Source organism: Arthrobacter flavus (genome assembly GCF_039526005.1).
Taxonomy (GTDB): Bacteria; Actinomycetota; Actinomycetes; order Actinomycetales; family Micrococcaceae; genus Arthrobacter_D; species Arthrobacter_D flavus.
The window spans coordinates 1-115,074 of the sequence record NZ_BAAAIJ010000020.1 but is presented as its reverse complement, the minus strand read 5'-3'; the positions used below and the strand labels follow the sequence as shown (position 1 = coordinate 115,074).

Here is a 115,074-nt window from a genome sequence, read left to right as displayed (position 1 = left end):
TATTGTGGAGTGGGTCACGTCGTGAGCATCGCGGTGAGTTTTCGCGACGAGCCGATCGGTGATCGATGCACTTCTCTGCTGTGCCTCGTCTCTGCTGTACCTCGTCGCAAGGCGGACGCCGTCGTCACACTTGGCGCGGAACTGACGGTGGAGGCCGAGGGGCTGGTCGGGACAGCTCCGGTTGAGGCTCTGTTCCCCGACTGAGGCAAGACCCGGCGGCCGTGATTGAATGACCGGGTGATGAACGAAAATCTCCGCCGCGACGAAGCAGCCCTCCGGTCCAGTCTCCTGACCATCGACAGGTACGAGGTTCACCTCGACCTGAGGGAGGCCGCTGATCCTGAGGTCGCCGGGTTCCTCTCCCGCTCGACCGTCACCTTCAGCTGCGGCTCACCGGGCAGCGAGACCTTCATGGACTTCATCGCCGGTGAGGTGCACCGGGTTACCCTCAACGGCACGGACCTGGACCCTGCCGTCGTCGTCGACGGCGCCCGGATCACCCTTCCGGATCTGGCTGCCGACAATGTAGTGACCATTACCGGGACCGCTCTCTACAGCCGCAGCGGCGAAGGCATGCACCGCTTCACCGACCCCGCCGATGGGCAAACGTACCTTTATACGCAGTACGAACCTGCCGATGCCCGCCGGGTCTTCGCCAACTTTGAGCAACCCGATTTGAAAGCCGCCTTCACCTTCTCGGTGAACGCACCCGCAAGCTGGGTCGTGGCCTCCAACGGAGCCGAGGTGACCCGTCAGGATGGCGGGGAGGACAGCCGGGTGTGGCACTTCGCGCCCACTGAACGGATTTCGACCTACATCACCACCATCCTGGCCGGCCCATACTTCGCTGCCACCGACCACTGGTCCGGCACCATGTCCGACGGGTCCACGCTCGAGGTCCCGTTGGGGCTCTACTGCAGGGCGTCCCTGGCCGAGGCATTCGACACGGACACCATCTTTGATGTCACCAAGCGGGGACTCGAGTACTTCCATTCACGGTTCGAATATCCTTACCCCTTCGGCAAGTACGAACAGGCGTTCGTCCCCGAATACAACCTCGGGGCCATGGAAAACCCCGGGTTGGTCACTTTCACTGAGGCCTACATCTTCCGTTCCAAGGCGACCCATGACCAATATGAGGCCCGTGCCAACACCATCCTCCACGAGATGGCCCATATGTGGTTCGGTGACCTGGTGACCATGTTCTGGTGGGACGATCTGTGGTTGAAGGAATCCTTTGCCGACTACATGGGCGCCCTTGCCGTCGCCGAAGCCACCGGTTCCGCCACCTCATGGGTTAGTTTCGCCAACCGCCGCAAGGCCTGGGCTTACCTCCAGGACCAGCTGCCGTCCACCCACCCCATTACCGCTGACATTGTGGATCTGGAAGCGGCCAAACAGAACTTCGACGGGATCACCTACGCGAAGGGGGCCTCGGTGCTGAAACAGCTGGTGGCCTACGCCGGCAGCGAAGCATTCTTCGAGGCGGCCCGCACCTACTTCAGGACCCACGCGTTCGGTAACACCCGGTTGGCGGACCTCCTTTCAGCACTGTCGGACGCCACCGGCCAGGACATGAGCGCCTGGGCACAGCAGTGGCTCCAGACGTCCGGTGTGCCGTTGCTCGGTGCCGAGGTAGCGGTCGACGACGACGGCACCTACCGTTCCGTGGTGATCCACCAGGACGCCATCGACCCGGTCACTGGCGCGGCAGCACTCCGTCCGCACCAGCTGCGGCTCGGACTCTACAGCTTCGACGCCGGAGCACTGGTGCGGACCGGCGCCGTCGATGTGCGTATCGACGGCGCCGTGACCGATATCCCTGAGCTGGTGGGTACCCGCCAACCCGATCTGCTGCTCATCAACGATGATGATTTGACCTACGCAAAGATCCGCTTCGATGAGCGGTCGCTGGCGACCCTGCTGGGTAGCGTCGGCCGGCTTGAGGAGCCGCTGGCGCGGGCTGTCTGCCAGGCGGCGCTGTGGTCGAATACCCGTGACGCGGCGCTCTCAGCGGCCGCTTACCTGGGCGCGGTGCAGCTCGCTGCGCCCGGCGAGTCAGGGGTTGGTGCGCTGCAGGTCATGGTCCGGAACGCGCACTACGCCGTGGAACACTACTCCCCGGCTGACGAGCGTGATGGGCTGCGGGAACGGCTGTTTTCGTTGGTGCTGGAGGGTCTGCACGCGGCCGAACCTGCCTCCGACCTGCAGCTGGTCTGGGCCCGGGCAGCAGCCGCTTTGGGTCTGCACAGCGACACCCACTCGGAGTGGTTCAGGGAACTGCTCGACGGATCTAAGACCGTGACTGGGCTGGCCGTGGACCCCGAACTGCGCTGGCTCCTCTGGCAGGCGCTGGCCGCGCAGGGGCAGGCCTCGGGTGCTGAGTTGGAAGCGGAGCTTGCCCGGGACCGCACCGCGGCCGGTAAGGCAGGATTCACCAGGGCTTCCACCTCGGTACCTGACGCTGCCATCAAGGAGAAGGCCTGGCAAGAAGCAATCTTCGGGACCCGGCTGTCCAACGAACTGTTGTCAGCAACCATCGCCGGGTTCGGCGAGGGCCCCGCCGAACTCCGGGCCCCGTACGTTGATCGTTATTTCGCCGAGATTGCCCGCGTGTGGGACGCCATGGGAATCGAGATGGCTAGCCGCATTGTCCGCGGTCTGTTCCCCGGTTCACAGGACCTCACGCCGGGTGAAGCAGCCCAAGAGCATCGGGTGGTGCTGGCAGCCGATAGCTGGCTGACAACTCACCAGTCGGCGCCTGCGGCGCTGCGCCGGATTGTCCTGGAGGAACGCGACCACCTGGTGCGATCGTTACACGCCCAGGGGAAGTCCGTCCTGACGAGTCCGTCTGCTAGGTAACCCGGTACAGCCAGTCCCGGGTGCCAAATTTTTCCTCCACCAGGCGCTCCGCACGGGCCACCTCATCATCGGTGAACGTTGAGTCCTGAGCGCCGTACTTCGCCCGGAACGTGTCGATCATGACCCGGATGATGTCTTCCCGGGACCTGCCGGTCTGACGGCGGAGGGGATCCACCCGCTTCTTTGCGCTCCGGGTGCCCTTGTCGGACAGCTTTTCCTTGCCAATGCGTAACACCTCAAGCATCTTGTCGGCGTCGATGTCGTAGGACATGGTGACGTGGTGCAGCATGCCGCCGTTGCTCAGCCGCTTTTGCGCGGCGCCGCCAATTTTTCCGATCTCGGTGGCAATGTCATTGAGCGGCTGGTACCAGGCTTCGATCCCGAGGGTGCGAAGCGCGTCCATCACCCAGGCGTCAAGGAACGGGTACGACTCGGCGAAGCTCAACGAGTCCACCAAAGTCTGCGGAAGGTACAGGGAGTAGGTGATGGCGTTACCGTGTTCCATGAACATCGCTCCCCCGCCGCTGATCCGGCGGACCACGCTCACGCCATGCCGCTGCACCCCCTCAGGGCTCACCTCGTTGCGCATCGACTGGAAGCTGCCAATCACCACCGACGGCGACTCCCATTCCCAGAACCTCAGGGTGGGATTGCGGCGCCCATCGCCGACATCCCGGGTCAGGACCTCGTCCATCGCGACGTGCATCTCGGTGGAGAGCGGTGTGGGCCCAATAATGTCCCACTGGTGGTCGGCCCACCCGGTTGCCAGGCCCAGGGCGCGGCGGACCGCGGTCGCCACCGCCTCCGGAGAGAAGCCGAACAGTTCCGCCGCAGGGTCCAGCCCCTGCACGACGGCGGCTGTCAATTCCCCGTGCGAGGCGTGCGCCGGTAGGCCCTCCAGGGACCGGTTGATGTCGTCGAGCGCTTCGTCAGGCTCGAGGAAGAAGTCACCGTTGATGGACACTCCGGTCAGGACTCCGTTGGAGACTTCGAGATCGGCGGCGACCAGCTTCCCACCGGGCACCTTGACCTCGCCGTGGAGAGGTCCTGCGGGGGTCTGAGCGGTCATCGGGGGTGCTCCTTGGAGACTGGTCGACGGGGTTGAACAAGAAATGGGCCCGGACCACCGAAGCGGTCCGGACCCATCAGGCAGACTAGTCTGCTTTCGGCATTACTTCTTGCCGAAGCCCTTGAAGCGGGCGTTGAAGCGCTCGACGCGGCCGGCGGAGTCCATGATCCGCTGCTTGCCGGTGTAGAAAGGGTGCGACTCAGAGGAGATTTCGACCTCGACCAGTGGGTAGGTGTTGCCGTCCTCCCATTCAATGGTCTTCTTGGAGGTCACGGTGGACCGGGTCAGGAATGACTTCTCGGACGCGAGGTCGCGGAAGACAACCGTTGAATACTTGGGGTGGATATCAGACTTCACAGTGTTACCTTCGTTAGTTGCCTGGATTTGGCCAGGCACAAGGGGGTTGGAAAAGTTGGCTGGCCCTAAGACCAGCTACCTACTCTACCGCACCCGGGTCAGTCCCAGCCATCTTGCCGCCGGTCGGTGTGGCACGGCAGCTAGCGCCGGCATTCCCAGAAAGCTACAGCGCTTGCCGCCGCGACATTGAGGGAATCGACGCCGGCTCGCATTGGGATACTCACGCTGTGGTCAGCCTGTTCGAGGGTCGCCTGGGTGATGCCCTCCCCCTCGGTGCCAAGCACCAGGGCGAGCCGTTCATGACGGGCGGCGCTGAGTTCGTCCAGGGCGATGGTCCTGTCCCCGAGAGCGAGGCCAGCAACCACGAATCCTGCTTTCTGCAGGTCGCCGAGCTGCGCAGGCCACCCGGTTAATCTCACCCATGGCACCTGGAAGACGGCGCCCATGCTGACCCTGATCGCACGCCGGTAAAGCGGGTCGGCGCAGCGCGGACTGATCAGGACGGCGTCCACACCGAGTGCCGCGGCGGAGCGAAAAATCGCGCCGAGGTTGGTGTGGTCGACGATGTCCTCAAGGACTGCGATCCGGTGCGCACCCTTCAGTACCTCATCCAGGTCAAGCGGACGGGGCCGGTCCATCGCTGCCAGCGCGCCACGGTGCAGATGGAACCCGGTGATCTGCTCGAGGATCTGCTCAGTACCGATGAAAGCGGGGACCGTGGGGAAGCGCTCCAGAAGGTCCTGCAGATCGGGCAACCACTTGTCGGTGAGAAAGAAGGACCGTGGTGTGTGGCCAGCATCGACGGCACGCCTGAGCACCTTGGTGCTCTCGGCAATGTAGAGGCCTTCGGCGGGTTCCCGCCGTCGGCGGAGCTGGGTATCGGTCAGGGAGGTGTAGTCCGACACCAGCGGGTCGGTGGGGTCAGTCAGACGGTGGATGCTCATCCGGTGACCAGCCGGGCGACCATGATGTAGAGGGCAATCAGGCCGAGAGTTACGATGATGGACCGCAGCACTGCCGGGCGAAGCCTGCGCCCGATCACTGCACCACAGAAGCCGCCGATGAGGGAGCTCACGGCGATGATCAGCACCACCCACCAGTTGATGCGGTCGAACGCGAAGAGCATGTACGAGATGCCTGCCACCACGTTGACCGCGAGCACCAGCAGGTTCTTCACTGCGTTCGCGTTCTGGATGGTGCCGTGCAGGAAAATGCCGAGGATGCCGACCAGCAGGATGCCCTGAGCTGCGACGAAGTACCCGCCGTAGACGCCCGCCAGGTACACGAGGACGGTCAGCCCCACGGGGTGGGCCCGGGTGGACTCCGTGCGTTCAGCCCGGAGGAGGACCCTGCGTTGCAGTGCGGGCTGGAAGATCACAAACGCCAGAGCAATGACGATCAGGATCGGCGCCGCGAACTCGAAGACCTGTTCCGGCAGGTTCAGGAGGAGAGCCGCACCGCTGATGCCCCCGAGAACCGAGGCGGGAAGCAGGCGAAGGATGGTTGAACGCAAACCGGCAAGCTCGCGACGGTACCCCCAGGTTCCCGACACACCGCCCGCGATCAGGCCCATCGCGTTGCTGATGGTCGCAGTGACCGGCGCGAATCCCAGCGCGAGCAGGACCGGGAAGGTGACGAGCGTGCCGGAACCCACCACCGAATTGATGGCACCGGCCCAGAGACCGGCAACAAAGATGAGGGCACCCTGCAGCAGTTCCATCAGCAGGCTTACCGGAGCTAGGCGCGGGCGCGGGCGACAGCCGTGTAGCGGCCGTCCTGGTGGCGGACGTCGAGGGGCACATCGAAAGCCGCGCTGAGGTGCTCTTCGGTGAAGACGGTCTCGATCGGACCGGAAGCCACCACCGCGCCGTCGCGCATCAGCATGGCGTGGGTGAATCCCGGTGGCACCTCTTCGAGGTGGTGGGTCACCAGCACCATGACCGGCGATTCATCGTCCTGGGCCAGGGCTGCGAGCCGGGTGATCAGGTCCTCGCGACCGGCGAGGTCCAGCCCGGCACCAGGCTCGTCGAGGAGCAGCAGTTCCGGGTCGGTCATCAGGGCTCGGGCGATCTGGACGCGCTTCCGTTCGCCCTCGCTGAGGGAGGCGAACGGCCGGTTCATGAACGTGGACATGCCCCATGCATCGAGCAGGGCAAAGGCGCGGCGGGCGTCCTGCTTTTCGTACTGCTCCCGCCACCGTCCGGTGATTCCGTAGGAAGCGGTGACCACCACGTTGAGCACGGTTTCGTGCTCGGGGATCTGGGCGGCGAGGGCCGCGGAGGCGAGCCCAATGCGGGGACGCAACTCGAAGACATCCACCGCTCCCAACACTTCGTCCAGGATCCCTGCGACACCCCGGGTGGGGTGGATGCGGGCGCCAGCGATCTGAAGCAGGGAGGTTTTGCCAGCGCCGTTCGGGCCCATGATCACCCAGCGTTCGCCGTCCTTGACCTGCCAGTCCACACTGTCCAACAGCGTCTTGCCGCCCCGGACAAGGCTTACCCCAGCTAACTCAAGAACATCACTCATAGCACTAGACATTAGGCCAACTAGCGCAGCAAACGCGAAACGGTGCCGGCCCGACGCCCGGGAGGCGTCGATGGGCAGGGCGAGCGGCCGACGTCGTCCAGGGAAGTGATTTCGGGGCGCGCACAACGCCCGGCGATAATGGCCAGGTGGCGCTGACCGCGTTGCGGTAGAAGACGAATGGTGAAAGTGGAGGATTATGCCCAGGGAATTCGGTGTCGTCAGTTACGGTGTGCAGCTTCCGGATGAGTTTCTGATCGCCGTCCAGGGCGCCGTCCAGAACACCGGTGCCCACATCATCGAACTCGAGAACTCGGGGAGCCCACGCTTCCAGGCGTCCACCGTTTTCGTCTCGTTCGACGGCGATGCCGCCGCCCTGCGGGACGCTGTGCGGCCCCACCTGACGGGCGACCTGGGCTGCGCCGTCGTCCCTCCCCCGCTGGTTGGCGAGGGGCGGAAGCTCCTCATCATGGACGTGGATTCCACCCTGATCCGCCAGGAAGTCATTGAGCTGCTCGCTGCGCACGCTGGCCGGGAGGCGGAGGTCGCCGCCGTTACCGAGGCGGCGATGCGCGGCGAAATCGATTTCACCCAGAGCCTCCAGTCGAGGGTGGCGGTGCTCAAGGGGCTTCCGGTCAGCGTCCTCGCCGAGGTGGGCTCGGTTATCGAACTCAGCGACGGCGCCGAGGAACTGGTCCGCCACTATCTGGCGGCAGGGCACGCGGTTGCCGCGGTCTCGGGCGGTTTCACCCAGCTGCTCGATCCGCTGGCCGTCCAGCTGAGCCTGACCTTTGCGGAGGCCAACGTACTGGGCGTCAGCGACGACGGGCATCTCACCGGTGAGGTTGTCGGCGCGGTCGTGGACCGTGCCGCCAAGGAGCGGGCCCTGCGGCGGTGGGCTGCTGAAGCCGGGGTGCCGGTGGAGCGGACCATCGCCGTCGGCGACGGGGCGAATGACCTCGACATGCTTGGCGCGGCCGGGCTCGGAGTGGCTTTTAACGCCAAACCAGCGGTCCGGTCAGCGGCCGACGCGGCAATCGACGTCCCGTACCTGGACGTCGTGAAGCACTTCAGCCGGCACTAGCCCCGGGGATCCACACCCCTGAGCCCAGCCCACCCCAAGGTGGGGGTGGGCCGGGTCGATCCCCGGGCCGGGCTGGGCGCGCTACTTGGTGAAGTACTCGTAGCCGCCGACGTACTCGGTGTGTCCGCTGGGGACATCGGCGGTGGCCATCTTCGCGATCTCGGCGGCGAACTCGGCGACCGAGTAGAGCCGCCCGGCCTGCTCGCGGCGCGCTTCGATCGCCCCGGGGGTAGCCCGGTCGAGCAGGGTTGCTGTGACGGTGCCCTCGATCATGTCACCGGAAACCACGACCAGGGTGATGCCCTTGGCCTCCAGCTCCGGCAGCAGCTCGCGGAGGGCATCCTCACCGGCCCGCTTACTGCGAGCGACGGCCTCGTAGGCTGCCATCGTGGGAACCGTGTTGATGAAGTGCGCCTGGTGGCTGGTGATGAACACCACTCGGGAACCCGACGGCATCACATCCATAGCCGCGCGCAGCATGTTGACCTGCGCGTCACGGTTCAGTTTCAGGGCGTAGTCTTCCTCGACTCCCGACTCCATCCCGCCGGACGCATTCAGGACCAGCAAACCGAGGCCCCCGAAGTTGTCGACCGCTGCCTGGATCAGCGCCGCTGACCCCTCAGCGGTGGTCAGATCGGCCCCAACGGCTACCGCCTTCCCGCCAGCGGCCTCGATCCCCGCCACCACCTTCGCGGCGCGCGGTGCCTTCTGCCGGTAATTGACGACGACGGCGGCGCCCTGGTCAGCGAGCAGTTTCGCGACATCAGCCCCGATTCCGCGTGACGATCCGGTGACGATTGCCGTTGTGCCATCCAACGCGGCCATGGGTACTCCTCTTAGTCAGTGAAACTCTTGGTCGGTGAAACAGTAGTCAGAAAACAGGTGGTCGAAGCTGTACGGCTAGTGGCCCATGCCCAGTCCACCGTCGACGGGGATGACCGCGCCGGAGATGTAGGCGGCGTCGTCGCTGGCAATCCACCGCACCACGTTGGCCACCTCCGTCGGCTCAGCGAATCGTCGGGCGGGGATGGTGGCGAGGTAGTTTTTGCGGGTGTCCTCGGGCAGTTCAGCGGTCATATCGGTGTTGATGAAACCCGGAGCCACTACGTTCGCGGTGATACCCCGCGAACCAAGTTCGCGGGTGAGCGACCTGGCGATACCGATCAGGCCCGCTTTGGACGCCGAATAGTTGATCTGCCCGGGCGCTCCGTACAACCCTGTTACCGAGGAGATCAGCACCACGCGGCCTTTCCGGAGGCGGATCATCCCCTTCGACGCCCTCTTGATGACCCGGAACGCGCCGGTGAGGTTGGTGTCGATCACGTCCGTGAAGTCAGACTCAGTCATTCGCAGCAACAGGGTGTCACGGGTCATCCCGGCGTTGGCGACCAGCACCTCGACGGGCCCGTGGGCCCCCTCGACGGCGGTGAACGCGGCATCGACCTGGGCTTCACTGGTGACGTCGGCTTTCACCCCGAGAAGTCCCTCCGGAACCTCCCCGCTGCGGTAGGTGATGGCCACCCGGTCACCGTTCTCAACAAAGGCTCGCGCGATGGCCAGCCCGATGCCGCGGTTGCCTCCGGTTACCAAAACACTGCGTCCCTGCTCGGCGTCTGCCACGAATTCCTCCAGAATCATTACTCCAACTATCCCTGCCGATCCTAGCGGGGACCTGCTGAACTGCAAGAATTCCGCGAAGGCAACCGGGCCCGGGAACCTTTGGAGACTGCCAGGCTTTTAACAACTTGGGGCACTGAGTGAGACAATAGAGAGGTCCCTTGGAGTGTGATGAGCAAGCAAATACGGCATGGCGCTGACGTCCACAGTATTACCGATGCGCGCAGCGCCCACAGTGATGAAATACGCGGGCGAATGATCAAGTACTCCATTTCGATGGGTATCCGTCTCGTCTGCATTGTCCTCGTGTTCTTCGTTGAGGGTTGGATGCAGTGGGTGGTGATTGCCGGTGCGGTGGTGCTGCCGTATTTCGCGGTGATCTTCGCCAACGGTGGATCCGACACCAGTGACCTGCCCCACAGCCAGTCGCTGATCGACCATGTGCCCCTTCCCGCCCTTGAGACCGCTGCCCCGGTGTCGCCGGAACCCACCGACGACGTGCTGCAGGGCGAAATCATTGACGACGACGTCGATCCGGCCACCACCAACGACGAGCTGTACAGGGGACGTCCCACCGTATGAACCTTCTTGACCAGTTACAGCAGCTCAGCGCTGCCCCAGAAGCCACGCAGGAGCCGGGTGGCCGGCCCGCCGAGACAGTGTGTTCGCGCAAGGCCTGTCGGCTGCCCGCAACCTGGCAGCTGTTATGGAATAACCCGAAAATCCACACGCCTGAGCGCCGGAAAATTTGGGTAGCGTGCGGGGAGCACCGCGACTGGTTGGAGAACTACCTGCAGACCCGGGATCTGTGGAAGGAAACCCTGCCCCTGGCGGGCTCGGCCGAGGACAAAGCCTAGATGTACCGTTTTCTCGTCTCCCCCCGCTGGCTGGGGTGGTTTGCCCTCGTCGTGCTGCTCGCCGTCGCGTGCAGCGCCCTCGGCATGTGGCAGCTCGACCGTCGTGACCAGCTGGCCGACACGATCCAACGGATCGAATCCAATTATGATCAGCCTGCCGTCCCGTATGCAGGCGGCACCGCCGATTTCCGGTCGTTCGACCCAGCCGAGGAATGGCTGCCCATTGAGCTGACCGGAACCTATGACTCGGCCAACCAGCTGGTGGTCCGCAACCGTCCCTTCAGTGGACGACCCGGCTACGAGGTGCTGGTGCCGCTCCAACTAGCGGACGGGTCAGCGGTCATTATCAACCGCGGCTGGCTACCGATCGGTAATGATGCGGCGGGCCGTCCCGATGCTTTCCCCCAGCCGCCCGACGATGAGGTCACCGTCACCGCGAGGATCAAGCCTGGCGAGCCGCAGCTGGACCGCGGGGCCCCGGAGGGCCAGATCGCGTCCATCAACCTGGCGCGGTACGACGAGATCCTCGACTACGAGCTCCAGACGGGAGCCTACGGGTTGATGTCGGCGGAAAGCCCGGCACCAGCGACATCGCCGCGGATCTTCCCGCGTCCGTCCCTGGACGCCGGACCACACCTGTCGTATTCCATGCAGTGGTTCGCCTTCGGCGCCCTGTTGTTTGTCGGGTTCGGGTATGCCGCCCGGCAGCAACAGCGGACGGCCGAAGAGGAGGCAGCAGAAGCCAACGGCACCGTTGCGGCGCTGCCGCCACGACGACAGCGCCGCCCCACCGCCGAGGAAGAAGAAGACGCCTACCTCGACGCGCGAGGCTACTAGGCCATCGTCACCAGGTCGAGATAGTCATCGCTCCAGAGGTCCTCAACGCCGTCGGGTAGCAGGACCACCCGTTCGGGGTTGAGCGCCTCAACAGCTCCCTCATCGTGGCTGACCAGCACCACGGCGCCACTGTAGTTGCGCAGCGCCCCCAGAATCTCCGCCCGGCTGGCCGGGTCGAGGTTGTTGGTCGGTTCGTCGAGCAGCAACACGTTGGCCGACGACGCGACGATGGTGGCCAGGGCCAGACGAGTCTTCTCACCACCGGAGAGCACACCGGCAGGCTTGTCGACGTCGTCGCCCGTGAAGAGGAAGGACCCGAGAACACCGCGGACTTCGGCGTCTTTCATGTCTGGCGCAGAGGAGCGCATGTTCTCGAGGACGGTCCGCTCAGTGTCGAGGGTTTCGTGTTCCTGGGCGTAGTAGCCCACCTTCAGTCCGTGACCGGGGATCACTTCGCCAGTGTCGGGTGTGTCAACGCCAGCGAGCATCCGCAGCAGGGTGGTCTTGCCGGCGCCGTTCAGTCCGAGGATCACCACTTTTGATCCGCGGTCGATGGCGAGGTCGACGTCAGTGAAGATCTCCAGCGAACCGTAGGACTTGCTGAGCCCCTCGGCCGTCATGGGGGTCTTGCCGCACGGGGACGGGTCAGGGAACCGCAACGCAGCAACGCGGTCCTGCGCGCGCACCGCTTCCAGCCCGCCGAGCAGGCGTTCCGCACGTTTCGCCATGTTCTGCGCGGCGACGGCCTTGGTGGCCTTGGCGCGCATTTTGTTGGCCTGGTCCATCAGGACCTGGGCCTTCTTCTCGGTGTTGGCGCGCTCGCGCTTCCTGGCTCGCTCATCGGTCTCGCGCTGCTGCAGGTAACGCTTCCAGCCGATGTTGTAGATATCGATGGTGGCGCGGTTGGCATCGAGGTGGAATACCTTGTTTACGGTCGCTTCGAGCAGGTCCACGTCGTGGCTGATCACAATCAGGCCACCCTGGTGGTTCTTGAGGAACTCGCGCAGCCAGGTGATGGAATCGGCGTCAAGGTGGTTGGTCGGCTCATCAAGGAGCATGGTCTCCGCGCCCGAGTACAGGATGCGCGCGAGTTCGACACGCCTTCGCTGACCACCGGAAAGGGTGCTCAGCGGCTGGTTCAGGATCCTGTCCGGCAGGGCAAGGTTCGAGGAAATGGCGGCTGCTTCCGCCTCGGCGGCGTACCCGCCGTGCGCAAGGAACTCTGCCTCGATCCGATCGTAGCGGGCCATCGCCTTGTCGCGCACCGAGGTGTTGTCACTCGCCATGTCTTCCTGGGCGGCCCGCAACTTGGTCACGACGACGTCGAGGTTCCGGGCCGAAAGGATCCGGTCCCGGGCCAGCTGCTCCATATTCGGCGTTCGCGGGTCCTGGGGCAGGTACCCGATCTCACCTTTTCGGGTGACGGAGCCGCCAGCCGGCAGGCCCTCCCCTGCCAGGACCCGGGTCAGAGTGGTCTTGCCTGCTCCATTTCGGCCCACCAGCCCAATCTTGTCCCCGCGGTCAACACGGAATGACACCGCATCCATAAGCAGGCGCGCTCCCGCGCGAAGCTCTAAGTTCGAGACGGTAATCAATTACGTGGCCTTTCAATGGAACGGGTCCGCATCATTGGAGTTTGTGGGATGCCTAATTTTGTAGGAAACCTACAAGCGAAATTGAAACAAGTGGCACTAATCTCAGTAAGTGACGGCACGCTGTTGTCGATAACTAACAGGAAGAGTCACCATGCATCTGGAGAATCAGGTTCCCGCGGCCGCCGCTGTGGGTACTCCCACTCACGCCAGGCGCCGCTGGAGTGCCACAGATCTTTCGCTGATCGCGGTCTTCGCGGCCTTCGTGGCCGCACTTGCAATCCTACCTGCTATCCCCGCCGGCCCGCTCGGGGTGCCCTTGACCCTGCAGACACTTGCCGTGATGGTGACCGGAATTGTCCTTGGGCCAAGCCGTGGCTTCGCTGCAGTGGCGCTGTATGTGGTGGTAGGTCTGGCTGGGCTCCCGATTTTCGCTGGCTTCACGGGGGGCGTGGGTGTCCTCGCTGGTCCGTCCGCCGGCTATCTTCTGGCCTTCCCTGTTGCCGCACTCGTCGCCGGGTTCCTGGCCCGCCTCGTCCTGGTCCGGGTGCGCCGGTTCAGGTATGCTGCCCTGTTCGCCGCCTGCATGGTGACCAGCCTGCTGGTCATCCACACCCTGGGGATTGCTGGCCTGATGATTAACGGCAAGCTGGACTTCGCGGCAGCGGTGCTCGCCGATGTGATCTACCTGCCGGGCGACGTGGTGAAGAACCTCGTGGCGGCGGCGATCGGGCTCAGTGTGCACCGGGCGTTCCCCCGGTTGATTGGCGCTGGTCGGACTGGTTCCGTGACGGCCACGTGAGCCGTCGGGACAACTAGCCGATGATCGTTTTCGAGGGTGCTGCGGTAAGCGTCGATGGCGCGGATCATGGGCGAGTGATTCTCGCGCCGCTGACGCTGGAGCTGCCCGAGCGTCGGATCGCGGTCATCGGTGCCAATGGGTCCGGGAAGTCGACCCTGCTCAAGCTCATCAACGGGCTGGTCACTCCCAGCACCGGGCGCGTCCTGGTGGAAGGGCTCGACACCGTCAAGGCGGGCCGGGCGGTCAGGCAGCGTGTGGGGTTCGTGTTCACCGACCCCCTGTCGCAACTGGTGATGCCCACGGGGCTTGAGGATGTTGAGCTGTCCCTGAGGGCTCGACTCCGCAACCCTGCCGAACGGCGCACCGCGGCGCTGGCCGTGCTGGACCGGTTCGGGCTGGCACCGCTGGCAGAGCAAAGCATCTATGACCTCTCCGGTGGGGAGCGGCAACTGGTGGCCCTGGCCACCGTGCTCGCCGTCGACCCGGCGATTCTGGTGGCCGACGAACCCACCACCCTCCTTGACCTGCGCAACGAGCGGCGTGTGCGGCGCCTGTTCGCTACCCTGGACCAGCAACTGGTTTTCACCACCCATGATCTCGGCTTCGCCGCGGACAGCGACCGGGTGCTTGTCATTGAGGCTGGACACCTAGTATTCGATGGCGCCCCTGGCGCAGCGATCGACCACTACCGCAGGATGCATGTCGAGGCGGACCCGCTGCCGGAACACCACCCATGAGGGGCCACGGTAGCCTGTTCGGCACCTACGTCGCCGGTGAGTCGCTGCTGCATCGGACTCCGCTCTGGGTGAAGGGCCTCGCCGTGCTGTTGCTGTCCACGAGCGTGCTGGTGGTCAACACCCTGGCGCTGACCGTCGTCGCGGGTGGACTGGTGGTGGTGGGTTACCTGATGGGTGCACGCCTGGCCCCGATCCACCTGTGGCGACCGCTGGTGCCGGTCTGGCCCATGCTCGTGATTCTCGGCGGATATCAGCTGATCGCCAACGGCCCGGAACCGGCACTGCAGGTGGTGGGCAACATTGCCACCTGTCTGCTGGCGGCCCGCCTGTTGACCCTGACCACCGAAGGCCAGCGGTTGCTCGACGGTCTGGTGGCGCTGGCGGTCCCGTTTCGTCGGGTGGGCGCCGACCCCGAGCGGTTCGGACTGACCCTGGCCCTCATGACCCGGAGCCTCCCGTATCTCGTCGGCTCGGTAGCGGACGTCCGGGACGCAGCGAAGGCCCGCGGTCTGGAACGGAACCCGCGGGCCCTGGTGATCCCGGTGGTGATCGGCGCCGTCGCCTACGCCCACCAGACCGGAGAGGCGCTGGCGGCCCGCGGTCTCGGGGAGCCGGGCGCATAGCATCCGGCAACGACGAGGACTGAGCCACGATACAAAAAGGACACTGCACCAGTGTGGTGCAGTGTCCTTTTCAGTACAGTCCGGAACCTAGATGTTGAACCCGAGGGCCCGCATCTGGTCGCGGCCGTCGTCGGTGATCTTCTCGGGACCCCATGGCGGCATCCACACCCAGTTCAGGCGCCAGTCGTCCACGACGCCGTCCAGCGACAGCCCCACCTGCTCCTCGATGACGTCCGTCAGCGGGCACGCTGCAGTGGTGAGGGTCATGTCGATCAGCAGGGCGCCGTCGTCGGCGTACTTCAGCCCGTACAGGAGGCCAAGGTCAACGATATTGACGCCCAGCTCGGGGTCAATCACGTCCTTGAGGGCTTCCTCGACATCGTCAATCGCGGTCTGTCCCGCGTTCACTTCACTCATTGTTCTCTACCTTCTCGAAGCGTTACCGAGTTTACTTACTGCTGAGCCTAGGCACCGGCTGTGGTGACAGCAGCAGCCCCGAAGCGGTCGTAGCCTTCGGCCTCCAGGCGATCGGCCAGTTCCGGGCCGCCCTGCTCAGCAATCCTGCCGTCAACGAACACGTGCACAAAGTCCGGCTTGATGTAGCGCAGGATCCGGGTGTAGTGGGTGATCAACAGGGTACCCATTTCGCCCTTGGAATGCTCGCGGTTGACGCCTTCGGAGACCACCTTGAGCGCGTCGACGTCGAGGCCGGAGTCGGTCTCGTCGAGGATGGCGAAGCGGGGCTTGAAGAGCTCGAGCTGAAGGATTTCGACGCGCTTCTTCTCGCCGCCGGAGAAGCCCTCGTTGACGTTGCGCTGGGCGAAGTCGGCATCGATGCGCAGCTGCGACATCGCTTCCTTGACGTCCTTGGTCCAGTGGCGCAGGCTCGGGGCCTTGCCGTCCAGTGCGGTCTTCGCGGTGCGCAGGAAGTTGGTCATCGTCACGCCGGGCACCTCGACGGGGTACTGCATGGCCAGGAACAGGCCAGCGCGGGCCCGCTCATCGACGCTCATGTCGAGGACATCCTCACCGTCGAGGGTGATGGATCCGCTGTCCACGAGGTACCGGGGGTGACCGGCGATCGTGGAGGCGAGGGTCGACTTGCCGGAGCCGTTCGGGCCCATGATGGCGTGTGACTCACCGGTGTTGATGGTCAGGCTGACGCCTTTGAGGATCTGCTTCCGGGCCCCCTGCTCCGTCTCGATGCTGACGTGGAGGTCCTTGATTTCAAGGGTGGACATCTGTGGTTCTCCTTCGCGCCCTGCGTGGCAGGGAGTGCAATGTGGGTTCGTGTTCGATCACCACCGGGTGATCGAAAGTGTGTGGGTGGCTAACCGAGGTCGGGGACAGCGGCACCGTTGGTCACGGTGGTGATGTCCACGTAGACCTCGTCGCCGTGAATTTCCAGGGCAAACACCGGGACGGGTTCGTAGGCTGGCAACTGCAGCGGGGCGCCGCTGCGCAGGTCGAACTGTGACCCGTGGCCCCAGCACTCGATGACACAACCCTCGACGTCGCCCTCGGAGAGGGAAATGTCAGCGTGGGAGCAGGTGTCTCCCAGGGCGTGGATAGCGCCCTCGGAGTCCTTCACCACTGCCACCGGGTAGTCATCGATCAGGATGCGCAGGGCCTGCCGGACCGCAATGTCGTTGACATTGCAGACCAGCTCCCCTTTCGGTGCGTCGGCCATTAGATGTTTCCTGCCGCAAGTTCCCGCTCAACGGCGTCGGTCAGTCGTTCCTCGAGCGCGGGCACCTTGATCTGCTGGATGACCTCGTTGAGGAAGCCACGGACCACCAGGCGGCGGGCGGTCTTCTCGTCGATGCCACGCGCCATCAGGTAGAACAGGTGCTCGTCGTCGAACCGGCCGGTGGCGCTGGCGTGGCCAGCACCCTCGATCAGTCCGGTTTCGATCTCCAGGTTGGGGACCGAATCGGAGCGTGTGCCGTCGGTCAGGAGCAGGTTACGGTTTGTCTCGTACGTGTCCGTTCCCTCGGCCGCCTTGCGGATCAGCACGTCGCCGACCCACACGGTGTGGGCGTCCTGGCCCTGCAGCGCACCCTTGTACGTGACCCGGGACTTGCAGTTGGGGACGGCGTGGTCCACCAGGAGCCGCTGCTCCAGGTGCTGGCCGGCGTCCGCGAAGTACAGTCCGTACATCTCCACCTCGGACCCGGGCCCGGTGAACAGCGACGACGGTGTCATCCGCACGAGGTCTCCGCCCAGGCTGACCACCACGTGCTTGAACTTGGCGTTCCGACCGATCTTGGCCTGCTGGGTGGAGGTGTGGACGGCGTCGTCGTCCCATTCCTGCACGCTGACCACAGTGAGCTCGGCGCCGTCGCCGACGACGATCTCGACGTTCTGCGCGAGGGTCGTCTTGCCGTGGTGATCAAGCACTACGACGGCCTTGGAGAACCGCTCAGCAGTGATGATCAGGTGCTGCGCGGCCGGAGCCTCGTCGACACCGTTAATGCTGATCTGGATGTCGCTGTCCGCGATGGTCTCCACCGGGATGGTCACGACTGTTGCCTCGGTGAACGCTTCCCAAGCCGCGGCCGAGACCCGGTCATCGGGGATGGACGCGGAACCAACACGTGAGTCGTCACGGCCCACCGTCTCGACCAGGACGTTCGTCGCACCGGTCACCTCGACGGTGGGACCCGTGCCGGTCAGGGGCTGGCTGTGCAGGCCGCGCAGACGCTTCAGCGGTGTGAACCGCCAGTCCTCTTCCCGGCCATTCAGCGGCGCGAAGTCGGCGAGCTTGTAGGACTTCAGGCGTTCCCCGCGGGAGGCTTCCGGGATGACCGGAGCGTCGCCGTGGCTGTGCTTCTTGGCGCCGTGCTGGACAGTTCCCTCGTTGAACGGAGAGAGGTTCTCCCCCTCCTCGGTGAAACCGTCGATCGCGATTTTTTCTGCGGACGCTGGTGCGTCCAATTGGGTAGCTTCAGCCATTTGTTAGCCCACGGCCCCTTCCATCTGGAGTTCGATCAGGCGGTTCAATTCGAGTGCGTATTCCATGGGGAGTTCACGGGCGATCGGCTCGATGAATCCACGCACGATCATTGCCATGGCCTCGTCCTCGGGCATGCCGCGGGACATCAGGTAGAACAGCTGTTCCTCACTGACCCGCGAGACGGTTGCCTCGTGGCCCATGGTGACGTCGTCCTCGCGGATGTCCACGTACGGGTACGTGTCGGACCGAGAGATCGTGTCCACCAGCAGCGCGTCACACCGCACGGTGTTCGCTGAGTGCGTGGCACCCTCGCGAACCTGGACCAGGCCGCGGTAGGCGGCTCGCCCACCGCCCCGGGCTACCGACTTGGAGATGATCGATGACTTGGTATTCGGCGCGATGTGCACCATCTTCGACCCGGTGTCCTGGTGCTGGCCCTCGCCAGCGAACGCGATCGAGAGGGTCTCACCCTTGGCATGCTCGCCGACCAGGTATACGGCCGGGTACTTCATGGTGACCTTCGAGCCGATGTTGCCGTCGACCCACTCCATGGTGGCGCCCTCGTGGGCGATGGCCCGCTTGGTGACCAGGTTGTACACGTTGTTGGACCAGTTCTGGATGGTGGTGTAACGGACGCGGGCGTCCTTCTTCACCACGATCTCGACGACAGCCGAGTGCAGGGAGTCCGAGGTGTAGATCGGGGCGGTGCAGCCCTCGATGTAGTGCACGTAGGAGCCCTCATCGGCGATGATGAGGGTCCGCTCGAACTGGCCCATGTTCTCCGTGTTGATGCGGAAGTAGGCCTGCAGCGGGATCTCCACGTGAACGCCTGGCGGCACGTAGACGAACGAGCCGCCGGACCAGACAGCCGTATTGAGTGAGGCGAATTTGTTGTCGCCCACCGGAATGATCGAGCCGAAGTATTCCTCGAAGAATTCGGGGTGTTCCTTCAGCGCGGTGTCGGTGTCCATGAAGATGACGCCCTGGCGCTCAAGTTCCTCGTTGATCTGGTGATAGACCACCTCGGACTCGTACTGGGCTGCCACACCGGAAACCAGGCGGTTACGCTCGGCCTCAGGAATGCCGAGCTTTTCGTAGGTGTTCTTGATGTCTTCGGGGAGTTCTTCCCAGCTGCCAGCCTGCTTTTCGGTGGAGCGTACGAAGTACTTGATGTTGTCGAAGTCGATGCCCGACAGATCGGCGCCCCAGGCGGGCATGGGCTTCCGGTCGAAGTACTTGAGGCCTTTCAGACGCAGGTCAAGCATCCATTCGGGCTCGTCCTTCTTGGCCGAGATATCCCGGACCACCTCTTCGCTGAGGCCGCGTTTGGCGTTGGCCCCGGCGTCGTTCTTGTCCGACCAGCCGAAAGCATAGTTACCGATGCCTTCGAGCTCCGGATTGCGTTCCAGGATGTCACTGATTACTGCTTCCGGAACGGCTGGCTCAGCCATTGTCTTCTGGTCTACTTGATCCGTCATCACGGCCTTTCATGCTGATGGTTGGATACGGTTGGTTCTAGCCCGGGGATGTCGGTCCCGGCGTGGGTCGGTTTTACCCGGCCCACAGGTATATGGGTGGTGCAGACGTGACCGCCACGCGCCAGCGTTGACAGCCGGCGGACGTCGACGCCGAGCAGCCGGGAAAACACTTCGGTCTCCTGGTCACAGAACGAGGGGAAATCGGCGGCGAGCTCCTGCACCGGGCAGTGACCCTGGCAGAGCTGGACTGCCAGCATGGCAGCGTTCGGGGCATTCCGGCCAACAACCGTGGTGGACCCGACAAAGCCGTCGGTGGTGAGTGCTCCGGCCAGTGCACGGGCGCGGTCTTCGAGGTCGGGGCCAGCAGCTTCCACCAGGGGCCGGTACCGGGTTTCCATCTCGGCGAACCGGGTCCGGGCGAACTCCTCGACGGCGTCGGGACCGGCGAGCAGTTGGAGCTGGGTCAGGGCCGCCTTGGCAATGGACAGGTAGTCGGTGCCCAGTTCGGTCTGCCCGCGCTGGCTCAGCACATACCGGCGGGCTGGCCGACCCGCCCCTGAAGCGGGGTTGCCGACCAGTTTCACTTCGATGAGCTGTTTGCGGGACAAGGCGTCCAGATGACGTCGGACAGCGGCCGGGGTGAATCCCAGGCGTTCACCGAGTTCAGCTGCGCTCACCGGTCCGTGTTCAAGGACGGCGGCGAGCACCTTGCTGCGGGTACGGTCTTCGACGTCGTTGGGCCGGGAACCGTTGGGACGAGGGCTCTCTGGCCGCGAGTCATTGGGGCGCGCACCAGTCGGGAAGGTGCTGGCTGGGGATGTATTGCTCATGTCGCCTCCTCCGAAATCCGCGGCACAGGTTTATGCCCACAGAATAGACAACACAATCATGTCCTAATCTGTTCCCCACGGCCAGTAAGGCGAGGCTATCCGAAGCGTGGTTCCCTACGGGAAGACACAGCTACTACATGCCGTAGAATAATTGAGTGCCAAACCCGTCTCCCGCGCTGGAAGTTGAAGCGCTTGTCAAGGATTTTGGACCCGTTTCCGCGCTCGACGGCAAGATGGTCAGGGTGCTCGACGGCGTCCACCTTCGAGCCTACCCCGGGCAGGTGACGGCGCTCCTCGGCGCGAATGGTGCCGGGAAGACCACCACCCTCGAATGTGCCCAGGGTTTGCAGCGCCCCAACAGTGGGACGGTCAGGCTGCTCGGTGAGAACCCGTTCAACGCCGGAGCGGCGCTGCGCAGCCGGGTCGGCGTGATGCTGCAGGAAGGCGGGCTCCCGCCGTCGGCCCGCCCGCTGGCCCTGCTCAACCATGTCGCGGCAATGTACGGCGCACCGCGCCCGGTGGCCGAGCTCGCTGACCGCCTGGGCATCAACTCCTACGCCACGACGGGCATCCGACGGCTCTCCGGCGGCCAGAAACAGCGACTCGCCCTCGCCTGCGCGCTGATCGGCAACCCCGAGGTGCTTTTCCTGGACGAGCCCAGTGCCGGACTGGATCCGCAGTCGCGCACCATCGTGTTCGAGTTGATCCGTGAACTCCGTGCCGAGGGGCTGGCCATCATCCTCACCACCCACCTGCTCGACGACGCCCAGAAGCTCGCCGATTATGTCTACATCCTCGACACGGGCCGCACCGTCACCCACGGGACCGTGGCTTACCTGACCGCTGACGACGCCGGTGACACCTACCGGGATCTCCGCTTCCAGGCGGCCCCGGGTCTCGGCCTACCGGGCGACACGTTTCCCGCGCTCACCTTCCGGGAGACGGATCCCGGCCGCTACTCGGTAGCTGGGTGCTTCACCCCGGCCGACCTGGCGGGACTAGCACGGTGGTGGGAGGATGCGGGGGTGCTACCCCTGTCCATCACCATGCAACCCCGGTCCCTCGAGGACGTGTTCCTCGACATCTCCGGACGGGAGATCCGATGAGCGCTGCCGCTCCCCTGGCCAAACGTGTCCTCCTGCAGGGCCGCTACGAGGCACTATCCATGCTCCGCAATGGGGAGCAACTAGTCCTGGCCATTGCATTACCCCTGCTCGGTCTGGTGGTCCTGGTCCTGACACCGTTCCTTGACGGGTTGGCGGACAGCCGCATCAATGCAGCTACCCCGGGCATCATCGCGCTCTGTGCCATGTCCACTGCCTTCACCGGACAGGGCATCGCTACCGGTTTCGATCGCCGCTACGGGGTGCTGCGGTTCCTGTCGACTACGCCGCTGGGCAAACCCGGGCTGATCCTCGGGAAGGTGCTCGGCGTTGTCGCCGTCCTGGCAGTCCAGCTGGTGGTCATCGGTACCGTCGCGGTCCTGCTGGGATGGCGCCCGGACGCGGCAGGAATACTGCCTGGGCTGGTGCAACTGATCGTCGGCGCTGCGGCCTTCACCGCCCTTGGCCTCCTGGTTGCTGGAACCCTCCGGCCGGAGGCGACGCTTGCCGTCACCAACCTGGTCTGGATCCTGCTGGCCGTGGCCGGCGGTATTGTGCTCCCCGGGACGCTACTGCCCGATGCCCTGCGGCCGTTCGTCGACATCCTGCCATCCTCGGCGCTGGGTGAGGGACTACGGTCGGCGCTGATCGACGGGACCTTCAACTTTTCTGCCTTCCTCATCCTCGTGGCGTGGGCCGTCCTGTCCAGCCTCGCGGCCATCCGCTGGTTCAAATGGAGTTAGCACACATGACACACCCTGCACCCACCGGTTGGAGCCGCCTCACGGCGAAACTCCCCCGCACCAACTCGCGGTCCGTCCGTGGCCTGGCCCTTGCCTCGCTGATCTCCCAGATCATGATCGTGGTGACCGGAGGTGCCGTGCGGCTCACCGCCTCGGGACTGGGCTGCCCTGAGTGGCCCAGGTGCACTGCCACGTCGATCGTCAATACACCAGAGATGGGCATCCACGGGGTGATCGAGTTCGGCAACCGGCTGCTGACCTTCGTGCTGACAGCCATTGCCATCGCCATGGTGGTGTCCCTCTGGAATCTGCGCAAGGAACGTAAAGACCTGTTCCGGCTCGCCATCGCGCTGGCGGCCGGCATCCCCGCGCAGGCCATCCTCGGCGGCATCACGGTACTGACCCAGCTCAATCCCTGGGTGGTCGGCTGGCACTTCATCGTCTCAATGGTTTTGATCGTCCTCGCCACGGTGCTGGTCAACCGGGCCCGAATCACCAGCGTGCAGGCGGCAACGTCGGCCGCGCCGCTCGGATCGCGGCTGCTGCGTCAGATCCTGACCGCTGCGGCTGTGCTGACCGCCATCACGGTCTTCCTCGGGGTCATCGTCACCGGATCCGGCCCCCACGCCGGTGATGCTGGCGCAGCCCGGAACAATCTCGACCCTGACCTGATGACCCGAATCCACGCGGCGCCGGTCTACCTGCTGGTCCTGACGGTCGCCGTTGCCCTGGTGCTGGTGTACCGCCAGTCAGCAGCGCGACGGCTCAGGACGTCGGTGGTCATCCTCGCAGCGGTGGTTCTCGCCCAGGGAGCCGTCGGTTACCTACAGCATTTCCTGCACCTGCCCGTGGTGCTGGTAGCCATCCATATGCTCGGAGCATCGGTACTGACGGCGGCCATGGCCAACAGCCTTTACCTGGCGGTCAGCCGTCAGGAGCGGTCCACCCTGGAATCCGACAACTGCGGTGTGGTTTCTGAGCCTGCGGGCCTCAGAGGCGACCAGTAACCTCAAGCGCATCGATCAGGCGTGCCAGTTCGCGCTGCTCACTACCTGGCACGGGTAATACCGGCAGGCGCGGGTCGCCCGCGTCGATGCCGCACGCCTTCGCCAGTGAATGGAGCCCGCTCAGCTTCCGCAGCCGCAGGACGGCCTGCACCACCGGCAGCAGGAGCCTCCGCGACTCATCTATCCGGGCACTATCCGCACTGACTACTGCCGCCCGAAACTCGGTGTAGGCGCGGGGAAGCAGCGCCGCGGGGCCGGTATGCCAGGCATCTGCCGCGATATCGCCCGAAGCGATCAGCAGGTCCCCGCTCAGCCCGTGGCTGACCGGCTGGGTCGTCAGTGACCGCAGCCGGTTGTAGCGCTGCCGGAAGGTCACTACGTCGGGAGCAGTGTCCTTGAACGCCTGCACATTGGGCAGGTCAAGGAGTTCGGCGACCAGTTCCAGGTCGTAGTGGAACTGGGTGGTGCCGGGGTTGTTGTAGAGGCAAATCGGCAAGGATGTGACATCGCAGACGGCAGCGGTCTGGGTCGCCACCTCGTCGTTGTTCAACGGCACATACGACACAGGCGAAAGCACCACACCTGAGGCGCCGGCGCGCTCGGCGTCCCGGGCGGCGTCGAGCACTTCCCTTGTCCCCACCGAGCTGATCCCTACGACGACGGGAACACCGGACTCCTGGGCGGCGTCGACGGCGGTCGAGGCGACCTGCGATCGTTCAGCGGCACTGAGGTAGGCGAAACTGCCTGAGGAGCCCAGAACCGCTATTGCATCCACCCCTGAGGACGCGAGTGAGGAGACCAGCGACGTCAGTTCGGGGAAGTTGATGTCACCGTTCTCGTGAAAGGGAGTGACTGGATACGCGATTAGACCGTTGAACACCATGTGCTCATGCTAGCGGTATGCCCCCGGCGGGTCCTCCCGGTCTAGAAGACCGGGCCGCCGATGAACGGGTCGATGGCCAGTGCCAGGAACACCACGGTGAGGTAGCTGATCGAGCCGTGGAACACCTTCATGGACCCCTTGTCGGTGACCGTGCCGCGCACCGCAGCGGTGTGGAGCTTGTGGGTTTCCGACAGGAACCAGATACCGGCGGCGATGGCCGCCACCGTGAAGACCCAGCCAGCCCCGCCCACGGGAATGAGCAGCAGCGAGCAGGCGACCGTTGCGTAGGCGTAGAGGACCACCTGGACGGACACGACGCGGGCACCGGCAATCGCGCCCAGCATCGGCACCTTGGCCGCGTTGTAGTCGTCGCTGTACTTCATGGAGAGCGGCCAGTAGTGCGGCGGCGTCCACAGGAAAATGATGAGGAAAAGGACCACTGCGGGCCACTCGATGGTGTTCGTGACAGCGGCCCAGGCAATCAGTACCGGCATGCAGCCAGCGGCTCCGCCCCAGACAATGTTCTGCGGTGTGCGGCGCTTCAAGATCAGCGAGTAGATGACTACATAGAAGAAGATGGCTACCACGCCGAGACCAGCGGTCAGGGGGTTGGCGCCGACCCAGAGCAGGGTAATCGCGGCAACGCCGAGCACCCAGGAAAAGATCAGGGCTTCACGGGGGGAAACCTCACCGGTGACCAGCGGCCGCTTTTCGGTACGGTGCATCACCTTGTCGATGTCGCGGTCGATGTAGCAGTTGAACGAACCGGCGCTGCCGGCCGCCAGCGCGCCACCGACCATGGTCGAAATCATCAGCCAGACACTGGGCAGTCCGCCCTGGGCGAAGATCATGGTCGGCAGTGTGGTGACCAGCAGCAGCTCGATCACGCGAGGCTTGGTCAGAGCGAGATAGGCCTTGGCCTTGCGTTTGAAACCCGTACTGGTGCCCGTTGTACTGGCAAGGCCCGGATCCTGCTCGGTCTTCACGAGGTAACACTGCCGTTTCTGCTGGGGGGAAAGTCCTCTCTCATCATACCGTCCCCTCCCGCCCAGATTTTACAGAGCGTAGAAGTGCCGCGCCGGATCCGCTCTGGCGACTCGTCACGTCACGATGCAAACCACAAATTTGAAAAACGCCCCAAGGCGATAGGGTTGACCGTAATGCCCAGTCCGTTTTCGCCGGTAGTTCGGTGGCCGCGGGGCGTGGGTAGCCAGAATGCAGATTTTACAACGGTGAACGGCCAGTTGTTCCGGTGCGCGAAGACGGCGATCGCCAGTCCCACAGGGCGCCGCGGCGCTGGCCGTGGAGCACAGAGAGGGGCTGAGGTTTCGTGCCGCAGCTTGATACGCAAGAACTGACCTGGACCGAATTGGATACGCGCGCGGTGGATACCGTCCGCGTGTTGGCAGCCGACGCTGTGGAGAAGGTGGGAAACGGCCACCCCGGCACGGCGATGAGCCTGGCACCCGCAGCGTACCTGCTGTTCCAAAAACTGATCCGGCATGACCCCTCCCAGCCTGAATGGACCGGCCGTGACCGGTTTGTCCTGTCGCCGGGCCACACCTCACTGACCCTTTACATTCAGCTCTTCCTCTCCGGATATGGCTTGGAACTCGAAGACCTCCAGTCCCTGCGGACCTGGGGCTCAAAAACCCCCGGCCACCCGGAGTACCGGCACACGGCCGGCGTCGAAATTACCACCGGCCCGCTGGGTCAGGGCCTTGCCTCGGCAGTCGGGTTCGCCTTCGCCCAGCGCCGGATGCGCGGCATGATGGATCCCGACACCGCCGTCGGCGAGAGCCCGTTCGACCACACCATCTGGGTGATCGCGTCCGACGGCGACCTCCAGGAGGGTGTCACCGCTGAAGCCTCATCGCTGGCCGGACACCAGGAGCTCGGCAATCTGGTGGTGCTCTACGACGAGAACCACATCTCCATCGAAGACGATACCGACATCGCCTTTACCGAGGATGTACTGGGACGCTACGAGGCCTACGGCTGGCATGTCCAGCGCGTTGACTGGACCAAAACCGGTGACTACGTCGAAGACGTCGAGGAACTGTACAACGCCCTGACAGCCGCTCGGGATGAAACCTCCAAGCCCTCGATCGTGTCACTGCGGACCATCATTGGCTGGCCAGCGCCCACCAAGCAGAACACCGGGAAAATCCACGGTTCGGCCCTCGGGGCCGACGAGGTTGCAGCCCTGAAGGAGACCCTCGGCCTCGATCCGGCCCAGCATTTCGACGTTGCCCCCGAGGTTCTGGACCACGCCCGGCAGGTCAGCGATCGAGGCCGGGCCCTGCGTGCCGAGTGGGACAAATCATTCGGCGCCTGGCAGCAGGCCAACCCCGAGAACGCCAAGCTTCTGGACCGGATTGCCTCGCGGACCCTCCCCGCCAACTGGGATGAAGCGTTGCCGGCCTTCGAGGCGGGCAAGGACATGTCCACGCGGGCAGCATCGGGCAAGGTGCTCTCGGCCATTGGCCCAGTGCTCCCCGAACTGTGGGGTGGCTCGGCTGACCTCGCTGAATCGAACAATACGACAATCGAGGGATCGCCGTCGTTCATCCCCGAGGGCAAGCAGACTGATACCTGGCAGGGCAACCCGTACGGACGGGTGCTGCACTTCGGGATCCGCGAGCACGCGGCAGCAGCGATCGTCAACGGCATCGTCATGCACAGCAGCACCCGCGCGTTCTCCGGCACGTTCCTGATCTTCAGCGACTACCAGCGTCCGGCCGTCCGGTTGGGCGCCCTCATGGGGGTGCCGTCCATCTATGTCTGGACCCACGACTCCATCGGTCTAGGCGAAGACGGTCCCACCCACCAGCCGGTGGAGCAGCTAGCTGCCCTGCGAGCGATTCCAGGGCTCGACGTCGTCCGCCCGGGTGACGCCAACGAAGTGGCCGTCGCCTGGCGGACCATTCTCGAGAACACCGAGAACCCTGCGGGCATCGTCCTGACCCGGCAGAACATCCCCACCTATGCACGCGGCACCGGTGCCGCTGACGGTGACACCTTCGGCTCAGCCGAAGGCGCAGCCAAGGGTGCCTACATCCTCGCCGAAGCGACCGGCGGTACCCCCGACGTCATCCTGATCGGCACCGGCTCGGAAGTTCAGCTGGCGGTGCAGGCACGCGAGACGCTGCAGGCCGAGGGCATCGCTGCCCGCGTCGTGTCGATGCCGAGCCTCGAATGGTTCAACCGCCAGGGCGAGGCCTACCGTGAGTCGGTGCTTCCCGGCACGGTCAAGGCGCGGGTTTCCGTCGAAGCCGGGGTGGCCCTCGGCTGGCGCGAACTCGTTGGCGACGCCGGCAGGTCAGTGTCCCTGGAACACTTCGGTGCATCCGCCGACTACAAGAGGCTGTTCAACGAATTCGGCATCACCGCCGACGCCGTCGTCCAGGCAGCCCGCGACTCCATCGCAGTGGCAGGCGACCACCGGGCACCGAACGGCACGCCGGCATGGTCCGGCCCCGCATCATCCGAAACCGGCGACCAGCAGTAACAGCCGACAATTCAAGGAGATCCACTATGACTTCAACACCCACAGCAGACCTTTCCACGGCCGGCGTGTCCATCTGGCTCGATGACCTTTCACGGGAGCGCATCAACTCGGGCGCTTTCAAGCACCTGATCGAAGAACGCAACGTGGTGGGCGTGACCACCAACCCCAGCATCTTCGCCGCGGCACTGCAGCAGGGCGAGTCCTACGCGACCCAGATTGAGGCGTTGGCTGCCGCCAACATCCCCGTCAACGATGCTGTCTTCGACATCACCACCCACGACGTTGCCCAGGCCTGTGACATCTTCGGAGCCGCAGCCAAGAGCACCGGTGGCGTCGACGGCCGGGTGTCCATCGAGGTTGACCCCCGGTTGTCCCGGGATACCGAGGGCACCATCGCCGAGGCCAAGCGCCTCCACGCGAAAGTGCAGCGGTCAAATGTCCTGATCAAGATCCCCGCCACCGTCGAGGGGCTCGAAGCCATTGCCTGCACCCTCGCCGCGGGGATCAGCGTCAACGTCACGCTGATCTTCTCCCTGGAGCGCTACCGGGCGGTGATCAACGCTTTCATGCTCGGCATCGAGCAGGCGAAGGAGAACGGGTTTGATCTCTCAACCATCCACTCAGTCGCATCCTTCTTCGTATCCCGCGTGGATAGCGAGATCGACAAGCGTCTGGACGGTATTGGGACCGACGACGCCGCGGCGCTGAAGGGCAAGGCGGGGTTGGCGAACGCACGGCTCGCCTACCAGGTGTACGAGGAGTTGTTCGACACGGAGCGGTGGGAGGTTCTTGCGGCCGCCGGAGCCAGGCGCCAGCGTCCCCTATGGGCTTCCACCGGGGTCAAGGACCCAGCATTGCCGGACACCCTGTATGTCACCGAGCTGGTGGCACCCGGCGTCGTCAACACCATGCCCGAAAAGACGCTTGAGGCGACCGCGGACCATGGGGTGATCACCGGGGATACGATCACCGGCACGTACGACGACGCCAACTCGGTGTTGAACAGCCTCGAAAACATGGGCGTCTCCTATGTCGAGGTAGTTGAGCAGCTTGAGGTAGAAGGTCTTGAGAAGTTTGTGACGAGCTGGAACGAGCTACTTGAGACAGTTCAGACCGCACTGGATACGGCAAGGGGTTAATGACCATGAGTTCCATGACGCTTGCAGCGGCCGGCGCCGCACTCGAAGCAATCGACCGTGTGACCGGTACCCTCGTTGAGGATCAGGTGGCATCACGCTTGATGGCGAAAGACCCCACCCTGTGGGGTCACGACGCCGAGGGGGAAGCAGCGGTCCGGCTGGGCTGGGTTGACCTCGTCGAGGCTTCTCGCGGCCTCGTCCCGGGCATCATGGAGCTCAGGGCCACCCTGCACGCCGAGGGTGTCAGCCGGATTGTCCTGTGTGGGATGGGCGGATCGTCGCTGGCCCCCGAGGTCATCACCCGGACCGCCGGTGTGGAGCTGACAGTGCTTGACTCAACCGACCCGGATCAGGTGCGTCGGACGGTGGAGGACCGGTTGGCCGAGACCGCCGTTGTGGTGTCGTCCAAGTCGGGGTCGACCGTCGAAACTGACTCACAGCGCCGGATTTTTGAGGCGGCGTTCACCGCAGCGGGAATTGATCCCCTCAGCCGGGTGGTTATCGTGACCGACCCGGGGTCCCCGCTGGACAATTCGGCCCGCGAGGCTGGCTACCGCGCGGTCTTCAACGCCGACCCGAACGTCGGTGGCAGGTATTCGGCGCTCACCGCTTTCGGTCTGGTGCCATCGGGTCTGGCCGGCGTCGACCTCGACGCTCTCCTCGATGATGTCGAGGAAACCGCCGAGTTCCTCGGCGACGACGACCCGACCAACATTGGCTTGCGGCTCGGAGCGGTGTTGGGCGCGACCAGCCCGCTGCGGGACAAGATCGTCTTCGCTGATGAGGCGTCAGGTATTCCAGGTCTGGCGGACTGGGCTGAGCAGCTGATCGCTGAATCCACCGGCAAACTGGGCACCGGGGTGCTTCCAGTGGTCGCCGAGGAGGGCGCTCCGGAGATTGTGACCGCCGCCGCCGACGTCCTCGCCGTCCGTCTGACCGCACCGGACGCCGACGTGGAGCCGATCGGAAACCAGGTGACCGTGAGCGGGAGTCTCGGCAGCCAGCTTCTCGTGTGGGAATTCGCTACCGCCGTTGCAGGGCGCCTGTTGGGCATCAATCCCTTCGACCAGCCCGATGTCGAGGCGGCCAAGGTTGCTGCCCGAGGGTTGCTCGACGCCCAGCCTGAAACAGCGCCGGCCAACTTCGTGGACGGCGCAGTCGAAGTACGCGCCGAGGGCGCTCTGCTGGGTGAAGCACGCACCCTCGGTGATGCGCTGCAGCGCCTTCTGGGCACCCTGGCGCCGGACGGTTACCTGTCGGTCCAGGCCTACTTGGACCGGTCCGACCAGGCCTCGTTGGAGGGCATCAGGTCACCGCTGGCCTCGCTCACCTCCCGACCCGTCACCTTCGGCTGGGGCCCGCGTTTCCTGCATTCCACCGGTCAGTTCCACAAGGGGGGCCCGGCCCAGGGCGTTTTCCTGTCCATCACCGGCGCAACAGCCGAGGATCTGGCCATCCCGGACCGTCCGTTCACGTTCGGGGAACTGATCACCGCGCAGGCAGCTGGCGACGCCCAGGTACTCGCCGGCCAGGGTCGCCCCGTCCTTCGTCTCCACCTCGCTGACCGCGCCGCGGGCCTTGAACAGCTCACCCAGGTAATCACCCACCTTGCGGGCGGGGCCGCGGGCCAGCGGGCAACCACTGAAAGCGGTACCGCATAGTGCACGATTCTGCAGAGGCCCGGCCGGCCAACCCCCTGAGGGACCCCCGCGACCGTCGGCTGAACCGCATCGCCGGGCCGTCCGCCCTGGTGCTCTTCGGCGTCACCGGCGACCTTGCCCGCAAAAAGCTCATGCCGGCGATCTACGATCTCGCGAACCGTGGCCTGCTGCCCCCCAGTTTCGCCCTCATCGGGTTCGGCCGGCGGGAGTGGGACGATCAGCGGTTCATCGAGGAGGTGCGGGAAGCGGTCACCCAGTATTCGCGGACCCCGTTCGATGAGACGGTCTGGGAGCAGCTTTCGGCAGGCATCAGGTTTGTGCAGGGCAATTTCGACGACGACGACGCCTTCGGCCGCCTTGAGGTGACTCTGGCCGAGCTGGACTCCAGCCGAGGCACCCGCGGCAACCACGCGTTCTACCTGTCCATCCCGCCGAAGGACTTCGAGCTGGTCTGCCAGAAGCTCTCTGAACACGGCCTGGCGCAGCCCGGCGAGGCACAGTGGCGGCGGGTGGTGATCGAGAAACCGTTTGGCCACAACCTGCAGTCGGCCCGTGAGCTGAACAGGGTCGTGGAGCAGGTCTTCCCACCGGACGCCGTGTTCAGGATTGACCATTATCTGGGCAAGGAGACGGTCCAGAACATCCTGGCCCTCCGGTTCGCCAACCAGCTGTTCGAACCGTTGTGGAACGCCAATTACGTTGACCACGTGCAAATCACCATGGCTGAGGATATCGGCATCGGGAGCCGGGCAGGCTACTACGACGGCGTCGGGGCGGCTCGCGACGTCATCCAGAACCACCTGCTACAGCTGCTGGCGCTCACCGCAATGGAGGAACCGATCTCGTTCAACGCCAATGATTTGCGGGCGGAGAAAGAAAAGGTCCTCGCAGCCGTCAAGCTGCCGGATGACCTGTCCGGGTCGTCGGCTCGTGGGCAGTACGACGCCGGCTGGCAGGGTGGGGAACAGGTCAAGGGTTTCCTTGACGAGGAGGGCATCCCGAAGCACTCCACCTCCGAAAGTTTTGCGGCCATCCGACTGGACATTCACACCCGCCGGTGGAGCGGTGTGCCGTTCTACCTCCGCGCTGGCAAGCGCCTGGGACGCCGGGTGACCGAGATCGCCGTCGTCTTCAAGCGGGCACCGAACCTGCTGTTCAGGGACCACGGTGAGGATGACTTCGGCCAGAACGCCGTGGTGATCAGAGTGCAACCGGATGAGGGCGCCACGATCAGGTTCGGCTCCAAGGTGCCGGGCACCCAAATGGAGGTCAGGGACGTCACCATGGACTTTGGTTACGGCCATTCCTTCACCGAGTCCAGTCCTGAAGCTTATGAGCGTCTGATCCTCGACGTCCTGCTGGGTGAGCCACCACTGTTCCCGCGGCATGAGGAAGTTGAGCTGTCCTGGAAGATCCTCGACCCGTTCGAGGAGTACTGGACGGCCCTGGGCGACCAGCCGGAAAAGTATGTCCCGGGAAGTTGGGGCCCAGCGTCAGCTGACGAGCTCCTCGCGCGCGATGGAAGGACGTGGCGCAGGCCATGATCGTTGAACTGCCGGACACCACCACATCGAAGGTGTCCAAGGAGATCATGACCCTGCGGGACAAGGGCGGGGTCGTTGCCCTGGGCCGGGTCCTCACCCTGGTGGTGGTGACCAGCTCCGGCAACGAGGAGGATGCGATCATCGCCGCGAACCTGGCCAGCCGGGAACACCCCTGCCGGATTATCGTGCTCGCGCTCGGATCCGCAGCCGAAGCTACCCGACTCGACGCCCAGATACGGGTGGGCGGGGACGCTGGCGCCTCCGACGTGATCGTTCTCAAGGGGTACGGGCAACTCGCCGAGGAAAACGAATCCCTCGTCTCAGCGCTGCTCCTGCCTGACGCCCCCATCGTGGCCTGGTGGCCGCACGGTGCTCCGGCAGACGCGGCCCGCACATCGATCGGCAGCATCGCCCATCGCCGGATTACGGATTCGGCCAACGAGCCAGATCCGGTGGGCGCACTGTCAACCATCCGCGAAACCTACACCGCGGGTGACACTGATCTGGCCTGGACCCGGCTCACCAACTGGCGAATCCAGCTCGCGGCAGTCCTGGACCAGTTGGAGCCCTCCCCCATCACCGCCGTCACGGTGGAAGGGGCAGAGGACTCACCCAGCACGGTGCTCCTCGCCGCATGGCTCACCCTGGCCCTCGACTCTCCCGTCACCATCGCTGCCGGTCCCGCCGGGACCGGACTGCGCCGGGTGCGGCTCTCCCGGCCCGCCGGGGACGTCGAACTGAACCGGCCCCACGCCGCAATCGCTGAACTGTACCAACCAGGCCAGCCCGTGCAGCGGATTTCGTTGCCACGGCGCAGCCTGCAAGACTGTCTCGCAGAAGAGCTCCGCCGACTCGACCCGGATGAGGTATTCGGCGAGGTCATCACGGAGGGGCTCGCACGGACCAACCTAAGGAGTGTGCGTCCTAGTGAACGCTGACCCCAAAGTAAGTATCCACCCCGATTCAACCCTGCTGGCGGCCACCGTTGCCGCTCGTCTGATCACCAGGCTGGTTGACGTCCAGAACGAACGCGGATCCGCGACGGTCGTGCTGACCGGCGGCTCCCTCGGTACTGCGGCCCTCGCCGCGGTCGCTGCGTCACCGGCCTGTTCGGCGGTGGACTGGAGCAGGGTGGATTTCTGGTGGGGCGACGAACGGTTCCTCAGTGCCTCGGACCCGGACCGGAACGCGGTACAGGCTCGGCAGGCGCTGCTCGGCGAGCTGGGCCTCGCCGAATCCCAGATTCATGAATTCGGCTCCAGCGATGGCTTCCCTGATCAGGATGCGGCTGCAGCAGACTATGCCACGCGGCTGCAGGACGCTGCCGACGCCGAACGGGCCCTCGCCGACGACACCAGTGACAGTGTCAGTCCCAGTGACAGTGACGGCCAGGACACCCGACTCCCCCGGTTCGATGTCCTGCTGCTGGGCGTCGGACCCGACGCCCACATTGCATCACTCTTCCCGGAGATGCCCGGCATCAGGACCAAGGAGCAGACCGTCGTGGGTGTGGCCGGCGCACCGAAACCGCCACCTCTGAGGATGTCGCTCACCCTTGAGGCGGTCAACTCAGCGCAGGAAATCTGGATCGCCGCGGGCGGCCAGGATAAGGCGGGTGCTGTCGGTTTGGCCCTTGCTGGAGCTGGGCCCGCACAGGTTCCTGCAGCCGGAGCGCGCGGACGCCGCAAAACGCTCTGGTTGATCGATCAGGAAGCCGCAGCGCAGCTTCCCGGTCGGCTCATTGCAAGCGACGACTCCGACGACGAGGATAGTGACAATTAGGTTGCCAGACCGCCCGTCAGTCCACCCCGGCGTGACCGGAGGTTGCACAGCGCCTGCTCAAGCACGCTAGCTGCCTCCTCTTCAGAGCGCCGCTCCTTGGCATACTGGAGGTGGCTTTTGAACGGTTCAATTCCGTCAACCAGCGGTTCCACCCCCGGCAGCCTCCCCGCCGCGCGGCCACAACGACCGCATTCCCACACCTCGGGAATCTCATCGTCGTGCAGCTTGGCGAAGGTGGGTCTAGTCTCGTGGTTCTCAATACACCAATAACTCACCACGGTGCGGTCCACCACAGCGGGGCGTCTCCCGGACTCGGCCTGCCAGCCGGCCATCCCCCCGTATGATTCAGTTCCGATCCGTGTGCCCTTAAATGCGTTTCCCGCGTTAACCATGGATTGCTCCTGGACTAGGCTCCGACAACGGGCCAAGTCTACGCCCAAAGATCAACTCTGGGTATGGCGGCTAACGCGGGAATTCACGGTGCTGGTGGGCTGACCGGTAAACCGGTCAGCCAGGCGAGGAGACCTACTCAGCGAAGCGCTGGATCAGGCCGAGCGCCACGATGACAACGCCCCAGGTCAGTCCCAGGGCAACGGTGAACCGGTTGAGGTTGCGTTCCGCCACGCCCGATGATCCCATGCTGGTGGTCATACCTCCGCCGAACATGTCTGACATGCCACCTCCACGACCCTTGTGCAGCAGGATCAGCAGGACGAGCAGGGCGCTTGAGATGGCAAGGAGAACCAACAAAATGATTCGGAGAATGTCCACAGTGGCCTTTCAGGGGTAACTGACGTGCGTGATCGACCTGCGCCGGGCGCAGTCTCGGGTCGAAGCGGTCTTAGTCAGTGACCAGGAGATGTTCGAACCTGACAATACTAGCAAACTCGGCGGCGTCCAGACTGGCACCACCGACCAGCAAGCCGTCAACGTCCTTGCCCTTGAGGATGGCCCCAGCGTTGGCGGCCTTCACCGATCCGCCGTAGAGCATCCGCACCTTGCCCGCCGTCTCGGCGTCGTAAAGCGAGCCCAGCTCGGCTCGTAGTGCGGCGCACATCTCCTGCGCGTCATCGGGTCCGGCCACTTCACCGGTGCCGATGGCCCAGACCGGTTCATAGGCGACCACCAGCTGGCCAACCTGCTCCGCCGTGAGTCCATCGATTCCGGCGCGCAGCTGGCTCACAGTGTGCTCCACGTGGTTCCCGGCCTGCCGGACTTCAAGCCCTTCCCCCGCGCACAGGATGGGTGTGAGGTTATGCCGGAAAGCGGCTTTGACCTTGCTGTTGAGCAGTTCGTCGGTCTCCTGGTGGATGGCGCGGCGCTCGGAATGGCCGACGAGGACATACGTGCAGCCGAGCTTCTCCAGGAATTGCCCGGAAATGTCACCGGTGTAGGCCCCGGAATCGTGCGGGGACAGATCCTGGCCGCCGTACACCACCTGCAGATCGTCGCCCCGGACAAGGGTCTGCACGCCGCGCAGGTCGGTGAAGGGCGGGAAGACTGCCACTTCGGCGCGCTGGTAGTCGTGCCCGGCGTCATCGAGGGTCCAGGCAAGCTTCTGCAAAAGAGTGATCCCCTGGACGTGGTCCAGGTTCATCTTCCAGTTGCCGGCGATCAGGGGACGGCGGTCGTACTTGCCGTTGGTCGAGGAAGTCATGTGCTGCTCCTACTGCCCGAGGGCGGTCAGTCCGGGGAGTTCCTTGCCTTCGAGGTACTCGAGGCTGGCACCTCCGCCGGTAGAAATATGGCCAAACTGGTCGTCGGTGAAACCGAGTGAACGGACCGCTGCGGCGGAGTCGCCACCGCCGACCACCGTCAGTGCACCTCGGGTGGTTGCCTCGGTGAGGGCCTGCGCGACAGCTTTGGTGCCGCCCGCGAACGCATCGAACTCAAACACACCCATGGGGCCGTTCCAGAAAACGGTCCCTGCGGTGGCGATCGAGTCGGCGAATGCTACGCCCGATGCGGGGCCGATGTCGAGACCGATCCCGTCGGCACCGAAGGAGCTTCCTTCAATCGCATCGGCGGCAACAGTCTCATGCTCTGCGTCGGCGGCGAACTTCGCAGCCACCACGATATCGGTGGGGAGGACGAACTCGGTGCCCGCCTTCTCGGCCCGTTCGAGGTAGCTCCTGACGACGTCGAGCTGGTCGTCCTCGAGAAGGCTGGCTCCCACCTTGTGGCCCTGCGCAGCGAGGAAGGTGAACACCATGCCACCGCCGACGAGGATGCGGTCCGCGGTGCCCAGGAGATTCTCAATCACCGCGAGCTTGTCGGACACCTTGGAACCGCCCAGCACCACGACGAACGGGGCTACCGGTTCCCCGGTGAGACGCTGCAGCACGTCCACCTCGGTCTTCACCAGATCGCCCTGGTAGGACGGGAGGAGCGCCGCAATGTCATAGACGCTGGCGTGCTTCCGGTGTACGGCGCCGAACGCGTCGTTCACGTAGGCACCGCTGTCGCCGGTGAGCGCTGCCAGTTCGGCGGCGAACGCCTGCCGTTCGGCGTCGTCCTTGCTGGTCTCCCGGGCGTCGAACCGCACGTTCTCCAGCACCAGGACGCTGCCGGGGGCCAGCCCTGCGGCCTGTGCCCTGGCGTCCTCCCCCGTGGTGTCCGCGGCGAGCGTGACCGGGAAGTCCGCCAGGTCGGCCAGCCGATCGACCGCTGGCTTCAGCGAATACCGCTCATCGGGTGCACCCTTCGGGCGTCCCAGATGGGCCATCACGATCACCGCGGCCCCCTCCTGGGTGAGTTTCTGCAGCACCGGCAGGGACGCTTTGAGCCGGCCATCATCGGTTACCCGCGGGGCGGACCCCGAGGTGTCGAGAGGGACGTTCAGGTCCGACCGGACCAGGACGGTGCGTCCACGGACGCCAAGCTGCAGGAGATCATCAAGGGAGGAGGCCACTTCGGTCCTTCGGTGCTAGGAGAGCTTGGAGGCGACGATGCCGGTCAGGTCAACGAGGCGGCTGGAGTAGCCCCACTCGTTGTCGTACCAGCCCACGACCTTCACCTGGTTGCCGATGACCTTGGTCAGGCCCGAGTCGAAGATGGAGGACGACGGATCGCCCACGATGTCCGACGACACGATCGGCGCGTCCGTGTAGGTGAGGTAGCCCTTCATCTTGCCCTCCGAGGCGGCTGCCTTGAACGCGGCGTTGACTTCCTCGACCGTGACCTCGCGGGACACCGTGACCGTCAGGTCGGTGGCAGAGCCGGTGGGGACCGGAACGCGGATGGCGTAGCCGTCCAGCTTGCCCTTCAGTTCCGGCAGCACCAGGCCGATGGCCTTGGCAGCACCGGTGGAGGTGGGCACCATGTTCAGGGCTGCGGCGCGGGCGCGGCGCAGGTCCTTGTGGGGACCGTCCTGCAGGTTCTGGTCTGCGGTGTAGGCGTGGATGGTGGTCATCAGGCCACGCTCGACGCCGAAGCTGTCGTTGAGTACCTTGGCCAGCGGCCCGAGGCAGTTGGTGGTGCAGGAAGCGTTGGAGATGATGTTGTGGTTCTCGGGATCGTACTGGTCGTCGTTGACGCCCAGGACAACAGTAAAGTCCTCATCGGTGGCTGGAGCCGAAATGATGACCTTCTTGGCGCCGGCGTCGATGTGCTTCTGCGCGTCCGATGCCTTGGTGAAGAACCCGGTGGACTCGATGACGATGTCCACGCCGAGGTCTTTCCAGGGCAGGCTGGCGGGGTCGCGCTCAGCGAGAACCTTGATGGACTTGCCGTCCACCACGATGTTGCCGTCCTTGACCTCGACCGTCGCTGCCAGACGACCCGTGACGGAGTCATACTTCAACAGGTGGGCCAGGGCCTCGGGGCTGGTCAGGTCGTTGACGGCAACGATTTCCAGGTCAGCACCCTGCTCTAGTGCGGCGCGGAAGAAATTGCGCCCGATTCGACCAAAGCCGTTGATTCCTACACGAGTAGTCATTCGTTCTATCTCCTTGAACTGTGTTGCGGGTGGGGTCCGGGACGCCGCCGCGGGGGCGGCGTCCCGGGTACGCCCCAGAGGGCGCTGTGCCTGGTGTGACTAGCCGACGACGATCAGCGAGGTGGCCGAGGTGCGGGCTGCGGCGAAGCGCTTGGCGACGTCGGCCCAGTTCACAATGTTCCAGAAAGCCTTGACGTAGTCAGCCTTGACGTTGACGTAGTCCAGGTAGAAGGCGTGCTCCCACATGTCCAGCATCAGCAGCGGGGTGGTGCCTACCGCCACGTTGCCCTGCTGATCGTAGAGCTGCTCGATAACCAGGTTGCCACCGATGGGCTCGTAGGCGAGGAACGCCCACCCGGAGCCCTGCAGGGCGAGGGCGGCGGCGCTGAACTGGGCGCGGAACTTGTCAAACGAGCCGAAGGCGTCGTCGATGGCTGCGGCAAGCTCACCCTCGGGAGAGTCGCCGCCGTCTGGGGACAGATTGTTCCAGAAGACTGAGTGGTTGATGTGGCCGCCAGTGTGGAAAGCGAGGTCCTTGGAGAGCTTCGAGATGTTGCCGAAGTCACCCTTTTCGCGGGCCTCGGCCAGCTGGGCCATGGCGTCGTTGGCGCCCTTGACATAGGCAGCGTGGTGCTTGCTGTGGTGGAGCTCCATGATGCGTGCGGAGATGTGCGGCTCCAGGGCAGCATAGTCGTAGTTCAGTTCGGGCAGTACGTACTCGCTCACGAATTCCTCCAGGTCGGTCCGACACAGCTGGTGATTTGGCACCGCAGCCGGTCAGACACCGTAGTTTGTTCAATAGTGCAGGGAACCCCGCCGTAGCCGGTGGTATTCCCGTGCCTCTTCCATCCTATGCAGAGATTCACTCGTCCAACATGTCGGCTGTCACATTAGCCTCGGTTCCCGGTATTCCAATCTCTATGGCACGCTTGTCGGCCATGGCGAGCAGCCGGCGGATACGCCCGGCGATCGCGTCCTTGGTCATCGGTGGGTTGGCCAGGGAGCCCAGTTCGTCGAGGCTGGCCTGCTTGTGGGCCACCCGCAGCTCACCGGCGTACTTGAGGTGATCTGGCACCCCCTCGCCGAGGATCTCCAGGGCGCGTTCAACCCGTGCGCCTGCTGCGACCGCCGCCTGCGCTGACCGCCGCAGGTTGGCGTCGTCGAAGTTCGCCAGGCGGTTGGCGGTGGCTCGGACTTCCTTGCGCATCCGGCGCTCCTCCCAGACCATGAGGGCGTCGTGGGCGCCCATCCGGGTCAGCAGGGCGGCGATGGTGTCCCCGTCGCGGATCACCACACGGTCCACTCCCCTGACCTCGCGTGCCTTGGCAGCGATGCCCAGGCGGCGTGCGGCACCCACCAGGGCCAGCGCGGACTCGGGGCCAGGGCAGGTGACCTCCAGGGAGGAGGAGCGGCCCGGTTCGGTGAGCGACCCGTGCGCCAGGAACGCGCCCCGCCAGACCGCTTCGGCGTCGGCGGTTGACCCGTTGACGACGGCCGAGGGCAGACCACGCACCGGGCGGCCACGGTTGTCGAGCAGACCGGTTTGCCGGGCGAGGGATTCGCCGTCGCGCACCACCCGGACCACATACCGGTTGCCGCGACGCAGGCCACCCCCGGAGACAACGATGATCTCACTGTTGTGCCCATACACCTCGGCGATCGTGGTGCGCAGCCGCCGGGCCGTGGATGCGAGGTCAACCTCGGCCTCGATGACAATCCGGCCAGAGATGATGTGCAGGCCACCGGCGAAACGCAGCAGGGCAGACACCTCGGCTTTGCGAACCGATGACTTCTTGACAGAGAGGTGCGACAGCTCCTCTTTTACGTCCGCAGTCAGCGCCACAGATACAACCTCAGATCGATTAGTTTTCGCCAAACATGTCATGAAACGCCGTCGCGAGACGCAAGGGATCATGAACAGGTTTGCCCGTTGAAGAACCTACCTTACCCAACACGGCACGGCCTCCCATCTCGGCGACGGCGGCCACGAACTCGTCGCGGTTGCCGATGACCGTAGGGTCCGCGATGACAACGTCGACCGTGAACTCGGGGGCGTAGCGCCTGATGACCTCCAGGTGGTCCACCGCTGACATGCCGACTGTTTCCTTGGTCTCGTTGCTGAGATTCATGGTCAGGCACCGCTTGGCCGTGGTGCTGCACAGGGCTTCCCGAAGCTCGGGCAGGAGCAGGTGTGGGAGGACTGAGGTGTACCAGGAGCCGGGCCCGAGAATGACCCAGTCGGCCAGTTCCACTGCGGTGAGCGCGTCAACGCAGGCTGGTGCTCCGGCGGGGAGCAGCCGGACATTGTTGACGTTCCCGGCACTGCCCGCCACCGCCAGCTGGGACTGGCCGCTGACGGTGCGCATCCGCAGGACACCGTCCACCTCCGAGAGCACATCGCCTTCGATGGTCAGCGGCACGCTCGCCATCGGCAAGACACGTCCCCGGGCTCCGAGGAGCGCACCAGCCCACTGCAGGCCGGCGACGGGGTCCCCGAGAAGTTCCCACAGGGTGACGATCAGCAGGTTGCCCAGAGCATGGTTGTCGAGTGACCCATCGGCGCCCTGCTTGGACGTGAACCGGTGCTGCATCACGTCCCGCCAGGTTCGCCCCCAGTCAGTGTCATCGCAGAGGGCGGCCAGCGCCATCCGGAGATCACCGGGCGGAAGAACCCCCAGTTCCTCGCGCAGCTTGCCGGAGGAGCCGCCGTCGTCGGCCACTGTGACCACCGCGGTGAGTTCCGAGGTGAGCAGGCGGAGTGCCGAGAGCGACGACGACAGCCCATGGCCGCCGCCGAGGGCGACCACCGAGGGGGCGTTCTCCTGCGGACCCGACCCACGTCGGTTGGCTGCCGCTGCCGGCAGCATGGGAAGGGACCCGGTGAGCAGGGCCACTATTCCCTACCAAGATCGCGGTGGTGGGCGGTGACCTGCAGCCGTGGCTGCTGCGCCAGCCGTTTGGCGATCTCTTCGGTCACGGCCACCGACCGGTGCTTTCCGCCGGTGCAGCCGATGGCGATCGTGGCGTAGTGCTTGTTCTCGCGCCGGTAGCCTTCGAGGACTGGTTCGAGGGCGTGGACATACCGGTCCACGAAGTCCGCTGCGCCGGTGGCGCCCAGCACATAATCGCTGACGGGCTGGTCGAGACCGGTCTGGGGCCTGAGCGCGGGCACCCAGTGCGGATTCGGAATGAACCTCACATCGGCCACATAGTTGGCGTCAACGGGCAGACCGTATTTGAAACCAAAGCTCATCACATTGATGCGCAGGACGATCGGGCCGGACTCGGAAAACAGCTCGGTGATCGTGGTGGCGAGGGCGTGCACGTTCAGTTCCGACGTGTCAACGACCAGGTCGGACGCTTCCCGGAGCTGCTTGAGCACCTCACGTTCGGCGGCGATCCCATCGAGGATCCGTCCCTCGTCCTGAAGAGGGTGGGGGCGGCGGCCCTGTTCGAAACGGCGGACCAGCGTGTCATCGGCGGCGTCCAGAAAGAGGACCCGGTAGTTGACGCCTGAGGTGCGCAGCGCCTCCAGTGAGCTGCGGATGTCATGGAACAGTTCCTGGCTGCGCACGTCGACGACGACGGCGAGCTTGGGAATGGACTGCGGCATCCGCGCGACAAGTTCGGTCAGGGTGCTCAACATCTGTGGCGGAAGATTCTCCACCACGTACCAGCCGTGATCCTCCAACGCGTTGGCGGCAGTGCTCCTGCCAGCGCCGGACATTCCGGTCACCACCAGCAGCTCCGATTCTTCGGGCTTGATCGGAGTAAGGCTGTCGTCGCCCTGAGTCATTGCGTGTTTCCATCCTGGCTGTTGATCATGGCTCAAACAGGTGTTCCCCACCCTCTACCCTAACTAAGAATCGAGGATTTCGCCGGTGGCCATATTCACCGCTGGTGCGACCGCCGCCGCCGCGCCGTCGGTGGTGGCCATCGCGAGAGTGCGCTGCAGTGTCTCGGCAAGGGATGGCCCCACTCCGGGCACCGCTTGCAGCTCCTCAAGGGAGGCCGAGCGGATTTTTTTGACCGACCCAAAGTGCGCCAGCAGCGCCTTCTTCTTCGACGGGCCGAGGCCGGGCACCGAGTCAAGTGCTGAAGCGGTCATGGACTTGCCACGTTTCTGCCGGTGGAAGGCAATAGCGAATCGGTGCGCCTCGTCGCGGATGCGTTGCAGCAGGAACAGGCCCTCCGAGGCGCGGGGCAGGATCACCGGGAAGTCGCTGTCAGGCAGCCAGACTTCCTCAAGACGCTTAGCCAACCCGATCACGAAAACGTCGTCGATGCCCAGGTCCTTCAACGCCCGGGCGGCTGCATGGACCTGCGGCTGGCCGCCGTCGACTACCACCAGGTTCGGTGGGTAGGCGAACTTCTGTCGGGTCGTGGCAGTGGTGGTGTCGGCGAGTGGCACGGTGGCCGTGCCGTCGTTGGTGTTGCCGCCGTTGCCACCGCCGTCGGCGCCGTCCGGGTTCATGCCCTGCGGCACCGGGCCGGTTTTCTCGGCGAGGTAGTTGCGGAAGCGGCGCTGGATCACGTCATACATCGAGGCAGTGTCGTCGCGGGCGGCGTCGCCGGTGATGGAGAACCTGCGGTAATCGGCTTTGCGGGGCAGCCCGTCCTCGACGACGACCATCGACGCGACCACGTTGGTGCCCTGCACGTGGGAAATGTCGAAACATTCGATCCGCATCAGCGGTTGCGGCAGGTCGAGGGCCTCCTGGAGTTCCTGAAGGGCCGCGGAGCGCGTGGTGAGGTCACCTGCCCGTCGGCTCTTGTGGAGTCGGAGGGCGTCGGCAGCGTTCTGCTCCACGGTACCGAGCAGGGTGGCCTTGTCACCGCGGCGGGGAACCCTCAGGTCTACCCGGGCACCGCGGAGGCCGGTGAGCCAGACCGACATCTCTTCGGCGTTGCTGGGCAGCTCGGGGACCAGCACCTCGCGGGGGATCTGGTTGTTGCTGCTGCTGCCGTCGCCGTAGACCTGCTGCAGCAGGTGCTCCACCAGGTCGGCGGTGCCCATGTCCTCGACCTTCTCCACCATCCAGCCGCGCTGACCGCGGATCCTGCCGCCGCGCACATGGAAAACCTGGACGGCGGCCTCAAGCTCGTCCTCCTTCAGAGCGAAGATGTCGGCGTCGGTGTCCTCGGATAGGACCACCGTGTTGCGCTCGAACACCCGCTTCAGGGCGGCAATGTCGTCCCGGGTCCTTGCTGCGGATTCGTAATCGAGCTCGGCGACGGCGGCGGCCATCCGCTTCTCCAGGTCCACGATGAACCGGGTGGCCTGACCGCCCATGAAGTCGCAGAACTGTGCCGCAAGGTCGCGGTGCTCCTCGGGACTGATTCGCCCGACACAGGGGGCCGAGCACTTGTCGATATACCCGAGCAGACAGGGGCGGCCGGTGCGCTCGGCACGCTTGAACACGCCGCTGCTGCAGGTTCGGACCGGAAAGACGCGCAGGAGGGTGTCAACGGTTTCCCGGATTGCCTTCGCCGGGTAGAACGGTCCGAAATATCGGGTGTCCTTCCTGCGGTCGCCCCGCATGACCTGGACCCGGGGATACTTCTCCCCCATCGTGACGGCCAGGTAGGGGTAGGACTTGTCGTCACGGAACATGACGTTGAACCGGGGGTTGAACTCTTTGATCCAGGTGTACTCCAGCTGGAGTGCTTCGAGCTCGCTGCCGACCACGGTCCATTCCACGCTCGCGGCAGTGAACACCATTGCCCTGGTCCTGGGCAGCAGGCCCTGCGGGTTGGCGAAGTAGGAGTTCAGCCGGGAGCGGAGGTTCTTGGCCTTGCCAACGTAGACCACCCGGGAGTGTTCGTCACGGAACCGGTAGACGCCCGGGTCCACCGGAATCTCACCGGTCTGGGGGCGGTAGCTGCGGGGATCGGCCATTATTCAAGCACCGGACTCTGGTTGTAGCTGGTGGAACGCTGCTGACCGCTCAACGCCGCGATTGAGTCCATGATGGTGTCGGTGACCTGCCGGCGGGCGGGCAGGGAGTGTCCGGGGCCGGTCTTTTCAAAGTACAGGGGGGTGCCGATCCTCATGGTGAAGTGTTGGGGCTTGATACGTTTCTGGCCTGCCGGCTGCAGATTCTCGGTACCGATCAGCCCCACGGGTAGCACCGGCGCGCCGGTGGTGAGGGCGAGCCAGCCGACACCGGTCCGCCCCCGGTACAGGAGTCCGTCCCGGGACCGGGTCCCCTCCGGGTAGATACCTATCCCGTTGCCGCTTTCCAGCAGCTCGTGGAGGGTTTTCAGCGCCTGGACACTTGCTGCCTGCTGCCCGCGCTCAACCGGGATGGAGCCGACTCCTTCAAAGAAGGAGCGCATGGCTTTGCCTTTGATTCCGCGGCCAGTGAAGTACTCGGCTTTGGCGAAGAAGGCGACCGGGCGGGGCATGAGCGCCTGGATTAGCACGCTGTCCAGGAAGGACAGGTGGTTGGCCGCGACAATCAATGGCCCCTCGGCTGGCACCTGGTCCAGGCCCTCGACGGTGGGCCGACAGAGACCGGCGATCAGTCCGCGGGTGCTGCTCCGGGTGAGGTCATAGATTCCCATGCCCCACCCCCTGCGGCACCCTTTTCAGGATCAGTTCCAGCAGCGCGTCGGCGGTGCTGGCTGGCGTGGTGGCGCCCGGCACACTGAACTCTTCGGCTGATCCGAACCCCCAGGTCACCGGAATACAGTCCAACCCATTCTCGACCGCTCCGGAGATGTCGTGGGACCGGTCACCGATCATGACAGCGCCGTCGTACCTGCCCTCATACCGGGCCAGGGCTTCGGCGATGATGGGGGTCTTTCCCTCAGGGCCAGGTGACTGCTCCTCATCGGCAGATCCATGCACGGAGTGGAACAGGCCGGCCATCTGTTGTACGCCGAGGAGCTCCCGGGCAAGACCCTGTGGTTTCTGGGTCGCCACAGCAACCAGATGGCCAGCAGCCCGCAGCGTTTCCACCACACCGATGACGCCGGGGTAGGGCCGGCTGGCGGCCATCCCTTCGGTGCGGTAGCCCGCCCGGTAGTGTGCGATCACCGACCCCAGTTGGCTCTCGTTCACCCCTGCGATCTTCCGCAGGGACGTCACGAGTGGTGGACCAACCATCTTCCGCAGCATGTCTTCGGACGGCAGGGGTAGCCCATGGGCTTCCAGTGACCCGATAATCCCCCCGGTGATGGCGCCTGCGGGGTCGACGAGGGTTCCATCCAGGTCAAAGAGCACGAGCAGGCGGTAGTTCATCACCGGCCAAGTTTCCCACAGCCGGTGCCCAGCAGAAAACTGCATTCCTTGCATGGAATATATCGGACGCTACCTATCGTCCGAGTGTCTCTGCGAGGAAGGTCCCGGTGTAGCTCTTCGTCGACTTGGCGACCTGCTCGGGGGTGCCGGTGGCAATGATCTGGCCGCCGCCGGATCCGCCGTCGGGCCCCAGGTCGATGACCCAATCGGCGCTCTTGATGACATCGAGGTTGTGTTCGATGGTGATCACTGTGTTGCCCTTGTCCACCAGTCCCTGCAGAACGAGCAGCAGCTTTCGGATGTCCTCGAAGTGCAGACCAGTGGTCGGCTCGTCAAGCACGTAGATACTGCGACCGTTGGACCGCTTCTGCAGCTCGCTGGCCAGTTTCACACGCTGCGCCTCTCCCCCGGACAACGTGGTGGCCGGCTGACCCAGCCGGACGTAGCCAAGCCCCACTTCGACGAGCGTGTTGAGGTGCCGTGCGATCGGGCTGAACGCCGCGAAGAACTCGGCCCCCTCCTCGATCGGCATGTTCAGCACATCGGCAATGGTCTTGCCCTTGTAGTGAACTTCGAGCGTTTCCCGGTTGTAGCGCTGACCGTGGCAGACCTCGCACGGCACGTACACGTCGGGCAGGAAGTTCATTTCGATCTTCAGGGTGCCGTCACCGGAGCACGCTTCGCAGCGGCCGCCCTTCACGTTGAACGAGAACCGGCCGGGGAGGTACCCTCGAACCTTCGCCTCGGTGGTCTCGGCAAACAGCTTCCGGATGTTGTCGAACACCCCGGTGTAGGTGGCGGGGTTGGAGCGCGGGGTCCGGCCGATGGGGCTCTGGTCGACGTGGACCACTTTGTCGAGGTGCTCCAGCCCGTCGATCCGCTTGTGGCGGCCCGCAACCTGCTTGGCACCGTTCAGCTTGTTGGCGAGGACCTTGTAGAGGATCTCGTTGACCAGGGTCGACTTCCCGGATCCGCTGACACCGGTCACGGCGGTCAGCACGCCCAGCGGGAAGGCAATGTCGAAGGAGGTCAGGTTATGTTCACGTGCACCGACCACCTTGAGCTGCCGGGACTTGTCGATCTTTCGGCGCTTCTTCGGGATCTCGATTTTCCGCCGACCGGAGAGATAGTCACCGGTGATGGAACGCTCATTGGTGAGGAGGTCTTCGAGCAGACCCGAGTGGACCACCTCGCCGCCATGCTCGCCAGCGCCGGGGCCGATGTCAACGATCCAGTCCGCTTCCTGGATGGTGTCCTCGTCGTGCTCCACAACGATCAGGGTGTTGCCGAGGTTACGGAGGCGGGCGAGCGTCTCGATCAGCCGTCGGTTGTCGCGCTGATGCAGCCCGATCGACGGTTCATCGAGAACGTACAGCACGCCCACGAGACCTGAACCGATCTGGGTCGCCAGCCGGATCCGCTGGGCCTCTCCGCCGGATAGGGTCCCGGAAGCGCGTTCGAGGTTCAGGTACTCGAGTCCGACGTCGAGCAGGAACTGGAGCCGTGCCTGAATTTCCTTGAGGACCTGGCTGGCAATCTGGGCTTCACGGCCCGTGAGCACCAGATTGTTAAGGAAGTCGCTGCAGTCGCGCATCGGCATGGCGGCGACCGACGCGATGGATTTGCCGTTGATCAGGACCGAGAGTGAGGCCGGGTTCAGCCGGGCTCCGCCACACGCGGGGCACGGGATCTGCCGCATGTACTCCTCGTAGCGGTCGCGTGCATGGTCAGACTCGGTTTCGAGGTGCTTGCGGTGGATGTACTGCACGGCGCCTTCGAAACCCGTGCTGTACTTGCGCTCCCGGCCGAACCTGTTCTTGTACTGCACCACCACCTTGTGGTCCTTGCCGTACAGGGCTGCTTCCCGCGCCCGGTCCGGCAATTTGTGCCAGGGCACGTCCATCTTGAAGTTCAGTTCTTTCGACAGACCTTCAAGTAGCCGGGTCCAGTACTCGAGGGTTGCGGTGCCCAGCGACCAGGGGGCGATGGCCCCTTCCGCCAGGCTCAGATCCGGGTTGGGGACGACCAGTTCCTCGTCAACCTCAAGCTTGGTGCCGATCCCGGTGCAGGCGGGGCACGCACCGAAGGGGTTGTTGAAGGAGAACGAGCGTGGTTCGATTTCATCGATGGCGAGCGGGTGCTCGTTGGGGCAGGCCAAATGCTCGGAGAATGCTCTGACGCGTTTGCTGTCTTTTTCGGGAAGGTCAACGAAATCGGCGAGGACCCGACCGTCGGCCAGCTTGAGCGCCGTTTCCACCGAGTCGGTGAGGCGCTGGCTGATGCCTTCCTTGACCACCAGCCGGTCGACAATCACTTCGATGGTGTGCTTGAACTGTTTGCCGAGTTTGGGCGGATCGGACAGCTGGATAACGTCCCCATCGACACGGGCGCGGGCGTAGCCTTTGGCCGTCAGCTCCTGGAACAGGTCGACGAATTCACCCTTGCGGCCTCGCACCACTGGGGCGAGAACCTGGAATCGGGTGCCCTCTTCGAGTTCAAGCAGCTGGTCGACGATCTGCTGCGGGGTTTGCTTGGCAACCGGTTCGCCACAGGTGGGGCAGTGGGGGCGTCCCACGCGGGCCCAGAGAAGGCGCATGTAGTCGTAGATCTCGGTGATGGTGCCCACTGTCGACCGGGGGTTCTTGTTGGTCGACTTCTGGTCGATCGACACCGCAGGCGAGAGGCCCTCAATGAAATCAACGTCGGGTTTATCCACCTGACCCAGGAACTGCCTGGCGTAGGCCGACAGGGATTCGACGTAGCGCCGCTGACCTTCAGCGAAGATCGTGTCGAACGCGAGGGAGGACTTCCCCGACCCGGAGAGCCCGGTGAAGACGATCATCGCGTCACGGGGCAGGTCGAGGTCAACGTTGCGCAGGTTGTGCTCGCGCGCTCCCTTGACGATCAGACGCGAAAGATCCTGCGACACTGTGGGGTCGGAAAACTCAGATTCGAGCGAAGTTGCAATAGACACCCAATAACTCTAATTCAAACAGTGTTCGAATACATATTCGATCGACTGGTTTTCCGCGTGTCGTCGGCGCGTTGGCCCTCGATGTTCACCGACGGCGCAGAGCGGCCCGGAGATAGGCAACGGCCTCTTCCTCGGTAAGGCCATTGGCTTTGATCACGTCGGCGTAGCCGTCGGCAGCTTCGGCGGCTCGCTGGCGGGCTTCGTCCCCGGCTGCCGCGACAACGGTTCCGGCCCTGGAGCGGGTGACCACGATGTTTGCCTGCTCCAGTTCGCGGTAGGCCCGCGCGACGGTGTTGACTGCTACTCCGAGGTGCCCGGCCAGGGTACGGACGGGTGGCAGGCGGGTCCCGACGGGAAGCGATCCGTCATTCGCGGCGTCCAGAATCTGGACGCGAAGTTGTTCATACGGGGGAACCGAGCTTGCCTGGTCGAGGCGAAGCCAACTGGTGACATCGGAGCTGCCTGTTGCGCCTGGATTCACTGGGGCCTTCCCGTTCTCGGTCTCTCATCACTGTTATCCGGTCATCTCCCCGGGCGGACCGCTGCTGCCCATATTGTTCCATGCAGCCCTGTGCCCCGAAAGTCCTGCCCGTTTACCGGCGTGCCTAGACTGGATTCATGCATACTCTTCAGGATCTGACCATCCGCTCAATCTCGGTCAGCGAAATGGACAACAACGTCTACCTGCTGACCTCGAAAGCCACGGGCGCACAGGTGCTGATTGACGCCGCCGATGACGCTCCCGCCATCATGGCGCTCCTTGCCGACAGCGCGGCAGACACCGCTGCTGAACCGAAGCTGGCTCTGATTGTCACCACCCACTCGCACTGGGATCATGTTCGGGCGTTGGCCGACGTCGTCGGGCAGACGAAGGCGCGGACCGCCGCCGGAACCGAGGACGTCCCGGATATCGCAGTGGCTACCGACGTATCCCTCGATCACGGCGATATCGGCAACTTTGCTGGCTTCGACCTCGAAGCCATCAAGCTGCGTGGACACACACCGGGGAGCGTCGCCCTGCTGTACCGCGACCCGCACGGTCCCGCGCACCTGTTCACTGGGGATTCGCTCTTCCCCGGCGGCATCGGCAATACCCAGGGGGACGCCGCCCGGTTTGAGTCGCTACTCAAGGATGTGTCCGAGCGAATCTTCGACTATCTGCCGGACGACACCATCGTGCATCCCGGCCATGGGAAGGGCACCACCCTCGGAGCCGAACGGCCGCACCTTGACGAGTGGCGGGCCCGCGGCTGGTAGCACGGCTTGACTTATGCGCAGTTGTGGCGGGTGATCGGCCCGCGCGGTTCGACCGCCCCGATCATTCGTGCAGTTGTGGCGGGTGGCACGCACTCCGACCCACCACAACTGCACAAGACAGTGACAAGACCCACCACTGCTGCACGAACTATCGGCCAGACCTTGAAGGCCAAACCCTAGAGTCCGCTCCGAAGCGGCCGACCGGTGGAGTCGGTCCCGGGGTAAGCCTAGTTCTCTGGGTTCTTGACGCCGACGGCGAAAATCCGTCGGAACCCGAAGACTGTCCCCCACGGTTCCTCGGGGTAGGCCCCGCGCAGCAGGGCGGTGTACTGGTCGACGAAGGCTGCGGCGTCGTCGTCCGACAGCGCGTGCAGCACCGGGCGCAATCCGGTGCCCTTGAGCCATTGCAGGACCGGATCTGGTCCTGCGAGGACATGCTGGTAGGTAGTCTCCCAGACGTCTGCGGTCATCCCCGCTCCGCTGAGCATCCGGAGGTACTCCTCTGGCTCCGACACGACGTCGGTATGCCTCAGCACTCCCCCGAGCCTTTCCCGCCAGGCGTTCGATCCGGCCAGTTCGCGCATCAGGGTGTGCGCCGCCGATCCGAAGTTCCCGGGAACCTGCAGGGCCAGCCAGGCACCTGGGCGAAGCGCCCGTGCCCACTTCTGCACGAGCTCGGCCTGACCGGGCACCCACTGCAGGACGGCGTTGGTGACGACGACGTCGACGTCGTCAGCGGGTGAGAAGTTCCGGATATCGCCGGTCTCGAAGCGCAGGTTCGGCGGCGGATCGGATTGGTCGTTGGCTCCCCGCACCATGTCGGCCGACGAGTCGATCCCCAGCACCCCAGCGTCGGGCCAGCGTTCGGCCAGCAGCCGGGTGAGGTCCCCCGGCCCGCAGCCGAGGTCGACGACGACCCGCGGATCGGCATGCTTGATCCGACCGACCAGGTCGAGGAACGGCCGGCCGCGGTGATCGGAGAACAGTGAGTATTGTGTGGGATCCCATCGCATGCCTCCAGCGTATCGGCCAGCCATAACGGGCCAGCCAGCGCCCCCGTTATGGCGGCAACGGATAGGCTGGAGTCCTATGAGAATTCAGGAACACCTCCCCGCAGGCACGGATCAGCCCGACGACGTTTACAGCGCGTTCCTCGAGTGGACGACCAGCGAGGGGATGAACCTGTACCCGGCGCAGGACGAGGCTGTGCTGGAGCTGGTCTCCGGTAACAACGTGATCCTCGCGACGCCCACCGGATCGGGGAAGTCATTGGTGGCCGTCGCCGCGCACTTCGACGCCATCGCCCGCGGGAAGCGCAGCTACTACACGGCGCCGATCAAGGCGCTCGTGTCCGAGAAGTTCTTCGCCCTCTGCGAGACGTTCGGGGCCGAGAACGTCGGCATGATCACCGGTGATTCAGGGGTCAACCAGGACGCACCGATCATCTGCTGCACGGCGGAAATCCTCGCGAACATCGCCCTCCGTGAAGGTGCGCAGGCCGACGTCGGCACCGTCATCATGGACGAGTTCCACTTCTACTCCGATCCGCAGCGCGGCTGGGCCTGGCAGGTGCCCCTCCTCGAACTCCCCCAGGCCCAGTTCCTTCTGATGTCGGCAACCCTCGGCGACATGACCCGCTTTGAGGATGAGCTGACCGAACGTACCGGCCGCACCAGCACCACGATCAGCAGCGCCGAACGTCCCATCCCGCTGCACTTCTACTATGTGGAGACCACCGTCCAGGAATCCCTGGAGGAGCTGCTCAGCACCCGGCAGGCGCCGGTATATGTGGTGCACTTCAGCCAGGCCGAAGCGATCGAACGCGCCCAGAACCTGATGAGCGTGAACGTCTGTTCCCGGGAGGAAAAGGACAGAATCGCCGACCTGATCGCGACCTTCCGGTTCTCCTCCGGGTTCGGCAAGACCCTCAACCGACTGGTCCGGCACGGCATCGGCGTTCACCATGCGGGGATGCTCCCCAAGTACCGCCGGCTGGTGGAGCAGCTCGCCCAGGCGGGACTGCTCAAGGTCATCTGCGGCACCGACACCCTCGGCGTCGGGATCAACGTCCCCATCCGCACGGTGCTGTTGACCGCACTGAGCAAGTACGACGGCGTCCGCACCCGGCTGCTCAACGCCCGCGAGTTCCACCAGATCGCGGGTCGGGCGGGGCGGGCCGGCTATGACACGGCGGGGACCGTCGTCGTGCAGGCACCCGATCATGTGGTCGAGAACACGAGGGCCATGGCGAAAGCCGTCGGGAAGTTCGGCGATGACCAGAAGAAGCTCCGCCAGGTAGTCAGGAAGAAACCGCCCACCGGGTTTGTGTCGTGGGGTAAGCCAACCTACGAACGTCTGGCCGCGGGAACACCCGAGGCGCTCAGCTCAAGCTTCGCTGTCAGCCACTCGATGCTCCTCAACCTGTTGGAGCGGCCTGGGAACCCGTTCTTCGCGGCGCAGCGGCTGCTCAACGAGAACCACGAGACCCGGGCCTCCCAGCTGCAGCTGACCCGCAAGGCCATCGGTATCTACCGGTCGTTGGTTACAGCGGGTATTGTCGAGCGGCTGCCCGAGCCCGACGCCGACGGGCGCTCCATTCGTCTCAAGGTGCATCTGCAGGCCAACTTCGCGTTGAACCAGCCGCTGTCCCCGTTCGCGCTGGCCAGCCTGGAGCTGCTCGACCCGGAAAGCCCCACCTACGCGCTCGACGTCGTGTCGGTGATCGAGGCGACGCTGGAGAAGCCCCGCCAGGTCCTGAACGCCCAGGAGAAGAAGGCGCGCGGCGAGGCGATCGGGGCCATGAAGGCCGACGGTGTCGACTATGACCAGCGGATGGCGCTCCTCGAGGAAGTCACCTATCCGCAACCGATGGCCGAACTCCTGTTCCAGGCTTTCGATGTCTACCGCAGTGGCGCTCCCTGGCTTGGCGACTTCGAGCTGACTCCCAAGTCTGTGGTCCGGGACATGTACGAGCGGGCCATGAACTTCGGCGAGTACATTGCCTACTACTCCCTCACCCGGTCCGAGGGCATTCTGCTGCGCTACCTTGCCGACTGCTACAAGGCATTGCGCCAGACCGTACCGACCGAGGCGCTGCGGGAGGACCTCACCGACATCATCGAGTGGCTCGGCGAACTGATCCGCCAGGTCGATTCGAGCCTCCTCGAGGAATGGGAACTCCTGGCTGCTGGTGGGCGAGCCGACGGCGGCGACGCGCTCGAGCTGCCACCGGAACCGGATTCGGTCACCTCGAATGAACGGGCATTCCGCGTGATGGTCCGCAACGAGATGTTCCAGCGGGTCAAACTTTTCGCCGACGAGGACGATGTCGCTCTTGGCGCGTTGGATGGCGGATCCGGGTGGGATGCGGACCGCTGGACGGAGGCCCTTGACGGCTACTTTGGTGACTACGAGGACATCGACGACGGGCCAGAGGCCCGCGGGCCCGCGCTGCTGATCATCGAGAAAGTGCCTGGCAGCTGGAAGGTCCGGCAGATCTTCAAGGACCCGTTCGGCAACCATGACTGGGGCATCAACGCGGTCATTGACCTGGCCGCTTCCGACGAGGCCGGCTCAGCCGTGGTCACCGTGACCGGCGTCGGAGCCCCCTAGCCGGGGCGCCCTAGTCGGGTGGAGCCGCTAGGCACATTGGGGCTGCCCGACAGGCCGGGGACGTCCAGACTCGCACAGTTACCCTCTGGCGGGGCTGGAATCGATAGGGTTGAGTGCATGACTATTCGCGACGCCCGCCCGGCTGATGTAGCCACCATCCTCCAGCTCATCCACGACCTCGCCATCTACGAGAAGGAACCTGACGCCGTCAGGAACACTCCGGAACAGCTGCATCAGGCCCTCTTTGGACCCGCGCCTAGCGTCTTCGCGCAGGTCGCCGAGTCCGACGACGCCATCCAGGGCTTTGCCCTCTGGTTCCTGAACTACTCCACCTGGGAGGGTGTCAACGGCATTTATTTGGAGGACCTGTACGTCCGCCCCGATGCCCGGGGCGAAGGCCACGGCAAAGCACTCCTGCAGAACCTCGCACGCATCGCCGCGGAACGCGGCTACGCCCGGGTCGAGTGGTCTGTCCTGAACTGGAACGAACCCTCGATCAGCTTCTACGACAGCCTCGGTGCCTTCCCGCAGGACGAGTGGACCACCTACCGCCTCACCGGTCCCGCCCTCACCGCTGTAGCCAACGGAACCGCCACATGAGCGGCCAGCCAGCCGACGACGTCGTCGTCCCCCACCGCCGCGGGTCAACCCACCTGATGCACGGCACACGCACCACCGGCCACCACTTCACTGTTCCCCTGGACCATCGGACGTCCGACGGCGAAACCATCACCGTCTTTGCCCGCGAATACAGTTCGCTGGATTACGACGACGACGCCACGGCCGACCTGCCCTGGCTCCTGTTCCTGCAGGGCGGACCTGGCGGCCGGGGCAGCCGGGTCACGCAGCTGGGCGGCTGGATGAAGGCAGCGGCCCAACACTTCAGGATCCTGATGCTGGATCAGCGCGGCACCGGCCGTTCCACCCCAGCGGATGCCGCGACCCTTCCGCTGCGCGGCGACGCCGCCGCGCAGGCCGAGTATCTAGCCCACTTCCGGGCCGACTCGATTGTTGCCGACGCCGAGCTGATCCGCCGCCAACTGGTCGGGGCGCCCTGGACGGTGTTCGGTCAGAGCTTTGGCGGTTTCTGCACGTTGACGTACCTCTCTGTCGCACCCGAGGGCATGGACCGGGCGCTGATCACCGGCGGTCTGGCACCACTCAGTGGCCCCCCGGATCAGGTCTATTCCGCCACCTATCGGCTCGTCGAAGCCAGGAACCGCGAATACTTCGCCAAGTACCCCGAGGACCGGACGACTCTGACCCGGATTGCACGACACCTCGAGGCAATCGACGAACGGCTGCCGACCGGTGAGCGACTCACCGTTGCCCGGCTGCAGATGATCGGATCATTCCTAGGTGGCAACACGCGGGTCGACGCCCTGCACTTCCTGCTTGAGGACGCCTTCGTGAGCACTGCTAATGGTCAGCGGCTGTCCCAGGTGTTCCTGGACGCCGTCTGGGCGCAGGTCAGCCGGTCGTCCAATCCGCTCTATGCCCTGCTCCACGAGTCGATCTACTGCCAGGGTGAAGCCTCCGATTGGTCCGCCGACCGGGTGCTGGCCCAGCACCCCCAGTTCCTCCCCACGGCCGAGGAACCGCTGCTGACCGGCGAAATGGTGTACCGCTGGTATTTCGACCAGGACCCGTCCCTGGTTCCGTTGCGGGACGTAGCTGACCTCCTCGCGGCAAAAGCGGATTGGGGCAGCCTTTACGACACCGCCCAGCTTGCCCGCAACACCGTTCCCGCCGCCGCTGCCGTCTACCAGGACGACATCTATGTGGACCACGACCTGTCCATGAGGACCGCCCGCGCGGTCAAAGGCTTACAGGCATGGGAGACCGGCGACTTCCACCACGACGGGATTTCCGACGACGGCGAGGCGATCTTCAACCGGTTGCTGGGTATGACCGGCTGGCCCGCGTAGTCGTCCAGCGCTCAGGCGCCGGCCGGCGGGGAAGGCTACTTCTCGATGTCGGCCGCGCCGCGAGCCTTCCGTGCGTCCTCTTCAAGCTTGGCATCGATGCTGGCCTGCTTGGCCTTCGGGCTGAGCAGACTCAGGACCACCGCGATCACGATGGTGCCGAGGATGATACCCAGCGACAGGAACGTCGGGATGATCGGCGCCCATTCAATGTGCTGGCCTCCGTTGATGAACGGCAGCTCATTCTCGTGCATGGCGTGGAGGATCAGTTTGATGCCAATGAACGCCAGGACGACCGAGAGCGCGTGCTTGAGGTAGATCAGGCGGGTCATCAGGCCACCGAGCAGGAAGTACAGCTGGCGGAGGCCCATCAGGGCGAAAATGTTGGCGGTGAAGACGATGAACGCGCTTTCGGTCAGGCCGAAGATGGCCGGGATCGAATCCACTGCGAAGAGTAGGTCGGTGAGGCCGATGGTCACAAAGACGATCAGCATCGGGGTGAAGACTTTCTTGCCGTCCACGACGGTGCGGATCTTGTTGCCGTCGTACTTGTCGGTCATCGGCAGGACATTGCGCAGCTTACCGATGACCTTGTTTTCGCTGCCATGTTCCTCGTCCTCACCGGTGTCCTTGGCCTGCTGATAGGCCGTGTAGAGCAAGAAGACACCGAAGATGTAGAAGATCCAGCTGAAGTTGCTGATCAGGGCTGCGCCGAGCAGGATGAAGATTCCGCGGAGCACCAACGCGATGATGATACCCACCATCAACACTTCCTGCTGATACTTACGGGGCACCGAGAACCGGGCCATGATGATGATGAACACGAACAGGTTGTCGATGCTCAGGCTATATTCGGTGACCCAGCCGGCGACGAACTGTCCCCCGTAATCCGGGCCGGTAAAGATGAACATCAGGACCGCAAAGATCAGCGCGAGAGAGACGTAGAACGTGACCCACAGACCGGCTTCCTTCATCGACGGCTCGTGCGGGCGCTTGACCACCAGCAGCAAGTCGAACAGGAGGATGAGGCCCAGCACAATGAATGTGCCTACCTCAAACGCCAATGGCAGTTCCAGTGTGGGTTCAGGCATGAGGGACCTTTCGAGGGTGCAGCGGATTCCGCAAGTCTCTCCGCCGCGGCTTTTGCCACCGGCCGCTACGCCCGGCGGAACATCGATGCTCCGCGTGTTGACGTTCGTAGCGCTTCGGGATACTCCCCTACGTCCGGCTTATCGTAACCCCGTCCGAGGTGGATCAGGAAATGGCTCGCGCAACCTGTCAATTAGTTGCGCGAGCCCTCCCCCGGCCAGGGCCTGCGCTAGGCGTGCCCTGCCGTCTGCATCTGCCGCAACTCCTTCTTCAGGTCTCCGACCTCGTCACGAAGCCGTGCGGCCAGCTCGAAGTGCAGGTCAGCGGCCGCCGAATGCATCTGGTCGGTGAGCTGACCGATCAGGTCAGTCAGATCCTCGGCCGGCACTGCGGCAAGGCCGTCATGACGGACAGGGGTGCCACCCTTGGCCGTCTTGCCGCCCTTGCGCTTCCTGCCCGTTTCCTCGAGCAGGGCCCGGGTGTCGGCGTCCTCCTGGGCAATGGAATCGGTGATGTCGGCGATCCGCTTCCGCAGGGGCTGCGGATCGACGCCGTGCTTGAGGTTGTACGCCACCTGGATCTCACGGCGTCGGTTCGTTTCGTCGATAGCTTTCGCCATGGAATCGGTGATCCGGTCCGCGTACATGTGCACCTCACCCGAGACGTTACGGGCCGCACGCCCGATGGTCTGGATCAGGGAGGTGGCGCTGCGCAGGAACCCTTCCTTATCGGCATCGAGGATGCTGACCAGTGACACTTCGGGAAGGTCGAGGCCCTCACGGAGCAGGTTAATGCCGACCAGGACGTCGAAGGTCCCGAGCCGCAGCTCGCGCAGCAGCTCCACCCGGCGCAGGGTATCCACGTCCGAGTGCAGGTACTCGACCTTTACCCCATGCTCCAGCAGGTACCCGGTCAGGTCCTCGGCCATCCGCTTGGTCAGGGTGGTGACGAGCACCCGCTCGTTCAGTTCCACCCTGGTGCGGATCTCGCCCAGCAGGTCATCGATCTGGCCCTTGCTGGGCTTGACCACCACCTCCGGGTCGATCAACCCGGTTGGCCGGATGATCTGCTGCACGTACCCATCCGACTTGCCCAGCTCGTACTTCCCGGGGGTTGCCGAGAGGTAGACGGTCTGCCCGATCCGGTCCAGGAACTCGTCCCATTTCAGTGGCCGGTTGTCCATCGCGGACGGGAGCCGGAACCCGTGGTCCACGAGGGTGCGTTTCCGGGACATGTCACCCTCATACATGGCACCGATCTGCGGAATGGTCACGTGCGACTCGTCGACCACCAGCAGGAAGTCGTCGGGGAAGTAGTCCAGCAGGCAGTGCGATGCCGAGCCCGGACCGCGCCCATCGATGTGCCGCGAGTAGTTCTCGATACCGTTGCAGAACCCCATCTGCTGCATCATTTCGAGATCATAGGTGGTCCGCATCCGCAGCCGCTGGGCTTCGACCAGCTTGTTCTGTGACTCCAGTTCGTCCAGCCGGACCTGGAGCTCATCCTCAATCTGCTTGACCGCCCGGTTCATCCGCTCGGGGCCCGCAACATAGTGCGACGCCGGGAACACATACATTTCAGTTTCTTCCCGGACGATTTCACCGGTCAGCGGGTGCAGGGTGTAGATCTTCTCGACCTCGTCACCGAAGAACTCAATGCGAAGCGCCAGTTCCTCATACATCGGGATGATCTCGACGGTGTCGCCGCGCACCCTGAACGTGCCGCGGTGGAAGTCGATGTCGTTGCGGGTGTACTGCATTGACACGAACTTCCGCAGCAGGTCGTCCCGGTTCATCTGCTGGCCGGTCTCCAGCGTGACCATCCCGGCGACGTACTCCTCGGGGGTGCCCAGGCCGTAGATGCAGGACACCGTGGCGACGACGATGACGTCCCGGCGGGTCAGCAGGGCGTTCGTGGCCGAGTGGCGGAGCCGCTCCACCTCCTCATTGACCGACGAGTCCTTTTCAATGAAGGTGTCGGTCTGCGGTACATACGCTTCAGGCTGGTAGTAGTCGTAGTAGGAGACGAAGTACTCGACGGCATTGTTTGGCAACAGTTCACGGAATTCGTTGGCCAGCTGTGCGGCGAGGGTCTTGTTCTGCACCATCACCAGGGTGGGGCGTTGGACCTGCTCGATCAGCCACGCCGTCGTCGCACTCTTGCCGGTGCCGGTGGCACCCAGGAGCACCACGTCCTTTTCGCCACCCTTGATCCGCTCGCTCAGCTCGGCGATCGCGGCCGGCTGGTCGCCAGCCGGATTGAAATCACTGATCACTTCGAACGGGGCGACCACCCGGTTAATTTGCTGCGCAAGGCTCATATAAATACGTTAGACCCTCCCCCGGACAATTACTGTCCTCATGCCCGTGACTCAGCCGACGGCGGAAGGCGGTCCCGGCCGCCAGCCGGTGTCGGCGATCCACCGGGACAGCAGCGGATCAGCGACGGTTGTGTGCCAGTTTTCCTTGCATTCGGCGTAGCCGTCGGTCGTTGTATCTCCGGCGTGTTTGGCGGCGCACCGCTCCTTTTCCGCCAGGTACAACCCGGCGGCGCCCGGTTCGGAGCGCAGCCAGTCCCTGAAGGACAGCGCATACCGCCAGCCGGGCGAACCCTCGACCCGCACATGAAGGTTAACCGGCCGGCCGGGGTCCGCATTGGCGTGGAATCGCTTCACCCAGTGACCCGGATCAGGATCAGCCTGCCTGGGTTCATCGCGCGTGATGCCGTCGACGGGTGGAAAACCTGCCGCGGCCAGCTTCCCGGCAATCGCGTCTCCATCATCAAGAGCAGCGACGGTGAGCTGCAGATCAAGGACATCCTTGGCGGGTAGCCCGGGCACCGCGGTCGACCCAATGTGATCGACGGCCAGCACACGGGGGTCCACCAGACGAACCCTGCCCGCGATCCGCTCGGCCTGCTCCGGCCAGTCGGCACTGGCCGGCACCAGCCGCGGCCCGCTGCTCCGGGCAGCACGGACGCCGCGCAGCAGGTTGTCGTTGAAGGGCACCAGCCGTTCGTTCCACAGGCGGTCGACGTCGGCCAGCAGATCCTGTGGGGTGCTGTCGTTGACGAGGACGACGTCGGCGGCCGCCTTCCTCTCGGCGCGCGTGGCTTGCGCACCAATCCGGGCCCGCGCGTCCTGGTCGCTCATCCCCCGGAGGCTGGTCAGCCGCTCGATCCGGACGTCGTCGGGAGCGTCAACCACCACCACCAGATGGAACTGGTGCTGCTGGCCGGTCTCCACCAGCAAGGGAATGTCCTGCACGACGACGGCGCCCGGAGGCGCAGCTGCCACCAGCTCTCGGGCGCGTTCCCGCACCAGCGGGTGGATGATCGAGTTCAGCACCATCCGGCGGGACGGGTCGCCGAAGATGGCTGCCGCCAGCGCCGGTCGGTCCAGGGTGCCGTCAGGCAACAGCACCCCCGCTCCGAATTCGGCGGCGACTGCTGCCAGCCCGGCCGATCCCGGCGCTACCGCCTCACGGGCCAGCACATCGGCGTCGACCAGCACCGCCCCGAGCTCTGCCAGCCGCGAGGCGACCAGAGATTTCCCTGCTGCGATCCCGCCGGTGAGGCCAATTCTGAGCATGTCCCCCACCCTAGTACGTGGGAAGTCCCCGGCGTTCAACCCCTCGCCCACTACACTTGAGCTGGTGGATGACAGTGGGATAACCGGCTACACGACGGTCCGGGGCGAGCACCGCCACGTGACCGACGTCCGCCGGTCACGCTTCATCACCGTCATCCGGCGGATTGCCAGCGAGGACGACGCGCGGTTGATCCTCACGGAGCTGCGCCGCGAGTTCCACGACGCGCGCCACCATTGCAGTGCCGTTGTGCTGGGTCCTGATCGGTCGGTGCAGCGCGCCAACGACGACGGCGAACCGTCGGGCACCGCCGGCGCTCCCATGCTGGACGCCATTCTCAGACGGGAAAGCACCGACGGTCAAGCTGATTTGAGCGACCTCGCGGTGGTGGTAGTCCGCTATTTCGGTGGAGTGCTGCTCGGTGCCGGCGGACTGGTGCGAGCCTATTCCGACGCTGTCTCCCAGGGGCTGGATTCGGCACCCGGTGTCCGACGACGACTGCTGCAGCTCCTCGCGGTACCCGTGGCCCACACCGACGCAGGGCGGGTCGAAAACGAGCTTCGACACGCAGGCGTCGACGTTCTGGGAACCGACTATTCCGCGGAACGGGCCACCCTTCAGGTGGCCATACCCGCCGGTGACGCATCGATCGACGGGTTTCGCGCCCGCCTCGCCTCCCTGACCGCCGGCCAGTCCGGCGCCCAACTACTCGACCTGAAATGGGTGGACTGTGACTGATTTTTCCTTCGACAACCTTCGACGGGCTCCCGACGTCGAGGCCCCGAACCTCTTCGCGTTCGACGCCACCGATCGGCTCCTCCTCGACACCGCGGGCGCAGGGATCACCGCTGACCGGGACGGCGTCGTCGTCATCGGTGACCACTACGGTGCGCTCACCCTCGGCGCCGCCGCGCTGCACGGGGCCCGGTCCCTCCGCACCCACCAGGACCCGCTCTCCGGTGAGCTCGCCCTGGCAGCCAACGCGCAGACCGCCGGTCTGGCCGCGGCTTTCTCCCATCATCCCCTCGACGAGGCCCTGTTGACCGGTGCCCCTACCGTCCTGCTGCAGCTACCCCGGTCGCTGGCCGCACTGGATGAGATCGCCTGGACGATCGCCCGTTACGCCAGCCCGGACGTCACTGTGTTCGCTGGCGGCCGGGTCAAGCACATGACCACCGCGATGAACGGCATCCTGGGCCGCCACTTCACTACGGTGTCTGCCGGACTGGCACGCCAGAAGTCGCGGATCCTGACAGCGTCGGTGCCCGTGGTCACAGCCGCCAGTGGATTTCCGGTGGCGGAGCAGCACGACGTCGGCTTGCCCGCACCGCTGGTCCTCAAAGCTTTCGGCAGCACGTTTGGTGGGGCAAAACTGGACGCGGGGACCCGCTATCTGCTCCCCGCCCTCTCCGCGGCCCGAGCCGCGGGGCAGGCAATCGACCTGGGGTCGGGCAACGGCACGATAGCCGCCTATCTCGCCCTCACCAGGCCTGCGCTGAAGATCGTTGCAACCGACCAGTCGGCGTCGGCTGTCGCGTCCTCCCGTGCCACGGCCGACGCCAACGGTGTCGGCGACCGGATCACCGTGGTGCGCGATGACGCGTTGTCCTCGATGCCCGACTCCTCGGCCGAGCTCATCGTACTGAACCCGCCCTTCCATATGGAAGGCACCGTCCACTCCGGGATTGCCCTGAAACTTTTCGCCGATGCTGGCCGGGTTCTTCAACCGGGTGGCGAACTCTGGACGGTCTGGAACAGTCACCTCCAGTATCGGACCCCGCTCACCTCCCTGGTTGGCCCGACCCGGCAGGCTGCCAGGAACCCGAAATTCACTGTGACGGTGTCCACGCGATCCTGATCCGGCCGGTCCGGAAGCCGGCCCCGTCACGCAATGCTCAGTGAACTTACTGTCTGGAATATACTTCAGGAATGTCCATAGCTCAGCAGTCAGCCCCGTCCAAGCTAAAGCAGGGCATCACCGGCCCGTTGCTCTACCTGTTTATCCTCGGTGATGTGCTGGGTGCGGGCATCTATGTGCTGGTCGGAGTGGTGGCAGGCGAAGCGGGCGGTGCCATCTGGGCGCCCCTGCTTGTCGCTCTGGGACTGGCACTACTCACGGCTGGTTCCTACGCGGAGCTCGTCACCAAGTACCCGAAAGCGGGCGGCGCGGCCGTTTTCGCCGAACGTGCCTACCGGAAGCCCCTGATCTCTTTCCTGGTGGGCTTCTGCATGCTGGCTGCCGGCGTCACCAGTGCCGCTGGCCTGGCCCAGGCATTCTCCGGCGCATACCTGTCCGCCTTCATCGACGTCCAGGCGGGCCCGGCGTCGCTGGTCTTCCTCCTGCTGGTCGCGGCCCTGAATGCCCGCGGCATCCGAGAGTCAGTGCGCACCAACGTGGTCATGACAGTCGTCGAAGTCTCGGGGCTCGTCCTGGTGATTGTCGTCGTCGGCCTCTTCCTCGCGCAGGGCAACGGCGACCTCAGCAGGGTCACCCAATTTCCCGACGGCGTGGGGCCGGCCTCCGCGGTGCTGGCTGCCACTTTGATTGCCTACTACTCGTTTGTCGGGTTCGAAGTGTCGGCGAATGTCGCAGAGGAGGTCAAGGATGTCAGCCGGGTGTTCCCCCGCGCACTCTTCGGCGCACTGTTCACTGCCGGCATTGTCTACGTGCTGATCGGCCTGGCAGCCTCCGCGGCTGTGCCCGCAGCCGACCTGGCGGGTTCGACGTCGCCACTGCTCGACGTCGTCAACGCCACCGGGTTCGGGATCCCCGAGTGGATCTTCGGACTGGTGGCCCTCATCGCCGTCGCCAACGGGTCACTGCTCACCATGATCATGGCGAGCCGTTTGACCTATGGGATGGCCGAACAAGGCCTGCTGCCATCGGTGTTGGGCCGGGTACTCCCCAACCGGCGCACGCCGTGGGTCGCGATCATTGCTACCACCGTTGCGGCGATGATCCTCAGCAGCACCGGTGATCTGGCATCGCTGGCCGAGACGGTCGTGGTGCTGCTGCTGTTCGTGTTCCTCAGCACCAACATCGCCGTGCTGATTCTTCGCAAAGACAAGGTGGACCACCAGCACTTCCAGATTCCGGTGGTCTTTCCCTACCTGGCGATCGCGTCCTGTGTCCTACTCATGACGCAGCAAAGCGCCGACATCTGGTTGCGCGCTGGAATCCTGGTGGCCATTGGCCTGGTGCTGTATGCGATTCAACACAGCACGACCCGCCGCTCCGCCCCGGACCGCACCGCGGACTCCGACCGAGCAGTGAAGCACTGACCGATGCGCGTCACTACCGCACTTGGCAAGGGGTTCGCCGGCCTGTTCGCTACGATGAAAGCCGTCAGGCCGCAGCGTCCCATCCACCCCGACGGCGTGTGGCTCACCGGGACACTCGCCCGGACCGGGCCACCTGTTTCCAGCGGAGTTTCCTGGATTGACGGCACCGGCCAGGACCCGATCCGGGCGCGGCTGTCCCGCTCGGTGGGGCTACCCCGCTGGAGCCCTGACATTCTCGGCCTGGCCTTGCGGGTCCCCCACGGGTCTGACCACTTTGATGTGCTGCTCGCGTCCACCGGTGCGTCGTTTCCTGCCCGGTTCGTCCTGCTCCCGCAGCGGAATGTCCAGGCCGCCAAATTCACGTCAATGATGCCCTACAAGGGCGGGAAGTCAGCCGTTCTGCTGGCGGCTTTTCCCCTTGACCCGAGTGGTCGGATGCCAGCCACGCCTGCCGGGCTCCGGGTGGGACTGGCGAAGCGTCCCCTGGAACTCGCCCTCTGCTTCAGCCGTCCCCTGGGTGATTGGACCCGTTTCGGCACTCTGGTACTGACCCTCGAAGAGCCCGAGCCGGTGCCAGCTGCACGGGACGGGAATCTGACGGGTTTGCGTTTTGACCCGGTCCGGCGCCCGCTGCCCGGATCCGAAACTTACGCCTGGACCCGGGCGCTCCGGGAACCGTCCTATGCCGAAGCCAGGGTTGCACCGGATACCGCGGGTCCCCGGTTCAACTCACCCTGAGTAGCCCCTCTGGTGCGTGCGCCTTCGCCATTGGGCGCGCCCCTGGGGCAGTGCAGACTGGCTCAGGGCAAACTTTCCCACTGGCAGGCACAACGCGACACTGAACGGGACCGGACACAAAAGAGGCCCCCACCTTGCGGTGGGGGCCTCTTCAGGTGCTAGTGCTGGACCTTAGTTACCGGTCAGCTTTTCGCGCAGTGCGGCAAGTGCCTCGTCTGACGCGAGAGTACCCGTGCCGACGTTGCTGTTGCTGCTGCTGTTGTTAGTGCTCTCAGCCGCGGCTGGCTCAGACGAGTAGCTCGTGGAGCTGGACTCGACTGGCTCGTTGGCTGCAGCTGCATCGTCAGATGCGTGCTGCACAACCTGCTTCTTGTGAGCTTCCCAGCGTGACTGGGCTTCAGCGTACTGAGCTTCCCAGGTCGCGCGCTGAGAGTCGTAACCCTCGAGCCATTCGTTGGACTCTGGGTCGAAGCCCTCTGGGTACTTGTAGTTGCCTTCTTCGTCGTACTCGGCAGCCATACCGTACAGAGCCGGGTCAAACTCGGTGCTGTCGGCGTCGACGCCCTCGTTGGCCTGCTTGAGGGAGAGGGAGATCCGGCGACGCTCGAGGTCGATGTCGATGACCTTGACGAACAGCTCGTCTCCAACGGAGACAACCTGCTCTGCCAGTTCCACGTGGCGGACTGCCAGCTCGGAGATGTGGACCAGGCCTTCGATGCCGTCTTCGACGCGAACGAACGCACCGAAAGGAACCAGCTTGGTGACCTTACCCGGAACAACCTGCCCGAGGGCGTGGGTGCGGGCGAAGGTCTGCCATGGATCTTCCTGGGTGGCCTTGAGCGACAGTGAGACACGCTCGCGGTCCAGGTCGACCTCGAGAACCTCGACGGTGACTTCCTGGCCAACTTCGACAACCTCGGATGGGTGATCGATGTGCTTCCAGGACAGTTCGGAGACGTGAACGAGTCCGTCGACGCCGCCGAGGTCCACGAAGGCACCGAAGTTGACGATCGACGAAACGACGCCGGGACGAACCTGGCCCTTTTCCAGCTTGTTGAGGAACGTGGAACGCACCTCGGACTGGGTCTGCTCAAGCCATGCACGGCGGGACAGGACCACGTTGTTGCGGTTCTTGTCCAGCTCGATGATTTTCGCTTCGATCTTCTGACCGATGTATGGAGCAAGATCGCGTACACGACGCATCTCAACCAAGGACGCAGGCAGGAAGCCGCGGAGGCCGATGTCGAGGATGAGTCCACCCTTGACAACCTCGATGACCGTACCGGTGACGACGCCGTCTTCTTCCTTGACCTTCTCGATATCGCCCCAGGCACGCTCGTACTGAGCGCGCTTCTTGGACAGGATCAGGCGGCCTTCTTTGTCCTCTTTGGTGAGCACCAGTGCTTCGACCTGATCACCAACGGAGACAACGTCTCCGGGATCAACGTCGTGCTTGATGGACAGCTCACGGGAAGGGATAACACCCTCGGTCTTGTAACCGATGTCGAGCAGAACCTCGTCGCGGTCAACCTTGACTACCGTTCCTTCAACGAGGTCTCCGTCGTTGAAGTACTTGATGGTGGCGTCAATGGCTGCGAGGAAGTCCTCAGCGGTGCCGATGTCGTTGATCGCGACCTGCGGTGCACCTGGCTTCTCGGTGGTGGTGATGGTCATGTAGTTGGGACTCCGTTGTGGATGATTAGTTGATCCGGAGAGCGACGCCTGGGCAACAGGAAACTCTGCTGGTTCAGGTGGAGCCCGTCCGGAAGTGGACTTTTGGAGAGAAAACGACTTGCCCGATACTGCTCGGCAACCCATTTCGCAGTGCGCATTACACGCCCGTCTAGTCTAGCCGTTTGCGCCAACACAGGTCAAAGCGACTGTCGACGCCGGCTGACGGATTAGAAGTGGGTAATGCAGTACGGGTCCGACGGCGTCTGGAAGATCCGGTCGACGACGGCGAGGCTCCCCGGTCCTGCGGGCCCTTGTTCGGTGAGGTGCCCGGCAGCGGCCAGGGTCCGGGCTGGGACACCACCGAGATACATCGACCCAAGGGCCGTGACGTCGACGCGAAGCTGCGTGTCGGCGTCATCATCGAGTCGGGTCACTGACCCGGAGCCGTTCTCGACCGTCAGCCGGAACCGGCCTGACGCATGGCCAAGAGGATCCACGATCTCCAGGCTGACCGTTCCCGCACCCTGGTAACTCCGTGCTTCGAGAGCAGCGATGGGGTCGAGGATGCGCAGCCACAGCACGTCTTCGTCGCCGGTGAGTTTGTAGCAGCGACGATCCTGCAGGGCCCACGGCAGGGGGTCGTTCACGGGTGCCAGGTCGAACGTGATGCGCTGAACGAGGTCGATTGCGCCGAGATAACGCCACAGCTCGAGGTAGGCGCTGTCGGAGACGGCGACCAGATCAACAATCTTCATCGTGTAGGGGGTGGTCCCCCAGCCGGAGAATTTGTAGGACACGAAGCCGTCGGGGCGTCCGTCGTCGTCGTAATGCACCGCGACGCGCACACCCTTGTCCTCGACGGGCCGTTCCTCGCCCCACTGCCCGGCTGCCCGCTGCGGGTACGCGAACTGACGTCCCACTGATCCGGTGGTGGCGTGATGGAACCGGGCGAAAATCTGTTCGGACAGCGCCGCCGCGGAGGCCGGTGCCACGATTTCGGTGACACCGAATGCTGGCGTGCGCAGCGCGAACCGCTCTTTCACATCCACCTCGATGTTGCGGGTGAACGTTGCAGCACCGAACCCAAACCTGCCGTAGATTGTCGCCTCCGAGGCGGTCAACGCCGCGATAGCGAGACCTTTGGACGCGGCGGACTGGAGATCACTGGTCATCATGGTGCGCAGCAGCCCGCGACGGCGGTGGGTGGGGCGCACGGTGACGGCAGTGATCTGGTGCGCGTCAAGCAACTGGCCGTTGCCGACGTTGAGGGAGTTGACCATGGTGGCGTAGGTGGCTACGGGAATGCTGGCATCCCAGGCGTGTGCACTGGCGGCATCGTCGTAGGCACCCCACAGGGTCCGCCCGTCGGAGGTGAACGCCGCAGCATAGGTGGCTAGATCCTCCGGCTCGGTGCGGGCTTCGTGGAAACCGAAGCGGACCGCTTCGAACCAGTGGGCCAGGGCACCGTCGGGCGAGGAATCTGTCTCAGCGGTCACCGTGAAGGTGTCGATGCGCAATGCGGATGGGGCGGCGGAATCTCGAGTAGCGGTCACGATCCATCAGCCTAATGGGGTGAAGCGCCCGGCACCAGCGAGAGCCCGGGCAGGCCGGGCCTAGTGCGCGGCCTCGTGCCAGCTCGCTCCCACACCCACCGAGACATCCAACGGAACAGTGAGGTCAGCTGCGGCCCCCATCTGCTCGCGCACCAGCAGCTCCATGGTGTCCCGTTCCCCCGGCGCAATCTCGAGCACCAGCTCATCATGCACCTGGAGCAGCATCCGGGAGGTCAGGCCCTGCCGTCGCAGTTCGGAGTCGACGCCGAGCATCGCCTTCTTGATGATGTCGGCCGCCGAGCCCTGGATGGGCGCGTTCAACGCCGCCCGTTCAGCCATTTCGCGGAGCTGCCGGTTATCACTGGAAAGATCCGGCAGGTACCGGCGGCGTCCCTCAATGGTGGACGTGTACCCGTCGACCCGGGCCTGCTCCACGACACCCCGCAGATAGTCGCGGACGGCGCCGAACCGGTCGAAGTAGTCGCCCATCAGGGTGCGGGCCTCGTCCACCGAAATGGCGAGTTGCTTGGAGAGTCCAAAGGAGCTCAGACCGTAGACCAGACCGTAGGACATGGCTTTCACCTTGGACCGCATCGCACTGGTGACCTCGCCGGGTTCGACGCCGAAAATGTGGGCACCGACGAACCGATGCAGGTCCTCCCCATCCCGGAACGCCTGGATCAGCCCCTCGTCGCCGGACAGGTGCGCCATGATCCGCATTTCAATCTGCGAGTAGTCTGCGGTCATCAGGCAGTCAAAGCCGTCACCGACAACGAAGACCTCACGGATCCGCCGGCCTTCGTCGGAGCGCACCGGAATATTCTGCAGGTTCGGGTTGGTCGACGAGAGCCGTCCCGTGGCCGCGATGGTCTGGACGTACGTGGTGTGGATCCGGCCGTCGTCGGCCACTGACTTCCGCAGCCCCTCGACCGTCTGACGAAGTTTGGAGGCGTCCCGGTGAGCCAGGAGCTGTTCGAGGAACGGATGCCCGGTCTTCACGATCAGGTCGGTCAGCGCATCGGCGTCGGTGGAGTAGCCGGTCTTGATCTTCTTGGTCTTGGGCAGTTCCAGTTCGTCGAACAGGACCGCCTGCAGCTGCTTGGGCGATCCCAGGTTGATCTCCTTGCCGATGATCCTGAACGCCTCGGCGCTGGTAGTGCTCATGGTCGCGGAAAAGTCATCGAACAACTGGTCCAGCCGGTCCATCGCCACGGCTACCCCGGTGAGCTCCATTTCTGCCAGCACCTCGGCCAGGGGCAGTTCAAGCCCGCCGAGTAACTGGTTGGCGCCCCGCTCCACCAGTTGGCCGGCGAAGTACTCGCTGAGCTGCAGGGCGGCGAAGGCGCGGGCGACGGCGGGGGATGCGACATCCTCGTCTTCCAACTGGAGCGCGAGCTGTCCCCCGGTGGTGCCTGCCGCCGGCGCGATCGACATTTTCAGGTGCGACTGACTCAGGTCCGCCAGGTCATAGGCCCGGCGGTCCGGCTGGATCAGGTACCCGGAGATCGCGGTGTCATCAACAACCCCGGCAAGTTTCAGCCCGCGCGCGGCGAGCAGCTTGTACGCGGCCTTGAAATCGTGCGCCACCTTCGGTGCGCTCAGGTCGGCCAGCCAGGCGGCGAGCACCTGCTCCGCTTCGGCGTCGAGTGTTTCCAGGTCAACGTACGCGGCGTCCGTCGAGGTGACGATGGCCAGCCCGACGACGTCGTCGTTCCCGGTTGTTGACTGGGTCACCAGTTGGACGGCTGCGATGGCCTGGTTGGTGGACTTGAGCCAGGAGGTCAGCGCAGTGGCGTCGGCCAGGACCACCTGCTCGGGCGGGGTCATTTCATCGTGGGACTCGGCAGCGTCTTCTTCCCCGAACAGGTCGAAGAGGCGTTTGCGGAGGACATTGAACTGCAGGGAGTCGAACAGTTCCTCGACGGCCGGGCGGTCGGGGGTCCGGGAGACCATGGTGTCCAGTTCCACCGGCAGCTCCAGGTCAAGGTGCAACTGGTTCAGGCGGCGGTTACGCTTGACCAGCTCGATGTGTTCCCGGAGCGAATCCCCCACCTTTCCCTTGATGGCGTCGAGGTTCTCCAGGATGCCGTTCAGCCCGCCGTAGAGCTTGATCCACTTGGCGGCGGTCTTCGGGCCTACCCCGGGGACCCCCGGGAGGTTGTCGGCGGTCTCCCCGACGAGGGCCGCCAAGTCTGAGTACTGGTGAGGTGGGACGAGGTACTTTTCCTCCACCGCCTGCGCATCCATCTGCGGGATGTTGGTGACGCCCTGCTTCGGGTACAGCACTGTCACGCGGTCGTTGACCAGTTGGAAGGCGTCGCGGTCACCACTGACCACCTGCACATCCCAGCCCTCGGCCGCGGCACGGACGGAGAGGGTGGCAATGATGTCGTCGGCCTCATAGCCCTCCATCGACAGGGTGGGAATGTGCATCGCCTGCATCACCTTGATGATCAGGTCCACCTGGCCGTGGAATTCCGTGGGCGTCTTGGCACGGCCGGCCTTGTACTCGGTGTACTCCTCGGTCCGGAACGTCGGGGTGCTCAGATCCAGCGCCACCGCCACGTGGGTGGGTTTCTGGTCCCTGATCAGGTTGATCAGCATCGCGGTGAACCCGTAGACGGCGTTGGTGTGCTGTCCCGTGTCGGTGGAAAAGTTCTCGGCGGGCAACGCATAGAACGCGCGGTAGGCCATCGAGTGGCCGTCGATGACGAGGAGGCGTTTGCGGGATCCGTCGGCCGGCCCGGTGGCCGTCGGAGGAGCGTCCGTCAGAGTCGCAGCGGCTACGGGAACATCGGGTTTGGTTGTTTGACTCACAGGTGCCAGCCTAGTTCCCATGACCCACAATTACACTCCGGAGCCGTCCGGACAGGAACCAACCCCCAACCCCTATGCCGCCGAACTGGCCGCCGCCGGTGTGCCGGAAGAGATGCACGAGTGGCTGAAGGACCACGGGATTGGTCGCCTCGCAGCAAAAATGGGAATCGTGTTCACCGAGATGACGCCGGAACACCTGGTTGCCACCATGCCGGTCGAGGGCAACCAGCAAGTGGCGGGAATCCTCCATGGCGGCGCACACCTGGTCCTGGCTGAGACGTTGGGCTCCTTCGCCGCCGGGATGCACGCTGGCCGCGACCGGCAGGCGATGGGCATTGAGATCAGCGCGACGCATCACCGGTCGGCGTCGTCAGGGACGGTTACCGGCACCGCCACCGCCGTCCATCTGGGCCGCACCCTGACCACCCACGAGGTGGTCATGACCGACGACGACGGACGCCGGCTCTCCACGGCCCGGATCACCAACATCATCCGCGACAAACGCTGACGAACCCTTTGCCTTGTCGGTGGGTCGTCGCTGGAACCGGCCCGGGATGACGGACCCTCCCCAGATACGGCCACCGGGCGGCGGGCCCTCCCCAGATACGGCCCTGAGGGATAGGACTGCCGGTGGCAAGCGGCGGTTCTGACCCGGAGGGCCGTTTCTGCGCGAAAGGACCCCTCCACACCCATAGTGGATGAACGATTGCCGGGAGCATTGACAAGGTTCGGAAGTCTGAGGATGCTGGCTCTCACAGCGGTTCACCGTTTCAGCGGATAGGGGGCGCCTCTCCCCGATGATGCAGGAAGTGGGGACGGGTATGTCGATAAGCATTCCGGTCCAGTGGAATTTGAAATTGTTGGGGTTCTGGCGTCTTGAACGTGAGCACCAGCCGGTCACTGTCGCGTTCCGACAGCAGCGGCTCATTGCCGCGCTGGCCCTGCGCGGCGGTCGTCGACGAAGCTACATCGCCGGGCTCCTATGGCCTGACCGCACCGATGCGCAAGCTTCGGGAAGTCTGCGCGCCTGCCTCTGGAACATTGCCCACCAACTTCCCGGGCTCCTGCAGCCAACCAGTGATCCGCTTGCTCTCGCCACGGGAATGGTGATCGACGTCGACGAACTGCTCGTCGACGTGGACCGGGTCAACCGCACAGGCCTGCTCGACGGCGGCGCACCGGTCCGAAAAGGGCTGGCCGCCGACCTTCGGGCAGCGGACCTCCTGCCGGGCTGGGATGAGGGCTGGCTGCGGGTAGACCAGGACAGGCTCTTCAGGCAGCGGCTTGCCGCCCTGGAGGACCTGGCCAGCGCCTATCTGGCACAGGGCCAACTCTCGGCAGCCCTCGACGCGGCGACCGCCGCGGCCGCGTTGGATCCGCTTTTGGAGAGCGTGCAACGGACGCTCTTGCGCATTCATCTGGCGGCCGGCAACCACGCGTCGGCAATCCGCAGCTATCGCACCTACCTGACGACCCTCAGTCGGGAGTGCGGTGTCAGGCCTTCCACCCGCATCACAGACCTCATCCGTCCGCTGCTCCAGGCGCAGGACCCGTTAGGACGCGCCGAGCCCGCGACTGATTACGGCGGAACCCTGCACCCGTCCTACGAGTAGATCAGCCGATGTCTGCGCCTGCTGCCGGGCCATAACCCCCGTTACCTCCTCCCCTGGCGCCGCCGACGAACCGTACCTGGCGGGAACAGGCGATCACCACCGCCGCCCAGCAACTCCCCGCCGGTGCGCCGACGGCAGTACTGGGACTCCAGCTCATGCGCGGCGGCTTCGTTCCCGGGTTGAGCGATCTGGACAACCCTGCTCAGATCGTGGCCTGGGCGATCACCTTCGGCGCCGCCCCACAGTTGTTCACCGGGTTGGTGGACCGGCAGGCGCAGAACGTGCTCGACGACGTCGGCGGCAAAGCCGGGAGCACCGCGAGCACCGCCGCGCCGTAGTCGACGGCGTACCCCCAGCCTGCGAGTGGCTCAAGACGTCGCTGCTACTGGATCACGGCTGCTACTGGATGTCGCTGTCGGGTGGCGGCAGGAGGACGCGGGTCTCTCCATCGACGGAAGACACCCCCTCGACCGCTTCCAGATCCGGCCGACAGTTCTCCGGTGCTGAACCGGTGATCATGCCCACGGTGCCGAGCACCCGGTCAACCTCCAGCCCGCAGGACCTCAGCTGTTCAGCGACCTCCTGGATCGCGGAACGGTGCAGGTCATCAACGGTGACGGTGAAGTGCATGCCCCCCTCATTCCTGTGGCGACATCACCAGGCCGGAGCCGACGTCGACCGACGCCTGCAGCAATCGCTGGCTCTCTTGCGCCATCAGTGACCACAGCTCCCGCCCCCGGTAGCCTGAGGCCTGCGCCCAGAGGGCTGCGACTCCCGCAGCGTGCGGGGTGGCCATCGATGTGCCGCTGATGGTGTTGTATCGGTCAGGCATCAGCCAGGACGAACGCACCTGGAAACCCGGGCCAGCCACATCCAACTGCCCGCCCCGGATAGGGAGCGTCCGGGCGGAGAAGAAGGCCATCTCGAGCTGCTGGTCCAGGGCGCCCACCGCCATGATGAACGGGCTGTTGGCGGGCGCACCGACAAAGCCGAAGTCCCCTTGCCGGCGGTCAGCGCCGTTCCCCGCGGCAGCGATGATGAGGTGCCCCTGGTCAAGCGCCCGGCGGCCGACCACCGTATACGGAGGGTGCACCTGCGGAATGTCGGCACCGAGGGACATCGAAATGACGGCGCACCCATTCGCCATGGCCCAGTCGATTCCGGCGATGATACCGCCGTCGCTGCCCGACCCTGAGTCGCCGAGGACCTTCCCTGCGAAGATTTCTGCCTCGTAGGCCACGCCATACGCGGGTCCTTCGGATGGTGACCGCGGGCCACAGGCGGTGCCGATGCAGTGGGTGCCGTGTCCGTGCCCGTCCTGGGCAGTCTCGCCGGGCACGAAAGACTCAACCGTGATCTGCCGGCCGGCGAAATCCGGGTGGCTCGAATCGAAGCCGGTGTCCAGCACCGCAACCCGGATACCCTCGCCGCTGAAGGGGGAGGTGTCCGCGGCGACTGCCTGAAGCCCCCAGGTGAGCTGTGCGCTGTCCTGGAACGACGACGAGGCTCCCCCGGGGTCGTCGGTGAGTACGTGGTGGATCAGTTCCGGGGAGACGGAGAGGACTGTGCCCTCGTCGGACGACGAGCTGAGTGCCCGCTGCTGCTGCGGATCCGCGGACACGACCGCGACCCCGAGGTGGGAATAGTATGTAGCATCCGCTCCCTCAGTGTCGGCTGGGGACGCAGCATGGGTGCCGAAGTCACGGGAATCAGCGACATGGGACATGCCGGCAGCTGACCGGAGCAGCGCTGGAGCGTTCTCCTCGGCGTCGGCGAAAACAACGATGAAACGGCCGGTGGTCTCCGGTTCCTGACTGCGGGGTTGGCTACCTGAGGACTCAGAATCAATCATGGTGGCACTCTACCTCTGGGTTTCTCTGGGATAAAGACCCAACGTACCGCCGCCGACGTTACTGCGGCGTTACTCGAGAAGTGCCGGGCGGCACCAGCCGGGGACCGCGGCCTGACGGTACCAGCCGAGAACTTTTGGACCTGCTCACCACCCGCCCTGACGGCAGGATCAGGTCCACCTGATGGGGTCGGCCCGGAGGTTTCCCCCGGGGTTCACCTGACCTGCCACCAGGGACGTATGCTCTTCGCATGGCCAAATTTTTCGATGTGCACCCCGACGATCCACAGCCGCGCGCAATCGGGCAGATTGTCGACGTCGTCAGGTCCGGCGGGCTCATCGCCTATCCGACGGACTCCTGTTACGCGCTCGGCGCGCAGCTGGGCAACAAGGACGCGCTGGACCGGATCCGCTCCATCCGGAAGCTCGACAACAAGCACCATTTCACCCTGGTCTGCAGGGATTTCTCCCAGCTTGGCCAGTTTGTCCACATCAATAACGATGTTTTCCGCAGCATCAAGGCCGTGACGCCAGGCAGTTACACGTTCATCCTGCCGGCCACCAAGGAGGTGCCCCGCCGGTTGCTGCACCCCAAGAAGAAGACGGTGGGGGTGAGGATTCCAGACCACCGGATGGTGCAGGCCCTGCTGGCCGAGCTGGGCGAACCCTTGTTGTCCAGCACCCTCCTGCTGCCTGGCCAGGAAACGCCGCTGACCCAGGGCTGGGAAATCAAGGAGGAGCTCGACCACCAGGTGGATGCGGTCATCGATTCGGGCGACTGCGGCGCCGAACCGACCACTGTAATCGACTTCTCCAGCGGCTCCGCCGAAGTGGTGCGCCACGGCATGGGCGACCCGTCCCGGTTCGAGTGAGTGGAGCTGCGAGCTACCTCGGGTAGCCCGTGAACAGAGGGGCGCTGGACACCAGACGCAATAATGGGACGATGACACGCACCGAATCGTTGGAGATCGAGCGAAAATACGACGTCAGCACCCAGGCGGTGGTTCCCGACCTGACCGGCATCACCGGCGTGGCCAGGGTGGACGACGGCGGTACCGTGGTGCTCGAAGCCTTGTACTTCGATCTGCCGGACCGGGCGCTGCTGCGCCACGGCATAACCCTGCGGCGGCGGCGCGGAGGCAAAGACGCAGGCTGGCACACCAAGTTCCCGGCGGTCGCGGACCGGCTTGAGGTTCAGGTGCCGCTGTCGGGCGCGGACGAGACACCGCCGGCGGAGGTACTCGACCTGGTTCGGGTCCATGTCAGGCATCGGGCCCTCGAACCAGTTGCACGAATCACCACCACCCGGACCATCACTACTCTCGTGGGGGAGGATGGCACGCCGCTGATCGAAATCAGCGACGATGTGGTCGACGCCGAAGACTTGACCACCGGCGTCGAACGGTCCTGGCGTGAGTGGGAGGCAGAAGTGCAGGGCGGAGAGCCCGCTCCCGACGACGCCCGGGAGGCCCTGGTGGACGCCGTCGAGCACACCTTGTTGAACGCGGGCGCCGCTCCAGCTGGCAGGACATCGAAACTGGCCCGTGCCATGGGCGGCCAACCGCAGCCCGTCCCGATCGACGGTAAGCCCGGCTCCGTGCGGAATGTGCTGACTGCTTCGTTCCGCCAGGTGGCCGCCGAACTGATGGCGTGGGATCCGCGGGTGCGCCGCCACGAGGCAGGTTCGCTGCACCAGTTGCGGGTGAAGGCCCGCACGCTGCGCAGCATGCTGAAAACCTATCGGCCACTGCTGGAGGTCGCTCCGGCCGGTGAGCTCGAAGGACAACTGAAATCACTCGGCAGGACTTTGAGTGCCGCCCGTGACGCGGAAGTGATGCAGGCGTTGATCCCGTCACGCATAGCCCAGCGGCCACCGGGGTCAATCCCCCGGCACCTGATGAGGCGGTTGGACAAGTCCTCCGCCGCCCGGTACGAGAAGGCTTACTCAGCAGTCCTCCGGGACCTCAATTCTGCTGAATACTTCGCTACCCTTGACGCCCTTGATGAGTTCACCGCCCGGATCCCGCTGAGGGGCGATTTGAAAAACGGCGGGAAGGCCGCCACGAAGCTTCCACCAGCGGTCAACCGGCAGCAGAAGATCGTGGCCAAATCCGCTCAACGTGCCAGCCGCGCATCAGAGCTGGACTCACAACTGGAGCTACTGCATGACGTGCGCAAGAGGTCCAAGCGCCTGCGCTACGCGATCAGGTCGGTCGAGGGGAGCTCAGGGTTCACTTTCGGCGGGCAGGTGGGAAAGTCAATGAAGTCGTCGGAGACCATCCAGAACATTCTGGGAACCCACCGCGATAGCGTGCTGTTTCAGGAGTTTCTCCTCAAAGCATCCCGGGCTGGGCGACGGGCCGGAGAGACTACCTTCGCCTACGGAGTGCTCCATGAGGCAGAAGCGTCGATCCAACGCGAAGCTGAAACAAAATTCCGGAAAAGAATCGGGAAGCTCAGCTGAGCGGGAAGCGCGCACCAAGGCGTCTTCGGAGGGTCGTTCAGCAGTCCTTCCAGTTCACCAGTCCTGCCAGCGGCGGTTGCCCTGTAGCGGGATGGCGCGTCGCGCAGGGCCCCGCTGCTCGCTACCTTCCGTGGCCCACGAAACCAGTACAGCCGGCTTGTTTCCCCGCAGATAACCGCTGAACGTGGCCTCCCCCGAGGTCTGCATGGTGTTTCGCAGATTCGACGATTCCACAGCGAACTGCTCGAACTGCACGTCCACCAGGGTTGCCTTGGCTGAGCCGGTGTTGGTCAACACCCAGATGTTGTCCTTCTGCCAGTACACGGCCCAATCAGCTTCCCGCAGCCGAGGGGGTTCAGCCACATCGACCTGAGCGCTGGCGGCAGCCTCTGGCAGGCGTCGGCGACGGTCCGCTGCGATTGCTGCCCACCCGCCCGCAAAGCCGAATCCCGCGGCACTAATTGCCATCACGGGGAACCAGATCCAGTCCATCACTCGTGTCCTACTCTTTCAGTCGGTCACCCGGCCGGCGGTGGCCGTCCGTGGTGTTGCCGTGTCCCCGTGAAAATCTAGCACTGCGCCGACCACGCATCTGACGTCGCCCCGCTGAAAGGTCCGGGTCGGATGTTACGCTTATTTAGTTCGAATATATGTACTAATAGAGGGATGCTGTGACCGTTGTAGCCCATATTGCTCAGTTACACGGAACCCCGCCAGGCCAACTCACCGACGTCGCCCCGGTCTCCGTTCCTGCAGGTTTCCCCTCGCCCGCGCAGGACTATTACGACGGGGGGATTGACCTCAATAAACACCTAATCAAGGACACCACCTGCACTTTCATCGTGAGGGTCTCCGGGGACAGCATGTCAGGTGCCGGCATCAATGACGGGGATGAGCTGATTGTGGACCGGTCGTTGACACCCCACCACGGCTCGGTGGTGGTGGCGATCCTGGACGGCGAGTTGACGATCAAACGGCTGCATCTTGGCGTCACCGGGGTCATCCTCAAAGCGGAGAATCGCGACTATCCGGATATCACGGTCGCTGAACTGTCCGACTTGTCCGTGTGGGGGGTAGTCACCCGTTGCCTGCACTACGTGTAGTCGCAGCGAGAGGCGAAGGCCATTCCCGAGTGCCCGATGGCCCGGGCCATTACCCGTCGGCGGCAGCCACCGGCCGCAGCAAACCGTCGCGGATCGCCCTCGTCGATGTCAACAGCTTCTATGTCAGCTGTGAACGTGTCTTCGATCCCAGCCTGGCGGGGGTACCCGTGGTGGTGTTATCGAACAACGACGGCTGCGTGGTGGCCCGGTCCAATGAGGCGAAAGCTCTCGGCATTCCACTCGGCGAGCCATGGTTCAAAATTTCCGCACAGGCCCCCCGCTGGGGGCTCATTCAGCGTTCCAGCAACTATGAGCTGTACGGAGACCTGAGTTCACGGGCGATGGAGCTGATGGGTCGCTTCGCCGCCTGGCAGGAGGTCTACTCGATCGATGAGTCCTTTTTGGGTCTCGCGGGTTCGCCGCAGTCCTTGCAGGATCAGGGTGGGGGCATCCGGGCCGCCATGGCGCTGCACACGGGGTTGCCGGTCTGCGTCGGCATCGCTCCGACCAAGACCCTTGCCAAGTTCGCCAACCGGGTGGCCAAACAAAACCCTGCGATGGGTGGGGTGTGCAATCTCGACACCATGCCCGGGGCCCAGATCGACCACATCATGTCGCGGGTGCCGGTCACCGGGGTTTGGGGTGTCGCTAGCCGACTCGGAAAACGGCTTAACGCCATCGGCGTGTTCACCATCGCTGACCTTCGTGCTGCCAACCCGTTGCTGATGCGACGGAAATTCTCGGTCCTTCTGCAGCGCACCATCCTGGAACTGCGCGGTGTCCCGTGCATCGAACTGGAAACGGAGCGCACGGACAAAAAACAGATGATCTTTTCCCGCTCATTTTCGACGCCGGTCACTACCCTCGCGGGAATGCACCAGGTGATGAGCCTCTATGCACAGGCCGCGGCGATGCGCCTGTCCCGGGCGAAGCAACTCGCCCACAGCATGACAGTGTTCGCTGGCACATCACCTTTCCACCGGACTGCTTCCTCCTTTCCATCCGTGACCGTGAGGCTGCCTGCCCCGACCGCTGATCCGGTGGTGTTAACGCGGGCCGCTGTCGGAGCCCTTGAGAGGCACCTTGAGGAGGGGGTCCCCTACGCTCGGGCGGGGGTGATGCTCACCGATCTGTCCCCCGCCGGGTTCCAACCACAGCTTGACGTCTTCGTTTCGGTGCACGAGCGTCGCAACATCGGAGCGCTCCTGGGTGAGGTGACCGAGAAATACGGTGCGGGAAGCATCGGACTGGGTCGGGCCGGTCTGTGCGCCCCGGCCGATTGGACCATGAGCCGCCGCTATTCCTCCCCCCGGTACACCACCGAGTGGGATGAACTGGCTATTGTGAAAGCCAACTGAGGGAAGACCGGCTGGGTGAAGACCGGCGCACCGCTCTGCCCACCCTCAGTATCTGCCTGATACTCCAGCTCGACGCCAGCGCCGTCGTTATCATCATCGATGATCGGAAAGTTCAGGTGCAGCCAGGGCCCGTTGCCGCTGTCCTTGCCCCGCGGGTACCCGGGGAGGGTCCACAGGCTGTGATCCTTCCAGGCAGGGTTATGCGTCCGGAACCCGAACCATCCCAGGTTGCTGCCGAGGGGGACGTCCAACCGCAGTACTGCCATGCCATCGCCCTGGGAATGGGAACTATATCCTTGGGCGTTGGTCACCGCTATTGTTCCGTTACCGGCGCTGCCTGTTCACAGTTGCTGGTGCTTTTTGGTCACAGCGCTTCGCACCGTTGCGGACTATGCGATGGCGTCCTGCCTGGCCCCATCCGCGAGCTGAAGATCCTGCTCGCACAGCGCGGCCTCTTCCTGGTTGTGGGTGACCATCACGACGAACCTGTCGGCAAGCCCCACCCGCAGATCGGCCAGCAGATCCCGTGCTGCCACCGGATCGAGGTGTGCGGTCGGTTCGTCAAGGAGCACGACGTCGGCCCTCGTCAGCAGGGCGCGGCCAACGGCGAGGCGTTGTTGCTGCCCGCCGGAAAGCCAGGCGCCGCCCGGCCCGACCTGGGTGTCCAGTCCTGCGGGAAGTGCTTCCACGAAGTCGCCCAACCCGGCCCGGACCAACGCGGCAGTCAGTTCAGCCTCGGATGGCGGGTCGGCAGGTGGGCGGGCCAGGGCGAGGTTGGCCCGGATCGTGGAGCGGAACAGGTGGGCTTCCTGGGGGCACCACGCGATGCGCGGCGCACCTGTCGTGCCCGCCGTCCCGGCCCGCAGCTGACCGACCGGTTCCCCGTTGATCAGATAGCTGCCCTCGCGCAGGGGGAGGAATCCGAGCAACGCACCAAGCAGGGTCGATTTCCCGCTCCCGGAGGGACCGGTCACCGCAAGCCACTCGCCCCTGCGGAGATCCAGCGACACGTCCGAGAACGCGGGCGCCGTCTGATCCGGGTAGGTATAGGAAGCTCCCCGAAGCGAAAGCGAGCGGACGCTGTCCCCCGGCGGCCCTTCGGCACGGATGGTGGTGGACCCCAGATCCGGCAGTACCCGGTCGCCCACCGCCCGCCACGCTCCGAGGTGATGAATGGCAGTGTTGACGGCGATGAAGGGTTCGATCAGGGCGAGTTGCATCAGGACGACGACGGCGGCGGCCGCCGGGTTTACCCCGTCTGCCGAACTCAACATGGCCAGGGAACCCAGCGAACAGGTCAGCACGACGAGGGCGTTGGCCAATCCCTGCGCCCACGCGCTGCGGTCCAGTTTTGCGGACAGCTCGGCCTCCAGAGCACTCAGATCCGATCTCAGCACCCTGGTCGCCGAATTGGCGCTGAGATCCGGCGCGGCTGCGAGCATCCTGGCCGTGGTGTCGAGAATCTCAGCCTTGAGACCGACCGAGGCCCGACGCGATGAGCGGTCGGCAGCGAGGACGAGGAGGGGCGACACCACCAGACACACCGTCACCAGAACCAGCTGCCAGGGCACCCCGGCCGGAAGCACCACGGCGGTGGTGACGGACGCGGCAACTGCTGTGAGGACGCCGACCAGCGGGGCAAACACGGCTCGTGGCGTGAGGTCGCGGAGCTCATCGACGTCGCCCACCAACTGTTCAAGAACTTTGCCGCCGCGGGCCAGTTTCCGCCACGCAGCCGGGCGCTCCAGCAATCCGTTCCACAACCGTAGCCGCAGCCTGTCGGTGCTCTCGAAGACCGCATCGTGGAGGCGGAGGCGCTCGCAGTACCGCAGCACGGATCTCCCGATGCCAAAGAACCGCACTCCGACAATCGCCGTCAGCAAATAGAGGATGGGAATCTGTTCAGAGGCTCTCACGATCATCCAGCCGGAGACCGCCGTCAGCGCGACGGCAAACAGGGTTGCGCCCGCGCCGAAGAGTAACGCCGACACAAACCGGCGCCGCCACGGTTGCACCATCGCAACGCTGCGCGTCAGAGAGACCCGCCCCTCCGCCACCGGCACATCCATGCCTTCGCCCAACGGCACAGTCCTTCCGTGGGGCCTCAGGGCGGAGTCAGCGTTCGCGGTGTCCACAGCGCCCGCTGTGGACCGGGCACCCCGGTTGTGAACGGCAGCTGAACCACCGGAAACGCCAATTGACTGGTCCGCCAGGGACGCCGTCCCAGGGTTATGCGCTACGAAGAGGATCGTCGTGTGCCCTCGCAGCCGTGCCAGGGCTGCCTCAACGGATCGGGCGCCCTGCGCGTCCAGGTGTGCTGTTGGCTCATCGGCCAGGAGCAGAGCGATGTCCGAATGAGCGATTCGTGCCAGTGCTCGCGCCACCGCGACCCGACGCAGCTCCCCCGGGCTCAGATCGCCGGTGCGAGAGTCAAGCAATCCGCCGGCGTCCACTTGGTCAAGCGCCCGCGCTGCTGCTTCCCTTCGCTCTGGGGGGCTGTCCAGACCCGAGTAGAGACCGATTTCGTCAGCGACCGTCTCTGCCACCAGGACCGGATGTTGCGGTATCCAGGCAATCTGGTGCCGGTGCACCCCCATGATGGTGCCGGCAACCCGGGTCCCGGCCCCGTCTCCGCGGAGACCAGCCAGCACCTCAAGCACCGAGGTTTTTCCGGCCCCGCTGGGGCCGGTGAGCACGCTGATTGTTCCGCGGGGCAGCGCGAAGGTCAGGCCGTCAACCACGGTTCCGTCTCGCCCGCCGTACCCAATGGTGAGGCCACTGACGGTGATCGCCCGGTCGTCCGTACCGGCGGCGTCGGCGTCGGCGTCGGCGTCGGATAGCAGGATGCGGCTCCGGGGGGCCTCGGTGATACGGCGGGACCGTTCGAGCGCGTCGAGGCCTTCCTCGCTCGCGTGGTGTGCTGCGCCGAGGTCGCGGAGCGGTTGGTAGCACTCGGGGGCAAGGATCAGGGCCAGCAGGCCGATCTCAAGACTGAGATCACCTCCGATGAGCCGGACCCCGATGACCACCGCAACCAGTGCCACCGAGATGGTGGCAATCAGTTCGAGGGCAAGGGAGGACAGAAACGCGACCTTCAGCGTTTCAATGGTTTTGGTGCGGTATTGCCCGGCAACGTCCCGGAGTGCCCTCGTTTGGCTGCCCGCCCGGCCCAGCCCGACGAGCACCGGCAGACCGCGAGACAATTCGAGGAGGTGGTCCGAGAGCCGGTTCAGAGACGCCGACGCCTCCTGCACCTTGTCCTGGGTGTGCAGGCCAATCAGGATCATGAAGACCGGGATCAACGGCACGGTCACCACGATGACGACGGCGCTGAGCCAGTCGGCGGCGAGGATACGCGCACCGACCAGCAGTGGAATGACAGCGCAGGTGACGAGCGCGGGGAGGTACTTGGTGGAGTAGTTGTCGAGACCGTCGAGCCCCCGGGTGACCAGTACGCTCAGCGCGCCGGTGCCAGCATCGGCCGATGTGCCGCCGTCGTTCATCACGCGGGTGGTGATCGCGGTTCGCAGCTCCTCCTTTGACCCGGTCGCGGCCCGCTGCGCAACGGCTTCCTGCCACCAGGTGGCTAACGCCCGGAGGACCGACCCGGAAACACCCAGGACGAGTACCGACGACCAGTCGATGCTTCCGGCACTGCTAGAAACTGCGGTAGAAGAAACGGCGGTGAAAGAAGCGGCAAGGGAGGCGATACCGGAAGCCACGGCCTGGGCGATGAGGACCAGGCCAGCGGCCTTCAGCGCAGCGAGCAGGCCAAGGAGGTAGAGGGCACGTTTGCCCGCCGCACCCAGGGGTAGCGATGGCTTCACTGTGCTCTCACTGCGTGGGCGGTGGGGATCTGGCTCCGGCTGACGCGTTTGCGAAACACCCAGTAGGTCCAGCCCTGGTAGACGAGCACAGCGGGCAACCCCACGAGAGCGACGACGCTCATCACGCCGAGTGTGTATCCAGAAGATGAAGCGTTGGACACCGTGAGGTCAAACGCGGCGTCGAGGGTTGACGGGAGAACCACGGGGAACGCGGCCGTGAAGATCGTGGTGGTGCCAGCGGCGAGGAAGACAGCCATCCCGACGAAACTCCATCCGTCCCGGTGCCGGCGCGCCATGGCCCAGGCGTAGACAGCGCCAGCTACTGCGAGCACCAGAGTGAGCATGGTGACGCTTTTCCCGCCCGCAGCGTGCACCACGATGGCCCAGCCCGCCAGTGGCAGCAGGCCCAGGGGTAGCCACCTGAGGAACTGCCGTCGGGCCCGGTCGCGGATGTCGCCGTCGGTTTTCAACACCAGGAAACCCAGGGCATGGACAAGGCTGAACAAGACGACAGCCGATCCGCCGAGGACCGCGTAACCGTTGAACCAGGCGAAGGCTCCCCCTTCCCGGTCACCATTGGCATTGATGGGAAGTCCCGTCGTCGTCAGCGCCAGGGCCGCGCCGATCCCGAATGCTGACACCAGCGACCCGAGCGCAATCGCCCAGTCCCACCGGTTACGCCACGCCGCCGTGTCGCCTTTCCCCCGGTATTCAAAGCCGACAGCACGAAAAATGAGCCCCATCAGGACTAGCAGCAGCGGCAGATACAAGGTCGAGAAGAGCGACGCGTACCAGAGGGGGAAGGCGGCGAACGTCGCCGCACCAGCTGTAATCAACCACACCTCATTGCCGTCCCACACCGGGCCAACAGTATTGAGGAGAACACGGCGGTCGCGGTCAGTGCGGGCGAACAGTTTCATCAGCATGCCGACGCCGAGATCGAATCCCTCCAGCAGCAGGTATCCGGTCCAGAGGTACGCGATGATGACAAACCATAGGGTGGGAAGGAATTCCATCTCAAATCTCCAGACGTTCGATCAGGGCGGCGTCCGCGGCCTTCTCGGTGGCGCATACGGGGTTAGTAGGCGAAGGCCAGCACATCGTCGTCGCCCTTCTTCGAGGTGGGGGTAACCCCGCTGGCGGAGTCGTCGTCGTCGTCGTGGAGATGCTGGGGAATGAGATCAGGCATGGCCGAGGGCACCCCACCGCGCACATACCGGACCAGCAACTTCACCTCAACCACCAACAACACGCTGTAGACGGCGGTGAAAGCGATGAGCGACGTCGCGAGTTCGGCCGTCGAGACCCCGGGCGACACGGCCGCGGCGGTGAACATGAACACGTTGTCAATGCCGTTGGGGTCGGGGTTAGGGGCAACGACGAACGGTTGCCGGCCCATCTCGGTGAAGATCCAGCCCGCGGCATTGGCACCGAACGGTGCGAGGATCCCGAAAACGGCGAGCTGCATCAGTCGTTTGGATTCCGGGACTGTCCCCCGGCGGGTCATGACGAGTGCTACTGCTGCTGCGAACGCCGCGACGGCGCCGAACGTGATCATCATTCTGAAGCCCCAATACGTCACCTCCATCACCGGGACGTAGTCGATTTCCATTCCGGCGCGTTCCCCATACATCGGATCGTTCGGCAGGTTCGTCCCGTACTGGGCCTGGTACTGGGGCACCAGAGAATTAACCCCCTGGACCTCCGTGGTGAGATCTCCGTTGGCCATGAAGGAGAGCATCCCCGGGACTTCAATCACTGCGACGATGTCATCGCAGTTCTGGGAGCCAAGGTTTCCTACCGACAGCACCGAGAAGCCGGTCCCGTCGTGGCAGGCCGCTTCCGCGGCCGCCATCTTCATGGGCTGCTGCTCGAACATGAGTTTCGCTTGCAGGTCCCCGGTGACGGCGACACCAGCGAACGATACGACAGCGACGACGGCGCCGATCCGGAGGGAACGGAGCCAGACCTGGTGGTCGGCAGCATCCCGCCCCGTGTTTTCGACGCTTCCGACGAGGACTTTCCCGTCCGGGCCGATGGTGTCGATTCCGTCCCGGCGTCGCTTCCACAGGTGATACCAGCTGATTCCCAGCAGGAACCCGCCAGCCACGGAAAAGGCTCCGAGGATGGTGTGGGGGAAGGCGACCAGCAGGGTGTTGTTGGTCAGAACGGCCCAAATGTCCACGAGGACCGGGCGGCCGTCGACCATTTCCACTCCGACTGGGTGCTGCATCCAGGAATTGGCAGCGAGGATGAAATATGCCGACATGATCGAGGCGATACTGGCTCCCCAGATGGTGGCCAGATGGAGCTTTTTGGGGAGCCGATCCCACCCGAAGATCCATAGCCCGAGGAACACCGACTCAACGAAAAACGCGAGGAGCGCTTCCATCGCCAGTGGCGCACCAAAGACGTCCCCGACAAACCGGGAGTACTCGCTCCAGGCCATTCCGAACTGGAATTCCTGCACCAAACCGGTGGCGACACCCATGATGAAGTTGATCAGGAACAGCTTGCCCCAGAACTTGGTCATCCGGAGGTACTGCGCCTTCCCCGTCCGCACCCACATGGTCTGCATGATCGCGACCAGCAAGCCCAGGCCGATGGTGAGTGGCACCATCAGAAAGTGATAGACGGTGGTGATGCCGAATTGCCAACGGGCAAGCTCCAGGGCTTCCATACAACTTCCTTAAATCAACCAGGGCACGAGCCCACTGATCCAGTTGTTCTACACTGTGTAGAAAAGCTGATTTCTACACAGTGTAGAACACGCCGCAGGGGTCGCGAAATCTGGAGTCTGCGTCTCGTCCGTGCCGGGGAGACAGCTGTGGCTAGCGGTACGGGCCCTCGGTCACTGCCCTGTTGGGGGTGACGATCGTGGGGCATTCAATGTGCCACAGGACACTTCTGCTCACCGATCCCAGCAGAAGGCGTGTGAGCTTTCCACGGCCGCGCCGACCCACTACCAGGAGCTTCGCCCGCGAGGCAGCCGTCACTAGCGCTTCGGCAGGCGATGCGTTCAACTCCAGATGTTGATGCACCACCAGATCCGGATACTGTTCGGTGAGGCCCGCCACCGACTCGGCCAGAATGACCCGTTCCTCCTCCTCGATCCGCTGTGTCACCACATCGTGCGGAATGGACCCACGCAGCCACGGGTTCGGTGATTCACTGGAGTAGACCGCGTACAGGTCCTCACCCAGCCGATCGGCCTCCCGCGCCGCGTAGGCAACGGAGCCGAGGGAATGGGCGGACCCGTCAACGCCCACTACGACGCCCGACCGTCCTTCCAGCGACACCTCGGGGATGACCGCAACCGGCGATACGGCTGCCACCGCCACATTCAGGCTCAGAGCACCGAAGATGGCGGTCTTGACGCGTCCGAGTTTATGGGTCCCCACGACCACCAGACTGGAATTCTCCGACAGATCCGACAACACCCTGGCGGTATCCCCCAGCAGGAGTCGGGTCGATACGTTGACCGAGGGTGCCAGACCGCTGACTTTAGTGGCCGCCTCCTCAAGGACTTCCCGGCCGTGACGCATCAGGTCGTCGAAGTAGGAGAACTCAGGGCCAACCCAATAGTCGTCCAGCGTATGCACCAGGATCAGTGGCCTTCTCAGCCGTGCTGCCCGGTTGACCGCCCAGAAGAAGGCTTCAGGCGTCGGCCCGCTGGACGGCACGCCCAGCACGATTGACCGGGAGCCCGATGCTGAACCCATGGTGTGACCACCTCCGAGTGAACTGCCTTGGCTCCATTGTGGTGACCTGCCAGCTGCCCCCATAGGGCACTAAGTCCCGTCCGGACCGGGAGGTATTCACCAGCCAGATCGGCCCAGATCAGGTCGAAAGTCACTGGTCGGCGCGCTCAGAAAGATCGACTCTAAACGATAGGTATTTAGCTCTGGAGAGGCCATGTCCGCCATGAATGACGCCCGGGAAGTGTTCCCGGAACTTCCACAGCCTGGACTGAGCGGCGCGGATGCCGCACGGCTATTGACTGACGTCGGGCCAAACGTTTTGCCCGCGGCCCGCAAGGCGTCCCCTTGGCGGAAACTCCTGGGTGAACTGACCCATTTCTTCGCCCTGATGCTGTGGGGGGCCGCAGGTCTGGCGTGGCTAGCTGGCCTGCCCCAGCTCAGCGTCGCAATTGTTGTTGTAGTCGTGGTCAACGGGGTGTTTGCCCACATTCAGCAGGAGCGGGCCCAGCATGCGGCTGAACGGCTTCAAGGGTTACTTCCGTCGCAAGTCAGGGTCAGGCGCGATGGCCGCCAACGCAGTGTCAGCGCCAGTGAACTGGTTCCTGGCGACGTCGTCATTCTGACCGCTGGGGACCGTCTTCCCGCAGACCTCCGTTTTACTTCGGCGTCCGCGTGCACAGTCGACGAATCGATGCTGACCGGCGAAAGCGACGCGCTGCCCAAAGCTGTTGGAGATGCAGCCTGGGGCGGCACCTTCCTGGTCAATGGTCAGGCGGAGGGCGTAGTCACTGCAACCGGAGGGAACTCCAGAATCGCAGAGATCGCCTCCCTCACGAATACCACCACGTCTCCACCTACCCCGTTGACCCTTGAGCTGCATCGGATCGTCCGCGTCATTGCGATCATTGCTCTGACCGTCGCAGGCGTCTTCTTTGCCGTGTCGGTTCTGGTGGGAATCGAGTGGCGGGACTCTTTCCTCTTTGCGATCGGTGTCGCTGTTGCATTGATCCCTGAAGGGCTGCTCCCGACAGTCACGCTCTCCCTGGCGATGGGCGCCCAACGGATGGCCTCGCGGAACGCTCTGGTCCGCAATCTGGAAGCAGTGGAGACACTTGGATCAACCACCTTCATCTGTACAGACAAGACCGGGACGCTAACCCAGAATCGGATGAATGCCGTCGAGGTAGTCACGCTGGAGGGCACGGCACGCGTCTTGGGCGATGGGTACGAGCCCGATGCCGTCCTCGATGGCCCCGGCCGACGCATGGCCCTTGAGGTCGCGGTGGCGGCCCGGGCCGCATCGCAAGGTCACGCCGTCAAGGAGGGAAAAGAATGGGTAGCAAACGGCGATCCGATGGAGGCGGCCATCGACGTTCTTGCTCGGCGTCTCCTCCACCAGGAACCTGACAATCAGGTGCCCGACCGTCGTTTCGCTTTCGACGCCCACCGACGGCGGGAATCCGTCCTGCTCGGCCCCACCCTCTACGTCAAAGGCGCCCCTGAATCCGTCCTTCCACTCTGTGGGGATGGCGCCGCGAGGTTGGAGGAGCAGGTCGACGCGATGGCTTCCCGTGGCCTACGGGTGATCGCGGTGGCACGACGAGATCTACCCGGCCCGCGATCCTTCTGGCTGGACCAACCCGCAGAAAACCTCGAACGGGAGCTAGTGGTCCTTGGCCTCATCGGTCTTCACGATCCTCCCCGCCCGGATGTCGCTGAGGTCATCAGGGCCGCCAGGAACGCCGGAATCAAGGTGGCGATGATCACTGGCGACCATCCTGCGACAGCCGCCGCCATTGCCAAGGAAATCGGGCTGACGGATGACCCCAGGCTGGTGGTCCAGGGTGCGGACTTACCCGAGCAGGAGCAGATCCTTGGTGCACTCCTGGATCGGGATGGGGTGGTGGTCAGCCGGGTGTCACCCGAGCAGAAGCTTCGCGTAGCCCGCGCCCTGCAATCCAGGGGTCACGTCGTGGCCATGACTGGCGACGGGGTGAACGACGGACCCGCCTTGCAGCAAGCCGATATTGGGGTTGCCATGGGTCGGGGTGGCACCGATGTGGCTCGTGAGGCCGCCGATCTGGTATTGCTCGACGATCACTTCGGCACCATTGTCGCGGCGATTGAACAAGGCCGCGCCACGTACTCGAATATCCGCCGCTTCCTCACCTACCACCTCACAGACAACGTCGCCGAGCTCACACCGTTCGTCATCTGGGCACTTTCCGGTGGCCAGTTCCCGCTCGCGCTTGGTGTCCTGCAGATCCTCGCTTTGGACATTGGAACCGACCTGTTCCCCGCGCTGGCGCTCGGAGCCGAACCCCCGGGCCGGCGGGTCCTGACCAGGCCCCCGGAGCGGCGCCACCTCATGGACCGGAACTTGATGTTCAGGGCCTTCGTCATCCTCGGACCTGTCGAAGCGATCATCAGCATGACAGCATTCTCCGTCGTGCTCTTCGGGGGTGGCTGGGTCCGTGGCGAGCCCTGGGACGAGCAACTGGTGCTTGCCGCCTCTGGTGCGGCGTTTGCCGCCGTCGTTTTCGGTCAGCTGGCAACCTCCTTCGCCTGCCGCAGCGCGACAGTGCCACCGTGGAAGCTGGGGTGGTTCAGTAACCGGTTGCTGCTGTGGGCTGGTGCGGCCGAACTTGCCGCACTCGTCCTGTTTCTTTATCTGCCCCCTGTGGCAGCAGTGCTTGGACAGGCCCCACCACCGCCGTCGGGGCTGATCGTCGCCGTCCTGGCCATCCCCGGCATACTGATTGCGGACTGGATCTATAAACGGGTGCGGCAGCCCAAACACCCCATTGCCTAAGAGAGCTGGCTAACGGTATCCATGCCCTTCGGCCCTAGTGCGTTTTCCAGCCGAAGGGCAAGCTGGCCCCATGAACTCACTATCGAACTCGGGTGGAATCGTTGTTGGAGTGGACGGATCGGAATACTCGTCCAACGCTCTGGTAGTAGCTGCGCGAATGGCGAAATTGATGGATGCACCCATCGAGGTCATTTCCTGTATCAAGAAGTCCGACCAGCGCGCGGCCTCCCGCTTTGAAACTGAACCGAATCGGTTCACCTCACAATTGACTGAAAGTGTTGAATCGCTCGTCGAGGAAGCCTTGGACAGGGCCTTCGGTGCCTCCCGGCCGGACAGCATCTCGGTGTCTGTCAAATTCGAGGGGGCTGCTGAAGCTCTGATGGAGGCAAGCCAGACGGCGCAGCTGCTGGTGGTAGGGCGCAGGGGATCCGGGGGCTTCCTCAACCACCCGATGGGATCCGTCAGCAAGGCCTGCGCCGCGCACGCCCATTGCCCAGTCCTGGTGGTGCCTCAGGACGAACCTACCCGACCTAGCAAGGAGCACGACGATGGAAAGTGACGAGCGCCCAGGATCCACCCTCTCCGCGGAGGAGTCGTGGACCGTGCTGCAACGAAATCAACATGGTCGCCTGGCCGTCAGCGTGATGGGCGATCCTGACATCTATCCCATCAATTTTCTTGCCCACGACAAGAGACTTCTGTTCAGGACCAATCCCGGGACCAAGCTGGCCGAGCTGACCGTGAACAACCGGGTGGCTTTTGAGGTGGACGAGATTGACGCAGGCGAAGCGCGAAGCGTTGTCGTCAAAGGGGTGGCCCGCGTCATCGACGCCCAGTCGGAGGTCGACAAGGTCGATCAGCTACCGCTCAAACCCTGGATTCCGACCCGGAAGTACACCTACGTTGAGGTGGTTCCTACGAGTATCCACGGTCGCTACTTCGAATTTGGGGAGGAACCGGACCGCTACTAGCGACGATGAGGGCTGGCGGGCTGATGCGGCTGGCCCGCCGTCCGCCGAGCGCCCGGAGCGCGTTAAGGATGGTCGCGAGATCCACGACCTCCTGGAGCAGCGCGCCAGCCACCGCGGGGACCATTCCCAGGGAGGCTGCGATCATCAGGACGACACTGAGAATAATCCCGGTCCAGATACTGGCTTTCGCCACCCGAATGGTGTGCTGCCCAATATCGACGGCTGTAGCGACTCGTGACAGATCGTCGAGCATCAGCACGACGTCGGCCGATTCGCTGGCAGCAGTTGAACCTTTGGCACCCATCGCGATGCCGACGTCGGCCGCTGCCAGAACCGGAGCATCGTTGACCCCGTCCCCCACCATCATCACCGGTCTCAAGGACAGGGCGGCAACCTCATTCACCTTATCGACGGGGAGACAATCAGCGATGAAACGGGTGATTCCTGCTTCATCGGCAATGTGTTCGGCCGTGGAGGAAGCGTCACCCGTCAGAAGGACAGTCTCTGAAACGCCCAGCCGTCTCAGCGCGGCCAGGGTATCAACGGCGTTGGCTCGCAAGGGGTCGCTCATCACCAAAGCCCCAACGTACCTCCCGTCGACGCCGATGTAGATTCCCAGCTGACCGCTGACCAGATCGACGGTCTGAAATCCGGAGGTTCTGGCGCGGACGAAGGCGGGCTTCCCCACAATCACCGTGTACCTGCCACAATCGGCGCTCACGCCATCGGTCGCGTGTTCGCTCGCGTTCTCCGCCGGTAGAAGAGTCAGGCCACGCGCCGCTGCGGCTTCAATGACGGACCCAGCAAGGACGTGGGATGAATATTGTTCCGCCGAAGCGGCGAGCTGCAGCAGGCGATCCTCGGTCAGGGTGCCTTCGGCTCCCGTCGCGATCTCGACGTGCAAGAGGGTGGGGTGCCCGGAGGTGAGCGTCCCGGTCTTGTCGAACACCGCAGTCCGCACGCGACTGAGCTGCTCCAGCGTTCCCGCGTTCTTGATGATGATTCCTGCATGGGCGGCCCGGCTGGTGCCGGCAAGGAACGCGACCGGGGCTGCTATCAGCAACGGGCAGGGGGTTGCGACCACCAGCACCTGGGCAAAACGTGCTGGGTCCTGGCTGAGGAACCAGGCCACCCCAGCCAGAGCGAACGCGAAGAGGGTGAACGGGACGGCGTATCGATCGGCTAGCCGGACCATTGGTGCCCGGCTGGCTGCAGCCTCCTGGACCAGGGCAACGATCTGGCTGTACTGCGAATTGGAGGCGGTGGCGGTCGCCCTCATACGGATGGCATCGGCGCCATTGACGGTGCCACTGAGCAAGCGGTCGCCGAGTACCCGTTCCACGGGAAGACTTTCCCCTGTCAGGGCAGCCTCATCGAAGGTACCTGCTTCGGACGCCAGGGTGCCGTCGACCGGTACTGTCTCGGCGGGCCTGACCAGCAGGAAGTCCCCTGGCACAACGTCCGCCACTGGGATGTCTTCTGGGGGAAGCCCCGGTGTTTCGCGGTGCGCTGTGCGGGGGGAACGATCAAGAAGCGCACGTAGCTCTTTCGTTGCCCGTCCGTGCGCGAAGTCTTCCAGCGCCTCGCCCCCGGTCAGCATGAGGACAACGATCAGCGAGGCAATATACTCCCCGACCGCCACTGTTGAGCCGATCGCTGCAACAGCGAGCAAATCGATTCCCAAGCGCCCGTGGAACAGCCCGCGGACCATCGTCACAGCGCGGAACACTGCAACGGCGAGGGCATAGCCGCTCGCCGCCAGTTGCGCCGCAGCAGGCTGGCCGCTGAGGAGCAGCACTGCCACGCCGACTCCGACGAAGAGGGTCGCGGACACCAACGGAAACCTGGTCATCAAGTGGACCAGCCCGGTGGGTTCGCCGCTCAGGGTGCGCTCCCGGTGGTGTTGAGAACGAGGGCTGTCAATCGGTTTCTTCCTTCAACCGTTCAAGTTTGGCGCGCAGGTCATCGCTAAGCGGGCTCCACCACAACAGGGGCGGCGTCACGGCGAAACGGCGTCCTGACAGGGATGTCGGGACGATGCGGATGAAATGGTCCTTCTGGCCTGCCTGCCAGGGGAACAGCAGAAGCCCAACCGAGTCGAGGGTGTCTGGCGTGAGCTCGATGACTTCCGCATTCCCCTTCACCACCACACTCCAGGCGACATTCGCGTCCACCAGAACGCCGTCAGCCTCAAGAGCGACGGGTGTATCGCTGGCTGCGGCCCGGAGTTTCGTTCCCTCCCCTGTGCGGAACACCAGGCTGCTGTGATCCACTCTGTAATTGACGGGGAAAATGTCGGGGTGATCGTCCACCCAGACCGCGAGCCGTCCCACTGAGGTGCTCCGCAGAAGATCCCAACAAGCCTGCGGTCGCAGAGTCTCGACCGACGGCAGAAACTGTTGGTTAGTCATGACAGTGACGATAGGGGCGCGGCGGTGGGATCAACAGGGCACAAAGGCCCCACCCCGCGAAACGGTTGGCCCAGGACCACGCGAAGATCCAACTGGTCTTCGTGCCCGAATAGAGCTGCCGCGACCTGTGCAGATGGTCACCGACCATTCTTGGGACTTTCGACCCTATCGAGCGATATGGGTCCGCCAACACGCTTAGGCGAAAGCACAGGACGGCAGGACGCCATTCGGCAGGAGGGGAGTTTTCCATGAACAGAGCGGGCTCAATCGCAATGCTCATCATCGGGATCATCCTGTCGATCATCGGCGCGTCGATGACAGCCGGGGGAATCGCCGTCGCGTGGGTTGCCTCTGATCAGCGGGACGACGGCTACTTCACCTCGTCGACTGAACGCTACGCCGTCGCCTCCCATGCGCTTGTCTCGCCGCGGCTTGAGGCATTTGGCGAGGGCACCCCGGAACGCCTCCCGTTCGACGTCGGGACGTTGAGGCTGCGCGCCGCCGCCGAACCTGATGCTGAGATTTTCATTGGCTTGGCACCCCAGGATGAGGTCGACGAGTATCTCTCAGAGGTTAACCGCACAGAGCTGCGGGAGGTCGACTTCGATCCGTTCCGTCCGGTCTACCGCAACATTTCCGGGTCAACAGCACCAGCGGAGCCGGGCTCCCAGGAATTTTGGGCTGCCTCGGCATCAGGGCCGGGAGAGCAGGAACTCACCTGGGATATCGAGCCCGGCAACTGGACCGTCGTCGTCATGAATGCCGATGCTTCGCCCGGCTTCTCGGTCGACCTTCAGGCTGGCTTTCGATCCGAACTGATTCGTCCCGCCGGGGCGATTGTCCTTATTATTGGCCTCGTGACCCTGGCCATCGGTCTGCCTCTGCTCGTCATCGGCGCCATCGGGCTGGGACGCAACCAGCCCGAATCCGGCACCGAGCCCAGGCCGCGTCGGGCAGCCCCGGCGACCGCACCCACTGCCGGAGCTGTTGCCGGACCGCCGTCATATCCGGTGCACCTCGTCGGGCACCTTGACCCTGCTCTGTCCCGTTGGATGTGGCTGGTCAAATGGTTTCTGGCCATTCCACACTTCTTCGTGCTGTTCTTCCTCTGGTTTGCCTTCGCCGTGACCACCGTGGTGGCGTTCTTCGCGATCCTCTTCACCGGCCGCTACCCCCGCGCGCTCTTCAATTTCAACGTGGGCGTGCTGCGATGGAACTGGCGGGTGGCCTTCTACGCCTATGCAGCCGCGGGCACCGATAGGTATCCCCCATTCACTTTGGCACGTGCCGATTATCCAGCCGACATCGTGGTGGAGTATCCGGAGCGGCTCTCGCGAGGGCTTGTGCTCATCAAGTCCTGGCTGCTTCTAATCCCACACCTGCTCATCGTGGCGGCGATGACCGGTTCTGCTACCTGGGGGTGGCAGGTGCAAAGTGGCGAGTATGATGCCACCGGCGGCCTGTCCTTGCTCGGGCTGCTGGTGCTCGTCGGGGTGGTGGCCCTGCTCTTCACCGCCAGCTATCCGCGGCCTTTGTTCGCTTTCATCATTGGGTTGAATCGGTGGGCCTACCGGGTTTTGGCCTACGGCTCCCTGATGCGTGATGAGTACCCACCTTTCCGCCTGGATCAGGACATCGAAAACGTGACCGAGTCGACACGTGTCCCAGCGGCTGTCCCGCCGCCTCAGAGCGCACTATAAGGCATGGAGAAATTGAACAAGGTGACTGCTGGCGCCTGGCGGTGGTTGCGGGCTAACCGGGACTGGTTGCCAGCGGTAGTTGTGCTGGCCTGCGTGGTGGCTTTCTGGATTGTCGGACTGGTAGGAGGACTGGCGATGCTGCGCGAAGCGCAGTCACCAATGGCCACTCTGATTGGACTGTATTTCATGCTCGCCCTCATCGCCGTCTCCATTGCTGTTGCCGTCCTGGCCGCTTCCGATCTCACCCGCCGGATCGCTACCCGGAGGAAAAGCCAACACCGCTGAATCACCATACGACAGCGGCTGAGATTGGCATTGGCTTGACCTGATCAGCTGCGGGAACCGGTAGACTTAAGCGAAGGTGAGCCGGGAAGTCTGGTCGGCAGTATCTTTGTCGACCCCAATCCAGGAGCTTCACTTATGGCAGACCCCACCACCGAGCCCAAACCCAAATCCGGGTTGCTCGGCCGCGGCACGTACTCAGAATCACTCAGAGTCGGCGAGATCCTCCGGAAGGAAACCGTTGGCGGTATCCTCCTCGTGATCACTGCTACCGCAGCAATTATCTGGGCCAACTCCCCCGCCGCCGATAGCTACTTCGCGTTGCGGGACTTCACCTTCGGGTACGAGCCGTGGCATCTGGAACTGAGCCTCGGCGCCTGGGCAGCCGACGGGCTGCTGGCTGTGTTCTTCTTCCTCGTTGGCCTCGAACTGAAACGTGAATTTGTCGCCGGGGATCTGCGTAACCCACGCAAGGCGATAGTCCCGGTCGCTGCAGCAGTCGGCGGCGTCGTCGTTCCAGCGCTGGTCTATGTCGGCATCAACATCTTCAGCCCGGAGACCCTCCGCGGGTGGGCCATTCCCACCGCCACCGACATCGCTTTCGCCGTCGCAGTGCTGGCCATTGTGGGATCACATCTGCCCAGCGCGCTCAGGATCTTCCTGTTGACGCTCGCCGTGGTTGACGATCTCATCGCCATCTCCATTATTGCCATCTTCTACTCGGACGACATCCAGGTCACCCCGCTGCTTCTGGCCCTTATCCCGCTGGCGCTATACGCCCTGCTAGCGCAGAAGTATCGCGAGTTTTTCCACCTGAAACCGACCGCCGCCTGGTTCATCCTGCTACCTATTGGATTTGTCGTCTGGGCCCTCGTCCACGCCGGTGGTATCCACGCGACAGTTGCCGGAGTTCTGCTCGGGTTCACGGTCCCCGTGCTTCATCGAAAGGCCACCGCCGGACCCGATGCGGGGCCGGGCCTGGCGGAGCTGTTCGAGCACCGGATCCGACCACTTTCGGCAGGTTTCGCCGTTCCGGTCTTCGCTTTCTTCTCTGCAGGCGTCACCGTCGGCGGTTGGAGTGGGTTTGTTTCAGCGGTCACCGATCCGGTGGCGCTCGGGATCATTCTTGGTCTGGTGATCGGCAAGCCGATCGGCATCGTCGGGACCACCTGGCTGCTCACCAAACTCACCAAGGTTAACCTCGACCCGGCCCTGCGCTGGGTGGACCTGATCGGGGTGGCGCTCCTCGCGGGAATTGGCTTCACCGTTTCCCTCCTGATTGCCGATTTGAGTTTCGCCCCAGACGGCTCCACCAATGATCATGCCAAGGTCGGCATCCTCACGGCGTCTATTGTTGCGGCGCTCATTGCGTCAGTAATCCTGCGGGCACGTAACAAGCGCTACAAGGCGATTGAGGCTGAGGAAAGCGTCGACGACGACGGCGACGGAATCCCTGATGTGTATCAGGACAATCCCGCAAACGAAACAGTGACCGCTCCTGCAGCAGAAGATGCCGCGCCGGGCAACCAGAGCACGCACCCACGTCACAAGAATCGGGACGCATAACCCCGGCCGAACCGTGTGATCAGGCGATTTCCGTGGCACGGAAATCGCCTGATCACTTTAACCGCCGCGCCCTTTCCGGGAGGTTCATGGCCAGTGCTTGGGCTGGAAGTTCGGCGCGTAGGGTGGTGCGTCCAGTACCCGGACATCGTTGGAGTGCCGCGTCTTCGTCGGCTCGGTGAGGTCTGTTGGCTCGTCGGTGATGCCGGGCGGCGCAGAGTTAGGACTGTGATCCATGTTTCCCCCATGGTTAACGTCGGCGGAGGGTCCCCCCGCAGTACAGAAGAGTATGCCATTCGCCGCTGACCTTTCAGCGGATGGCCCGCGGATAAGCTCCCGGAATCGGCCCGCCGGACGCCACAAGTAACTTTTGGACTCGCTGCAGACTCATGGACCAATCAGTATTACTGTGTTCCTCATCGCCACTGATCCACCAAGAAAGAGGCACCATGGGCAAAGCACCATCGACACCGCCGGAAACTTCGCTCCTGAAAGTCCTCGGCAACTGGGACGCTCTAGCACTGGGCTTCGGCGCCATGATTGGGTTCGGGTGGGTGGTGCTGACCGGGGGGTGGATCGCCGACGCCGGAACCATGGGCGCCACCCTCGCCATGATCACCGGTGGAGTGATCATGGCCGTCGTCGGATTGACCTACGCCGAACTCACCGCGGCGATGCCTAAAGCAGGCGGTGAACACAACTTCCTTTTGCGAGGGATGGGTCCCCGCTGGTCCTTCATCGGTTCGTGGGCCATCACCGGCGGCTACGTCACCATCGTGGCGTTCGAAGCGGTGGCACTCCCCCGCACCGCTCTCTACCTCTTTCCGGACCTGAATCAGGTTCCGCTGTGGGAGATCGCCGGTAGCCAGGTGCATCTCACCTGGGCACTGGTCGGCGCCGTCGCCGCCGTCGTCATCACCGGCGTCAATATCCGGGGAGTGAAGCTGGCAGGTGTGGCCCAGACCTTCGTGGTGCTGCTGCTGCTGATCATCGGCTTAATGCTGATCTTTGGCTCCTTTACCGGTGGGTCAACCGAGAACATGGAACCCTTCTTCACCGGAGGGATGGGCGGATACTTCGCCGTGCTGGTAGTGGTGCCGTTCCTCTTTGTCGGCTTCGACGTCATCCCGCAGTCCGCTGAGGAAGTGAACATCCCACCGCGACAGATTGGCCGTCTGGTAGTGATCGCGGTGGTCCTCGCAACCATTTGGTACGTGATGACGGTCCTCACCACGTCCTCAGCAATGCCTGCCAACGAGATCGCTCAGGCGGATATCGCGACCGCAGATGCGATGGGTGCCCTATTTGGCACGGATGTAATGGCGAAGATCCTGATTGCCGGCGGTATCGCCGGGATCCTGACGTCCTGGAACTCGCTGCTGTTGGGCGCGTCCCGGCTGATGTATTCGATGGCCCGGTCCGGTATGCTCCCGAAATGGTTTGGCGTGCTGCACCCGAAGTACCGCACGCCGGTCAACGCTTTGCTCTTCATCGGCGGATTGTCGTTCCTTGCGCCGTTCTTCGGTGAGGCGATGCTGGTCTGGCTCGTGGACTCAGGCGCCCCCAGTATCGTGATCGCCTACCTCCTGGTGGCCATCGTGTTCATCATTCTGCGCCGCAAGGAACCAGCCATGGACCGGCCCCTGCGGGTCGGTGGTGCAGGAAATGGTGGAGTCATCATCGGCTTCGCTGCGGTGGTGCTCTGCGTAGGACTGCTGAGCCTGTACCTACCGGGGATGCCCGCAGCCCTCACTCCCCCACCGTGGATCCTGTTCGGGCTCTGGTGGGTGCTCGGCCTGTTCTTCCTGTTCCGGATCCCGACGGGTATCAAGCCCGGAGCCGATGCCGAAGAGGACCTCCTGGCAACGTTGGGCCGGAAGGGTCGATAGCCCCACGTCAAGGTTGCGCACAGTCGCCTTAGGGTCCGTCACCGAAAGGACGCCGGCCCAGCCAGGTCAGGGGAGCTTCATCACCGCCCCACAATCGGCTCACTCCCGCACGGATGCCCGACGACGAGTTACCACAACGACGTGATCCGCCTGCCGACAAACGGGGTAGGCGGATCACCTCGCATTGAGTCACCTCTGGCTACCTACCCCTGTAGGAACGAAATCAGGGCGTTGTTCCACTCGTCCGGATGGCTGACGTTACAGCCAACCGGTGCCCCTTTGAAGCGGGTCGTCCCATTCGGTTCCTTGGTCTGCGAGCAGAAATGGCAATGCCCGACGACGCCCGCAAGGGTCACACGCCCCGACGGGGCGGCTGGTGAGTGACATCACCACAGGAGGCGTCAGCGAGTTCGATAGCGAGCGTAGATAAGCCCTGACGAGAACGCACGCTCCTGAACCAACTCCAGGTCCAGTCGCACACCGGTCGGAAAAAACCGGTTGCCGCCGCCGACCACGCTGGTGGTGATGAACAGGTGATACTCGTCCACCAGGCCAGCAGCAATGGCCTGGGCCGCGAGATGTGGACCATCAACGCTGAGGTCGTGATCAGACTCGGCTTTGAGCTTGCGCACCATCTCCGGATCGAAGGTTCGCTGGATCCGCGTCTTTGTGCTGGACACCGACTCAAGTGTTGTGGAGTAGACAATCTTCTCGGCCGCCTGCCAATCGCGGGCGTACTGCGCTATATGCGGCGGCACATCCGGCTCAGCGTGTGCTGTTTCCCAGAAAACCATCGTCTCGTACATCCGCCGGCCGTAGAGGAAAGTGCGGACTGGGCGGAAGATATCCCCAATAAAACTGTGCACTTCCTGGTCTTCTGCTCCTCGGCCAATGTCGCCATTCGCTGCCTCTGCATAACCATCAAGTGAGGTGATCATTGAGTAGATGAGCTTTGCCATCAGTGTCCTTCGCATCCGAACGGGTCTGTGCCAAGCATAGGACTCCCTATGCCCGCAGAAGGGGAAACCAGTTGGGCCACTTATGGGTCACGTTTCTGGCTGAAGCCACCAATAATGGGCCGCCACCACTGTGCTGCCGGGTCGGAATCGATCAGGACTGTTCGGACCAGGAGGGTGAGCGGCACCGCCAGAATTGCCCCGATGGGGCCAATCACCACCGCCCAGAACAGAACGGAGACAAAGGTGACTGTCTGGCTGAGGGCGACCGCGTTCCCCACGATCCTGGGTTGGACTATCGACTGCACAACGAGGTTGATCACGCCGTAGATGACGACGACTGCGACGACGGTGCCCCACCCACCAACGAAAAAGCCGAACACCAGCGGCGGAACGATGGCGATGAAATAGCCGATGTTCGGGATGAAGCTGCAGAGGAACGCCAGCAGACCCCACAGAAAAGCACCCGGCACACTGAGCAGCAGCAGTGCCAGCCAGTTGAGAACCCCCTGGGCGATCCCCAGACCGGTGGTGGCGACCAGATACTTCCGCACCCCGATGGCAAAAGACTGCAGAGCCTCGACCATTGCAGAGTGATCCGGCGTCAATTTACTGAAAACCATTGGAATAGCTGTCGCGTCCATGGCCATCAGGATGAGCGTGGTGAGGATGATGACAAGCGCGAAGGTCATGCCCGTGACTGAACCGAGGACCCCACCGATAACGGCGACGATTCTTCCCGGATCCAGATTCGAAACGACCGCCTGGATCTGTTGTTGATCGAGCCCGATGGCAGCCAGCATGGTGGCTATCGATTGGCCGATCTCCTCGATCTGCGAAGCGTACTGTGGCAACAGGGCTGCGAACTGCGCGAACGCCATCACGAGCGCCACAACAAATGCGGCAAGCAGGGTGAAGACCGCTGCAATTACTGTGCCGGTGGCGACCCCCTGGGGTATTCCATGACGTTCAAGCTTCAGGCGCAACGGGTGCACACAAATCGTGAGGACCAGCGCCAAAAATACCGGGGCAAAGAACCCCTGAATGGCGGAGATGCCGAACACTGTGACCGTGGCCCCACCTAGCCCGGCGAGGATGGCCGCAGACCGGTAGGACGGGGCTGATACCTCACCGCCCCGTGGCGTGGAAAGAATCTCATGCGGTGCCGCGACTGCGGGAGCGGAATCGGACCGAATTCTTTTACGCCGCCACACCATTCCGCCCTCCGAATCCGTTGGTTTGCCCAGTATTGGTCGGACCAACCGCAGTGGCATCACCCGATGCGGGCGATCCAGGTGGTGTCGTCAACTTCCACGGATACCCGGAGACGGCACGCTCAACCTTTGGCTGCTTCAACGGGAGCGAGCCTGCTCGCCATAAAGTGTGCATGTGTGTGCACGTGATGCTATATCTTGACGGACGGGTTTTCACTAGAGGTTAATGGACGGGATTCGCATGCTTGAGGTTCTCCGGGTTGTTGCCTATCGAAGGCTGTTCACAGCGCAGATCCTCGCCCTGCTCGGCACGGGTTTGCTGACCGTGGCACTGGGCCTGTTGGCTTTTGATCTCGCCGGAGGGAAAGCCGGTGCGGTGTTGGGTACCGCGTTGACAATCAAAATGCTGGCCTACGTTTTCGTGGCTCCGATCATGGCTGCCCTGGTTCAACGGCTACCCCGCAAATCGGTTCTGGTGGCAGCGGATCTCATGCGCGCCGCTATCGCACTCACTTTGCCCTTCATTGACCAGGTCTGGCAGATCTATGTGCTGGTATTTCTCCTGCAATCCGCATCAGCCACCTTCACTCCTGCATTTCAGGCCCTCATACCGGTGATTCTGCCGCAGGAGAAGGATTACACCCGAGCCCTTTCGCTCTCTCGACTGGCCTACGATCTGGAGTCGCTGCTGAGCCCCCTGATCGCTGCACTGTTGTTGACGATCATGAGCTACCACAACCTGTTCGTCGGCACGATGGCCGGGTTCCTGCTGTCCGCGGTCATTGTGCTGACCACCACGCTGCCGCTGCTACCGGCAGCGGATCGGACCGGAACTCTGCTGCACCGGACCACTTTGGGTACCCGGATATTTCTCGGCGTCCCGTCCCTGCGTGGTTTGATGGCTTTGAACCTGGTGGTGGCCTGCGGGACGGCTTTGGTGCTGGTGAATACCGTCGTCTACGCCCTGGACGTATTCGGTGGGTCCACTACTGATCTGGCTGTGGCCCTCGCCTGTTACGGCGCTGGCTCCATGGTCGTTGCGCTAGCCGCTCCGTGGATCCTTGAACGGGTAACGGACCGCACCATGATGGCGAGTGGCGGCGTCGTCCTGGCGCTCGCGATCGCCGCCGCCGCGGTGGTCGCCTGGACGGAACAATCCTGGCTGCTACTTCTCACTCTGTGGACGGTGCTCGGCGCCGGCACCTCAATGATCAATACGCCGTCGGCGCGGCTGCTCCGCCGTGCCGCTACTGACCGCACCCGTAATTACCTCTTCACCGCCCAGTTCTCACTGTCCCACGCTTGCTTCATCGCCACCTACCCCATCGCCGGTTGGGTGGGCGCGGTTTGGGGGCAACCCGCCGCTGCGGGAGTCCTCGCTGCTCTCGCTACACTGGGGACCGTGGCCGCGTTGCGGTTGTGGCCCGACGACCCGCACCCGGGTCCCCCAAAGATTTCGGCTAGACAGAAAGCCCGGTAAGGTGATCGATCGTGAGAGCGGCCCGAAGCCGAGCCTGCACCATCCGGGCGTCCCCGACAAGGTTCGCCTTGAAGCGGGCGCAGCGGTGTTCAGGATGCTTGCCGATCCGACCCGGCTGCACCTCCTGTGGATCCTCGCCCAGGCCCCAAACGACGTCAGTTCACTCGTCGACCAGACTGGCGCATCACGGACCTCCGTGAGCCAGCATCTGGCGAAGCTACGGTTTTCCGGCCTGGTGACCACCCGCAAGGAGAGCCGCAGTGTGGTGTACAGCATCGTCGATGGACACCTGGCCCGGCTCGTGCAGGAGGGCCTCAATCATGCCGACCACCGAGTCACTGGCGAGCCCACCCACGACTGAGACCCTCTCCCCCGGATCAATCAACGCAGCCGACGAGGTTAGAGTTCGGCGAGGAGCTGTTCCATTTCCTTGATTTCGGCTTGCTGGGTTTCCGCGATGGTCTCGGCGAGGGCGATTGCCGCAGGGTTCTCCCCGTTGTCGATTTCCTCCTGGGCCATGTCCACCGCCCCGTCGTGGTGCTCAATCATGGATTCCAGGAACAACCCGACCGCCTCGTCGCCCTCGGCCGCTTCCAGGTCAGCCATCTGATCTTCATCCAGCATGCCGTCCATCCCACCCATCCCGCCCATCTCGTGACCGGCCATGCCGCCCTCGGGCATGACCGGTCGATCCCATGCTTCGAGCCAGCTGGTCATGACGTCGATCTCAGGGCCCTGCGCCGCCTTGATCCTGCTGGCGAGATCGCTGATATCCGCACTGATGTTGTCCTTGGCGAGCATTAGGTCGCTCATTTCCACCGCCTGCTGGTGGTGGGGAATCATCATCTGGGCGAACATGGCATCCGCGTGATTGTGCTCGGCGGACACCGCAGCACCGGACTCGGCAGCAATGCCCTGTTCGGCAGAAGCCGAAGAGCCCGCGGCCGGGGTGTTGGTGTCGCTGCTGCACCCAGCCACACCAATAACGGCGGCCATACTCAGAGCGGGAAGAAATAGGTAACGCTTCATGGTGATCCGATCCTTAGAAATATCTGCTGAAATAGTCTGTAACAGTGCCCTTGAGGGGCACCTTGTTGCTCGGGGCCGGAGCCCTAAGTGGTGAAGCGTTCGGGGCTGAGGTCGATTCTGCGCAGTAGTTGCGCGTTCAACGCGACGACGATGGTGGAAATACTCATCAGTACCGCACCAGCCGCGGGCGAGAGTACGAAACCGGCGAAGGCCAACACCCCAGCAGCCAGGGGCACAGCGATCAGGTTGTATCCCGTCGCCCACACCAGGTTCTGGATCATTTTCCGGTAACTGGCCCGGGACAAATCGATCATCGCCAGGACGGACCGCGGATCGTTGCCCGCCAACACCACGCCAGCGGATTCCATCGCGACGTCGGTCCCGGCCCCAATGGCAATCCCGACCTCTGCCCGGGCCAACGCGGGGGCGTCATTCACACCATCGCCGACCATCGCGACTTTCAGGCCACGGGACTGCAACTCGGCGACCTTGGAGTCCTTGTCATGCGGGAGAACGTCGGCGAAGACTTCATCAATACCAAGTTCAGCCCCGACCGCGTCCGCCACCTGACGTGCGTCGCCAGTAATCATCGCGACCTTCACGCCCCGGTCCTGCAACGCTGTCACGGCGGCCCGGGATTCATCCCTCACCCGGTCCTCGAGCCGCAGGGCACCAATCACGGCGCCGTCGCGGACCACGTGCAGCACAGAAGCGCCGCGGCCAACCCATTCCTGGACGGCATCTCTCATGTCCGAAGGTGTCCCCAACTGCAGTTCCTTGAGCAGATTCGGACCACCCACGGTGACCTCGGAACCGTTCACCATCGCCCGGACACCGCGCCCAGTCATTGACGAAAAGTCACTCCCCCGATAACCGAACCCTGCCGCTTCAGGCGTGTCGAGGGCTGCGTTGACGATGGCGCGGGCCACCGGGTGCTCGCTGTCGGACTCGGCCGCCGCGGCCAGCGCCACCATTTCCGCATTAGACATCGTCCCGGACGTAATGGTGGCGGTGACGGCGTGCCGGCCCTCGGTCAGAGTGCCGGTCTTATCAAACAACACCATGTCGACAGAGCGCATGCGCTCCAACGCCATCCTGTTTTTGATCAGCACACCCGCCTTCGCCGCGCGCTCCGTCGAAATGGCGATCACCAGCGGGATCGCCAGACCCAGGGCGTGCGGGCAGGCGATCACCAGGACCGTGACTGTGCGGATGACCGCATCATCGGGGCTCCCGAGCAAGATCCACGCGATGAACGTGAGAATGCCGGCGACCAGTGCGAAATAGAACAGCAGAGCCGCGGCCCGGTCGGCGAGGGCCTGCGCCTTCGACGACGAGGCCTGCGCCTCTGCGACCAGGCGCTGGATCCCTGCCAGGGTGGTATCGGACCCGACGGCGGTCACCCGCACCCGGACCGCGTTATCGGTTGCCACCGTTCCCGCGACCACCACCTCACCGACCGTACGGTGGACCGTGCGGGATTCCCCGGTGATCATCGCCTCATCAAACTCGGCCACACCGTCGATGATCTCGCCATCTGCAGGCACCCGGGCACCCGAACGGACCAAAACCACGTCGCCGGTGGCCAGTGAGCTCACGGAGACAGTTTCGATCCCCGCATCGGTGACCCGATCTGCCTCATCGGGCAGCAGCGCGGCCAGTGCGTCCAATGCCCCCGCCGCGGATCCGAGGGCACGCATTTCCATCCAGTGCCCCAACAACATGATGACCACCAGCAGAGCCAGTTCCCACCAGAAGTCCAGATTGAAATCTCCAATCCCGAGGGTCGTGACCCAGGAGGCAATAAACGCGACGCTGATGGCCATCGCAATCAGCAACATCATGCCCGGTTGCCGGGTCTTAAGTTCAGAAACCCCACCCTTGAGGAACGGGGCACCGCCGTAGCAGAAAATGATGGTTCCCAGAATCGGTGAGATCCACATGGCACCCGGGAAATCCGGTGGCGTGTAGCCGACGATCGTGGCAAACATATGGCTGAACAACACCACCGGAACACTCAAGACCAAACTCAACCAGAACTTGTTCTTGAACATTGCAGTGGAATGCCCCGCATGCTCACCCTGGGCATGCACCTCGTGGTCCTCGCCCTTTTTCACCGTCGGGGCTGGATCGGCAGTTGGAGTACTGGACATGATGGTCCCCTAACAAACGCGATGGTGTCATTTAAGTGTCAACGGGTGGAGCGCCCGGCAGTCATCCCGCGGGCGACAGCCGCATCAAGGGACCTTCAGGGAGTAAGCGGCCCGCTTGGGCTCGGACTTCCCGCTCGGTACCCATCACACTATACCCCCTAGGGGTATAGGTCAAGGGTGGGTGTGGCATGGTGATCGCTGTTTCACATCCGCAGCGCGACGACAAGCCCCGAGAGCGCGGTGACGAGCGCGACGACCGCAACAGCAGCGGGAATACCGTAGGACTCGGGGTGCGCGACATCGCCTATCGCTGCCAGCAGGGTTGGATAGACCATTGCAGTGCCTGCGCCAAGCAGAGTGACGGCGGCAAGCCAGGTTCCGAAGCCAGTTCCAGCGGCGACCATGACCACGGCGGCTATCAGTTGCCCGGCCCCCCACACAGCTGGATAGACGGCAGCAAAAATACCGATCCGTTCAAGACTCAGACCCGCTGTGGCGACAGGATGGGGAGTAAACCCCAGGCGAGACCATCGTTCAGGTTGTTCACCCTGCCCGCCTGCCTCACTGAGGACAGCGATTTGTCCCGTTGGTTCCAGCCTTGGCGAGACCGAACGCAAGAATGTAGGTCAGCGCGGAGGTGTACAGGTCGAGGTGGAGGACTCTCTCGGCCAGCAGTGGCAGCACTGTCCGCTCCTGGCCAAGAGTGCAGCGCCTTGTTTAGGTGGCGACGAGTTTCTGCCGGGTTACACGAATATTCTCCTGTCACGGGGCGATGCCCGAGGTTAAATGCGGTGGCGGCGGCCGGATTGACCGTGCCGCCGCCACCGCTCACGGACTGAGCTAGCTCTGTCTACTTGGAGGAAACAGTTTCCTGCTGCTTCCAGCTGGTCCATCCCGCGTAGCTACCGTCGAGTTCGACGACGTCGTAGCCTGCGCGACGAAGGCCGCTAGCCGCCACGGAGTTCCGCACGCCGGACTGGCAGTACGTGACAATGGTTCCCCCACGTGGCAGTTCATCCAGGTGCCACATGAGACGGCCGCCGCTGAGCTGGTGCGAGCCGGGGATGTGCCCGGCTGTGTGTTCGGTGCGGTTGCGGACATCCAGCACCATGGCGGCGTCGACATCGTCCAATTCCCCCGGCTGGATCAGCTTCGGCGTGCTTGTGGGTAGCCCGTCAATGCTGGTGACGTAACCATCAACCGTGTCGATGCCTACCCGGACCAGGTGATCCCACAGGTCCTGCGCCATTTCCTGGTCAGCGGCGAGAAGCACCAGCGGATTCTTGTCCGTTTCCGGGTTGACCACCCATGCTCCGTAGCTTGCCACTGACTTGCCAGCCGGAACGTTCAGGGAGCGGTCAACCGTGCCCTCATGAACCTCGGTATGTGACCGGGTGTCGATGAAGGTGACCTGATCGTCGGCCAGCCTTGCGGCGACGTCGGCGCTGCTCAGCTCCGTCAAGGGTGCACGCTGGCCCATAACTGCTGGACCTTCACGGTTCTCCCTCTTCATTCGACCGAAGTAGGCGTGCGCATCGGGCTGCCCATCAAGAAGTTCGTCGATGAAGCCCTGTTCGTCGTTGGCTGCGAGATACGGTCCCCACCAGGCGTACAGGCGCTCGTACCCCACGGTGGAGGACGGAATTGCCCCGAGCGCCTTGCCGCACGCGCTGCCGGCACCGTGGGCAGGGTGGACCTGGACATAGTCGGGCAGAGTCAGGAACTTATCCCGCAGGCTGGTGAACAACTGCTTGGCGCCCTCGAATCGGGTATCAACACCTCCCGCTGCCTCATCCAGCAGATCGGGGCGTCCCAGATCCCCCGAGAAGACGAAGTCTCCCGAGAGCAGGAAGCCGGGTTCGGAGCTGAAAGCTCCATCCGTCACCAGGAAGGACAGGTGCTCCGGGGTGTGCCCGGGAGTATGAACGGCCTCGATGGTGATGTTGCCGATGACAATTTTGTCACCGTCGTAAAGCCGTTCGCCGTCAAATTCGTACTGCCAGTCGGGGCCTCCTTCACCGGAGACATAAATCTTCGCACCGGTGGCGGCCGCGAGTTCGCGGGTGCCTGAGAGGTAGTCGGCATGGATGTGCGTTTCAGTGACGGCAATGATCTCCATGCCGTTCTTTGTGGCCAGATCCTGGTAGACGGCAATGTCGCGGCGGCCGTCGACAACTACCGCGGTGCCGTTGGCCTGGCAGCCAATCAGGTAGCTGGCCTGGGCAAGGTCTTCATCGTAAATACGCTCGATAAGCATCTGCTGATCTCCTTCGTTCGTGGTCGTGATCTACTACAACTGTAATACCCCTAGGGGTATATGGCAAGGCAAAATTCTTCTCTGCTCTACGCCGTGCAGCACGCCCCCATGGCGGCCGCCGGCGGGATGGGTCAGGTAGTTGGAAGGCCGGCCGTGGTCCAGGCGGACATTCCACCGGCCATCGTGTCGGCAGTAAATCCCGCGCCGTTCAGCGCGTCGGCAACCCGTGCGGAGCGGTTGCCGCTCCGGCACACCGCGATCACAGGAACCGAGGGATTCAGTTCGGACAGTCGCGCCTGCAACTCGCCCATCGGGATATGCAACGCCCCGGGGATCATGCCCTCGGCTACCTCAAAATCCTCCCGAACATCGAGAATGATCGACTCCGAACGGCGCTGGTCGGCCTCGTGGATGGTGATTTCAGCCATGATATTCTCCTTCAATAGTTCAATTGGGGTGTGGCAGCTGTCAGGTCTTCCCCGCCGAACGATTGGATTGCGGGTGGGCCCACAGGTCTCGCCTGGCGTGGGCTGTGATTCAGGCGGGCGATGAGGCGTTCTCGCGTCGTGGACCGTCAGGCTTGCGAAGGGGGCACGATTTGAGGAAGAACCAGCAGGCCACGACGCCGACTGCCGCGAGTGCGGCAACCCCGGCAACCAAGAACCACTGCAGGTCAGCGGGCGCCTGCTGAATGAGTACAAAAGTGCCCATTGCCAGAACGAACCACCCAAAGGCCTTCCGTAGCGCCACCTCGGGAATTCGCCCGGCCAGCCTGGAGCCAATGAGGGTACCCACGACGGCCGCTGCGGTCACGGCCAGGGTGATACCCCAGTCGATCTGCACCGTCGTCAGATACCCAGCGAGTCCGGCGAAGGACTTCATGGCAATGACGACGAGCGAGGTACCGACGGCAATCGACATCGGCAAGCCACCAAGCAAGGCCAACGCTGGAACGACGAGGAATCCGCCGCCTGCGCCGACTAGTCCAGTCACCAGCCCCACCACTCCCCCATCCAGCAGCACTCTGCCGAGAGGAAGTTCGTGCTTGACCGGCTCACCGCTGTCAGTCGACTTTTTCTTACGTCCACGAAGCATCGCGACGGAGGTGGCGACCATCATGAGCGCAAAAGCAATGAGCAGGATCTGTCCCGGGATTTGGCCACCCAGCAGCCCGCCGGCAAACGCGCCGACCATTCCGGCCGCGCCAAAGATCAAGCCGGTGCGCCACATCACCCTGCCCCCACGGGCGTGACTGATGACGCTGACCGCTGAGGTGACGCCGACAACGAACAGGGACGCGGCTATAGCCTCCTTGGCCTCAAAGCCGGCGACGTAGACCAGGATGGGGACGGTGAGGATCGACCCACCGCCCCCCAGCACGCCGAGGGAGAGCCCGATCACCACAGAGAGGGCTAGAACCAGGACCAGGGTGGTGGTCATGAGGCTGTGGTCTCATCTCCGGCGTTAGTAACGGGGAGTGTCAGGATGGCACTTTCGCGCGTGGGATCGACAGCAGCCCTGTTCCACGGCATCGTCGAGATGGCTTTCCCCATCGCGCAGGTGTTGGTTGCGGCCGAGAAGGTGAGACCAGTGCCAATGACACCGGCCAGCAAACGGATTTTCGGTGATACGAATCTGCCTCCAGTGAGGCCCACCAGCACCAGAGATCCTGCTGCGAGACGGACCTGGCGCTCCAGGTCCCAGCGGTCCTTACCCTTGACCACATCTCCACCGACGGCGGCAAATGCTGGAACGCCACCGGTCAGTACATAGGCGGTGTCAATACCTGAGGTTGCCAGCCGCTGGCGGGCCTGTTCGGCGCGGGTGCCGGAATGACAGACCAGTACAACACGAGAGGCAAGCCGGGCGGCAAGCTCATCGGTGTGCTCTGACAGCAATGGCAGCGGCACATTGTAGGAGCCGCGGATATGCATGGATTCAAACTCGGCGGCGGAGCGGACGTCGATCACCACGAGGTCCTGATGCTCGGTGGCCCATTCACGCAGAGTTCCCGGCTCGAGCGCGGTGATGGAAGTAGACGTGGAAACAGGAGTCATGTGTGCCTCTCAAAGGATGTCGTGGATACCCCACCGAGTATTACAGATACCCCATGGGTATGCAAAACACCCCAGGGGGTATACGATAGGTCGTACCCAATCTAAGCCTTTGGAGATCTCATGCAACTTGATTCGACTGAATTAGTACCGGTCGTCAACCGACTCAAACGTGCGCAGGGTCAGCTCGCCGCTGTGACGCGCATGCTTGAGGAGAGCAAGGACTGCAAGGATATCGTGACGCAATTGGCCGCCGTCTCCAAGGCTCTTGATAGGGCTGGCTTCGCCATTATTGCCAGTGGTCTTGAGCAATGCATCGTTCGCGAGGATGCCACGATGGACAGGAAAGAACTCGAGAAGCTTTTCCTCTCCCTCGCCTAGCCCGCCAGCTTAGGTTTTCTGCCATGGCCTGTGAAGGCGCAGTCACTCACGCCTCAGGAGCGAAGAGGGCATCCTCAGCGGCACGGGTCAAGGAACGAATTAGCTGGACCTGGTCGGCTGCACTGCCGTCACCGGTGTTCCTGGTATAAATCACCAGGGCAACGGTGGAATCGCCATGGGTCAGGAGCGCAGCGTCGTGGAGGTCTGAACCCAATAGTCCATACTTGTGGTGGACCGTGACCTCCAGACTGGATCCTGCAGGGATGAGCTCCTCATTGTTCGTTTCCTGCATGTAGCCCAGTAGCTGGGCTGTGTTCTGCTGGTTCAGCAGTTCCCCCTCATGGAGCATCGTCAGCACCCGTGCCATATCCGCGGCGGTCAGCAGGTTTTCTTCGGGATCATAGGCAACACCTATGGACTCGGCGTAGTCAGTCAGTTCCGGGTAACCAACCGACTGCATCAGGAGCAACCAGGCATCGTTGTCACTGTTATTGGGGTGGCTTGTGAAAAAGTAAAATATCCGACGCTAAGGTTTAGACGAGCGCCGTAGCGGCCTGTATTTACCGGCCTTGATCCGGTTGTTGCGTGGCCAGGTGTAGTCACCGGTGAGGTTGATGTGTTCCCATCCCAGGGGTGAGAGGAACCGCAACAGGTCAGGGTCTGTGGCGTTGCCCTCCTGTTTCAAGGTGGTGATGGTGCGGTCGAGGTAGACGGTGTTCCAGAGAACGATGGCTGCGGTGAGAAGATTCAGCCCCGAAGCCCGGTAGCGCTGCTGCTCGAAGGACCGGTCACGGATCTCCCCGAGCCGGTTGAAGAACACCGCCCGGGCCAGGGTGTTCCTGGCCTCGCCCTTGTTCAGCCCGGCCGTCACCTTGCGGCGCAAGCCGGGATCCTGGAGCCAATCCAGCAGGAAGAGGGTCCGTTCCAGTCTTCCCAGTTCCCGCAGTGCAGTGGCGAGCCCGTTTTGGCGCGGATAGGCGCCGAGCTTGCGCATCATCAAGGATGCGGTCACGGTGCCGGTCTTGACCGATGCGGCCAGCCGGAGGATCTCGTCCCAGTGTGCGGTGATGGTTGTCGTGTTGATGGTGCTGCCGATCAGCGGAGTCAACGTCGACAGGTCGGCGCCGTTGCTGGGCGTGTAGAGGCGGGTGTCGCCGATGTTGCGGATTCGGGGCGCAAACCGGTAGCCGAGCAGCTGCATGAGGGCAAAGAGATGGTCGGTGAATCCTGCGGTGTCGGTGTAGTGCTCCTGGATCGCCAAGTCAGACTCGTGATACAGCAGCCCATCCAGGACGTAGGTCGCGTCTCGGTCACCGACGTTGATGAGTTTGCTGTGGAAGGGCGAGTACTGGTCCGAGACATGCGTGTAGATGAGCCGTCCGGGCTCGGCCCCGTATTTGGGGTTCACATGCCCGGTGGATTCGGCGTGGCTTCCGGCGCGGAAGCGCTGCCCGTCCGAGGAGGAGGTGGTGCCATCGCCCCAGTGGGCTGCGAAGGGGTGTGCGCGCTGGGCATTGACCAGTTCCGCCAATGCGGCGCTGTAGGTTTCATCCCGGATATGGGATGCCTGCTGGCGGTCCAATTGGGCGTAGGTGACACCGGTGCATGACTCGGACATCTTCGTCAGTCCAAGGTTGATTCCATCGGCCAGGATCGCAGTGAGCAGGAGTTGTTTGTCCTTGGAGGGTTGGCCGGACTTGAGGTTGGTGAAGTGGCGGGTGAACCCTGTCCACCCATCAACTTCCATCAACAGGTCGGTGATCCGGATCCGCGGGAACATGGCACTGGCCTGGTCGATCAAGGGCTGGGCGTGTTCTGGCACGATCGTCTCGAGCGGGGTGATTTTCACGCCGTTGGCGGTGATCAACACCCCGGGCAGTTCGTCGCGGGATGCCAGGCCGTTGACCTGGTGCAGCCGTTCACTGAGCAGGGTCAGGCGGCCCGGGAGATAGCGTTCGCCGCCGTCTGTCGTGACCAGGGGAAGGTTCCCAGCGTCCTTCATGGCCGTGTAATCGGGGCCGGCCAAAAGGTAGTCATCGAAATCGCGGAACTGGCGGGATCCGGTGACCCACATGTCCCCGGACCGAAGCGCATTCTTGAGTTCCGTGAGGGCGCAGAACTCGTAGAATCCCCGATCGGTGCCGGTCACGGTGAAAACAAGCGGCTTCCACCGGGACCGGATGAACGAAGTGGGTGCATCGTCCGGGATCTTTCGGGCGCCGGTGGCGTTCAGGGTTCGGATGACCTTGATGGCGGCCAGCAGGTCTTGTGCGGCGGGGGCTGCCTGGAGGTCAAGGACGGCAAGGAACGCCGGGGTGTAGCGGCGCAGCGTGGTGAAGTGGGCGCTGACGAGGGCGAGGTGGTCCTCATTGGCCGGCCGGGTGAGCTCCTTGGCTTGGGCGGTGCTTTCGGCTAAGGATTCCCAGCCGATGGCTGTGTCGATCGCGGCGAAGGGATCCTCGCCGTTTTCCCTGGCCTCAATCAGGGCATCACCGAGCTTGGAGTGCAGGCGCATCATGGCTGCGACGGTGGCGCGGGAGGCCAGGGTGTACTGGTTTTGCTTGTTCTGGGCGGTACGGATGATCCGGCCAATGATTCGGTCGTGCAGCTCGATGATTTCGTCGGTGACGGTAGCCATGCTTTCCACGGACAGGGCAAAGAGGGTTGCGTACCGGCGTCCGGGCTCGAACTTGGCAAGGTCTGCCGCGGTCATGGATGCGCCCTCGCGGGCCAGCTTCAGGAGCCTGTTACGGTGTACCAGTTTGCCGGCGGCCCAAGGAAGATCGAGGGCGCGCCAGGTCGCGAGCCGTGTGATGTGCTCATTCATGGCCTTGGCGTTGGGGCGTATCGGGGCCTGCCGCAGCCAGCCGATTTCAGTCAAGGAACTATCGGGGCGGCGAAGCAGCAAGCCGTCCAGACGCCGCCGGTGTTCCAGTGAGAGGTGGCCGCATAGGGTGGCGTGGATTCGCCGGTTCGCCCGGGTCAGGGCCTGCGCGCAGGCCCTTTCAATGATCCCCACCCCGGGCGAGGCAACCCTCCTTGAGTGCAGGAAGTCCCGCGCTGCTTCGACCAGGAGTAGGCCCCTGTCCGTTTGCGCGGCCACATCACCCACGTGCTCCACGAGCTGGCGGAAATCCGTGATTCCGAACGTCGACATGCCCAGGTACCTACGGATCTCCCTTCCGTGTTCCTGCCGCGTTTCCTCACGTGTCCCGTACTCGTCCCAGGCCTCGGGCGGGATATCTAGCAGGGAGGCCAGCCAAGTAACCAGTTCCGGAGGTATCTCGGTGTCGTCGACCAGCGTGATTCCCGGATGCCTCAGCAGGCACAGTTGGATGGCAAAACCGAGCCGGTTGGCATCTCCGCGGCGTTGCCGAACCAATGACATGTCCGCCTCGCTCAGTGTGTAGCGGGCTACCAGGTCCTCCTCATTGGTGGGCACTGCCAGGATCTGACCGCGTTCGGCAGCGGTGAGCAAAGAACGCACGGCCATTTATGAAGTCCTTTTCAGTTGGATGACTGTGACCTGCGGATGCCGTAGCGCTGTGATGCGCAAGGTCTGCCGTCTACGGTTTGGCCAGGTGCCGGTAAATGGTAGGCCTGGTGACTCCGAATTCCTGGGCGATGTGCTCGACTGTGTGGGCACGTTTGCCGTCGGCGTCCTTTTCTTCATACATTTCGCGGGCCAGCTTGACCTGGCGCGGACCGAGTTTTGGTTTCTGCCCGCCGGTCCTGCCCCGTGCCCGGGCGGCGGCGAGCCCGTCACGGGTCCGTTCGGACATCAGTGCGTGTTCGAACTCGGCGATCGAGCCGATGATCTGGAAGAACATCCGCCCGGCGGGTGTGGAGGTGTCGATGCCCTGGTCCAGGACCACCAGGTCCACGCCGCGCTCCTGCAGCGTATTGGAGAGCTCGATGAGATTTTCCAGCGACCGCCCGAGCCGGTCGAGTTTGGTAACAACAAGCTGATCTCCGGACCGGTTGGCCGAGAGCAGCGCCTTGTCGAGTTCGGGCCTGCGGGCGAGTTTCCCCGAGGCCGTGTCGAGGAATATCTGCTCGCAGCCGGCCGCGCGCAGGGCGTCGTGTTGTGCTTCGGGGTGCTGATCGCGTGTTGAGACACGTCCGTATCCGATTCGCATCATCAAAATGTATCACTAACCGGGTTGGGCGTTACATTGTCGAGTACACGGAAAGCGTTACAAAATAAGGCTCTTGATTCCGCGGTTTCCAACACCGGGTTGGAAGTGTCTCGCTAACGATCGTATGTGATTACCTTGAGCGAGGGCTGCTGTGGGTTGCGGCGCCGCTTTTTGGAATAGTTCAAGATGCAGAGAGCCGCGGCGAAGGTCATGAAGGCTGCGCCGGCGAGAGGGGTTCCGTGGCTGGTTGAACCGGTGCCGGTGCCGGTGTCGAGTGAGACGAGGGCTGCCAGCCCGATGGTGTTCCCGGTTTGTTGGGCTGTTGTCAGCACTCCGGAAGCTATGCCGGTCATTTCTGAAGGAAATGACGCGGTGACGAGGTCGGCAATGGTGCTGATGGCGACCCCCATACCGGCCCCGAACAGCACGCTGACCATAATGATGATGACCGTGCTTCCGGCATGCGCGGCCCCTGACATGGTTCCGAGAGCCGCGGTCATGAGTATCACGGCCAGGGTGGCTGCGCGCAGAACACCGAGTTTCTTGCTGAGGGGGTGCGTGGCCGCGGCGGCGATGAACGCTGCTGCTGACAGCGGCAGGAAAGCAAGCCCTGTTTCCAGCGGTGCCAGACCCTGGTGTAGCTGGAAGTACAGGGTCAGGAAGTAGAACGTACCGGTCATCGCGCCACCAATGAGGAACATCGCTCCGGGCAGCACCCACAGGCTCTTCCCGGAGAGTCTTCTGAGGGGAAGCAGCGGATAGGAAACCCACTTCAGCTCGATCAGAATAAATAGGCCCGCTGCGATCACGGCTAGAGCGATCCAGACCGCCGGACCTACGTCCAGCAGTGGTGACTCCAGGGAGGCGAAAGCCAGGGCCAGGGCAGTTACCGCGGTGGTCCCGGCTATCGCGCCCGCGAAATCCAGCCTGCCTCGGGAGCGGGACGGTTGGATCCCTGCAACGAAGAAGAGCAGCAGGACTACCAGCCCGGCGCCGAGGGGCACGTTTACCAACAAAGTCCATCGCCAGCTGGTTCCTTCGACCAGTATCCCTCCAGCCAGCACGCCGATGGCCCCGCCGCTGCCGGAAGCGGCCCCCCACAGCCCGAATGCCCGTGCCCGCGCAGATCCTGTCGAAAAACTGGTTGAAAGAAGCATGAGTGTGGCCGGCGATATCAGGGCAGCGCCAACCCCTTGCCCGATCCTTGCACTGATCAGCGCGCCCGCATCGGGAGCCAGTCCCCCGAGGAGACTGGCAACGGTGAAGATCAGGGTGCCGGCCAGCAGGACCGGTTTTGCCCCGTACCGGTCGGAGAGCTTCCCGGACAGCAGCAATAGCCCGGCGATGGGGATAGCGAACGCGTTGACGATCCATGGCAGATCCACTGTTGTCATGGCCAGGTCAGTAGAGATTTGCGGCAGGGCGACCGTCAGGATCGAGCTGTCAAGGACCACGATCAGCTGGGCAAGGCAACAGGCGAAGAGCAGGACCTTCCGTGACCTCATTGGGCGCCCATGCGGACGAGGACGTTGCCGCGGTACCGGCCTTTGAGTAGTGCGTCCAGTGCTGCTGGCGCGGCTTCCAATCCACCGTCGATGATCGTGTGGGGGAAGACCATTTTTCCTTCAGCCAGCCATTGGCCGTAGTGCGTTCCCCAAGCCTGGAGCTGTTCAGGAGTATGGAAGGTGGAGAAGGGGCGTATGGTCAGCTGCTTGACGATAGCGGTCATGATGTCCAGCCGCGGTGAGCCGGCATTCCCGCCGTCGATTTGCCCTGCCAGGGTCCCGCATAAAGCGAATCGGGCGTCCGGCGCGGCCGCCTGCACTGCCGCCTCGAACTGGCTGCCGCCGACCGTGTCGAAAAAGACGTTGATGCCCTCCGGGGCGAACTCGGCCAGCTGTTCCTGGACCAGGCCGTCCCTGTAGTTAATGCCCGCGTCGAAACCGAGTTCTTCAACCAGGTATTTGACCTTTTCTGCGCTGCCAGCGCTACCGATAACAGTTTTAGCGCCACGGGCCTTGGCGATCTGTCCGGCCAGAGACCCCACCCCGCCGGCGGCGCCAGTCACGAACACGACGTCTCCTTCCCCGACCTCAGCTATGTCCACCATGCCGTGATACGCCGTCACTCCCTGATTCAGGACGTACTCCGCACCTGGCAACACCTCAACGGGAACGGGATAGAAAGTGTTCGCCGGGCCTGTGAGCTCTTCCCGCCATCCGTTCATGTGCTGAACCACCGTTCCTACCGGCAGATCGGAAGCCGATTCGATGACTGTTCCGACGGCTCCGCCCCACAAGGGATCGGCGAATTTAAGCGGTCGTTGCAACGATGGGTTTGCCTGGTTCGAATAGTAGTCGTTCCATGGCTTGTGCGGGGGTGATCCCGCCGAGTGTTTTGCGGGGCCGGTCGTTGAGTTCGGTAGCGACTTCGAGCAGCCGCTGGGGTGAGTGCACGGACAGGTCTGTGCCTTTGGGGAAATACTGGCGTAGCAATGGAGTGGTCCCCAGAAGTTGGACACCGAATTTAGGATCCTTCTTCAGGGAGTAATCAGATGTATTCAGGAAGCACGTTGAG

105 protein-coding genes and 2 pseudogenes are annotated in these 115,074 nt (G+C 63.9%); 43 read left to right on the top strand and 64 right to left on the bottom strand.

Annotation, left to right across the window (positions count from 1 at the left end; translation table 11 throughout):
- Window positions 1-21 precede the first annotated feature (21 nt).
- Both ABD059_RS06715 and pepN read left to right on the top strand, forming a co-directional pair.
- Window positions 22-204, top strand: a complete 183-nt coding sequence (locus tag ABD059_RS06715) for a hypothetical protein (RefSeq protein ID WP_343878590.1) — start codon at window positions 22-24, stop codon at window positions 202-204.
- A 36-nt stretch (window positions 205-240) separates the two neighbouring features.
- Window positions 241-2,862, top strand: coding sequence for an aminopeptidase N (gene pepN, locus ABD059_RS06710; RefSeq protein WP_343878589.1), 2,622 nt, complete (start codon window positions 241-243; stop codon window positions 2,860-2,862).
- On the opposite strand, the gene lplAB is transcribed toward pepN, so the two are convergent.
- From lplAB to ABD059_RS06685, 5 genes are all read right to left on the bottom strand, one after another.
- Window positions 2,855-3,931, bottom strand: a complete 1,077-nt coding sequence (gene lplAB / locus ABD059_RS06705) for a lipoate-protein ligase LplAB (protein ID WP_343878587.1) — start codon at window positions 3,929-3,931, stop codon at window positions 2,855-2,857. The two genes, pepN and lplAB, sit on opposite strands and share 8 nt — an antisense overlap.
- Before the next feature lie 102 nt (window positions 3,932-4,033).
- Window positions 4,034-4,288, bottom strand: coding sequence for a type B 50S ribosomal protein L31 (locus ABD059_RS06700; protein WP_171585149.1), 255 nt, complete (start codon window positions 4,286-4,288; stop codon window positions 4,034-4,036).
- 140 nt (window positions 4,289-4,428) lie between these two features.
- Entirely contained in the window at window positions 4,429-5,232 is an 804-nt protein-coding gene (locus ABD059_RS06695) for a TrmH family RNA methyltransferase (RefSeq protein ID WP_343878585.1), read from the bottom strand.
- Window positions 5,229-6,008: a sulfite exporter TauE/SafE family protein gene (locus tag ABD059_RS06690; RefSeq protein ID WP_343878583.1), complete on the bottom strand. Its 780-nt coding sequence runs from the start codon at window positions 6,006-6,008 to the stop codon at window positions 5,229-5,231. The genes ABD059_RS06695 and ABD059_RS06690 overlap by 4 nt, the downstream gene beginning before the upstream one ends.
- A 17-nt stretch (window positions 6,009-6,025) precedes the next feature.
- Complete coding sequence (locus ABD059_RS06685) at window positions 6,026-6,817, bottom strand: ABC transporter ATP-binding protein (protein ID WP_343878582.1); 792 nt, start codon at window positions 6,815-6,817, stop codon at window positions 6,026-6,028.
- Between the two features lie 196 nt (window positions 6,818-7,013).
- On the opposite strand from ABD059_RS06685, the gene serB reads away from it, so the two are divergent.
- Window positions 7,014-7,898, top strand: a complete 885-nt coding sequence (gene serB, locus ABD059_RS06680) for a phosphoserine phosphatase SerB (RefSeq protein ID WP_343878581.1) — start codon at window positions 7,014-7,016, stop codon at window positions 7,896-7,898.
- Between the two features lie 81 nt (window positions 7,899-7,979).
- Here the strand turns inward: serB and ABD059_RS06675 are convergent, their stop codons facing one another.
- Window positions 7,980-8,723 carry an SDR family oxidoreductase gene (locus tag ABD059_RS06675; protein WP_019482669.1) on the bottom strand — a complete coding sequence of 248 codons (744 nt, stop codon included), beginning with the start codon at window positions 8,721-8,723 and terminating at the stop codon, window positions 7,980-7,982.
- A gap of 75 nt (window positions 8,724-8,798) precedes the next feature.
- Window positions 8,799-9,536, bottom strand: coding sequence for a 3-oxoacyl-ACP reductase FabG (gene fabG / locus ABD059_RS06670; protein ID WP_343878580.1), 738 nt, complete (start codon window positions 9,534-9,536; stop codon window positions 8,799-8,801).
- Window positions 9,537-9,686: 150 nt separating this feature from the next.
- Between fabG and ABD059_RS06665 the strand changes: the two genes are divergently transcribed.
- The 3 genes from ABD059_RS06665 to ABD059_RS06655 are packed head-to-tail and all read left to right on the top strand — an operon-like array spanning window position 9,687 to window position 11,209.
- Complete coding sequence (locus tag ABD059_RS06665) at window positions 9,687-10,097, top strand: DUF3099 domain-containing protein (protein WP_343878579.1); 411 nt, start codon at window positions 9,687-9,689, stop codon at window positions 10,095-10,097.
- Entirely contained in the window at window positions 10,094-10,372 is a 279-nt protein-coding gene (locus ABD059_RS06660; protein WP_343878578.1) for a hypothetical protein, read from the top strand. Before ABD059_RS06665 ends, ABD059_RS06660 begins: the two co-directional genes overlap by 4 nt.
- Window positions 10,373-11,209, top strand: coding sequence for an SURF1 family cytochrome oxidase biogenesis protein (locus ABD059_RS06655; protein ID WP_343878577.1), 837 nt, complete (start codon window positions 10,373-10,375; stop codon window positions 11,207-11,209). It abuts the gene before it with no gap.
- On the opposite strand, the gene ABD059_RS06650 is transcribed toward ABD059_RS06655, so the two are convergent.
- Window positions 11,206-12,804 (bottom strand): ABC-F family ATP-binding cassette domain-containing protein, encoded by a 1,599-nt coding sequence (locus ABD059_RS06650; RefSeq protein WP_343878576.1) that lies wholly within the window; start codon window positions 12,802-12,804, stop codon window positions 11,206-11,208. The genes ABD059_RS06655 and ABD059_RS06650 overlap by 4 nt on opposite strands.
- Before the next feature lie 151 nt (window positions 12,805-12,955).
- On the opposite strand from ABD059_RS06650, the gene ABD059_RS06645 reads away from it, so the two are divergent.
- The 3 genes from ABD059_RS06645 to ABD059_RS06635 are packed head-to-tail and all read left to right on the top strand — an operon-like array spanning window position 12,956 to window position 14,963.
- Window positions 12,956-13,603 carry a biotin transporter BioY gene (locus ABD059_RS06645; protein ID WP_343878575.1) on the top strand — a complete coding sequence of 216 codons (648 nt, stop codon included), beginning with the start codon at window positions 12,956-12,958 and terminating at the stop codon, window positions 13,601-13,603.
- A 20-nt stretch (window positions 13,604-13,623) separates the two neighbouring features.
- Window positions 13,624-14,340 carry an energy-coupling factor ABC transporter ATP-binding protein gene (locus ABD059_RS06640; protein ID WP_343878574.1) on the top strand — a complete coding sequence of 239 codons (717 nt, stop codon included), beginning with the start codon at window positions 13,624-13,626 and terminating at the stop codon, window positions 14,338-14,340.
- Window positions 14,337-14,963 (top strand): CbiQ family ECF transporter T component, encoded by a 627-nt coding sequence (locus ABD059_RS06635; RefSeq protein ID WP_343878573.1) that lies wholly within the window; start codon window positions 14,337-14,339, stop codon window positions 14,961-14,963. The genes ABD059_RS06640 and ABD059_RS06635 overlap by 4 nt, the downstream gene beginning before the upstream one ends.
- Window positions 14,964-15,050: 87 nt before the next feature.
- Here ABD059_RS06635 and ABD059_RS06630 read toward each other — a convergent pair whose 3' ends face one another.
- The 6 genes from ABD059_RS06630 to ABD059_RS06605 form a co-directional block, all read right to left on the bottom strand.
- Window positions 15,051-15,380, bottom strand: a complete 330-nt coding sequence (locus tag ABD059_RS06630) for a metal-sulfur cluster assembly factor (protein WP_343878572.1) — start codon at window positions 15,378-15,380, stop codon at window positions 15,051-15,053.
- 47 nt (window positions 15,381-15,427) lie between these two features.
- The gene (gene sufC, locus ABD059_RS06625; RefSeq protein ID WP_343878571.1) at window positions 15,428-16,204 is read right to left on the bottom strand and encodes a Fe-S cluster assembly ATPase SufC; all 777 of its coding nucleotides are present in this window, start codon (window positions 16,202-16,204) and stop codon (window positions 15,428-15,430) included.
- An 89-nt stretch (window positions 16,205-16,293) separates the two neighbouring features.
- Window positions 16,294-16,653, bottom strand: coding sequence for a non-heme iron oxygenase ferredoxin subunit (locus tag ABD059_RS06620; RefSeq protein WP_343878570.1), 360 nt, complete (start codon window positions 16,651-16,653; stop codon window positions 16,294-16,296).
- On the bottom strand, window positions 16,653-17,918 hold the full coding sequence (sufD, locus tag ABD059_RS06615) for a Fe-S cluster assembly protein SufD (protein WP_343878569.1): 1,266 nt from the start codon (window positions 17,916-17,918) through the stop codon (window positions 16,653-16,655). Before sufD ends, ABD059_RS06620 begins: the two co-directional genes overlap by 1 nt.
- 3 nt (window positions 17,919-17,921) lie before the next feature.
- Complete coding sequence (gene sufB, locus ABD059_RS06610; RefSeq protein WP_343878568.1) at window positions 17,922-19,397, bottom strand: Fe-S cluster assembly protein SufB; 1,476 nt, start codon at window positions 19,395-19,397, stop codon at window positions 17,922-17,924.
- Window positions 19,397-20,227, bottom strand: coding sequence for a helix-turn-helix transcriptional regulator (locus tag ABD059_RS06605; protein ID WP_343878567.1), 831 nt, complete (start codon window positions 20,225-20,227; stop codon window positions 19,397-19,399). The genes sufB and ABD059_RS06605 overlap by 1 nt, the downstream gene beginning before the upstream one ends.
- A 155-nt stretch (window positions 20,228-20,382) precedes the next feature.
- Between ABD059_RS06605 and ABD059_RS06600 the strand changes: the two genes are divergently transcribed.
- From ABD059_RS06600 to ABD059_RS06590, 3 genes are read left to right on the top strand one after another with little or no spacing between them, the layout of a single operon-like run.
- A complete protein-coding gene (locus tag ABD059_RS06600) occupies window positions 20,383-21,333 on the top strand; it encodes an ABC transporter ATP-binding protein (RefSeq protein ID WP_343878565.1) in 951 nt (316 codons plus the stop codon).
- Window positions 21,330-22,073 carry an ABC transporter permease gene (locus tag ABD059_RS06595; protein ID WP_343878564.1) on the top strand — a complete coding sequence of 248 codons (744 nt, stop codon included), beginning with the start codon at window positions 21,330-21,332 and terminating at the stop codon, window positions 22,071-22,073. Before ABD059_RS06600 ends, ABD059_RS06595 begins: the two co-directional genes overlap by 4 nt.
- Before the next feature lie 5 nt (window positions 22,074-22,078).
- Window positions 22,079-23,080, top strand: a complete 1,002-nt coding sequence (locus ABD059_RS06590) for a COX15/CtaA family protein (RefSeq protein WP_343878563.1) — start codon at window positions 22,079-22,081, stop codon at window positions 23,078-23,080.
- Here the strand turns inward: ABD059_RS06590 and ABD059_RS06585 are convergent.
- Both ABD059_RS06585 and ABD059_RS06580 read right to left on the bottom strand, forming a co-directional pair.
- Complete coding sequence (locus tag ABD059_RS06585; RefSeq protein ID WP_343878562.1) at window positions 23,064-23,963, bottom strand: dihydrodipicolinate synthase family protein; 900 nt, start codon at window positions 23,961-23,963, stop codon at window positions 23,064-23,066. The genes ABD059_RS06590 and ABD059_RS06585 overlap by 17 nt on opposite strands.
- 41 nt (window positions 23,964-24,004) lie before the next feature.
- The gene (locus ABD059_RS06580) at window positions 24,005-24,949 is read right to left on the bottom strand and encodes a heme o synthase (protein ID WP_343878561.1); all 945 of its coding nucleotides are present in this window, start codon (window positions 24,947-24,949) and stop codon (window positions 24,005-24,007) included.
- Between the two features lie 344 nt (window positions 24,950-25,293).
- Between ABD059_RS06580 and tkt the strand changes: the two genes are divergently transcribed.
- Genes tkt through pgl form a run of 6 tightly spaced genes read left to right on the top strand, consistent with a single transcriptional unit; the run spans window position 25,294 to window position 33,600 of the window.
- On the top strand, window positions 25,294-27,474 hold the full coding sequence (gene tkt / locus ABD059_RS06575) for a transketolase (protein ID WP_343878560.1): 2,181 nt from the start codon (window positions 25,294-25,296) through the stop codon (window positions 27,472-27,474).
- A 26-nt stretch (window positions 27,475-27,500) separates the two neighbouring features.
- On the top strand, window positions 27,501-28,613 hold the full coding sequence (gene tal / locus ABD059_RS06570; RefSeq protein ID WP_343878559.1) for a transaldolase: 1,113 nt from the start codon (window positions 27,501-27,503) through the stop codon (window positions 28,611-28,613).
- A gap of 5 nt (window positions 28,614-28,618) precedes the next feature.
- The gene (locus ABD059_RS06565; RefSeq protein ID WP_343878558.1) at window positions 28,619-30,274 is read left to right on the top strand and encodes a glucose-6-phosphate isomerase; all 1,656 of its coding nucleotides are present in this window, start codon (window positions 28,619-28,621) and stop codon (window positions 30,272-30,274) included.
- Window positions 30,274-31,818, top strand: coding sequence for a glucose-6-phosphate dehydrogenase (zwf, locus tag ABD059_RS06560; protein ID WP_343878557.1), 1,545 nt, complete (start codon window positions 30,274-30,276; stop codon window positions 31,816-31,818). The genes ABD059_RS06565 and zwf overlap by 1 nt, the downstream gene beginning before the upstream one ends.
- Window positions 31,815-32,756 (top strand): glucose-6-phosphate dehydrogenase assembly protein OpcA, encoded by a 942-nt coding sequence (locus tag ABD059_RS06555; RefSeq protein ID WP_343878597.1) that lies wholly within the window; start codon window positions 31,815-31,817, stop codon window positions 32,754-32,756. The genes zwf and ABD059_RS06555 overlap by 4 nt, the downstream gene beginning before the upstream one ends.
- Entirely contained in the window at window positions 32,746-33,600 is an 855-nt protein-coding gene (gene pgl / locus ABD059_RS06550) for a 6-phosphogluconolactonase (RefSeq protein ID WP_343878556.1), read from the top strand. The genes ABD059_RS06555 and pgl overlap by 11 nt, the downstream gene beginning before the upstream one ends.
- Here the strand turns inward: pgl and ABD059_RS06545 are convergent.
- The 14 genes from ABD059_RS06545 to ABD059_RS06480 all read right to left on the bottom strand — a co-directional run bounded on the left by ABD059_RS06545 (window position 33,597) and on the right by ABD059_RS06480 (window position 48,238).
- Complete coding sequence (locus tag ABD059_RS06545) at window positions 33,597-33,992, bottom strand: RNA polymerase-binding protein RbpA (protein ID WP_343878555.1); 396 nt, start codon at window positions 33,990-33,992, stop codon at window positions 33,597-33,599. The two genes, pgl and ABD059_RS06545, sit on opposite strands and share 4 nt — an antisense overlap.
- A 133-nt stretch (window positions 33,993-34,125) precedes the next feature.
- Entirely contained in the window at window positions 34,126-34,371 is a 246-nt protein-coding gene (secG, locus tag ABD059_RS06540) for a preprotein translocase subunit SecG (protein ID WP_019483794.1), read from the bottom strand.
- 70 nt (window positions 34,372-34,441) lie between these two features.
- The gene (gene tpiA / locus ABD059_RS06535) at window positions 34,442-35,257 is read right to left on the bottom strand and encodes a triose-phosphate isomerase (RefSeq protein WP_343878554.1); all 816 of its coding nucleotides are present in this window, start codon (window positions 35,255-35,257) and stop codon (window positions 34,442-34,444) included.
- 9 nt (window positions 35,258-35,266) lie between these two features.
- Window positions 35,267-36,511: a phosphoglycerate kinase gene (locus tag ABD059_RS06530; protein ID WP_343878553.1), complete on the bottom strand. Its 1,245-nt coding sequence runs from the start codon at window positions 36,509-36,511 to the stop codon at window positions 35,267-35,269.
- Between the two features lie 15 nt (window positions 36,512-36,526).
- Entirely contained in the window at window positions 36,527-37,537 is a 1,011-nt protein-coding gene (gene gap / locus ABD059_RS06525) for a type I glyceraldehyde-3-phosphate dehydrogenase (protein WP_343878552.1), read from the bottom strand.
- Between the two features lie 99 nt (window positions 37,538-37,636).
- Complete coding sequence (locus ABD059_RS06520) at window positions 37,637-38,263, bottom strand: superoxide dismutase (protein ID WP_171585115.1); 627 nt, start codon at window positions 38,261-38,263, stop codon at window positions 37,637-37,639.
- A 136-nt stretch (window positions 38,264-38,399) separates the two neighbouring features.
- Window positions 38,400-39,380 (bottom strand): DNA-binding protein WhiA, encoded by a 981-nt coding sequence (gene whiA / locus ABD059_RS06515; protein WP_171620684.1) that lies wholly within the window; start codon window positions 39,378-39,380, stop codon window positions 38,400-38,402.
- 19 nt (window positions 39,381-39,399) lie between these two features.
- The gene (locus tag ABD059_RS06510; protein ID WP_343878551.1) at window positions 39,400-40,431 is read right to left on the bottom strand and encodes a gluconeogenesis factor YvcK family protein; all 1,032 of its coding nucleotides are present in this window, start codon (window positions 40,429-40,431) and stop codon (window positions 39,400-39,402) included.
- On the bottom strand, window positions 40,431-41,333 hold the full coding sequence (gene rapZ, locus ABD059_RS06505) for an RNase adapter RapZ (RefSeq protein WP_343878550.1): 903 nt from the start codon (window positions 41,331-41,333) through the stop codon (window positions 40,431-40,433). The genes ABD059_RS06510 and rapZ overlap by 1 nt, the downstream gene beginning before the upstream one ends.
- Window positions 41,334-41,396: 63 nt before the next feature.
- Window positions 41,397-43,436, bottom strand: a complete 2,040-nt coding sequence (uvrC, locus tag ABD059_RS06500; RefSeq protein ID WP_343878549.1) for an excinuclease ABC subunit UvrC — start codon at window positions 43,434-43,436, stop codon at window positions 41,397-41,399.
- The gene (locus tag ABD059_RS06495; RefSeq protein WP_343878548.1) at window positions 43,436-44,104 is read right to left on the bottom strand and encodes a lysophospholipid acyltransferase family protein; all 669 of its coding nucleotides are present in this window, start codon (window positions 44,102-44,104) and stop codon (window positions 43,436-43,438) included. Before ABD059_RS06495 ends, uvrC begins: the two co-directional genes overlap by 1 nt.
- Entirely contained in the window at window positions 44,091-44,783 is a 693-nt protein-coding gene (locus tag ABD059_RS06490) for an HAD hydrolase-like protein (protein ID WP_343878596.1), read from the bottom strand. Before ABD059_RS06490 ends, ABD059_RS06495 begins: the two co-directional genes overlap by 14 nt.
- A gap of 73 nt (window positions 44,784-44,856) precedes the next feature.
- Entirely contained in the window at window positions 44,857-47,757 is a 2,901-nt protein-coding gene (uvrA, locus tag ABD059_RS06485; RefSeq protein ID WP_343878547.1) for an excinuclease ABC subunit UvrA, read from the bottom strand.
- Window positions 47,758-47,842: 85 nt separating this feature from the next.
- Window positions 47,843-48,238: a GntR family transcriptional regulator gene (locus tag ABD059_RS06480; RefSeq protein WP_343878546.1), complete on the bottom strand. Its 396-nt coding sequence runs from the start codon at window positions 48,236-48,238 to the stop codon at window positions 47,843-47,845.
- A 137-nt stretch (window positions 48,239-48,375) separates the two neighbouring features.
- Between ABD059_RS06480 and ABD059_RS06475 the strand changes: the two genes are divergently transcribed.
- The gene (locus ABD059_RS06475) at window positions 48,376-49,014 is read left to right on the top strand and encodes an MBL fold metallo-hydrolase (protein ID WP_343878545.1); all 639 of its coding nucleotides are present in this window, start codon (window positions 48,376-48,378) and stop codon (window positions 49,012-49,014) included.
- A 227-nt stretch (window positions 49,015-49,241) separates the two neighbouring features.
- Here the strand turns inward: ABD059_RS06475 and ABD059_RS06470 are convergent, their stop codons facing one another.
- Window positions 49,242-50,027, bottom strand: coding sequence for a trans-aconitate 2-methyltransferase (locus tag ABD059_RS06470; protein ID WP_343878544.1), 786 nt, complete (start codon window positions 50,025-50,027; stop codon window positions 49,242-49,244).
- A gap of 76 nt (window positions 50,028-50,103) precedes the next feature.
- Here ABD059_RS06470 and ABD059_RS06465 point away from each other — a divergent pair, with 76 nt between their 5' ends.
- The 3 genes from ABD059_RS06465 to ABD059_RS06455 all read left to right on the top strand — a co-directional run bounded on the left by ABD059_RS06465 (window position 50,104) and on the right by ABD059_RS06455 (window position 54,554).
- Window positions 50,104-52,626 (top strand): DEAD/DEAH box helicase, encoded by a 2,523-nt coding sequence (locus ABD059_RS06465; RefSeq protein WP_343878543.1) that lies wholly within the window; start codon window positions 50,104-50,106, stop codon window positions 52,624-52,626.
- 117 nt (window positions 52,627-52,743) lie between these two features.
- Window positions 52,744-53,226: a GNAT family N-acetyltransferase gene (locus ABD059_RS06460; RefSeq protein WP_343878542.1), complete on the top strand. Its 483-nt coding sequence runs from the start codon at window positions 52,744-52,746 to the stop codon at window positions 53,224-53,226.
- On the top strand, window positions 53,223-54,554 hold the full coding sequence (locus ABD059_RS06455; protein ID WP_377959565.1) for an alpha/beta fold hydrolase: 1,332 nt from the start codon (window positions 53,223-53,225) through the stop codon (window positions 54,552-54,554). Before ABD059_RS06460 ends, ABD059_RS06455 begins: the two co-directional genes overlap by 4 nt.
- Window positions 54,555-54,589: 35 nt before the next feature.
- Here ABD059_RS06455 and ABD059_RS06450 read toward each other — a convergent pair whose 3' ends face one another.
- The 3 genes from ABD059_RS06450 to coaE all read right to left on the bottom strand — a co-directional run bounded on the left by ABD059_RS06450 (window position 54,590) and on the right by coaE (window position 59,229).
- Window positions 54,590-55,642, bottom strand: a complete 1,053-nt coding sequence (locus ABD059_RS06450; RefSeq protein ID WP_343878541.1) for a TerC family protein — start codon at window positions 55,640-55,642, stop codon at window positions 54,590-54,592.
- Between the two features lie 227 nt (window positions 55,643-55,869).
- Complete coding sequence (gene uvrB, locus ABD059_RS06445) at window positions 55,870-57,960, bottom strand: excinuclease ABC subunit UvrB (RefSeq protein WP_343878540.1); 2,091 nt, start codon at window positions 57,958-57,960, stop codon at window positions 55,870-55,872.
- 51 nt (window positions 57,961-58,011) lie between these two features.
- On the bottom strand, window positions 58,012-59,229 hold the full coding sequence (coaE, locus tag ABD059_RS06440) for a dephospho-CoA kinase (protein ID WP_343878539.1): 1,218 nt from the start codon (window positions 59,227-59,229) through the stop codon (window positions 58,012-58,014).
- Between coaE and ABD059_RS06435 the strand changes: the two genes are divergently transcribed.
- From ABD059_RS06435 to ABD059_RS06420, 4 genes are all read left to right on the top strand, one after another.
- A complete protein-coding gene (locus ABD059_RS06435; RefSeq protein ID WP_343878538.1) occupies window positions 59,228-59,965 on the top strand; it encodes an IMPACT family protein in 738 nt (245 codons plus the stop codon). The two genes, coaE and ABD059_RS06435, sit on opposite strands and share 2 nt — an antisense overlap.
- Window positions 59,958-61,085, top strand: coding sequence for a class I SAM-dependent methyltransferase (locus ABD059_RS06430; protein WP_343878537.1), 1,128 nt, complete (start codon window positions 59,958-59,960; stop codon window positions 61,083-61,085). The genes ABD059_RS06435 and ABD059_RS06430 overlap by 8 nt, the downstream gene beginning before the upstream one ends.
- Before the next feature lie 71 nt (window positions 61,086-61,156).
- Window positions 61,157-62,509 (top strand): APC family permease, encoded by a 1,353-nt coding sequence (locus tag ABD059_RS06425; protein ID WP_343878536.1) that lies wholly within the window; start codon window positions 61,157-61,159, stop codon window positions 62,507-62,509.
- 3 nt (window positions 62,510-62,512) lie between these two features.
- Complete coding sequence (locus ABD059_RS06420; RefSeq protein WP_343878535.1) at window positions 62,513-63,247, top strand: hypothetical protein; 735 nt, start codon at window positions 62,513-62,515, stop codon at window positions 63,245-63,247.
- Between the two features lie 171 nt (window positions 63,248-63,418).
- On the opposite strand, the gene rpsA is transcribed toward ABD059_RS06420, so the two are convergent.
- The 3 genes from rpsA to polA all read right to left on the bottom strand — a co-directional run bounded on the left by rpsA (window position 63,419) and on the right by polA (window position 69,168).
- Window positions 63,419-64,921, bottom strand: coding sequence for a 30S ribosomal protein S1 (gene rpsA, locus ABD059_RS06415; RefSeq protein WP_343878534.1), 1,503 nt, complete (start codon window positions 64,919-64,921; stop codon window positions 63,419-63,421).
- 227 nt (window positions 64,922-65,148) lie between these two features.
- Complete coding sequence (locus ABD059_RS06410) at window positions 65,149-66,474, bottom strand: GNAT family N-acetyltransferase (RefSeq protein WP_343878533.1); 1,326 nt, start codon at window positions 66,472-66,474, stop codon at window positions 65,149-65,151.
- A gap of 60 nt (window positions 66,475-66,534) precedes the next feature.
- A complete protein-coding gene (gene polA, locus ABD059_RS06405; protein WP_377959566.1) occupies window positions 66,535-69,168 on the bottom strand; it encodes a DNA polymerase I in 2,634 nt (877 codons plus the stop codon).
- Between the two features lie 142 nt (window positions 69,169-69,310).
- Here polA and ABD059_RS06400 point away from each other — a divergent pair, with 142 nt between their 5' ends.
- The 3 genes from ABD059_RS06400 to ABD059_RS06390 all read left to right on the top strand — a co-directional run bounded on the left by ABD059_RS06400 (window position 69,311) and on the right by ABD059_RS06390 (window position 71,242).
- The gene (locus ABD059_RS06400) at window positions 69,311-69,799 is read left to right on the top strand and encodes a PaaI family thioesterase (RefSeq protein WP_343878531.1); all 489 of its coding nucleotides are present in this window, start codon (window positions 69,311-69,313) and stop codon (window positions 69,797-69,799) included.
- Window positions 69,800-70,112: 313 nt separating this feature from the next.
- Complete coding sequence (locus ABD059_RS06395) at window positions 70,113-70,904, top strand: AfsR/SARP family transcriptional regulator (protein WP_343878530.1); 792 nt, start codon at window positions 70,113-70,115, stop codon at window positions 70,902-70,904.
- Between the two features lie 155 nt (window positions 70,905-71,059).
- On the top strand, window positions 71,060-71,242 hold the full coding sequence (locus ABD059_RS06390; RefSeq protein WP_343878529.1) for a hypothetical protein: 183 nt from the start codon (window positions 71,060-71,062) through the stop codon (window positions 71,240-71,242).
- Window positions 71,243-71,303: 61 nt separating this feature from the next.
- Here the strand turns inward: ABD059_RS06390 and ABD059_RS06385 are convergent, their stop codons facing one another.
- Window positions 71,304-71,534, bottom strand: coding sequence for a hypothetical protein (locus tag ABD059_RS06385; RefSeq protein ID WP_343878528.1), 231 nt, complete (start codon window positions 71,532-71,534; stop codon window positions 71,304-71,306).
- A gap of 7 nt (window positions 71,535-71,541) precedes the next feature.
- Window positions 71,542-72,756, bottom strand: a complete 1,215-nt coding sequence (locus ABD059_RS06380; RefSeq protein WP_343878527.1) for a S8 family serine peptidase — start codon at window positions 72,754-72,756, stop codon at window positions 71,542-71,544.
- 248 nt (window positions 72,757-73,004) lie between these two features.
- Between ABD059_RS06380 and ABD059_RS06375 the strand changes: the two genes are divergently transcribed.
- Window positions 73,005-73,625: an L-threonylcarbamoyladenylate synthase gene (locus ABD059_RS06375; RefSeq protein WP_343878526.1), complete on the top strand. Its 621-nt coding sequence runs from the start codon at window positions 73,005-73,007 to the stop codon at window positions 73,623-73,625.
- 71 nt (window positions 73,626-73,696) lie between these two features.
- A complete protein-coding gene (locus tag ABD059_RS06370) occupies window positions 73,697-75,217 on the top strand; it encodes a CYTH and CHAD domain-containing protein (protein ID WP_343878525.1) in 1,521 nt (506 codons plus the stop codon).
- Between the two features lie 54 nt (window positions 75,218-75,271).
- On the opposite strand, the gene ABD059_RS06365 is transcribed toward ABD059_RS06370, so the two are convergent.
- Window positions 75,272-75,709, bottom strand: a complete 438-nt coding sequence (locus ABD059_RS06365) for a hypothetical protein (protein WP_343878524.1) — start codon at window positions 75,707-75,709, stop codon at window positions 75,272-75,274.
- 179 nt (window positions 75,710-75,888) lie between these two features.
- Between ABD059_RS06365 and ABD059_RS06360 the strand changes: the two genes are divergently transcribed.
- A complete protein-coding gene (locus tag ABD059_RS06360; protein ID WP_343878523.1) occupies window positions 75,889-76,320 on the top strand; it encodes a LexA family protein in 432 nt (143 codons plus the stop codon).
- 29 nt (window positions 76,321-76,349) lie between these two features.
- Window positions 76,350-77,678, top strand: a complete 1,329-nt coding sequence (locus ABD059_RS06355) for a Y-family DNA polymerase (RefSeq protein WP_343878522.1) — start codon at window positions 76,350-76,352, stop codon at window positions 77,676-77,678.
- Here ABD059_RS06355 and ABD059_RS06350 read toward each other — a convergent pair.
- The 5 genes from ABD059_RS06350 to ABD059_RS06330 form a co-directional block, all read right to left on the bottom strand.
- The gene (locus ABD059_RS06350) at window positions 77,618-77,989 is read right to left on the bottom strand and encodes a trypsin-like serine peptidase (protein WP_343878521.1); all 372 of its coding nucleotides are present in this window, start codon (window positions 77,987-77,989) and stop codon (window positions 77,618-77,620) included. The genes ABD059_RS06355 and ABD059_RS06350 overlap by 61 nt on opposite strands.
- Window positions 77,990-78,067: 78 nt before the next feature.
- Entirely contained in the window at window positions 78,068-81,505 is a 3,438-nt protein-coding gene (gene cydD, locus ABD059_RS06345) for a thiol reductant ABC exporter subunit CydD (RefSeq protein WP_343878520.1), read from the bottom strand.
- The gene (gene cydB / locus ABD059_RS06340) at window positions 81,502-82,521 is read right to left on the bottom strand and encodes a cytochrome d ubiquinol oxidase subunit II (RefSeq protein ID WP_343878519.1); all 1,020 of its coding nucleotides are present in this window, start codon (window positions 82,519-82,521) and stop codon (window positions 81,502-81,504) included. The genes cydD and cydB overlap by 4 nt, the downstream gene beginning before the upstream one ends.
- A gap of 62 nt (window positions 82,522-82,583) precedes the next feature.
- The gene (locus ABD059_RS06335) at window positions 82,584-84,185 is read right to left on the bottom strand and encodes a cytochrome ubiquinol oxidase subunit I (RefSeq protein WP_343878518.1); all 1,602 of its coding nucleotides are present in this window, start codon (window positions 84,183-84,185) and stop codon (window positions 82,584-82,586) included.
- A gap of 151 nt (window positions 84,186-84,336) precedes the next feature.
- Window positions 84,337-85,227 carry a universal stress protein gene (locus tag ABD059_RS06330; RefSeq protein WP_343878517.1) on the bottom strand — a complete coding sequence of 297 codons (891 nt, stop codon included), beginning with the start codon at window positions 85,225-85,227 and terminating at the stop codon, window positions 84,337-84,339.
- Between the two features lie 193 nt (window positions 85,228-85,420).
- Here ABD059_RS06330 and ABD059_RS06325 point away from each other — a divergent pair, with 193 nt between their 5' ends.
- The 3 genes from ABD059_RS06325 (at window position 85,421) to ABD059_RS06315 (ending at window position 88,989) form a co-directional block, all read left to right on the top strand.
- Window positions 85,421-88,018: a cation-translocating P-type ATPase gene (locus ABD059_RS06325; protein ID WP_343878516.1), complete on the top strand. Its 2,598-nt coding sequence runs from the start codon at window positions 85,421-85,423 to the stop codon at window positions 88,016-88,018.
- Between the two features lie 70 nt (window positions 88,019-88,088).
- Window positions 88,089-88,577, top strand: a complete 489-nt coding sequence (locus ABD059_RS06320) for a universal stress protein (protein WP_343878515.1) — start codon at window positions 88,089-88,091, stop codon at window positions 88,575-88,577.
- On the top strand, window positions 88,567-88,989 hold the full coding sequence (locus ABD059_RS06315; RefSeq protein WP_343878514.1) for a pyridoxamine 5'-phosphate oxidase family protein: 423 nt from the start codon (window positions 88,567-88,569) through the stop codon (window positions 88,987-88,989). Before ABD059_RS06320 ends, ABD059_RS06315 begins: the two co-directional genes overlap by 11 nt.
- Here ABD059_RS06315 and ABD059_RS06310 read toward each other — a convergent pair.
- On the bottom strand, window positions 88,934-90,841 hold the full coding sequence (locus ABD059_RS06310; RefSeq protein ID WP_343878513.1) for a heavy metal translocating P-type ATPase: 1,908 nt from the start codon (window positions 90,839-90,841) through the stop codon (window positions 88,934-88,936). The two genes, ABD059_RS06315 and ABD059_RS06310, sit on opposite strands and share 56 nt — an antisense overlap.
- A 67-nt stretch (window positions 90,842-90,908) precedes the next feature.
- On the bottom strand, window positions 90,909-91,400 hold the full coding sequence (locus ABD059_RS06305) for a pyridoxamine 5'-phosphate oxidase family protein (RefSeq protein WP_343878512.1): 492 nt from the start codon (window positions 91,398-91,400) through the stop codon (window positions 90,909-90,911).
- Between the two features lie 248 nt (window positions 91,401-91,648).
- Here ABD059_RS06305 and ABD059_RS06300 point away from each other — a divergent pair, with 248 nt between their 5' ends.
- The 3 genes from ABD059_RS06300 to nhaA all read left to right on the top strand — a co-directional run bounded on the left by ABD059_RS06300 (window position 91,649) and on the right by nhaA (window position 94,948).
- Window positions 91,649-93,100: a DUF4389 domain-containing protein gene (locus ABD059_RS06300; RefSeq protein WP_343878511.1), complete on the top strand. Its 1,452-nt coding sequence runs from the start codon at window positions 91,649-91,651 to the stop codon at window positions 93,098-93,100.
- A 3-nt stretch (window positions 93,101-93,103) separates the two neighbouring features.
- Window positions 93,104-93,385, top strand: a complete 282-nt coding sequence (locus tag ABD059_RS06295) for a hypothetical protein (RefSeq protein WP_343878510.1) — start codon at window positions 93,104-93,106, stop codon at window positions 93,383-93,385.
- Window positions 93,386-93,520: 135 nt separating this feature from the next.
- Complete coding sequence (gene nhaA, locus ABD059_RS06290; protein WP_343878509.1) at window positions 93,521-94,948, top strand: Na+/H+ antiporter NhaA; 1,428 nt, start codon at window positions 93,521-93,523, stop codon at window positions 94,946-94,948.
- Window positions 94,949-95,032: 84 nt separating this feature from the next.
- Here nhaA and ABD059_RS06285 read toward each other — a convergent pair whose 3' ends face one another.
- On the bottom strand, window positions 95,033-95,182 hold the full coding sequence (locus ABD059_RS06285; RefSeq protein WP_343878508.1) for a hypothetical protein: 150 nt from the start codon (window positions 95,180-95,182) through the stop codon (window positions 95,033-95,035).
- A gap of 212 nt (window positions 95,183-95,394) precedes the next feature.
- Between ABD059_RS06285 and ABD059_RS06280 the strand changes: the two genes are divergently transcribed.
- Entirely contained in the window at window positions 95,395-96,834 is a 1,440-nt protein-coding gene (locus tag ABD059_RS06280; RefSeq protein ID WP_343878507.1) for an APC family permease, read from the top strand.
- A 401-nt stretch (window positions 96,835-97,235) separates the two neighbouring features.
- On the opposite strand, the gene ABD059_RS06275 is transcribed toward ABD059_RS06280, so the two are convergent.
- Both ABD059_RS06275 and ABD059_RS06270 read right to left on the bottom strand, forming a co-directional pair.
- Entirely contained in the window at window positions 97,236-97,793 is a 558-nt protein-coding gene (locus tag ABD059_RS06275) for a dihydrofolate reductase family protein (RefSeq protein ID WP_343878506.1), read from the bottom strand.
- Between the two features lie 80 nt (window positions 97,794-97,873).
- Window positions 97,874-99,007 carry an AI-2E family transporter gene (locus ABD059_RS06270; RefSeq protein WP_343878505.1) on the bottom strand — a complete coding sequence of 378 codons (1,134 nt, stop codon included), beginning with the start codon at window positions 99,005-99,007 and terminating at the stop codon, window positions 97,874-97,876.
- Window positions 99,008-99,245: 238 nt separating this feature from the next.
- On the opposite strand from ABD059_RS06270, the gene ABD059_RS06265 reads away from it, so the two are divergent.
- Together ABD059_RS06265 and ABD059_RS06260 are read left to right on the top strand one after the other, a co-directional pair.
- Complete coding sequence (locus tag ABD059_RS06265) at window positions 99,246-100,484, top strand: MFS transporter (protein ID WP_343878504.1); 1,239 nt, start codon at window positions 99,246-99,248, stop codon at window positions 100,482-100,484.
- A gap of 1 nt (window position 100,485) precedes the next feature.
- Entirely contained in the window at window positions 100,486-100,845 is a 360-nt protein-coding gene (locus tag ABD059_RS06260) for an ArsR/SmtB family transcription factor (protein ID WP_343878503.1), read from the top strand.
- A 38-nt stretch (window positions 100,846-100,883) separates the two neighbouring features.
- Here ABD059_RS06260 and ABD059_RS06255 read toward each other — a convergent pair whose 3' ends face one another.
- The 8 genes and pseudogenes from ABD059_RS06255 to ABD059_RS06220 all read right to left on the bottom strand — a co-directional run bounded on the left by ABD059_RS06255 (window position 100,884) and on the right by ABD059_RS06220 (window position 107,980).
- Window positions 100,884-101,513, bottom strand: a complete 630-nt coding sequence (locus tag ABD059_RS06255; protein ID WP_343878502.1) for a DUF305 domain-containing protein — start codon at window positions 101,511-101,513, stop codon at window positions 100,884-100,886.
- An 83-nt stretch (window positions 101,514-101,596) separates the two neighbouring features.
- Window positions 101,597-103,666, bottom strand: coding sequence for a heavy metal translocating P-type ATPase (locus ABD059_RS06250; RefSeq protein ID WP_343878501.1), 2,070 nt, complete (start codon window positions 103,664-103,666; stop codon window positions 101,597-101,599).
- A 203-nt stretch (window positions 103,667-103,869) separates the two neighbouring features.
- Window positions 103,870-104,252: pseudogene (locus ABD059_RS06245) on the bottom strand (MFS transporter); the annotation flags it as partial.
- On the bottom strand, window positions 104,228-104,350 hold the full coding sequence (locus ABD059_RS06240) for a hypothetical protein (protein WP_343878598.1): 123 nt from the start codon (window positions 104,348-104,350) through the stop codon (window positions 104,228-104,230). The pseudogene ABD059_RS06245 and the gene ABD059_RS06240, both read right to left, overlap by 25 nt.
- 166 nt (window positions 104,351-104,516) lie before the next feature.
- Window positions 104,517-105,923 carry an MBL fold metallo-hydrolase gene (locus ABD059_RS06235; RefSeq protein ID WP_343878500.1) on the bottom strand — a complete coding sequence of 469 codons (1,407 nt, stop codon included), beginning with the start codon at window positions 105,921-105,923 and terminating at the stop codon, window positions 104,517-104,519.
- A 131-nt stretch (window positions 105,924-106,054) separates the two neighbouring features.
- Window positions 106,055-106,351: a rhodanese-like domain-containing protein gene (locus ABD059_RS06230; RefSeq protein WP_343878499.1), complete on the bottom strand. Its 297-nt coding sequence runs from the start codon at window positions 106,349-106,351 to the stop codon at window positions 106,055-106,057.
- 109 nt (window positions 106,352-106,460) lie between these two features.
- Window positions 106,461-107,363 (bottom strand): sulfite exporter TauE/SafE family protein, encoded by a 903-nt coding sequence (locus tag ABD059_RS06225; RefSeq protein WP_343878498.1) that lies wholly within the window; start codon window positions 107,361-107,363, stop codon window positions 106,461-106,463.
- Window positions 107,360-107,980, bottom strand: coding sequence for a rhodanese-like domain-containing protein (locus ABD059_RS06220; protein ID WP_343878497.1), 621 nt, complete (start codon window positions 107,978-107,980; stop codon window positions 107,360-107,362). Before ABD059_RS06220 ends, ABD059_RS06225 begins: the two co-directional genes overlap by 4 nt.
- 120 nt (window positions 107,981-108,100) lie before the next feature.
- On the opposite strand from ABD059_RS06220, the gene ABD059_RS06215 reads away from it, so the two are divergent.
- Window positions 108,101-108,358: a metal-sensitive transcriptional regulator gene (locus ABD059_RS06215; protein ID WP_343878496.1), complete on the top strand. Its 258-nt coding sequence runs from the start codon at window positions 108,101-108,103 to the stop codon at window positions 108,356-108,358.
- A gap of 46 nt (window positions 108,359-108,404) precedes the next feature.
- Here ABD059_RS06215 and ABD059_RS06210 read toward each other — a convergent pair whose 3' ends face one another.
- The 6 genes and pseudogenes from ABD059_RS06210 to ABD059_RS06185 all read right to left on the bottom strand — a co-directional run.
- Complete coding sequence (locus ABD059_RS06210; protein ID WP_343878594.1) at window positions 108,405-108,878, bottom strand: serine hydrolase; 474 nt, start codon at window positions 108,876-108,878, stop codon at window positions 108,405-108,407.
- 6 nt (window positions 108,879-108,884) lie between these two features.
- Window positions 108,885-111,851 (bottom strand): Tn3 family transposase, encoded by a 2,967-nt coding sequence (locus ABD059_RS06205; protein WP_343878495.1) that lies wholly within the window; start codon window positions 111,849-111,851, stop codon window positions 108,885-108,887.
- A gap of 73 nt (window positions 111,852-111,924) precedes the next feature.
- Entirely contained in the window at window positions 111,925-112,497 is a 573-nt protein-coding gene (locus tag ABD059_RS06200; protein ID WP_343878494.1) for a recombinase family protein, read from the bottom strand.
- Window positions 112,498-112,610: 113 nt separating this feature from the next.
- A complete protein-coding gene (locus tag ABD059_RS06195) occupies window positions 112,611-114,002 on the bottom strand; it encodes an MFS transporter (protein WP_343878493.1) in 1,392 nt (463 codons plus the stop codon).
- A complete protein-coding gene (locus ABD059_RS06190) occupies window positions 113,999-114,724 on the bottom strand; it encodes a zinc-binding dehydrogenase (RefSeq protein WP_343878492.1) in 726 nt (241 codons plus the stop codon). The genes ABD059_RS06195 and ABD059_RS06190 overlap by 4 nt, the downstream gene beginning before the upstream one ends.
- A gap of 85 nt (window positions 114,725-114,809) precedes the next feature.
- Window positions 114,810-115,074 (bottom strand): annotated as a pseudogene (locus ABD059_RS06185) (hypothetical protein); the annotation flags it as partial.

Coding starts and splice junctions, on each gene's coding strand:
- pepN (WP_343878589.1), top strand. CDS start 241: ATGAACGAAAATCTCCGCCGCGACGAAGCAGCCCTCCGGTCCAGTCTC.
- lplAB (WP_343878587.1), bottom strand. CDS start 3,931: ATGACCGCTCAGACCCCCGCAGGACCTCTCCACGGCGAGGTCAAGGTG.
- ABD059_RS06695 (WP_343878585.1), bottom strand. CDS start 5,232: ATGAGCATCCACCGTCTGACTGACCCCACCGACCCGCTGGTGTCGGAC.
- ABD059_RS06690 (WP_343878583.1), bottom strand. CDS start 6,008: ATGGAACTGCTGCAGGGTGCCCTCATCTTTGTTGCCGGTCTCTGGGCC.
- ABD059_RS06685 (WP_343878582.1), bottom strand. CDS start 6,817: ATGAGTGATGTTCTTGAGTTAGCTGGGGTAAGCCTTGTCCGGGGCGGC.
- serB (WP_343878581.1), top strand. CDS start 7,014: ATGCCCAGGGAATTCGGTGTCGTCAGTTACGGTGTGCAGCTTCCGGAT.
- ABD059_RS06675 (WP_019482669.1), bottom strand. CDS start 8,723: ATGGCCGCGTTGGATGGCACAACGGCAATCGTCACCGGATCGTCACGC.
- fabG (WP_343878580.1), bottom strand. CDS start 9,536: ATGATTCTGGAGGAATTCGTGGCAGACGCCGAGCAGGGACGCAGTGTT.
- ABD059_RS06665 (WP_343878579.1), top strand. CDS start 9,687: ATGAGCAAGCAAATACGGCATGGCGCTGACGTCCACAGTATTACCGAT.
- ABD059_RS06660 (WP_343878578.1), top strand. CDS start 10,094: ATGAACCTTCTTGACCAGTTACAGCAGCTCAGCGCTGCCCCAGAAGCC.
- ABD059_RS06655 (WP_343878577.1), top strand. CDS start 10,373: ATGTACCGTTTTCTCGTCTCCCCCCGCTGGCTGGGGTGGTTTGCCCTC.
- ABD059_RS06645 (WP_343878575.1), top strand. CDS start 12,956: ATGCATCTGGAGAATCAGGTTCCCGCGGCCGCCGCTGTGGGTACTCCC.
- ABD059_RS06640 (WP_343878574.1), top strand. CDS start 13,624: ATGATCGTTTTCGAGGGTGCTGCGGTAAGCGTCGATGGCGCGGATCAT.
- ABD059_RS06635 (WP_343878573.1), top strand. CDS start 14,337: ATGAGGGGCCACGGTAGCCTGTTCGGCACCTACGTCGCCGGTGAGTCG.
- ABD059_RS06630 (WP_343878572.1), bottom strand. CDS start 15,380: ATGAGTGAAGTGAACGCGGGACAGACCGCGATTGACGATGTCGAGGAA.
- sufC (WP_343878571.1), bottom strand. CDS start 16,204: ATGTCCACCCTTGAAATCAAGGACCTCCACGTCAGCATCGAGACGGAG.
- ABD059_RS06620 (WP_343878570.1), bottom strand. CDS start 16,653: ATGGCCGACGCACCGAAAGGGGAGCTGGTCTGCAATGTCAACGACATT.
- sufD (WP_343878569.1), bottom strand. CDS start 17,918: ATGGCTGAAGCTACCCAATTGGACGCACCAGCGTCCGCAGAAAAAATC.
- sufB (WP_343878568.1), bottom strand. CDS start 19,397: ATGACGGATCAAGTAGACCAGAAGACAATGGCTGAGCCAGCCGTTCCG.
- ABD059_RS06605 (WP_343878567.1), bottom strand. CDS start 20,227: ATGAGCAATACATCCCCAGCCAGCACCTTCCCGACTGGTGCGCGCCCC.
- ABD059_RS06595 (WP_343878564.1), top strand. CDS start 21,330: ATGAGCGCTGCCGCTCCCCTGGCCAAACGTGTCCTCCTGCAGGGCCGC.
- ABD059_RS06590 (WP_343878563.1), top strand. CDS start 22,079: ATGACACACCCTGCACCCACCGGTTGGAGCCGCCTCACGGCGAAACTC.
- ABD059_RS06585 (WP_343878562.1), bottom strand. CDS start 23,963: ATGGTGTTCAACGGTCTAATCGCGTATCCAGTCACTCCCTTTCACGAG.
- tal (WP_343878559.1), top strand. CDS start 27,501: ATGACTTCAACACCCACAGCAGACCTTTCCACGGCCGGCGTGTCCATC.
- ABD059_RS06565 (WP_343878558.1), top strand. CDS start 28,619: ATGAGTTCCATGACGCTTGCAGCGGCCGGCGCCGCACTCGAAGCAATC.
- ABD059_RS06555 (WP_343878597.1), top strand. CDS start 31,815: ATGATCGTTGAACTGCCGGACACCACCACATCGAAGGTGTCCAAGGAG.
- ABD059_RS06545 (WP_343878555.1), bottom strand. CDS start 33,992: ATGGTTAACGCGGGAAACGCATTTAAGGGCACACGGATCGGAACTGAA.
- tpiA (WP_343878554.1), bottom strand. CDS start 35,257: ATGACTTCCTCGACCAACGGCAAGTACGACCGCCGTCCCCTGATCGCC.
- gap (WP_343878552.1), bottom strand. CDS start 37,537: ATGACTACTCGTGTAGGAATCAACGGCTTTGGTCGAATCGGGCGCAAT.
- rapZ (WP_343878550.1), bottom strand. CDS start 41,333: ATGACTCAGGGCGACGACAGCCTTACTCCGATCAAGCCCGAAGAATCG.
- uvrC (WP_343878549.1), bottom strand. CDS start 43,436: ATGGCCGATCCCCGCAGCTACCGCCCCCAGACCGGTGAGATTCCGGTG.
- ABD059_RS06495 (WP_343878548.1), bottom strand. CDS start 44,104: ATGGGAATCTATGACCTCACCCGGAGCAGCACCCGCGGACTGATCGCC.
- ABD059_RS06490 (WP_343878596.1), bottom strand. CDS start 44,783: ATGAACTACCGCCTGCTCGTGCTCTTTGACCTGGATGGAACCCTCGTC.
- ABD059_RS06475 (WP_343878545.1), top strand. CDS start 48,376: ATGCATACTCTTCAGGATCTGACCATCCGCTCAATCTCGGTCAGCGAA.
- ABD059_RS06470 (WP_343878544.1), bottom strand. CDS start 50,027: ATGCGATGGGATCCCACACAATACTCACTGTTCTCCGATCACCGCGGC.
- ABD059_RS06465 (WP_343878543.1), top strand. CDS start 50,104: ATGAGAATTCAGGAACACCTCCCCGCAGGCACGGATCAGCCCGACGAC.
- ABD059_RS06460 (WP_343878542.1), top strand. CDS start 52,744: ATGACTATTCGCGACGCCCGCCCGGCTGATGTAGCCACCATCCTCCAG.
- ABD059_RS06455 (WP_377959565.1), top strand. CDS start 53,223: ATGAGCGGCCAGCCAGCCGACGACGTCGTCGTCCCCCACCGCCGCGGG.
- ABD059_RS06450 (WP_343878541.1), bottom strand. CDS start 55,642: ATGCCTGAACCCACACTGGAACTGCCATTGGCGTTTGAGGTAGGCACA.
- uvrB (WP_343878540.1), bottom strand. CDS start 57,960: ATGAGCCTTGCGCAGCAAATTAACCGGGTGGTCGCCCCGTTCGAAGTG.
- ABD059_RS06435 (WP_343878538.1), top strand. CDS start 59,228: ATGTCCCCCACCCTAGTACGTGGGAAGTCCCCGGCGTTCAACCCCTCG.
- coaE (WP_343878539.1), bottom strand. CDS start 59,229: ATGCTCAGAATTGGCCTCACCGGCGGGATCGCAGCAGGGAAATCTCTG.
- ABD059_RS06425 (WP_343878536.1), top strand. CDS start 61,157: ATGTCCATAGCTCAGCAGTCAGCCCCGTCCAAGCTAAAGCAGGGCATC.
- ABD059_RS06420 (WP_343878535.1), top strand. CDS start 62,513: ATGCGCGTCACTACCGCACTTGGCAAGGGGTTCGCCGGCCTGTTCGCT.
- rpsA (WP_343878534.1), bottom strand. CDS start 64,921: ATGACCATCACCACCACCGAGAAGCCAGGTGCACCGCAGGTCGCGATC.
- polA (WP_377959566.1), bottom strand. CDS start 69,168: ATGGCCTACCGCGCGTTCTATGCGTTGCCCGCCGAGAACTTTTCCACC.
- ABD059_RS06400 (WP_343878531.1), top strand. CDS start 69,311: ATGACCCACAATTACACTCCGGAGCCGTCCGGACAGGAACCAACCCCC.
- ABD059_RS06395 (WP_343878530.1), top strand. CDS start 70,113: ATGTCGATAAGCATTCCGGTCCAGTGGAATTTGAAATTGTTGGGGTTC.
- ABD059_RS06390 (WP_343878529.1), top strand. CDS start 71,060: ATGCGCGGCGGCTTCGTTCCCGGGTTGAGCGATCTGGACAACCCTGCT.
- ABD059_RS06385 (WP_343878528.1), bottom strand. CDS start 71,534: ATGCACTTCACCGTCACCGTTGATGACCTGCACCGTTCCGCGATCCAG.
- ABD059_RS06380 (WP_343878527.1), bottom strand. CDS start 72,756: ATGATTGATTCTGAGTCCTCAGGTAGCCAACCCCGCAGTCAGGAACCG.
- ABD059_RS06375 (WP_343878526.1), top strand. CDS start 73,005: ATGGCCAAATTTTTCGATGTGCACCCCGACGATCCACAGCCGCGCGCA.
- ABD059_RS06370 (WP_343878525.1), top strand. CDS start 73,697: ATGACACGCACCGAATCGTTGGAGATCGAGCGAAAATACGACGTCAGC.
- ABD059_RS06365 (WP_343878524.1), bottom strand. CDS start 75,709: ATGGACTGGATCTGGTTCCCCGTGATGGCAATTAGTGCCGCGGGATTC.
- cydB (WP_343878519.1), bottom strand. CDS start 82,521: ATGGAATTCCTTCCCACCCTATGGTTTGTCATCATCGCGTACCTCTGG.
- ABD059_RS06335 (WP_343878518.1), bottom strand. CDS start 84,185: ATGGAAGCCCTGGAGCTTGCCCGTTGGCAATTCGGCATCACCACCGTC.
- ABD059_RS06330 (WP_343878517.1), bottom strand. CDS start 85,227: ATGGGTTCAGCATCGGGCTCCCGGTCAATCGTGCTGGGCGTGCCGTCC.
- ABD059_RS06325 (WP_343878516.1), top strand. CDS start 85,421: ATGTCCGCCATGAATGACGCCCGGGAAGTGTTCCCGGAACTTCCACAG.
- ABD059_RS06320 (WP_343878515.1), top strand. CDS start 88,089: ATGAACTCACTATCGAACTCGGGTGGAATCGTTGTTGGAGTGGACGGA.
- ABD059_RS06315 (WP_343878514.1), top strand. CDS start 88,567: ATGGAAAGTGACGAGCGCCCAGGATCCACCCTCTCCGCGGAGGAGTCG.
- ABD059_RS06310 (WP_343878513.1), bottom strand. CDS start 90,841: ATGACCAGGTTTCCGTTGGTGTCCGCGACCCTCTTCGTCGGAGTCGGC.
- ABD059_RS06305 (WP_343878512.1), bottom strand. CDS start 91,400: ATGACTAACCAACAGTTTCTGCCGTCGGTCGAGACTCTGCGACCGCAG.
- ABD059_RS06300 (WP_343878511.1), top strand. CDS start 91,649: ATGAACAGAGCGGGCTCAATCGCAATGCTCATCATCGGGATCATCCTG.
- ABD059_RS06295 (WP_343878510.1), top strand. CDS start 93,104: ATGGAGAAATTGAACAAGGTGACTGCTGGCGCCTGGCGGTGGTTGCGG.
- nhaA (WP_343878509.1), top strand. CDS start 93,521: ATGGCAGACCCCACCACCGAGCCCAAACCCAAATCCGGGTTGCTCGGC.
- ABD059_RS06285 (WP_343878508.1), bottom strand. CDS start 95,182: ATGGATCACAGTCCTAACTCTGCGCCGCCCGGCATCACCGACGAGCCA.
- ABD059_RS06280 (WP_343878507.1), top strand. CDS start 95,395: ATGGGCAAAGCACCATCGACACCGCCGGAAACTTCGCTCCTGAAAGTC.
- ABD059_RS06275 (WP_343878506.1), bottom strand. CDS start 97,793: ATGGCAAAGCTCATCTACTCAATGATCACCTCACTTGATGGTTATGCA.
- ABD059_RS06270 (WP_343878505.1), bottom strand. CDS start 99,007: ATGGTGTGGCGGCGTAAAAGAATTCGGTCCGATTCCGCTCCCGCAGTC.
- ABD059_RS06265 (WP_343878504.1), top strand. CDS start 99,246: ATGCTTGAGGTTCTCCGGGTTGTTGCCTATCGAAGGCTGTTCACAGCG.
- ABD059_RS06255 (WP_343878502.1), bottom strand. CDS start 101,513: ATGAAGCGTTACCTATTTCTTCCCGCTCTGAGTATGGCCGCCGTTATT.
- ABD059_RS06250 (WP_343878501.1), bottom strand. CDS start 103,666: ATGTCCAGTACTCCAACTGCCGATCCAGCCCCGACGGTGAAAAAGGGC.
- ABD059_RS06235 (WP_343878500.1), bottom strand. CDS start 105,923: ATGCTTATCGAGCGTATTTACGATGAAGACCTTGCCCAGGCCAGCTAC.
- ABD059_RS06230 (WP_343878499.1), bottom strand. CDS start 106,351: ATGGCTGAAATCACCATCCACGAGGCCGACCAGCGCCGTTCGGAGTCG.
- ABD059_RS06225 (WP_343878498.1), bottom strand. CDS start 107,363: ATGACCACCACCCTGGTCCTGGTTCTAGCCCTCTCTGTGGTGATCGGG.
- ABD059_RS06220 (WP_343878497.1), bottom strand. CDS start 107,980: ATGACTCCTGTTTCCACGTCTACTTCCATCACCGCGCTCGAGCCGGGA.
- ABD059_RS06215 (WP_343878496.1), top strand. CDS start 108,101: ATGCAACTTGATTCGACTGAATTAGTACCGGTCGTCAACCGACTCAAA.
- ABD059_RS06205 (WP_343878495.1), bottom strand. CDS start 111,851: ATGGCCGTGCGTTCTTTGCTCACCGCTGCCGAACGCGGTCAGATCCTG.
- ABD059_RS06200 (WP_343878494.1), bottom strand. CDS start 112,497: ATGCGAATCGGATACGGACGTGTCTCAACACGCGATCAGCACCCCGAA.
- ABD059_RS06195 (WP_343878493.1), bottom strand. CDS start 114,002: ATGAGGTCACGGAAGGTCCTGCTCTTCGCCTGTTGCCTTGCCCAGCTG.
- ABD059_RS06190 (WP_343878492.1), bottom strand. CDS start 114,724: ATGAACGGATGGCGGGAAGAGCTCACAGGCCCGGCGAACACTTTCTAT.